Origin of the sequence: Pseudonocardia oroxyli, from assembly GCF_900102195.1 — a bacterium.
Lineage (GTDB): Bacteria > Actinomycetota > Actinomycetes > Mycobacteriales > Pseudonocardiaceae > Pseudonocardia > Pseudonocardia oroxyli.
On record NZ_FNBE01000001.1, the window covers coordinates 392,867 to 505,892 of the forward strand.

At 74.2% G+C, this 113,026-nt stretch carries 107 protein-coding genes and 1 pseudogene (2 of these 108 cut by a window edge); 35 read left to right on the forward strand and 73 right to left on the reverse strand.

Annotation, left to right across the window (positions count from 1 at the left end):
- Together BLS43_RS01925 and BLS43_RS01930 are read right to left on the reverse strand one after the other, a co-directional pair.
- Positions 1–358, reverse strand: partial view of a potassium/proton antiporter gene (locus tag BLS43_RS01925; protein WP_093075603.1) — the 5' portion only. Its footprint begins 1,142 nt before the window's first position; 358 of the gene's 1,500 nt are visible here — the first part of the coding sequence; it begins with the start codon at positions 356–358; its stop codon lies beyond the left edge, outside the window.
- Between the two features lie 37 nt (positions 359–395).
- A complete protein-coding gene (locus tag BLS43_RS01930) occupies positions 396–1,511 on the reverse strand; it encodes an acyltransferase family protein (protein ID WP_245707243.1) in 1,116 nt (371 codons plus the stop codon).
- 27 nt (positions 1,512–1,538) lie between these two features.
- Here BLS43_RS01930 and BLS43_RS01935 point away from each other — a divergent pair, with 27 nt between their 5' ends.
- Positions 1,539–2,243 carry a CPBP family intramembrane glutamic endopeptidase gene (locus BLS43_RS01935; RefSeq protein WP_245707244.1) on the forward strand — a complete coding sequence of 235 codons (705 nt, stop codon included), beginning with the start codon at positions 1,539–1,541 and terminating at the stop codon, positions 2,241–2,243.
- A gap of 64 nt (positions 2,244–2,307) precedes the next feature.
- Here BLS43_RS01935 and BLS43_RS01940 read toward each other — a convergent pair whose 3' ends face one another.
- From BLS43_RS01940 to mraZ, 21 genes are all read right to left on the reverse strand, one after another.
- The gene (locus tag BLS43_RS01940) at positions 2,308–3,066 is read right to left on the reverse strand and encodes a class I SAM-dependent methyltransferase (protein WP_093075606.1); all 759 of its coding nucleotides are present in this window, start codon (positions 3,064–3,066) and stop codon (positions 2,308–2,310) included.
- An 80-nt stretch (positions 3,067–3,146) separates the two neighbouring features.
- Complete coding sequence (gene ileS, locus BLS43_RS01945; RefSeq protein WP_093075609.1) at positions 3,147–6,266, reverse strand: isoleucine--tRNA ligase; 3,120 nt, start codon at positions 6,264–6,266, stop codon at positions 3,147–3,149.
- Positions 6,267–6,508: 242 nt separating this feature from the next.
- Entirely contained in the window at positions 6,509–7,726 is a 1,218-nt protein-coding gene (locus tag BLS43_RS29225; RefSeq protein WP_143029914.1) for a hypothetical protein, read from the reverse strand.
- Between the two features lie 76 nt (positions 7,727–7,802).
- Entirely contained in the window at positions 7,803–8,678 is an 876-nt protein-coding gene (wag31, locus tag BLS43_RS01950; protein WP_093075612.1) for a DivIVA-like cell division protein Wag31, read from the reverse strand.
- A 53-nt stretch (positions 8,679–8,731) separates the two neighbouring features.
- Positions 8,732–9,025 (reverse strand): YggT family protein, encoded by a 294-nt coding sequence (locus BLS43_RS01955; protein WP_093075615.1) that lies wholly within the window; start codon positions 9,023–9,025, stop codon positions 8,732–8,734.
- A gap of 25 nt (positions 9,026–9,050) precedes the next feature.
- A complete protein-coding gene (locus BLS43_RS01960; RefSeq protein ID WP_093075618.1) occupies positions 9,051–9,785 on the reverse strand; it encodes a cell division protein SepF in 735 nt (244 codons plus the stop codon).
- Between the two features lie 32 nt (positions 9,786–9,817).
- Complete coding sequence (locus BLS43_RS01965; protein WP_093075621.1) at positions 9,818–10,543, reverse strand: YggS family pyridoxal phosphate-dependent enzyme; 726 nt, start codon at positions 10,541–10,543, stop codon at positions 9,818–9,820.
- A 132-nt stretch (positions 10,544–10,675) separates the two neighbouring features.
- A complete protein-coding gene (pgeF, locus tag BLS43_RS01970; RefSeq protein WP_176921138.1) occupies positions 10,676–11,386 on the reverse strand; it encodes a peptidoglycan editing factor PgeF in 711 nt (236 codons plus the stop codon).
- Between the two features lie 186 nt (positions 11,387–11,572).
- The gene (gene ftsZ / locus BLS43_RS01975) at positions 11,573–12,847 is read right to left on the reverse strand and encodes a cell division protein FtsZ (RefSeq protein ID WP_093075623.1); all 1,275 of its coding nucleotides are present in this window, start codon (positions 12,845–12,847) and stop codon (positions 11,573–11,575) included.
- A 233-nt stretch (positions 12,848–13,080) separates the two neighbouring features.
- Complete coding sequence (locus BLS43_RS01980) at positions 13,081–14,091, reverse strand: cell division protein FtsQ/DivIB (RefSeq protein WP_093075626.1); 1,011 nt, start codon at positions 14,089–14,091, stop codon at positions 13,081–13,083.
- Positions 14,092–14,131: 40 nt separating this feature from the next.
- Complete coding sequence (gene murC / locus BLS43_RS01985) at positions 14,132–15,460, reverse strand: UDP-N-acetylmuramate--L-alanine ligase (RefSeq protein ID WP_245707256.1); 1,329 nt, start codon at positions 15,458–15,460, stop codon at positions 14,132–14,134.
- Between the two features lie 53 nt (positions 15,461–15,513).
- Positions 15,514–16,653: an undecaprenyldiphospho-muramoylpentapeptide beta-N-acetylglucosaminyltransferase gene (murG, locus tag BLS43_RS01990; protein WP_093075632.1), complete on the reverse strand. Its 1,140-nt coding sequence runs from the start codon at positions 16,651–16,653 to the stop codon at positions 15,514–15,516.
- Positions 16,654–16,680: 27 nt separating this feature from the next.
- Positions 16,681–18,018, reverse strand: a complete 1,338-nt coding sequence (gene ftsW, locus BLS43_RS01995; RefSeq protein ID WP_093075634.1) for a putative lipid II flippase FtsW — start codon at positions 18,016–18,018, stop codon at positions 16,681–16,683.
- Entirely contained in the window at positions 18,018–19,397 is a 1,380-nt protein-coding gene (gene murD, locus BLS43_RS02000) for a UDP-N-acetylmuramoyl-L-alanine--D-glutamate ligase (protein WP_245707245.1), read from the reverse strand. Before murD ends, ftsW begins: the two co-directional genes overlap by 1 nt.
- On the reverse strand, positions 19,370–20,440 hold the full coding sequence (gene mraY, locus BLS43_RS02005) for a phospho-N-acetylmuramoyl-pentapeptide-transferase (RefSeq protein ID WP_093075637.1): 1,071 nt from the start codon (positions 20,438–20,440) through the stop codon (positions 19,370–19,372). Before mraY ends, murD begins: the two co-directional genes overlap by 28 nt.
- Positions 20,437–21,921, reverse strand: coding sequence for a UDP-N-acetylmuramoyl-tripeptide--D-alanyl-D-alanine ligase (locus BLS43_RS02010; protein ID WP_093075640.1), 1,485 nt, complete (start codon positions 21,919–21,921; stop codon positions 20,437–20,439). The genes mraY and BLS43_RS02010 overlap by 4 nt, the downstream gene beginning before the upstream one ends.
- Positions 21,918–23,453, reverse strand: a complete 1,536-nt coding sequence (locus BLS43_RS02015) for a UDP-N-acetylmuramoyl-L-alanyl-D-glutamate--2,6-diaminopimelate ligase (protein ID WP_093075643.1) — start codon at positions 23,451–23,453, stop codon at positions 21,918–21,920. Before BLS43_RS02015 ends, BLS43_RS02010 begins: the two co-directional genes overlap by 4 nt.
- A gap of 44 nt (positions 23,454–23,497) precedes the next feature.
- Positions 23,498–25,249 carry a peptidoglycan D,D-transpeptidase FtsI family protein gene (locus BLS43_RS02020; protein ID WP_245707246.1) on the reverse strand — a complete coding sequence of 584 codons (1,752 nt, stop codon included), beginning with the start codon at positions 25,247–25,249 and terminating at the stop codon, positions 23,498–23,500.
- A 116-nt stretch (positions 25,250–25,365) separates the two neighbouring features.
- A complete protein-coding gene (gene ftsL / locus BLS43_RS02025) occupies positions 25,366–26,157 on the reverse strand; it encodes a cell division protein FtsL (protein ID WP_143029915.1) in 792 nt (263 codons plus the stop codon).
- Complete coding sequence (rsmH, locus tag BLS43_RS02030) at positions 26,154–27,122, reverse strand: 16S rRNA (cytosine(1402)-N(4))-methyltransferase RsmH (protein WP_245707247.1); 969 nt, start codon at positions 27,120–27,122, stop codon at positions 26,154–26,156. The genes ftsL and rsmH overlap by 4 nt, the downstream gene beginning before the upstream one ends.
- A gap of 274 nt (positions 27,123–27,396) precedes the next feature.
- The gene (mraZ, locus tag BLS43_RS02035; protein WP_176921139.1) at positions 27,397–27,828 is read right to left on the reverse strand and encodes a division/cell wall cluster transcriptional repressor MraZ; all 432 of its coding nucleotides are present in this window, start codon (positions 27,826–27,828) and stop codon (positions 27,397–27,399) included.
- Positions 27,829–28,345: 517 nt separating this feature from the next.
- Here mraZ and BLS43_RS02040 point away from each other — a divergent pair.
- From BLS43_RS02040 to BLS43_RS02050, 3 genes are all read left to right on the forward strand, one after another.
- On the forward strand, positions 28,346–29,305 hold the full coding sequence (locus BLS43_RS02040; RefSeq protein ID WP_245707258.1) for an AAA family ATPase: 960 nt from the start codon (positions 28,346–28,348) through the stop codon (positions 29,303–29,305).
- Complete coding sequence (locus BLS43_RS02045; protein WP_093075661.1) at positions 29,302–30,522, forward strand: DUF58 domain-containing protein; 1,221 nt, start codon at positions 29,302–29,304, stop codon at positions 30,520–30,522. Before BLS43_RS02040 ends, BLS43_RS02045 begins: the two co-directional genes overlap by 4 nt.
- Before the next feature lie 262 nt (positions 30,523–30,784).
- Positions 30,785–33,007, forward strand: coding sequence for a transglutaminase TgpA family protein (locus BLS43_RS02050; protein WP_093075664.1), 2,223 nt, complete (start codon positions 30,785–30,787; stop codon positions 33,005–33,007).
- Positions 33,008–33,070: 63 nt separating this feature from the next.
- Here BLS43_RS02050 and BLS43_RS02055 read toward each other — a convergent pair whose 3' ends face one another.
- Positions 33,071–33,463 (reverse strand): DUF3040 domain-containing protein, encoded by a 393-nt coding sequence (locus tag BLS43_RS02055; RefSeq protein WP_093076135.1) that lies wholly within the window; start codon positions 33,461–33,463, stop codon positions 33,071–33,073.
- Between the two features lie 199 nt (positions 33,464–33,662).
- Entirely contained in the window at positions 33,663–34,430 is a 768-nt protein-coding gene (locus BLS43_RS02060) for a class I SAM-dependent methyltransferase (protein WP_245707248.1), read from the reverse strand.
- A 52-nt stretch (positions 34,431–34,482) separates the two neighbouring features.
- On the opposite strand from BLS43_RS02060, the gene BLS43_RS02065 reads away from it, so the two are divergent.
- Positions 34,483–35,304, forward strand: a complete 822-nt coding sequence (locus BLS43_RS02065) for a ParA family protein (RefSeq protein ID WP_093076141.1) — start codon at positions 34,483–34,485, stop codon at positions 35,302–35,304.
- A 160-nt stretch (positions 35,305–35,464) separates the two neighbouring features.
- Here the strand turns inward: BLS43_RS02065 and BLS43_RS02070 are convergent, their stop codons facing one another.
- Complete coding sequence (locus tag BLS43_RS02070) at positions 35,465–36,655, reverse strand: nitric oxide synthase oxygenase (protein WP_093075667.1); 1,191 nt, start codon at positions 36,653–36,655, stop codon at positions 35,465–35,467.
- A gap of 115 nt (positions 36,656–36,770) precedes the next feature.
- Positions 36,771–37,379, reverse strand: a complete 609-nt coding sequence (locus tag BLS43_RS02075) for a globin domain-containing protein (protein WP_093075670.1) — start codon at positions 37,377–37,379, stop codon at positions 36,771–36,773.
- Between the two features lie 350 nt (positions 37,380–37,729).
- Here BLS43_RS02075 and BLS43_RS31935 point away from each other — a divergent pair, with 350 nt between their 5' ends.
- Entirely contained in the window at positions 37,730–38,104 is a 375-nt protein-coding gene (locus tag BLS43_RS31935; protein ID WP_425438522.1) for a sodium-independent anion transporter, read from the forward strand.
- Here the strand turns inward: BLS43_RS31935 and BLS43_RS02080 are convergent.
- The 3 genes and pseudogenes from BLS43_RS02080 to BLS43_RS02090 all read right to left on the reverse strand — a co-directional run.
- A pseudogene (locus BLS43_RS02080) lies at positions 38,056–39,261 on the reverse strand (SulP family inorganic anion transporter); the annotation flags it as partial. The gene BLS43_RS31935 and the pseudogene BLS43_RS02080 sit on opposite strands and share 49 nt — an antisense overlap.
- Positions 39,170–39,937, reverse strand: a complete 768-nt coding sequence (locus BLS43_RS02085) for a hypothetical protein (RefSeq protein WP_143029916.1) — start codon at positions 39,935–39,937, stop codon at positions 39,170–39,172. The gene BLS43_RS02085 and the pseudogene BLS43_RS02080, both read right to left, overlap by 92 nt.
- 103 nt (positions 39,938–40,040) lie before the next feature.
- Positions 40,041–40,391, reverse strand: coding sequence for an ArsR/SmtB family transcription factor (locus BLS43_RS02090; RefSeq protein WP_245707259.1), 351 nt, complete (start codon positions 40,389–40,391; stop codon positions 40,041–40,043).
- 198 nt (positions 40,392–40,589) lie between these two features.
- On the opposite strand from BLS43_RS02090, the gene BLS43_RS02095 reads away from it, so the two are divergent.
- Positions 40,590–41,120, forward strand: coding sequence for a beta-class carbonic anhydrase (locus tag BLS43_RS02095; protein ID WP_093075679.1), 531 nt, complete (start codon positions 40,590–40,592; stop codon positions 41,118–41,120).
- 31 nt (positions 41,121–41,151) lie between these two features.
- Here the strand turns inward: BLS43_RS02095 and BLS43_RS02100 are convergent, their stop codons facing one another.
- Positions 41,152–41,556 carry an SAV_6107 family HEPN domain-containing protein gene (locus BLS43_RS02100; protein WP_093075682.1) on the reverse strand — a complete coding sequence of 135 codons (405 nt, stop codon included), beginning with the start codon at positions 41,554–41,556 and terminating at the stop codon, positions 41,152–41,154.
- Positions 41,557–41,593: 37 nt separating this feature from the next.
- Complete coding sequence (locus BLS43_RS02105) at positions 41,594–41,917, reverse strand: hypothetical protein (protein WP_093075684.1); 324 nt, start codon at positions 41,915–41,917, stop codon at positions 41,594–41,596.
- A gap of 350 nt (positions 41,918–42,267) precedes the next feature.
- Here BLS43_RS02105 and BLS43_RS02110 point away from each other — a divergent pair, with 350 nt between their 5' ends.
- On the forward strand, positions 42,268–42,867 hold the full coding sequence (locus BLS43_RS02110; protein ID WP_093075687.1) for a GNAT family N-acetyltransferase: 600 nt from the start codon (positions 42,268–42,270) through the stop codon (positions 42,865–42,867).
- A 148-nt stretch (positions 42,868–43,015) separates the two neighbouring features.
- Complete coding sequence (locus BLS43_RS02115) at positions 43,016–43,657, forward strand: LppM family (lipo)protein (RefSeq protein WP_093075689.1); 642 nt, start codon at positions 43,016–43,018, stop codon at positions 43,655–43,657.
- Here the strand turns inward: BLS43_RS02115 and BLS43_RS02120 are convergent.
- Entirely contained in the window at positions 43,647–44,570 is a 924-nt protein-coding gene (locus tag BLS43_RS02120; protein ID WP_093075692.1) for a methylenetetrahydrofolate reductase, read from the reverse strand. The genes BLS43_RS02115 and BLS43_RS02120 overlap by 11 nt on opposite strands.
- 52 nt (positions 44,571–44,622) lie before the next feature.
- On the opposite strand from BLS43_RS02120, the gene BLS43_RS02125 reads away from it, so the two are divergent.
- Genes BLS43_RS02125 through BLS43_RS02140 form a run of 4 tightly spaced genes read left to right on the forward strand, consistent with a single transcriptional unit; the run spans position 44,623 to position 49,798 of the window.
- Positions 44,623–45,729: a polyprenyl synthetase family protein gene (locus BLS43_RS02125; RefSeq protein WP_245707250.1), complete on the forward strand. Its 1,107-nt coding sequence runs from the start codon at positions 44,623–44,625 to the stop codon at positions 45,727–45,729.
- Complete coding sequence (crtI, locus tag BLS43_RS02130; protein WP_093075695.1) at positions 45,726–47,240, forward strand: phytoene desaturase family protein; 1,515 nt, start codon at positions 45,726–45,728, stop codon at positions 47,238–47,240. The genes BLS43_RS02125 and crtI overlap by 4 nt, the downstream gene beginning before the upstream one ends.
- 43 nt (positions 47,241–47,283) lie before the next feature.
- Positions 47,284–48,891 (forward strand): polyprenol phosphomannose-dependent alpha 1,6 mannosyltransferase MptB, encoded by a 1,608-nt coding sequence (gene mptB, locus BLS43_RS02135; RefSeq protein WP_093075698.1) that lies wholly within the window; start codon positions 47,284–47,286, stop codon positions 48,889–48,891.
- Complete coding sequence (locus BLS43_RS02140) at positions 48,881–49,798, forward strand: phytoene/squalene synthase family protein (RefSeq protein WP_093075701.1); 918 nt, start codon at positions 48,881–48,883, stop codon at positions 49,796–49,798. The genes mptB and BLS43_RS02140 overlap by 11 nt, the downstream gene beginning before the upstream one ends.
- 54 nt (positions 49,799–49,852) lie before the next feature.
- On the opposite strand, the gene BLS43_RS02145 is transcribed toward BLS43_RS02140, so the two are convergent.
- Positions 49,853–50,206 carry an Rv2175c family DNA-binding protein gene (locus BLS43_RS02145; protein WP_425438520.1) on the reverse strand — a complete coding sequence of 118 codons (354 nt, stop codon included), beginning with the start codon at positions 50,204–50,206 and terminating at the stop codon, positions 49,853–49,855.
- Positions 50,207–50,270: 64 nt separating this feature from the next.
- Here BLS43_RS02145 and pknB point away from each other — a divergent pair, with 64 nt between their 5' ends.
- On the forward strand, positions 50,271–52,049 hold the full coding sequence (gene pknB / locus BLS43_RS02150) for a Stk1 family PASTA domain-containing Ser/Thr kinase (protein ID WP_245707252.1): 1,779 nt from the start codon (positions 50,271–50,273) through the stop codon (positions 52,047–52,049).
- Between the two features lie 72 nt (positions 52,050–52,121).
- Here the strand turns inward: pknB and BLS43_RS02155 are convergent, their stop codons facing one another.
- Positions 52,122–53,507: a class II 3-deoxy-7-phosphoheptulonate synthase gene (locus BLS43_RS02155; protein ID WP_093076156.1), complete on the reverse strand. Its 1,386-nt coding sequence runs from the start codon at positions 53,505–53,507 to the stop codon at positions 52,122–52,124.
- A gap of 88 nt (positions 53,508–53,595) precedes the next feature.
- On the reverse strand, positions 53,596–54,084 hold the full coding sequence (locus BLS43_RS02160) for a polyadenylate-specific 3'-exoribonuclease AS (RefSeq protein WP_093075704.1): 489 nt from the start codon (positions 54,082–54,084) through the stop codon (positions 53,596–53,598).
- Positions 54,085–54,204: 120 nt separating this feature from the next.
- Between BLS43_RS02160 and BLS43_RS02165 the strand changes: the two genes are divergently transcribed.
- On the forward strand, positions 54,205–55,506 hold the full coding sequence (locus BLS43_RS02165; protein WP_093075706.1) for an ABC transporter substrate-binding protein: 1,302 nt from the start codon (positions 54,205–54,207) through the stop codon (positions 55,504–55,506).
- A gap of 396 nt (positions 55,507–55,902) precedes the next feature.
- Here the strand turns inward: BLS43_RS02165 and BLS43_RS02170 are convergent, their stop codons facing one another.
- A complete protein-coding gene (locus BLS43_RS02170) occupies positions 55,903–56,598 on the reverse strand; it encodes a lysophospholipid acyltransferase family protein (protein ID WP_093075709.1) in 696 nt (231 codons plus the stop codon).
- A 122-nt stretch (positions 56,599–56,720) separates the two neighbouring features.
- Here BLS43_RS02170 and BLS43_RS02175 point away from each other — a divergent pair, with 122 nt between their 5' ends.
- The gene (locus BLS43_RS02175; protein WP_093075712.1) at positions 56,721–57,173 is read left to right on the forward strand and encodes a hypothetical protein; all 453 of its coding nucleotides are present in this window, start codon (positions 56,721–56,723) and stop codon (positions 57,171–57,173) included.
- Between the two features lie 3 nt (positions 57,174–57,176).
- Here the strand turns inward: BLS43_RS02175 and BLS43_RS02180 are convergent, their stop codons facing one another.
- From BLS43_RS02180 to BLS43_RS02205, 6 genes are read right to left on the reverse strand one after another with little or no spacing between them, the layout of a single operon-like run.
- Positions 57,177–58,130, reverse strand: coding sequence for an ROK family protein (locus BLS43_RS02180; RefSeq protein WP_218129679.1), 954 nt, complete (start codon positions 58,128–58,130; stop codon positions 57,177–57,179).
- Position 58,131: 1 nt separating this feature from the next.
- The gene (locus BLS43_RS02185) at positions 58,132–58,488 is read right to left on the reverse strand and encodes a hypothetical protein (protein WP_093075718.1); all 357 of its coding nucleotides are present in this window, start codon (positions 58,486–58,488) and stop codon (positions 58,132–58,134) included.
- Complete coding sequence (locus BLS43_RS02190; protein WP_093075721.1) at positions 58,485–59,690, reverse strand: ArsA family ATPase; 1,206 nt, start codon at positions 59,688–59,690, stop codon at positions 58,485–58,487. The genes BLS43_RS02185 and BLS43_RS02190 overlap by 4 nt, the downstream gene beginning before the upstream one ends.
- A gap of 47 nt (positions 59,691–59,737) precedes the next feature.
- The gene (locus tag BLS43_RS02195; RefSeq protein WP_093075723.1) at positions 59,738–60,172 is read right to left on the reverse strand and encodes an SRPBCC family protein; all 435 of its coding nucleotides are present in this window, start codon (positions 60,170–60,172) and stop codon (positions 59,738–59,740) included.
- A 17-nt stretch (positions 60,173–60,189) separates the two neighbouring features.
- Entirely contained in the window at positions 60,190–60,975 is a 786-nt protein-coding gene (locus BLS43_RS02200) for a metallophosphoesterase family protein (RefSeq protein WP_093075726.1), read from the reverse strand.
- A gap of 9 nt (positions 60,976–60,984) precedes the next feature.
- Entirely contained in the window at positions 60,985–61,371 is a 387-nt protein-coding gene (locus BLS43_RS02205) for a polyketide cyclase / dehydrase and lipid transport (protein ID WP_093075729.1), read from the reverse strand.
- Positions 61,372–61,490: 119 nt separating this feature from the next.
- Between BLS43_RS02205 and BLS43_RS02210 the strand changes: the two genes are divergently transcribed.
- Entirely contained in the window at positions 61,491–63,287 is a 1,797-nt protein-coding gene (locus tag BLS43_RS02210; protein WP_093075732.1) for an AMP-dependent synthetase/ligase, read from the forward strand.
- A 68-nt stretch (positions 63,288–63,355) separates the two neighbouring features.
- Here BLS43_RS02210 and BLS43_RS02215 read toward each other — a convergent pair whose 3' ends face one another.
- The 4 genes from BLS43_RS02215 to BLS43_RS02230 form a co-directional block, all read right to left on the reverse strand.
- On the reverse strand, positions 63,356–64,468 hold the full coding sequence (locus BLS43_RS02215) for a glycosyltransferase family 4 protein (protein ID WP_093075734.1): 1,113 nt from the start codon (positions 64,466–64,468) through the stop codon (positions 63,356–63,358).
- Positions 64,469–64,491: 23 nt separating this feature from the next.
- Positions 64,492–65,637 (reverse strand): NlpC/P60 family protein, encoded by a 1,146-nt coding sequence (locus tag BLS43_RS31585; RefSeq protein WP_143029917.1) that lies wholly within the window; start codon positions 65,635–65,637, stop codon positions 64,492–64,494.
- 349 nt (positions 65,638–65,986) lie between these two features.
- A complete protein-coding gene (locus BLS43_RS02225; RefSeq protein ID WP_093075740.1) occupies positions 65,987–66,280 on the reverse strand; it encodes a hypothetical protein in 294 nt (97 codons plus the stop codon).
- A 105-nt stretch (positions 66,281–66,385) separates the two neighbouring features.
- Complete coding sequence (locus BLS43_RS02230) at positions 66,386–67,705, reverse strand: NYN domain-containing protein (protein WP_093075743.1); 1,320 nt, start codon at positions 67,703–67,705, stop codon at positions 66,386–66,388.
- A 109-nt stretch (positions 67,706–67,814) separates the two neighbouring features.
- Here BLS43_RS02230 and BLS43_RS02235 point away from each other — a divergent pair, with 109 nt between their 5' ends.
- Positions 67,815–69,545: a DEDD exonuclease domain-containing protein gene (locus BLS43_RS02235; protein WP_093075746.1), complete on the forward strand. Its 1,731-nt coding sequence runs from the start codon at positions 67,815–67,817 to the stop codon at positions 69,543–69,545.
- Between the two features lie 71 nt (positions 69,546–69,616).
- Positions 69,617–69,892, forward strand: a complete 276-nt coding sequence (locus BLS43_RS02240; RefSeq protein ID WP_093075749.1) for an Lrp/AsnC family transcriptional regulator — start codon at positions 69,617–69,619, stop codon at positions 69,890–69,892.
- An 80-nt stretch (positions 69,893–69,972) separates the two neighbouring features.
- Here BLS43_RS02240 and BLS43_RS31590 read toward each other — a convergent pair whose 3' ends face one another.
- From BLS43_RS31590 to BLS43_RS02255, 3 genes are all read right to left on the reverse strand, one after another.
- A complete protein-coding gene (locus BLS43_RS31590) occupies positions 69,973–71,550 on the reverse strand; it encodes a glycoside hydrolase family 16 protein (RefSeq protein ID WP_093075752.1) in 1,578 nt (525 codons plus the stop codon).
- 514 nt (positions 71,551–72,064) lie between these two features.
- Complete coding sequence (trpD, locus tag BLS43_RS02250) at positions 72,065–73,105, reverse strand: anthranilate phosphoribosyltransferase (RefSeq protein WP_093075756.1); 1,041 nt, start codon at positions 73,103–73,105, stop codon at positions 72,065–72,067.
- Complete coding sequence (locus tag BLS43_RS02255; RefSeq protein ID WP_093075758.1) at positions 73,105–73,509, reverse strand: hypothetical protein; 405 nt, start codon at positions 73,507–73,509, stop codon at positions 73,105–73,107. The genes trpD and BLS43_RS02255 overlap by 1 nt, the downstream gene beginning before the upstream one ends.
- Before the next feature lie 103 nt (positions 73,510–73,612).
- Between BLS43_RS02255 and ctaE the strand changes: the two genes are divergently transcribed.
- The 5 genes from ctaE (at position 73,613) to BLS43_RS02280 (ending at position 78,504) form a co-directional block, all read left to right on the forward strand.
- Positions 73,613–74,215: an aa3-type cytochrome oxidase subunit III gene (ctaE, locus tag BLS43_RS02260; protein WP_093075760.1), complete on the forward strand. Its 603-nt coding sequence runs from the start codon at positions 73,613–73,615 to the stop codon at positions 74,213–74,215.
- Positions 74,216–74,285: 70 nt separating this feature from the next.
- A complete protein-coding gene (qcrC, locus tag BLS43_RS02265; RefSeq protein WP_093075763.1) occupies positions 74,286–75,137 on the forward strand; it encodes a cytochrome bc1 complex diheme cytochrome c subunit in 852 nt (283 codons plus the stop codon).
- A complete protein-coding gene (gene qcrA / locus BLS43_RS02270; RefSeq protein WP_255733899.1) occupies positions 75,134–76,261 on the forward strand; it encodes a cytochrome bc1 complex Rieske iron-sulfur subunit in 1,128 nt (375 codons plus the stop codon). Before qcrC ends, qcrA begins: the two co-directional genes overlap by 4 nt.
- On the forward strand, positions 76,258–77,946 hold the full coding sequence (gene qcrB / locus BLS43_RS02275) for a cytochrome bc1 complex cytochrome b subunit (protein ID WP_093075769.1): 1,689 nt from the start codon (positions 76,258–76,260) through the stop codon (positions 77,944–77,946). The genes qcrA and qcrB overlap by 4 nt, the downstream gene beginning before the upstream one ends.
- A 285-nt stretch (positions 77,947–78,231) precedes the next feature.
- Positions 78,232–78,504 (forward strand): hypothetical protein, encoded by a 273-nt coding sequence (locus BLS43_RS02280; RefSeq protein ID WP_093075772.1) that lies wholly within the window; start codon positions 78,232–78,234, stop codon positions 78,502–78,504.
- Positions 78,505–78,559: 55 nt separating this feature from the next.
- Here BLS43_RS02280 and BLS43_RS02285 read toward each other — a convergent pair whose 3' ends face one another.
- From BLS43_RS02285 to BLS43_RS02295, 3 genes are all read right to left on the reverse strand, one after another.
- Positions 78,560–79,891: an FAD-dependent oxidoreductase gene (locus BLS43_RS02285; RefSeq protein WP_093075775.1), complete on the reverse strand. Its 1,332-nt coding sequence runs from the start codon at positions 79,889–79,891 to the stop codon at positions 78,560–78,562.
- A 34-nt stretch (positions 79,892–79,925) separates the two neighbouring features.
- Positions 79,926–80,774 (reverse strand): PaaI family thioesterase, encoded by an 849-nt coding sequence (locus tag BLS43_RS02290; RefSeq protein WP_093075778.1) that lies wholly within the window; start codon positions 80,772–80,774, stop codon positions 79,926–79,928.
- 72 nt (positions 80,775–80,846) lie between these two features.
- Positions 80,847–81,794, reverse strand: a complete 948-nt coding sequence (locus tag BLS43_RS02295) for a helix-turn-helix domain-containing protein (protein ID WP_093075781.1) — start codon at positions 81,792–81,794, stop codon at positions 80,847–80,849.
- 74 nt (positions 81,795–81,868) lie between these two features.
- Between BLS43_RS02295 and BLS43_RS02300 the strand changes: the two genes are divergently transcribed.
- Positions 81,869–82,084, forward strand: coding sequence for a hypothetical protein (locus tag BLS43_RS02300; RefSeq protein ID WP_143029918.1), 216 nt, complete (start codon positions 81,869–81,871; stop codon positions 82,082–82,084).
- Here the strand turns inward: BLS43_RS02300 and BLS43_RS02305 are convergent.
- Together BLS43_RS02305 and BLS43_RS02310 are read right to left on the reverse strand one after the other, a co-directional pair.
- The gene (locus BLS43_RS02305; RefSeq protein WP_093075787.1) at positions 82,081–82,890 is read right to left on the reverse strand and encodes an IclR family transcriptional regulator domain-containing protein; all 810 of its coding nucleotides are present in this window, start codon (positions 82,888–82,890) and stop codon (positions 82,081–82,083) included. The two genes, BLS43_RS02300 and BLS43_RS02305, sit on opposite strands and share 4 nt — an antisense overlap.
- The gene (locus BLS43_RS02310) at positions 82,887–83,987 is read right to left on the reverse strand and encodes a lyase family protein (RefSeq protein WP_093075790.1); all 1,101 of its coding nucleotides are present in this window, start codon (positions 83,985–83,987) and stop codon (positions 82,887–82,889) included. Before BLS43_RS02310 ends, BLS43_RS02305 begins: the two co-directional genes overlap by 4 nt.
- 48 nt (positions 83,988–84,035) lie before the next feature.
- Between BLS43_RS02310 and BLS43_RS02315 the strand changes: the two genes are divergently transcribed.
- From BLS43_RS02315 to BLS43_RS02325, 3 genes are read left to right on the forward strand one after another with little or no spacing between them, the layout of a single operon-like run.
- Entirely contained in the window at positions 84,036–84,785 is a 750-nt protein-coding gene (locus BLS43_RS02315) for an HAD family hydrolase (RefSeq protein ID WP_093075792.1), read from the forward strand.
- Positions 84,736–85,482 (forward strand): CoA transferase subunit A, encoded by a 747-nt coding sequence (locus tag BLS43_RS02320; protein ID WP_093075795.1) that lies wholly within the window; start codon positions 84,736–84,738, stop codon positions 85,480–85,482. Before BLS43_RS02315 ends, BLS43_RS02320 begins: the two co-directional genes overlap by 50 nt.
- A complete protein-coding gene (locus BLS43_RS02325) occupies positions 85,479–86,102 on the forward strand; it encodes a CoA transferase subunit B (protein ID WP_093075798.1) in 624 nt (207 codons plus the stop codon). The genes BLS43_RS02320 and BLS43_RS02325 overlap by 4 nt, the downstream gene beginning before the upstream one ends.
- Positions 86,103–86,146: 44 nt before the next feature.
- On the opposite strand, the gene BLS43_RS02330 is transcribed toward BLS43_RS02325, so the two are convergent.
- A complete protein-coding gene (locus BLS43_RS02330; RefSeq protein ID WP_143029919.1) occupies positions 86,147–87,490 on the reverse strand; it encodes a DHA2 family efflux MFS transporter permease subunit in 1,344 nt (447 codons plus the stop codon).
- Positions 87,487–88,071, reverse strand: a complete 585-nt coding sequence (locus tag BLS43_RS02335) for an NADPH-dependent FMN reductase (RefSeq protein ID WP_093075805.1) — start codon at positions 88,069–88,071, stop codon at positions 87,487–87,489. The genes BLS43_RS02330 and BLS43_RS02335 overlap by 4 nt, the downstream gene beginning before the upstream one ends.
- Positions 88,072–88,135: 64 nt before the next feature.
- Here BLS43_RS02335 and BLS43_RS02340 point away from each other — a divergent pair, with 64 nt between their 5' ends.
- On the forward strand, positions 88,136–88,753 hold the full coding sequence (locus tag BLS43_RS02340; RefSeq protein ID WP_093075808.1) for a TetR/AcrR family transcriptional regulator: 618 nt from the start codon (positions 88,136–88,138) through the stop codon (positions 88,751–88,753).
- A 54-nt stretch (positions 88,754–88,807) separates the two neighbouring features.
- On the opposite strand, the gene BLS43_RS02345 is transcribed toward BLS43_RS02340, so the two are convergent.
- The 7 genes from BLS43_RS02345 to BLS43_RS02375 all read right to left on the reverse strand — a co-directional run bounded on the left by BLS43_RS02345 (position 88,808) and on the right by BLS43_RS02375 (position 95,572).
- Positions 88,808–90,049: an alpha/beta fold hydrolase gene (locus BLS43_RS02345; RefSeq protein ID WP_093075811.1), complete on the reverse strand. Its 1,242-nt coding sequence runs from the start codon at positions 90,047–90,049 to the stop codon at positions 88,808–88,810.
- The gene (locus tag BLS43_RS02350; RefSeq protein ID WP_093075814.1) at positions 90,046–90,294 is read right to left on the reverse strand and encodes a hypothetical protein; all 249 of its coding nucleotides are present in this window, start codon (positions 90,292–90,294) and stop codon (positions 90,046–90,048) included. The genes BLS43_RS02345 and BLS43_RS02350 overlap by 4 nt, the downstream gene beginning before the upstream one ends.
- A gap of 70 nt (positions 90,295–90,364) precedes the next feature.
- The gene (locus BLS43_RS02355; RefSeq protein WP_093075817.1) at positions 90,365–91,033 is read right to left on the reverse strand and encodes a VOC family protein; all 669 of its coding nucleotides are present in this window, start codon (positions 91,031–91,033) and stop codon (positions 90,365–90,367) included.
- Between the two features lie 54 nt (positions 91,034–91,087).
- On the reverse strand, positions 91,088–91,780 hold the full coding sequence (locus BLS43_RS02360) for a TetR/AcrR family transcriptional regulator (RefSeq protein WP_093075820.1): 693 nt from the start codon (positions 91,778–91,780) through the stop codon (positions 91,088–91,090).
- Positions 91,777–92,535, reverse strand: a complete 759-nt coding sequence (locus BLS43_RS02365) for a maleate cis-trans isomerase family protein (protein ID WP_093075822.1) — start codon at positions 92,533–92,535, stop codon at positions 91,777–91,779. The genes BLS43_RS02360 and BLS43_RS02365 overlap by 4 nt, the downstream gene beginning before the upstream one ends.
- Positions 92,532–94,079, reverse strand: coding sequence for a (2,3-dihydroxybenzoyl)adenylate synthase (locus BLS43_RS02370; RefSeq protein ID WP_093075825.1), 1,548 nt, complete (start codon positions 94,077–94,079; stop codon positions 92,532–92,534). The genes BLS43_RS02365 and BLS43_RS02370 overlap by 4 nt, the downstream gene beginning before the upstream one ends.
- On the reverse strand, positions 94,076–95,572 hold the full coding sequence (locus tag BLS43_RS02375) for an FAD-dependent monooxygenase (protein ID WP_093075828.1): 1,497 nt from the start codon (positions 95,570–95,572) through the stop codon (positions 94,076–94,078). Before BLS43_RS02375 ends, BLS43_RS02370 begins: the two co-directional genes overlap by 4 nt.
- 133 nt (positions 95,573–95,705) lie before the next feature.
- Between BLS43_RS02375 and BLS43_RS02380 the strand changes: the two genes are divergently transcribed.
- Both BLS43_RS02380 and BLS43_RS02385 read left to right on the forward strand, forming a co-directional pair.
- The gene (locus BLS43_RS02380; RefSeq protein ID WP_093075831.1) at positions 95,706–97,814 is read left to right on the forward strand and encodes a hydantoinase/oxoprolinase family protein; all 2,109 of its coding nucleotides are present in this window, start codon (positions 95,706–95,708) and stop codon (positions 97,812–97,814) included.
- Complete coding sequence (locus BLS43_RS02385; protein WP_093075834.1) at positions 97,811–100,111, forward strand: hydantoinase B/oxoprolinase family protein; 2,301 nt, start codon at positions 97,811–97,813, stop codon at positions 100,109–100,111. Before BLS43_RS02380 ends, BLS43_RS02385 begins: the two co-directional genes overlap by 4 nt.
- 40 nt (positions 100,112–100,151) lie before the next feature.
- On the opposite strand, the gene BLS43_RS02390 is transcribed toward BLS43_RS02385, so the two are convergent.
- The 8 genes from BLS43_RS02390 to BLS43_RS02425 form a co-directional block, all read right to left on the reverse strand.
- Positions 100,152–101,114 (reverse strand): hypothetical protein, encoded by a 963-nt coding sequence (locus BLS43_RS02390; protein WP_093075837.1) that lies wholly within the window; start codon positions 101,112–101,114, stop codon positions 100,152–100,154.
- A 128-nt stretch (positions 101,115–101,242) separates the two neighbouring features.
- Positions 101,243–102,334 carry an LLM class flavin-dependent oxidoreductase gene (locus tag BLS43_RS02395; protein WP_093075840.1) on the reverse strand — a complete coding sequence of 364 codons (1,092 nt, stop codon included), beginning with the start codon at positions 102,332–102,334 and terminating at the stop codon, positions 101,243–101,245.
- Positions 102,331–103,923 (reverse strand): dipeptide ABC transporter ATP-binding protein, encoded by a 1,593-nt coding sequence (locus BLS43_RS02400; RefSeq protein ID WP_093075843.1) that lies wholly within the window; start codon positions 103,921–103,923, stop codon positions 102,331–102,333. The genes BLS43_RS02395 and BLS43_RS02400 overlap by 4 nt, the downstream gene beginning before the upstream one ends.
- Entirely contained in the window at positions 103,920–104,813 is an 894-nt protein-coding gene (locus tag BLS43_RS02405; protein WP_093075846.1) for an ABC transporter permease, read from the reverse strand. The genes BLS43_RS02400 and BLS43_RS02405 overlap by 4 nt, the downstream gene beginning before the upstream one ends.
- Positions 104,814–104,847: 34 nt before the next feature.
- Positions 104,848–105,792 carry an ABC transporter permease gene (locus BLS43_RS02410; RefSeq protein WP_093075849.1) on the reverse strand — a complete coding sequence of 315 codons (945 nt, stop codon included), beginning with the start codon at positions 105,790–105,792 and terminating at the stop codon, positions 104,848–104,850.
- Positions 105,789–107,396, reverse strand: coding sequence for an ABC transporter substrate-binding protein (locus BLS43_RS02415; RefSeq protein ID WP_093075852.1), 1,608 nt, complete (start codon positions 107,394–107,396; stop codon positions 105,789–105,791). The genes BLS43_RS02410 and BLS43_RS02415 overlap by 4 nt, the downstream gene beginning before the upstream one ends.
- Positions 107,296–108,933 carry an LLM class flavin-dependent oxidoreductase gene (locus BLS43_RS31940; protein ID WP_093075855.1) on the reverse strand — a complete coding sequence of 546 codons (1,638 nt, stop codon included), beginning with the start codon at positions 108,931–108,933 and terminating at the stop codon, positions 107,296–107,298. The genes BLS43_RS02415 and BLS43_RS31940 overlap by 101 nt, the downstream gene beginning before the upstream one ends.
- 389 nt (positions 108,934–109,322) lie before the next feature.
- Positions 109,323–109,865, reverse strand: a complete 543-nt coding sequence (locus tag BLS43_RS02425) for a type 1 glutamine amidotransferase domain-containing protein (protein ID WP_093075858.1) — start codon at positions 109,863–109,865, stop codon at positions 109,323–109,325.
- A 97-nt stretch (positions 109,866–109,962) separates the two neighbouring features.
- On the opposite strand from BLS43_RS02425, the gene BLS43_RS02430 reads away from it, so the two are divergent.
- The gene (locus tag BLS43_RS02430) at positions 109,963–110,169 is read left to right on the forward strand and encodes a DUF3072 domain-containing protein (RefSeq protein ID WP_093075861.1); all 207 of its coding nucleotides are present in this window, start codon (positions 109,963–109,965) and stop codon (positions 110,167–110,169) included.
- An 84-nt stretch (positions 110,170–110,253) separates the two neighbouring features.
- Positions 110,254–111,273, forward strand: coding sequence for a Dyp-type peroxidase (locus tag BLS43_RS02435; RefSeq protein ID WP_093075864.1), 1,020 nt, complete (start codon positions 110,254–110,256; stop codon positions 111,271–111,273).
- A gap of 10 nt (positions 111,274–111,283) precedes the next feature.
- Here BLS43_RS02435 and BLS43_RS02440 read toward each other — a convergent pair whose 3' ends face one another.
- On the reverse strand, positions 111,284–112,219 hold the full coding sequence (locus tag BLS43_RS02440; RefSeq protein WP_093075867.1) for an NADP-dependent oxidoreductase: 936 nt from the start codon (positions 112,217–112,219) through the stop codon (positions 111,284–111,286).
- A gap of 72 nt (positions 112,220–112,291) precedes the next feature.
- Here BLS43_RS02440 and BLS43_RS02445 point away from each other — a divergent pair, with 72 nt between their 5' ends.
- Both BLS43_RS02445 and nthB read left to right on the forward strand, forming a co-directional pair.
- Positions 112,292–112,879, forward strand: coding sequence for a TetR/AcrR family transcriptional regulator (locus BLS43_RS02445; RefSeq protein WP_093075870.1), 588 nt, complete (start codon positions 112,292–112,294; stop codon positions 112,877–112,879).
- Positions 112,880–112,937: 58 nt separating this feature from the next.
- On the forward strand, positions 112,938–113,026 hold the beginning of the coding sequence (gene nthB / locus BLS43_RS02450; protein ID WP_093075873.1) for a nitrile hydratase subunit beta. Its footprint extends 574 nt past the window's final position; 89 of the gene's 663 nt are visible here — the first part of the coding sequence; its start codon is at positions 112,938–112,940; the stop codon falls past the right edge of the window.

A 113,026-nucleotide genomic window follows, 5' to 3' on the forward strand; every position in this document is an offset into this window, starting at 1 on the left:
GGAACGCGATCCGCCAGTCCAGGCCGAGCAGGAAGTGCAGCGCCGTGCCCGCCACCAGGATGCTGACGACCACCGCGATCGTCGACAGCCCGATGCCGATGCCGAGCGAGGGCCGGACCGCCTGCCAGCGGGTGGTGATCCCGCCCTCGATCAGGATGAGGACGAGCGCGGCGAGACCGAGGTTCTCGGTCAGGGCCGCGTCGGAGAAGTGGACGCCGAGCACGGCCTCGCCGAGCAGGATCCCGATGCCGAGGTAGAGCAGCAGCGAGGGCAGGCCGAGCCGCACGGACACGCGCACGGCGAGCACGCCGACCAGCAGCACAGCGGCGACGATGCCGAGCAGGACCTCCAGACTCATCGCCTCACCACCCTGTGGGCAGGGTATCGGCGAACGATCAGGCGGCCGACGGCACGGTCTGTCTGCGGTGTCCGAAGCGCCCGAACAGCCAGATGACCGGGAGCGTGCACAGCAGCGACAGGCCGATGAACAGGGGCCGTTCGAGCCACCAGACCAGGTCGGGGACCTCGCGCTCGGCCAGCTCGCCGTTCACCCCGTAGAGCAGGGCGCGGCCGATGGCCATCCCGGTGGTGTGGAAGAGGAACACCGGCATGGCGAAGCGGTTGACGATCTCGACCACCCGGCGCAACCGCGGCCGCTCCAGACGCTCCCGCAGCCACGGCCGGGCCAGCTCCGCGACGCCGACCTGGAAGGCCAGCAGCGCCACGATGCACAGCGTGGGCGGCGCCATGTTGGATGTCGGCTCCCCCGGCACGCCGACCATCGACCCCGGGTAGAGGCCCGAGAACACCAGCCCGACCAGGCCGAACAGCCCCGCCCAGGTCAGCGCGGCGGCGGCCTGGCGAGGCGCGTCGACCAAGGCCTGGTGGAAGAAGCCGCTCATGAACGCCAGGCCCCAGACCAGCACCAGGTTCACGTAGCCGATCTCGTCGAAGCCGTAGCGGAACCGCAGGATGTCCACGACCACGACGAGCCCGATGACCACCACCAGCGCCACCGCGCCGAACCGGGTGATCAGCCGCAGCCACACCGGGATCAGCGCGATGAGCAGCAGGTACACCCCGATGAACCACAGCGGCGAGACCACCAGCAGCACGGTGCGCCAGAGCCATCGCACGTCGAACACCAGGGAGACCACGAGCCCGAGCGCGAGCCACGCCGTCAGCAGGACCAGGGCGGGGACCGAGAGCTTGCGCAGGTTGCGCCACACGAAGTGGCCCAGGTGCTCGCCGCGGGCGCGGGCCCGCTGCCACGCCAGCAGGTGGACGTACCCGCCGACGTAGAAGAACAGCGGCAGCACCTGGAACAGCCAGGTCAGCACCCACAGCCCGGAGGTGAACCCGATCGGGTTGGTCGCCGTCGGGCCGTCGGGACCCCACACCAGGATGGTGAAGGCCCAGTGCCACAGCACGACCACGACGATCGAGAACGCGCGCAGGAAGTCCACGAACGCGTCCCGGGGCGCGCTGGTGGTGGGTCTCTCGTCGTCCACGTCTCCCCCTTCGCGCAGGATGGTGACATGACGACCGCGACGCCGACGATCATGCGGCGGCGTGTCCCCACCTTGGCCCTGACCGTGGTGCTGCTGGTCGCGGTCAACGTGCTCACCGGCGTGGTCTGGCCGGAGTGGGCGGTGCCGGCCAAGGTGCTCACGGCCGCGCTGCTCCTGCTGCTGGCCCGCTGGTGCGGGCTGGGCTGGGCGGACCTCGGGCTCGGCGGGCGGGGGGTGGGCCGCGGGCTGCGGGTGGGGGCGGTCGCCGTGGCGATCGTGGTGGTGGTCTACGGGCTCGGGCTGCTGATCCCGGCCACCCGGACGGCGTTCGAGGACAGCCGGGCGGCGGGCGGGGTGGCGGCGCTGCTCTACGCGGCGCTGATCCGGATCCCGCTGGGCACCGTGCTGATCGAGGAGATCGCCTTCCGCGGGGTGCTGCCCGCGCTGGTCGGCGGCAGCTGGTGGCGGGGGACGCTGTGGTCCTCGGCGCTGTTCGGGCTCTGGCACATCGTGCCGTCACTGGGCCTGAGCAGCGCCAACGCGGCCGTCGGCGCCACTCTCGGCGGATGGGGGGACGTCGGCCGGGCCGCGTTGGCGGTGCTGGCCACCTTCGGCGCGGGGATCCTGCTCTGCTGGTGGCGGCGCTGGGGCGGGCACCTGGTGTCCCCCGTGCTGGCGCACCTGGCCACCAACTCGCTGGGTGTGGTGGCGGCGTGGTGGGTGGTCGGCTGACCGAGAGGAACGTCAGGGCGATTCGGGCGGGGTCGGAATCGCCCTGAGGTTCGTCTCCGGGGGGTCAGGGGCGCCAGGTGAGGGTGGCGGCCGTCCTGGTGCGCGGCGGGAGGGTGGCCAGCAGGTCGGCGACCTCGGCCTCCCGCTCGGGGGGCAGGCACAGGCGCCGGGTGACCCAGGCCGGGTCGTGCGGGGGTCGGCGCTCCCGCTCCCACCGCACGACGTCCGGGACCACGCCCGCCTCGCGCAGCACGGCCACGGCGTCGTCGACCGTGGCGGGCTCCGGGCGGCGCAGATCGTGCAGGCGCAGCCAGAGCGGGTCCAGCCAGGCCATCGGGTGCTCCGCGAGCATCTCGACGACCACGCCGCGTTCCGCCGCGTCCGTCAGCGCGGTGACGAACGGGACGAGGTCCACCACGTTGTGCAGGACGTGGTGGGACACCACGACGTCCGCGGTGCCGGCCTCGCCCGCGACGTCCGGCCAGCGGCCCACGACCGTGCGGGACGGGAGGCCCCGCACGTCCGCGGCCGCCTCGAACACGTCGAGCATGTCCTGCTGGCTGTCCACGCCGGTGGCCGCGGTCATGGGCCCGACCAGGGCGAACGCCGCGTCCCCGCCGCCGCACCCGACGTCGAGGACCGTGCCCGCGGGCTCGAGGAGGGCCAGGCCCGCGGTGCGGGACGGTGTGTCGGCGGGCACGTCCGGCGGGGCGAAGTCCGCGGGATCGTGCCCCCAGGGACTCCGTGGCGTGGACGCCAGGATCTCGGCCGGGATCCCCCGACCGGACTGCAGCTCACTCCACCGCGCAGCAGCACTCCCCACGGTGGATCAGCCTAGCGACCCGGGATCGTGCCCCCTCGTGCGCGGCGATCGTCGCCCTGGCGACCATCGCCGCGCACGGGTCACCTGGCGACGGTCACCGTGATATCGGTGCTCGTGCCGTCGGGGGAGGTCACCGAGCCTGCGGTGCCCGCGTTCTCGGCGTACACCACCGACGTCGCGAGGACCTCGGAGGCCACGAACCGCTCGTGGGTGCGGAGCGCGGCCAGCACCGGCTCCGTCGACCAGAGGGTCAGCGTGATCCGGTCCGAGACCTCCAGGCCCGCGTCCCGACGGGCCTGCTGCACCGCGCGCACGACGTCACGGGCGGTGCCCTCCGCCGCGAGCTCCGGGGTGACCTCGGTGTCCAGCACGACCAGGCCCGAGTTGCCGGGCAGGGCGGTGGTGGACTGCGGGTCCGCCGCCTGCAGGCGCTCGGAGAACTCGCCCGCGACCAGGGTGACCCCGCCCGCCGTCACGGTGCCGTCCGGGTTGACCCGCCAGTCCCCCGCCTTGACGGCCTTGATCGCGGTCTGGGTCTGCTTGCCCAGCCGCGGGCCGCAGGCGCGCGCGTTGACGGTCAGCTCGAACTCGCCGTAGGTCGAGACGTCCGTGGTCAGCACGACCTCCTTGACGTTCACCTCGTCCCGCAGCACGTCGACGAACGGGGCGAGGGTCTCGGCGTCCGCGGCGGCGACGGTCATCGACGCCAGCGGCAGCCGGACGCGCAGCCTGCGCGCCTTCCGCAGGGACAGGCCCGCGCTGGCCACCTGGCGCACCCGGTCCATCGCCGCGACGAGCGCGTCGTCGTGCGGGAGCTCGCCGCTCGCGGGCCAGTCGGTCAGGTGCACCGAGCGCCCGCCCGTCAGCCCGCCCCACAGCTGCTCCATGGTCAGGGGCAGCAGCGGCGCGGCGACCCGCGCGGTCACCTCGAGCACCGTGTGCAGGGTGTCGATCGCCTCCTGGTCGCCCGCCCAGAACCGGTCCCGGGACCGCCGGACGTACCAGTTGGTGAGCACCTCGGCGTGGTCGCGGAGCAGCTCGCAGGCGCCCGCGATGTCGTAGGCGTCCATCGCCGCGGTCGCCGCGTCCACCAGCGCCGCCGTCTTGGCCAGCACGTACCGGTCCAGGACGTTCGTGCTGCTCGTGGACACCGTCCCGGTCGTCCCCGCCGCGCCTGCGTAGAGCGAGAGGAAGTACCAGGTGTTCCACAGCGGCAGGATCGCCTGCCGGACGCCCTCCCGGATGCCCTGCTCGGTGACCACCAGGTTGCCGCCGCGCAGGATGGGGCTCTGCATGAGGAACCAGCGCATCGCGTCGGAGCCGTCCCGGTCGAAGACCTCGTTGACGTCCGGGTAGTTGCGCAGGGACTTCGACATCTTCTGCCCGTCGTCCCCGAGCACGATGCCGTGCGCCACGCAGTTCTCGAACGCGGGCCGGTCGAACAGCGCCGTGGCCAGCACGTGCAGCGTGTAGAACCAGCCGCGGGTCTGCCCGTTGTACTCGACGATGAAGTCGCCCGGGTAGTGGTGCTCGAACCAGTCCCGGTTCTCGAACGGGTAGTGGACCTGCGCGAACGGCATGGAACCGGACTCGAACCAGCAGTCCAGCACCTCCGGCACCCGGCGCATGGTCGAGCGCCCGGTCGGGTCGTCCGGGTTGGGGCGGGTCAGCTCGTCGATGAACGGGCGGTGCAGGTTGTCCGGGCGCACGCCGAAGTCCCGCTCCAGCTCGTCCAGCGAGCCGTAGACGTCCGTGCGCGGGTAGCTCGGGTCGTCGCTCTGCCACACGGGGATCGGGCTGCCCCAGAAGCGGTTGCGGGAGATGTTCCAGTCCCGGGCGCCCTCGAGCCACTTCCCGAACTGGCCGTCCCGGATGTAGGCCGGGCTCCAGTTGATCTCCTGGTTGAGCTCGACCATCCGGTCCCGGAACGCCGTGACCTGCACGAACCACGAGTCGACGGCACGCTGGATCAGCGGGTTGCCGCAGCGCCAGCAGTGCGGGTACGGGTGGTCGTAGGTCTCGTGGCGCAGCAGCTTCCCGGCGGCCTTGAGGTCGCGGATGATCTGCGGGTTGGCGTCGAACACGTGCAGGCCGGTGTACGGCGGCACCTCGGTGGTGAACTCGCCGCGGGCGTCCACGGGCACGACGACCTCGATGCCCGCCGCGTCCGTGACGACCTTGTCCTCCTCACCGAAGGCGGGCGCGATGTGCACGACGCCGGTGCCGTCCTCGGTGGTGACGTAGTCCGCGGCGAGGACCTGGTGGGCGTTCTCCCGGCCGACGAAGAAGTCGAACGGCGGCTCGTACCGGGTGCCGACCAGCTCGGCGCCGGTGTAGGTGCGCAGGACCTCCGGCTCCTCCCCCAGCTCGCGGGCGTACGCGCCCACGCGGGCGCTCGCCAGCAGGTACTTCTCGCCGTCGACGCGCAGCACCGAGTACTCGACCTCGGGATTGACGGCCGCGGCGAGGTTCGACGGCAGGGTCCACGGGGTGGTCGTCCAGATCAGGGCGAGGGTGTCGTCCAGCTCCGGGTCCGCCGAGCGCAGCCGCAGCCCGACGGTGACGGCGGGGTCCTGCCGATCCCGGTAGACGTCGTCCATCTTGGTCTCGGAGGCGGCGAGCGGGGTCTCGCAGCGCCAGCAGTACCAGAGCACGCGGAAGCCCTGGTACACCCAGCCCTTGTCCCACAACGACTTGAAGGCCCACATGACGCTCTCCATGTAGGACAGGTCGAGGGTCTTGTAGTCGTTGTCGAAGTCCACCCAGCGGGCCTGGCGGGTGACGTAGTCCCGCCACTCGCCGGTGTAGCGGAGCACGGACTGGCGGCACGCGTCGTTGAACGCGGCCACGCCCATGGCCTCGATCTCGGACTTGTGCGTGATGCCCAGCTGGCGCTCCGCCTCGTACTCGGCGGGCAGGCCGTGGGTGTCCCAGCCGAACCGGCGTTCGACGTGCTTGCCGCGCATGGTCTGGTAGCGCGGGACGACGTCCTTGACGTACCCGGTCAGCAGGTGCCCGTAGTGGGGCAGGCCGTTGGCGAAGGGCGGGCCGTCGTAGAAGACGAACTCGCCCGCGCCGTTCTCCCCGGCCGGACGGTTCTCGACCGAGGCACGGAAGGTGTCGTCCGCCTCCCAGAACTTGAGCGTCTCGCGCTCGAGCTGGGGGAACGACGGGTGTGCGGGGACCTGCGGGTAGCTCATGTCGTCTCCTCGTGCCGGCGTGTGCTCGTGCCTGCACGGGGACGACTCGGTGGAGCTGAGCCGCGGTACCACCCCGCTTGCCCTCTCGGGCCTCTCATTCTGCGGCGCTGACGGGCCGCACCCGTCCGGTTCTACTCCCCGATCGCTCGGGTTTCTTCCGGAGGCTCCCCGGTGATGGCCGGATCGGTGCCTGTACCGAGAAGGGTAGCGCGGGGGGACGAGTGCTTATTCCGCAGGCCCGCTCAGCGGGCGGCGGTCTGGTGGCGGCCCGCCATCGTGCGGTCGGGTGTGCACCAGCCGCACGGGGTGAATCCCAGCTCCACGGCCTCCTTGGCGGGCAGCGGGATCACCGGCCGCCCGGGCAGCGAGCGGCAGCCCGCCAGGTGGTAGCGGGGCTGCTCGTCGACGACGACGACCTCGTCCGCCAGCTCCGCGACGATCGAGGCGGTCGCGGCGTCTCGCGGCTCCTCCGGCGGCTCGCCCTGCGGCCCGACACCCGACGCGAAGAGGCCCTCGCCCGCGGGGGCGTGGTGGGCGGCCGCGCCGCCCTGGTCCGGCGGCGGCGGCCCGTCCGGAGCCTCGTGTGCACCGTGCGGTGCCGCTCCCGTTGTCGCCGCGGCCGCGGTGGCCCCGGCGGCCGCGGTGGCACCCGCGGCGGCGGTCGAGACGGTGGGGGCGTCGACCGGTGCCGCGGCGGCGGCACCGGAGGACGGGGGCTCCGCGGACCCGGTGGGGGCCGCGGAGGCGGTCTCGCCGGTGTCGCCACCGGCGGGACCCCCGGCCGGGCCGGCTGCCGCCGAGCCGCCTGCCCGGCCGGGTCCCTGCTCCTCCCGAGGGCCGGCGGCGCCGTCCTCGGAGTCCTGCGCGGAGTTCCGCGTGGGGTTCTGCACTGGGTTCTGCATTGGGTTCTGCATTGGGTTCTGCGCGGAGTCCCGGGAGCCCTCGGCGGGCTCGCCGGAATCCGACGCGTCCGTCACGCTGAGTGACGAATCTCCGCTCGATCGAGTGGTTCCCTCCGCAGCGCCGGGCGGTCGCTCGGCTGAGCCGGGCGGTCCCACCAGGGGCATCACGGAGGTCGCCTCAGCATCCGACGACGCCCCGGACACCGCCGCGACATCCCGTGCTCCGTCCTCGCCGGATCCCGTCACGCCACCGGGTGTGCCCTGGGACACGCTCGACGACGGGATCGCGGGCAGGACCTCGGTGACGGGCTCGATGTCTGCCATGCCCCGGTAGCCCGCGGGCGGGCCCACGGGGGCCTGCGGCGGTGCGGGCACGTGCTCGGGCTGCGCACCCGCCTTGACCGCCGACCGGCGTTGCATCCAGTCGACGAGCAGGGCGACCGCGGCCGCCACCGAGACCGCCACGGAGATCCAGGCCCACAGGACGCTGCCCGAGAGCAACGCGACGACCAGGAGCCCGAAGGCGATCAGGACGAGTACGAGAACCAGCAGCAGCACGATTCACCCCGCGTTCGGCGTGCGGTCGCCCCACGCCCCGAGCAGTGTCGGGGCGGGGACGACGAGACGGTCGACCTCAGCTTCCGGCGTCGGCCCGCTGGCCGTAGCCGGTGGCCGCGTAGCCGCCGCCGTTGCTGTTGGCGGCCCGAGCGGCGTCCGACGGCGCGGCCGAGGCCCGACCCTCCAGGTCGCGCAGCTGCGACTCCAGGTAGGTCTTGAGCCGGGTCCGGTACTCGCGCTCGAAGGTGCGGAGCTCGTCGATCTTCTTCTCCAACACCGACTTGTCGCGGGTGATGGTGCCGATGATCTCGGTCTGCTTCCGCTCCGCCTCGCTGACCAGCGAGGACGCCTTGTCGCGGCTCTGCCGCTCCAGGGTCTCCGCGCGGGTGCGGGCGTCGTTGAGCATCGTCTCGGCGCGGGCCCTGGCGTCGTTCACCAGGCCGTCCGACTTGGTGCGGGCCTCGCTGAGCAGCTGCTCGGACTTGCTCCGGGCGTCCGCCAGCATGGAGTCGGCCTCGTTCTTGGCCTCGGCCGTGAGCCGGTCGGCCATCTCCTGGGCCAGGCCCAGGACCTTGGCCGCCTGGACGTGGTGGTCACCACCACCCATGTCGGCCTCCGGGCCGCCCATGGCGCCCATGGGGCGCTGCGGGGGCTCGGGCCTGCTCTGCGGCGGGGGCTCGACGGGACGGATCTGCTGCGTGGGCGGCGGACCCTGCTGGGCGGGCGGCTGGGGACGGTTGCGCGCGTCCTCCAGCTCGGCCTGGCTCGAGTCCAGGCGCTGCTCCAGCTGGCCCACCTGCTCGCGCAGGTCCTCGTTCTCCTCGATCAGCCGGGCCAACTCGGCCTCGACCAGGTCGAGGAACGCGTCGACCTCGTCCTCGTTGTACCCCCGCTTACCGATCGGGGGCTTGCTGAACGCGACGTTGTGGACGTCGGCGGGTGTCAGCGGCATCGGATCACCTCATGCACTCCTCGGCGGCAAACCGGCGGGCGAGTGACTGGGGCTCACCCCACCGCCGGTCTGGCAATGCTCATCAGTATGAACACCACCAGCAGTAGAACCATAATCGAGAGGTCCAGTCCTACGCCGCCGATACGGACGACGGGGATCACTCTCCGCAACAACTTCACGGGCGGATCGGTCACGCTGAACACCACTTCGAGTGCCGCCGCGGGGCGCCCGGCGGGCACCCACTCCCGTGCGAACGAGTGCACGAGCTCCACGACGATGCGCGAGACGAGCAGGAGCCAGAAGAAGAACAGGATGTAGTAGAGGACGAACTGCAGGGCGATCGGCACGCGCTCATCCTGCCACTAGGCGGGCTCAGTCCCGCTGGAACAGACCCCGCTCGGCGAGCCGGCGCGCGTCGTCCGCCGAGACCTCGACGTTCGCGGGCGTCAGGAGGAAGACCCGGGAGGTCACCTTGTCGATCGAACCGCGCAGCGCGAACGCCAGACCTGCGGCGAAGTCGACCAGGCGGCGCGCGGCGGCCTCGTCGAGATCGGTCAGGTTGATGATCACGGGGACCCCGTCCCGGTAGCGCTCGCCGATGGTCCGCGCCTCGGTGAAGCTGCTCGGCTGCAGGGTCGTGATCGTGGCGAGCGCGGCCGCGCCGCGGTCGCGCTGCTCGGGCAGGCTCGCCGGCGCCGCCGCCGGGGCCGGGGCCGCCGCGGGCGGGTCCGGAACGGGCCGCACGACGGGCTCGTCGCGGTCCACCGCGAGCGCCCCGTGGGTGGTAGGTGCCGAGCCCCCGAGACCGCCCTGCAGGCCCGCGGAGACCCGCACGGGCTCCCGCAGCGGGCGCGACGGGCGGACGGATTCGCGCGCCGACCGGCCCGACCAGGTGTGGTCCTCCGCCGCCGGGACCCGGCTCGGACGGGGCTCGTCGTACTGCGCGTAGTCGTCCCGAGCGTCGAAGCGGTCGTCCGGATCCGACCAACGGTCGGCCCCGCGCGCCGTACGCCGGGGGTCGGCGTAGGTGTCCGGCTCGTCGACGTAGTCCATCTCCTCGGCGGGCACCATGCCGAAGTAGGCCTTGAGCCGGTACATCGCGCTCATCTGAAGTCCCCGTTCCCGCGTGGTGCCTGCGATCACCGGGAGGTTAACCGTCGGTCCCCCACAAGGGCCGTTCCGACACGCGCGACCGTCGAACCGTGACGGATCGCCACCTCCAGGTCGCCGCTCATCCCGGCCGACAGGACCGTCGCTCCGGGGTGCGCGGCGCGCAGCCGACTACCCGCGGCGGCGATCGCGGCAAACGACTCCTCGTCGTCCGCACCCAGAGGTGCCACGCTGAGCAACCCTTCGAGAACGAGCCCGCGCGCCTGCGTGACCTGCGCCGCGAGGTCCAGTAGCCCCGCGTCGTCGACGCCCCCGCGGGCCGGGTCGCCGTCCACGCTGTACTGGATCAGCACGGGCAGCGGGGTGCCGCGCTCGGCGGCCGCCCTGTCCAGCGCGGCGGCGAGCCGGGCCGAGTCGACCGTCTCGACACGTGTCACCCACGGGGTCACCACCCGCACCTTGTTCCGCTGCAGCCCGCCGATGAAGTGCCACCGCAGATCCAGGTCGGGGCGCCGCTCCCGGATCTCCGCCACCTTCTGCGCGGCCTCCTGCGCCCGGTTCTCGCCGAAGTCCCGCAGGCCGAGCTCGGCGAGCGCGACCACGTCCGCCGCCGGGATGGTCTTGGTGACGGCGAGCAGCTCGACCTCCCCCGGCGCCCGCCCCGCGGCGGTGCAGGCGGCGGCGATCCGCTCCCGCACCGCGTGGAGGCGCTCCTCCAGCTCGGCCCGACGTTCTGCGGAGACTTCAGCACTCACGGGTACGAGCGTAGGCGGGTGGGCTGCGGTCCCTGCACGTTTCGTGCACTCACTGATGCATGATCACGTTTCGGGGCGCCCGGTGCGGCGCTGCCGGCAGGGAGCGCACGGAACCGGTGGTCTCGGGGCCGCTCAGCCCGCGTCGAGCCAGGTGACGCCGGCGTGCCTGCCGGTGCGCTGGTCGCGGCGGTGGCTGAACAGCGCGCGGTCCTCGAGGGTGCAGCGCGGGTCCATGCCGACCTTGCTCACGCCCAGGTCGTGGAGCTGGCGGACGAGCCCGGCGCGCACGTCGAGCGACGGGGTGCCCTGCCGCGTCCGCGCCGCGCTGCCCGGCAGCCGCGCCTCCACCTCGGCGCGCATCGCCGCGGGGACCTCGTAGCAGAGCCCGCAGACGGCCGGGCCGAGCAGCACCTCGACGTCCGGGATCCGCGCGCCGAGCGCGACCATCGCCTCGACGGTCGCGGGCACCACCCCGGCCGCCGCCCCCACCCGTCCGGCGTGCGCGGCGCCCACCACCCCCGCGACGGGGTCGCCGAGCAGCACCGGGGCGCAGTCCGCGGCCAGCACGACGAGCCCGATCCCCGGCTCGGCGGTGACCGCGGCGTCGGTGTCCGGGACGTCCGGGGCGGAACGCGGGGGCGGCGCGGTGACGGTCTCCACGCGGGTGCCGTGCACCTGGTCGAGGAAGACGGCGCCGCGCAGGCCGAGCTCCCTGATGAGCCGGTAGCGGTTGGCGTCGACGTTCGCCGGGGAGTCCCCCACCCGGCGGGAGAGGTTGAACGAGTCGAACGGGGCCGACGAGCGCCCGCCCGCCCGCGTCGTCATGACCCGTCGGACCCGCACCGCCGTCTGCACGGGTTCGAGCCTATCCGGGCACGTGCCGTGCGCTCACGGCTGTGCGCGCCGCGCCGGCCGCACACGACTCGTGATCATGCAGCGCTGAGCGCACGACACGTGCCCACCGCGCCGGCTGCACACGCCACGAGCCGCGACCCCGGGCGGGATCGCGGCTCGTGCGGGACGGACGGCTCAGCGGCGCATGAAGGGCGGGACGTCCACGTCGTCCTCGCTGGGGGCCGCGGGTGCCTGCGCCGCGGCGGGCTCCGGTGCGGCGGCGGGGGTGCTGATCTCGGTCATCGCCGGGTTCTCCCGCTCCGGCGCGCGCGGCGCGGGCGGGCTGTACGGCGCGACCGGGGGCAGCGTGCCGTTCTGGTTCGCGCCGCTGCCGAACCCGCTCGCGGGCTGGGCCGACGGCGGGGTCGGGGCCACCGGGGGCGGCGCGGCGGCCGCGGCCGGAGCCTGCTCCTGCGCCGACGGCGACCGGAACGCCGCGGGCTCCAGCTTCTTGTGCGTGGGCTGACCGCCCTCGAACCCGGCCGCGATCACCGTGATCCGCACCTCGTCGCCGAGCGAGTCGTCGATCACCGTGCCGAAGATGATGTTGGCCTCGGGGTGCGCGGCCTCCTGCACCAGCGACGCGGCCTCGTTGATCTCGAACAGGCCGAGGTCCGAGCCGCCCGCGATCGACAGCAGCACGCCCTGCGCGCCGTCCATCGACGCCTCGAGCAGCGGCGAGTTGATCGCCGAGCCCGCGGCCTGCACGGCCCGGCCCTCCCCCCGCGCCGAGCCGATCCCCATCAGGGCCGAGCCCGCGCCGGACATCACCGACTTGACGTCCGCGAAGTCCAGGTTGATCAGGCCGGGGGTGGTGATCAGGTTCGTGATGCCCTGCACACCGGAGAGGAGCACCTCGTCCGCCGAGCGGAAGGCGTCCATCAGGCTCACGCCCACGTCGCCCAGCTGCAGCAGCCGGTCGTTCGGGATGACGATCAGGGTGTCGCACTCGTTGCGCAGCTGCGTGATGCCGTCCTCCGCCTGGCCGGCGCGACGCCTGCCCTCGAAGGTGAACGGGCGGGTCACGACGCCGATCGTCAGCGCGCCGAGCTTGCGCGCGATCGAGGCGACCACGGGGGCGCCGCCGGTGCCCGTGCCGCCGCCCTCCCCGGCCGTCACGAAGACCATGTCGGCCCCCTTGAGGACCTCCTCGATCTCCTCGCGGTGGTCCTCGGCGGCCTTGCGGCCCACCTCCGGGTTGGCGCCCGCGCCGAGGCCTCGGGTCAGCTCGCGGCCGATGTCCAGCTTCACGTCCGCGTCGGACATGAGCAGGGCCTGCGCGTCGGTGTTCACCGCGATGAACTCGACGCCCTTCAGGCCCACCTCGATCATCCGGTTGACGGCGTTCACGCCGCCGCCTCCGATGCCGACCACCTTGATCACGGCGAGGTAGTTGTGCGGGGGCGTCATGCGCGGCACCTCTCGATTTGGATCGGGTCTCCGGTCAGCTCCGTCCAGCAGGGTCTGTCCGGGCCGTTCGCCCAGGGACGCTAGGTGCGCGGAGGGGAGCGGTCCAGCAGGCGCGCCGCGCGTCGGCAACACCTCGATGGGGTGGACCGCGGTTCTCGTGACCCGTCCGTGACCTGCTGCTCATGCGTCCTGACGGCCAGTGACGAGTTGAGCCGGACGGAGCACTCGATCTCTCAGCGGGTGACGGTCGGCAGGTCCGGGCTGGAGACGTCGAACACGGTGCCGTCCTGGGTCAGCAGCGCCACCAGCACCGCGACCTTGTCCGCGGCCCGGTCGGGGGTGCCGAACCGGACCTGCCGCTCCCCCAGGCCCAGCCGCACGGTCGGCTCGACGGCCGGGCTGTCGACGTCCACCGTCCGCACCTGCGCGCGCAGGTCCGCCGGGAGGGCGGCCAGCACGGCCAGGGCGGCGCGGGTGGCCGGGTCGTCCGGCCCGACGGCGCCGAAACCCAGCATGGGCAGCGCGGGCGGGACCTCGGGCGCCTGTTGGTAGGCGACACCCGCCGCGTCGACCAGCGTGATGCCGGCCGGGGTGCGGGCGAGCGCCACCGCGCTGCGCTCGGTGACCTCGATCGCCACGGTGTGCGGCCAGCCGCGGCTGACCTGGACCGACCCGATCCCCGGCAGCTGCGCGACGCGCTGGGCGATCGCCCGCGTGTCGACCGTCGCCAGCGGCACCCCGGTCTCGACGGCCGCGGCGTCGACGATCTGCTCCCGGGGCACGACGAGGGCGCCGGTCACCTCGACCTGCTCCACCTCCGCGATCCCGGTGTAGACCAGCGCCGCCCAGAACCCGCCGCCCAGCGCGGCGAGCACGGCCAGGACCAGCACGGCCAGCGCGATCCGCCGGCGGATCTTGAAACGGAGGTCGTTGCGGCGGGCGGGCGGGCGCGCCGCGGCGGCGGGCGCCGCCCGCCGGGCACGGGCACCCGGGCGGGCCTCATCGGCGCCGCCGGAGTCCCCGCGGCCGCGCTGCGCGGGGAGCAGCTTGTCGCGCTGCTCCGCCCGCTCCGCCCGGATCCGCTTCGCCCGCTCCGCCGCGGCCGGTCGCGTCCCGACCCGGTCGGCGACCCGCTCGCCCTTCCCGCCCGCGTCGGTCCCCTCGCCGCGCGCGGCCGTCTGCGGGTCGCGCAGGCGCCTGCCCCGACCGTCCGTGGTCGGGGTGCGAGGGGTGCGCCGGGCCATCAGTGCGGGCCCGGGGCCGGCGCGGCGGGACGGGCAGCGCTCATGCGGGTGCCCGGTCCAGCTCGAGGAGGATCTCAGGGCCCAGCACCGTCACGTCACCCGCGCCCATGGTGAGCACGAGGTCGCCGGGGCGGGCCAGTCCGGCGAGCACACCGGGGACGTCCGCCCAGGTCGGGACGAAGTGCACCTGGTCGGCGGGCAGCGGGACCGCGTCGGCGACCAGGCGCCCCGACACACCGGGCTCGGGGTCCTCGCGGGCGCCGTAGACGTCGAGCACCACGACCTCGTCGGCCAGCCCCAGGGCCGTGCCGAACTCGGCCGCGAACGTCCGGGTACGGGAGTACAGGTGCGGCTGGAACGCGACGATCACCCGCCCGGGCTGCACCTCGCGGGCGGCGCGCAGGGTGGCCGCGACCTCCGTGGGGTGGTGGGCGTAGTCGTCGTAGACGGCCACGCCGTTCGCCCGGCCCTTGAACTCGAACCGGCGCCGGACGCCGTCGAAGGCGGCCAGGCCCGTGAGCAGGTCCTCCACCGGGGCGCCCAGCTCGACCCCGGCGAGCAGCGCGCCGAGGGCGTTGAGCGCCATGTGCTCGCCCGGGACGGAGAGCCGCAGCGCGATCTCGACGCCCCCGTGACGGGCGAGCAGCCGGGAGCCGGTGCCGTCGGGGCGGAACTCCAGCAGCCGGGCGTCCGCCCCGATGCGGCCGTAGCGGCGCACCGGGATGCCACGGGTCTCCGCGACCGCCGCGAGCGCCTCCGCTCCCGGATCGTCCGCGCAGGTCACGAGGGTGCCGCCGGGGGCGATCCGACCCAGGAACTCCTCGAACACGGCGCGGTAGGAGGCCTCGTCGCCGTGGTGGTCCAGGTGGTCCGGCTCGACGTTCGTCACGACCGCGACGTTCGGGGCGAAGGCGGTGAACGAGCCGTCGGACTCGTCCGCCTCGACCACGAAGACGTCCCCGCCGCCGTGGTGCGCGCCCGCGCCGGTGACCGTGAGGTCCCCGCCGATCGCGAACGACGGGTCGACGCCGCAGTGCTGCAGGGCGACGGTGAGCATGGAGGTGGTGGAGGTCTTGCCGTGCGTCCCGGCGATCGCGGCGACCCGGTAGCCCTGGGTCAGCGCGGCGAGCGCCTGGGCGCGGTGCACCACGGCGAGGCCCCGCGCGCGGGCGGCGGCGAGCTCCGGGTTGGTCTCCCGGATCGCCGTGGACACCACGACGGTCGGCTCGCCGACGACGTGTTCCGTCGCGTGCCCCACGGCGATCTCCGCGCCGAGCGCGCGCAGCGCGAGCACCGTGCGGGAGTCCTTGGCGTCCGACCCGGAGACGCGCACGCCGCGGGCCAGCAGGATCCGCGCGATCCCGCTCATCCCCGCCCCGCCGATGCCGATGAGGTGGACGTGCGACCCGAGCACCGGGGCACTCACTTCCGGATCACCCCGAACACGACCTCGGCCAGCCGCTCGTCGGCGTCCGCGTGGCCCGAGGCGCGGGCGGCCCGGCCCATGGCGGCGAGCTGCTCGGGGTCCTTCAGCAGCGGGACCAGCTCGGCCAGCACGACGTCCCCGGTCAGCGCGGTGTCGGCGACGAGCAGGCCGCCGCCCGCGTCGACGACCGGGCGGGCGTTGAGCGCCTGCTCGCCGTTGCCGATCGGCAGCGGCACGTACAGCGCGGGCAGCCCGACGGCGGAGACCTCGGCGACCGTCATCGCCCCGGCCCGGCAGAGGACGGCGTCCGCGGCGGCGTAGGCCAGGTGCATGTCGTCGATGTAGGGCAGGCCCACATAGCCCGACGCGCCGGGCGCCTCGGCGGAGCCCGACACGTCGGAGCCCGCCGGGGTGTTCCCCGGGCCGTGGGCGTGCAGGACCCCGATGCCCTCGTGGACCAGGCCGGGGAGGGCCGCGGCGAGGGCGGTGTTGAGCGAGCGGGCGCCCTGCGAGCCGCCGAACACCAGCAGCACCGGGCCGTCCGCGGGCAGGCCGAAGCGGGCCCGCGCCTCCACCCGCAGCGCGCCGCGGTCGAGCGTGGTCACGCTGTGCCGCAACGGGATCCCGAGGATCTGTGCGTGCGCGAGCCCCGATCCCGGCACGGCGGCCACGACCCGGGCCGCGAACCGGGCGCCCACCTTGTTGGCCAGCCCCGCGCGGGCGTTCGCCTCGTGCACCACGATCGGCACCCGCCTGCGGGCGCCGAGGTAGGCGGGCAGGGCGACGTAGCCGCCGAACCCGACGACGACGTCCGCGTCGACCTTCGTCAGCACCTCGCGCACCCGCGCGACGGCGCCGCGCACCTTGCCGGGCAGCCGCAGCAGGTCGGCGGAGGGCTTGCGCGGCAGCGGAACCGGCGGGATCAGCTCGAGCGGGTAGCCGCGAGCCGGGATGAGCCGCTGGTCGAGGCCCTTCTCCGTGCCCAGGGCGGTGACGCGGGCGTCGGGCCGGAGCCGCATGACGGCGTCGGCGAAGGCCAGGGCGGGCTCGATGTGCCCGGCCGTACCGCCGCCTGCGATCACCACGGACGGGCCTGCGCCCATCCGCGGGAGGTACTGGGTGCCGTACTGACTCATGGTCCTTGTCTCTGTCGAGCGCTGTCTCTATCGGCGCACGGTGCGCTGGGTGGGGGTGTGGGCGGGCGCCCGGTACGGCTCGGGGAGCGGCAGTCGCAGGATCGTCGCGATCCGCCCCTGGCCGTTCGCCCGCAGTGCGGCGACCGCCTCCGGCTCGTGCCGGGCGGCGTTGGTCAGGATGCCGAACAGGAACATGGTCACCACCATCGAGGTGCCGCCGGAGGAGATCAGCGGCAGCTGCAGTCCGGTGACCGGCAGCAGTCCCACGACGTACCCGATGTTGATGGCCGCCTGGATGACGAGCGTGGCGGTGGTCGTGGCGGCGACCAGCCGCAGCCACGGGTCGGAGCTGCGGCGGGCGATGCGCAGGCCGGTGTAGGCCAGGGTGGCGAACAGCGCCAGGACGGCGAAGGCGCCGATCATGCCGAGCTCCTCGCCGATGATGGCGAAGATGAAGTCGTTGTGCGCGTTGGGCAGGTAGTCCCACTTCGCGCGGCCCTGGCCGAGCCCGACGCCGAACAGGCCGCCGTCGGCGAGCGAGTACAGCGCCTGCGTGGCCTGGTAGGCGGGGCCGAGCGGGTCCGCGGAGCCCGCTTCGAGGAACGACGTGATGCGGCTGACCCGGTAGCCCGCGGTGAGGCCCAGCACGACCGCGCCCGCCGCGGCCCCGACCCCGATCGTGGCCAGCAGCTTCATCGGCGCGCCGCCGAAGTACAGCAGCACGATCATGACGATGCCGACCGACACCGCCATGCCCATGTCCGGCTCGAGCACGAGCAGGGCGAGGACCAGCAGGGTGACCGGGACCAGCGGGTTCAGCGCGTGCTTCCAGCGGTGCATCACCTTGCGCCGGGCGACGAGCACGTGCGCGCCCCACAGCGTGAGCGCCACCTTCACCGCCTCGGAGGGCTGCACCGAGAACGAGCCGATCGCGAACCAGGCCCGCGACCCGTTGCGTGTGACACCCAGCCCCGGGACGAGGACCGCGACCAGCGCGAGCACGCCGAGCAGCAGCAGCCACGGCGCGACCGCCCGCATCCGCGCGGGCCGCACCCGCAGCCCGATCCAGAACAGCACCAGCCCGCCCGCGCAGAAGGCGAGCTGCCGGACGAAGACCGAGTAGCTCGACCCACCCGCGGAGAAGGACTCCACCGAGCTGGCCGAGAGCACCATGACCAGGCCGAACAGGGTCAGCAGACCCCAGACGCCGAGGATCAGGTGCAGGCTGGTGAGCGGGCGGCGCAGCCACGCCTCGAGCGCCTTGGCCCCGCGGCCGACGGCGACGCGGGCCGGTCCGAACCGGCCGTCCGGCTCCGGGGGCGCGCTGCGCCGGGCGGAGCTGCGGCCCGGGCTGCGCGTCGCCATCAGCCCAGCTCCCGCACCGCGGCGGCGAAGGCCGCGCCGCGCGCCGCGTAGTCGGTGAACTGGTCCATCGACGCCGCAGCGGGAGCGAGGAGTACGACGTCACCCGGTCGGGCGAGTGCGCGGGCACGGCGGACGGCGGAGACCATGACCTCATCGTCGCGCTCGGTCACCTCGACGGCGGGGATCTCCGGGGCGTGTCGCGCCAGTGCGTCGACGATCTCCGCCCGGTCGGTGCCGATCACCACGGCGGCGCGCAGCCGACCAGCGTGCGCGGCGACGAGCTCCTCGACCCGGGCGCCCTTGAACAGCCCGCCGACGATCCACACGATCGTCCCGGCGGGCTGCGCGGCCAGCGCCGCGTCCGCGGCGTGCGGGTTCGTGGCCTTGGAGTCGTCGACGTAGCGGACCCCGGCGTGCGTGCCCACCGGCGCCGAGCGGTGCGGCCCCGGCCGGTAGGCGCGCAGCCCGGCGGCGACGGCCTCCGGCGACACCCCGTGGGCCCGCGCCAGCGCCGCGGCGCCCAGCGCGTCGGTCAGCCCGGGCGGTCCCCCGGGCCGCACGTCCGCCACGGCGGCAAGCGGGGTGCCGTGTCCGACTCGCGTGTCGGACGTCGGGAAGGCGCGGTCGACGAGGTGGGAGTCCCGGATCCCGAGCTGGTGCTCGCCGGGTGCGGCCAGGGTGATGCCGACCTTGTGGGAGGCCGTCGACTCCGCCAACAGCCGCGCCGCGATCGCGTCGTCGACGCCCGCCACCGCGACCTCGCCGACGAGGGCCCGCGCCTTGGCCTGGGCGTAGGGCTCCAGGCCGCCGTGCCAGTCCAGGTGGTCCTCGGCGACGTTCAGCACCAGGCCCGCGGCCGGGACGACCGAGGGCGACCAGTGCAGCTGGAAACTGGACAGCTCCACCGCGAGCACCGCGTGCCCGGCCGCGACCGCGCTCACCACCGGGTAGCCGATGTTGCCGCAGGCCACGGCGTCGAGACCGGCGGCACGCAGGATCGACTCCAGCATGCCGGTGGTGGTGGTCTTGCCGTTCGTGCCGGTGACCACCAGCCACGCGGGCGGGGCCGCGCGGAGCGCGCCGAGCCGCCAGGCGAGCTCGGGCTCGCCGATCATCTCGATCCCCCGCGCCGCCGCCTCGGCGACGAGCGGGTGGCCGGGCGCGCGGCCGGGCCCGGTGACGACGAGGTCGACCCCCTCCGGCAGGCCCGCCGCGGGCTCGGCGCCCGCGGGCAGGGCGGGCAGGACCCGGTCGTCGGAGACCAGGACCCGGGCCCCGTGCGCGAGGAGCACCTCGGCGGCGGCGAGCCCGGAGATCCCGGCGCCCGCCACCAGGACGGTGCGGCCCCGCATCATCCACCCGCCGAGGCGGCGAGCCATTCGGAGTAGAAGATGCCCAGCCCCAGCGCCGCGCACATCGCTGCGAGCAGCCAGAACCGGATGATGACGGTGGTCTCCGCCCAGCCCGCGAGCTCGAAGTGGTGGTGGAACGGGGCCATCCGGAACAGCCGCCGTCGGGTGGTGCGGAAGACCAGGATCTGCAGCGCGACCGACAGCGTCTCCACCACGAACACGCCGCCGATGACCAGCAGCAGCAGCTCGGTCTTGGTGACGATCGACAGCCCGGCGAGCAGGCCGCCGAGGGCCAGCGAGCCGGTGTCGCCCATGAAGATCCGGGCGGGTGCCGCGTTCCACCAGAGGAAGCCGATGCAGGCGCCCATGGCCGCGGAGGCGACGATCGCGACGTCGAGCGGGTCCCGGACCTCGTAGCAGCCGGCGGCCGCGCTGATGGAGCACGCGTTGCGGAACTGCCAGAACCCGATGATCACGTAGCTGGCCAGGACCATCGCCGAGGTGCCCGCGGCCAGGCCGTCGAGCCCGTCGGTGAGGTTCACGCCGTTCGACCAGGCCGCGATGATCAGGTTGCAGAGCAGCACGAACCCGATCGCGCCGAACCCGAGCACCGTGATGTCCCGGATGAACGACAGGTACTCCGAGGCCGGGGTGAGGTTGCGTTCGTTGGCGAACCGCAGCGCGAGGATGCCGAAGACGGTGGCGGTGAGCACCTGTCCGACGATCTTCGAGGTCTTGTTCAGCCCCAGGTTGCGCTTGCGGCGCAGCTTGAGGAAGTCGTCGATGAACCCGACGAGGCCGAGCGCGGTCGTCAGGAACAGCACGAGCAGCGCCGACGCGGACATCGGCTCGCCGGTGAGCAGATGGGCGACCAGGTAGCCGACCCAGATGGAGATCAGGATGGCGACGCCACCCATGGTCGGGGTGCCGCGCTTGGTCTGGTGGGACTTGGGGCCGTCCGCGCGGATCTCCTGGCCGAAGCCCTGGCGCGCGAAGAACCGGATCAGGTACGGGGTGAGCAGGATGGACAGCGCGAGCGCCACCCCGCCCGCGACGAAGATGCCTCTCACGGGCTGACCAGCTCCTGCAGCAACGCGTCGGCCACGCGGTCCAGGCCCGCCGAGCGGGAGGCCTTCACCAGCACGACGTCTCCGGGCGCGAGCTCGGCGCGCAGGAGCGCGAGGGCCGCGTCCCGGTCGGCGACCACGCGCGGGCCGGTGTCCGACTCGCGGGTCCGGGGGGTGGGACTCGCGTGTCCGGAGTGGGGGACTCGCGTGTCCGAGGTGGGGGACTCGCGGGTGTAGTGGTCGGTACCCACGGCCACGAAGCGATCGACGCCCAGGCCGCGCACGGTGTCGGCGATCCGCCGGTGTGCGGCCTCGGTGGTGTCGCCGAGCTCGGCCATGGGCCCGAGGACCGCCCAGGTGCGGCGGCCCCGGCCGATCGACGCGAGGGCCTGCAGCGCGGCGGTCATGGACTCGGGGTTGGCGTTGTAGGCGTCGTTGACGACGGTGACGCCGTCCGCCCGCTCGGTGACCTCCATGCGCCAGCGCGAGGCCGGGGTCGCCGCCGACAGCGCCTCGGCGATCTGGGCCGGGGTGCCGCCCAGCTCGAGGGCCACGGCCGCGGCGGCGAGCGCGTTGCCGACGTGGTGCGCGCCCACCAGCTGCAGCGACACCGGGGCCGAGCCGGCCGGGGTGACCAGCGTGAACGAGGCGCGGCCCGCGCCCAGCGAGACGTCCTCGGCACGCACGTCCGCGTCCGCCCCGACACCCACCCCGACCGCCCGGGCCTTCGTGCGGGAGGCCATCGCCGCCACCCGGGGGTCGTCGGTGTTCAGGACCGCCACCCCGTCCGCGGGCAGGGCCTCGACCAGCTCGCCCTTCGCCTGGGCGATCGCCTCCGGCGAGCCGAACTCGCCGACGTGCGCGGACCCGACGTTCAGCACCACCCCGATGCGGGGCGGCGCGATCCGGCAGAGGCGGGCGATGTGCCCGCGGCCGCGGGCCGACAGCTCCACCACCAGGTGCCTCGTCGACTCCCCCGCCTGCAGCGCGGTCCAGGGGTGGCCGAGCTCGTTGTTGAAGGAGCCGGGCGGCGCCACGGTCTCCCCCAGCGGCCGCAGGACGGCCGCGACGAGGTCCTTCGTGGACGTCTTGCCCGAGCTGCCGGTGATCCCGACGACGTGCAGGTCCGGCAGGGTCGTCACCGAGTGCCGGGCGAGCCTGCCGAGCGCGGTGAGCACCGCCGCACCCGCGCCGTCCGGGTCCGCGGCGCCCAGGTCGGTGCCCGCGTAGGACTCCCCCGGCGGCGCGATCACCGACGGCGCGTCCACCGGACGGCCCGCCAGCACCCCGGACGCCCCGGCGGCGACCGCCGCCGCCGCGAACCCGTGCCCGTCCGCCCGCTCCCCCGGCAGCGCCAGGAACAGCGCGCCGGGCCCGACCTTCCGGGAGTCGAACTCCACGGAGGAGACGAGCTCGTCGCCCGTCGCCCGGTGGAGCTCGCCCCCGGTCACGGCGGCGACCTCGGCCAGCCGCATCTCGATCACGTGTCCTGCCCTTCGGTGTCTCCTGAGGCGATGGCCCGGACGAGCTCCTCGACGTCGTCGAAGTGGTGCTTGACGCCGTGGACCTCCTGCCCGGTCTCGTGTCCCTTACCGGCAACGACCAGCACGTCGCCGGGATTCGCCAGGGCGACGGCCGCCACGATCGCGGCCCGCCGGTCCCCGATCTCACGCACGTCCGCCCCGGTGCCGCTCGTGCCGGCCAGCATCGCGGCCCGGATCTCCGCGGGGTCCTCGGTGCGCGGGTTGTCGTCCGTCACCAGCAGGACGTCCGAGCGGGCGGCCGCGGCGGCGCCCATCAGCGGCCGCTTGCCGGTGTCCCGGTCGCCCCCGCAGCCCAGGACGGTGATCAGCCGCCCGCCGGGGTTCTGCGCGCGCAGCGCGTCGAGCAGCGCGGCGACCGCGGCGGGCTTGTGCGCGTAGTCGACCACGGCGAGGTAGGGCTGGCCCACCTCGACACGCTGCATCCGCCCGGGGACGTGCAGCCGCGCGAACGCGGGCGCGGCGACCTCCGGGGCCACCCCGACGGCGTGGAGCACCGCCAGCGCCACGAGCGCGTTGGCCACGTTGAACGCGCCGGGCAGCGCCAGGTGCACCGGGAGCCCGCGGACGGTGAAGCGCTGCGACCCGTCCGCCTCGGTCCGCACGTCCGACGCCGTCCAGTCCGCGGGACCGGTCGTCGACACCGTGGTGAAGTCCCCCAGGCCGGCGAGGCGGGCGCCCCACTCGTCGTCGACGCAGACGACGCCGCGGGCCGCGCACAGCTCCGGGTCGAGGAACAGGCGGGCCTTGGCCTCGAAGTAGTCCTCCATCGTCGGATGGAAGTCCAGGTGGTCCTGCGAGAGGTTGGTGAAGGCGCCCACCGCGAAGCGGGTGCCCGCGACGCGGCCCAGGGCCAGCGCGTGCGACGACACCTCCATCGCGACGTCGGTGACCCCGCGCTCGCGCATCACGGCGAACAGCGCCTGCAGGTCCGGCGCCTCGGGCGTGGTGAAGGCGCTCGGCAGGCTCTCGTGCCCGATCCGGGTCTGCACCGTGCCCAGCAGCCCGGTCGCCCGGTCCGCCGCCCGCAGCCCGGCCTCGACGAGGTGGGCCACCGTCGTCTTGCCGCTGGTGCCGGTCACCCCGAGCACGCGCAGGTCGACGGTCGGATCGCCGTAGACCCGCGCGGACAGGGCGCCGAGCACGGTGCGCGGGTGCGGGTGGACCAGCACCCCGACACCGGCGGCGCGGATCTGCGGGCGGGTGAGGCCCGCCGGGTCGGTGAGGACCGCGACCGCGCCTGCCGCCAGGGCCGCGGCGGCGAAGTCCGCGCCGTGCACCCTGGCGCCCGGCAGCGCCACGAAGAGGTCCCCGGGCCGCACGTCCGACGTGCGGTGGGTGATGCCGGTGATCTCGACGTCCGGCGAGCCCGGCAGCGGCTCCGCGTCCACGGGCGCGCCGAGGGCGCTCAGCCGCACCGCGGGGAGTCCCGTGGGGCGCGTCGAGCCGGTGGCGGGGGGAGCGACAGGCGGCACGCACGGGAGGCTACCGAGACCGCCCCGCGCCGCTGCTCGCAGGTTCAGGGCACGACCAGGGTCTGCACGGGGGCGGGCTCGCCGACCGGGACCCGCTCCTGCTGGGCCAGGTAGGAGGCGATGTCGTGGAACAGCGGGGCCGCGCTCGTGCCGCCGCCGGGGGCGTCGAGCATGATCGCGACGACGAAGTTCGGGTTCTGCGCGGGCAGCATCCCGGCGAAGGTGATCCAGTACGTCGAGGAGGCATAGCACCCGCAGCTCGGGTCCACCTGCTGCGCCGTGCCGGTCTTGCCGGCGACCTGGTAGCCGGGCACCTGCGCCGCGTAGCCGGTGCCGGAGTTGCCCCCGGGCGCCTTCTGCGTGACGGCGGTCAGCATCGTCCGCAGCTGCTGCGCGGTCTGCGGGGACACCACCTGCACGGGATCGGGCCGCGGCTCCTCCGTGCGGGAGCCGTCCGGGCCGATCGTCGCCGCGACGATGCGCGGCGGGATGCGGACGCCGTCGTTCGCCACGGCCTGGTACATCCCGGCCATCTGCAGCACGGTCATCGACAGGCCCTGCCCGATGGGCAGGTTGCCGAAGGTCGAGCCGGACCAGGACTCCCGGGCGGGGACCGAGCCCGCGCTCTCCCCCGGCAGTCCGACGTTCGTGCGCTGGCCGATCCCGAACCGCGCCAGCATGTCCGAGAAGCGGTCCGCCCCGAGCTGCTCGGCGGTCATGATCGTGCCGACGTTGGAGGACTTCGCCAGCACGCCGGTCAGCGTGTAGTGGTCGAGGCCGTGGTTCCAGGCGTCGTGCACCGTGCGGTCCGCGACCTTGATGCTGCCGGGGACGTCCAGGACGTCGTCCGGCTTGGCGATGCCGTACTCCAGGGCACCCGCCATCGTGACGATCTTGTTGACGGAGCCGGGCTCGAACGGGCTGGACACCGCGGCGTTGCCGAGGGTGGCCGGGTCGGCGGTCCCCAGGCTCCGCGGGTCGAACGTGGTGCCGTTCGCCATCGCGCGGACCTCGCCGGTCTTCGCGTCCAGCACCACCGCGGACCCGCCGCGGGCGCCGGTCTTCGCCACGTAGTCCTGCAGCTTCTGCTGCACCACGTACTGCAGGTCCGAGTCGAGCGTCAGCTCCACGTCGGAGCCCGGGACGGCGGCCTCCTGGGCCCGGGTGCTGCCCGGGATCACCGTGTCGCTGCCCTCCGCGGTGTCCACGATCTGGAAGCCGTCGGTGCCGGCGAGGACGCCGTCGTCGGACGACTCCAGCCCGACCCGGCCGACCAGCTTCTGGTTGTCGGCGCTCCAGCTCGCCGCGCCGATCACGTTGGCGGCCAGGTTCCCGGCGGGGTACTGGCGGGCCTCGCGCTTCTCCTCGGCGATCTCGGGGAACCGCTCGCGCAGCGCCCGGGCGACGTCCGGGTCCGCGGACGTGGTCAGCACGACGTACCCGCGGTCCGCGTCGAGGAGGCCCCGCAGGGCGTTCGGGTCCCCGCCGGTCGCCTCCGCGACGGCCTGGGCCATGTCCGCCTTGTACGCGGGCGCCTGGTCCTTCTTGATCGACGAGATCAGCCGCGGGTTCGTGACGAGCGCGCGGGCCTCGGTCGAGAAGGCCAGCCGGTTGCCGTTCCGGTCGGTGATCGCGCCGCGCTCGGCGGCGATGGTGATCCGGGTGGTGCGTTGCTTCTCCGCGCTCGCGGTGAGGTCGCCCGCGCGCACGGTCTGGATCAGCACGAGCTGCATCGCGCTGGCGAGCAGCAGCAGGATCAGCACGAGCCTGCCGATCCGGAACCGGCGCAGGGGCATGCCCGCGCTCGAGGCGGGCCTGCGCGGCGGGGTGCGGCGCGGCGGGCCTGCCGGTTTCCGTCCGTTCCGTGGCCTGCCCTGCATCCGGGGACGCGCGCGCGGTGGCAGCAGGGCCATCAGGCGCCGCCCGGCTGCTGCGGGTTCTGCACCGCCTGCTCCTGGGCCTGCTGGGAGGCGGCCTCGGCGTTCTGGGCGTTCTGGGCGGTCTGAGCGTCCTGGGCCGCCTGGGCAGCCGGGTCGGGCTGGGCCTGCGCCGGGTCCGGCTGGGCGGCCGGGGGCGGGCCGGCCTGCGCCGCGCCCGCGTCCACCGCCGTCTGCGAGGGGCCCGCGTCCGGCGCGGGCATCGGGTTCGCCGCGGGCACCGGCGCGTGCCCGACGGCGGCGCGGGGCTCGCCGACGACCGTCACGCCGCCGTCGGGGGCCACGACCAGCCGGGCCGGGTCCTGCACCGGGACCATCCCGAGGTCCGCCGCGCGCTGGGCCAGCGCGGGGGTGGACTCCATCGCCGCGACCTCGCGGTGCAGCCGCTCGGACTGCTCGGTGAGGGTGCGGGCGTCGGTGCGGGCCTGCTGCAGGGCGTAGGAGTCGGCGGCGGCCGCCGTCGAGAGCCAGAGGGTGAGGACCAGGCCCGTCGCGAACAGCCCCATGATGAGCAGCACGAACTGGGCGCGGCCGGTGCCGACCTGGGTGGCCTTCTTCGGCACCGCCCGCTTCGGCGCGGCGCGGCGGACCCGCTCGTCCCGCCGTGCGTAGGCCTTCTGGGCACCCTTCTGCGATCCCTTGCGCGGCGCCGGGATCGTGACGGCCCCGCGCTGGGCGGGGATGCGCCGGGCGGGTGCCTCGGTGCCCTTCCAGTCGACCGAGACCCGGGGGCGCGGCCGGGTGGGCGTCTTCACGGGTGCACTCACGGTGCGGCCTCCCGGATGCGTTCGGCGGCCCGGCACCGCACGGAGGCGGCACGCGGGTTGTCCTCGATCTCGTCTGGTGTCGCGGGCTCGGAGCCGCGGGTGAGCAACCGCAGCTCCGGGCCGTGGCCGGGCAGCTCCACCGGGAGCCCGACCGGGGTGCGGGAGGCCGCGCCCGCGGCGAGCTCCCGCTTGACCATGCGGTCCTCGAGCGAGTGGTAGGACAGGACGACGATCCGCCCGCCCACCGACAGCGACCCGAGCGCGGCGGGCAGCGCCCGACGCAGGGCCCCCAACTCGCCGTTGACCTCGATCCGCAGCGCCTGGAACGTCCGCTTCGCGGGGTGTCCCCCGGTCCGCCGGGACGCCGCGGGCACGGCGGCGTAGAGCAGCTCCACCAGCTCGGCGCTGCGGGTGAACGGCCGGGTCTCCCGCCGCTTCACGATCTGCGACACGATCCGCGTGGCGAACCGCTCCTCGCCGTACTCGCGCAGGATCCGGACCAGCTCGCCGGGCGCGGAGGTGTTGAGGACGTCCGCCGCGGTCGGGCCCCGGGTGGGGTCCATCCGCATGTCGAGGTCCGCGTCCCGGGAGTAGGAGAAGCCGCGCTCGTCCGCGTCCAGCTGCAGCGAGGAGACGCCGAGGTCGAACAGCACCCCGTCGGCCCGCGGCAGCCCGAGGCCGTCCAGCACGTCCGCGATCTCGTCGTAGACCGCGTGCACGAGGTGCGTGCGGTCGGCGAAGGCGGTCAGCCGCCTGCCCGCCATCTCCAGGGCCTGCGGGTCCCGGTCGAGCCCGACCAGGGTCAGCTGCGGGTGCGCGGCCAGCAGCGCCGCGGAGTGGCCACCGAGCCCCAGGGTGGCGTCCACGACGACCGCGGGCCGGTTCTCCAGCGCCGGGGCCAGCAGCTCCAGCGTCCGGTTCAGCAGGACCGGGACGTGCCGGTGGGCTGCGTTCGCGTCGTCCACCAGCTCACCTCCCGCCCCACGAGTCGTGCTCCCCTGCGTGCCCGCACACGCAGCGGTCATGCCTGCGGCCCGGGACGCACGCGTCCCAGGCCGCGGTGGCACCCTCCCGGCTCCCCAGCCCGGCGGGTGTGTGTCGCCGCCCCCACCCGGCCGCCGCGGCCCCCACTCCGCCCGACGGACCTGGCACCGGGGAAGGTGCGCCAGGGCCGTCGGGCCGGGGTGGGAGACGCGACGACCGGGTCGAGGCGGCGACGGATCGTGCCTCTCTCCGGTGTCAGATGAGACCGGGCAGAACCTCCTCCTGCGCCTTCGCGTAGTCGTCCTCGTGCTGCTCCTGGTAGGCCTGCCAGGCCTGTGCGTCCCAGATCTCGACGCGCGTGAACGCGCCGATCACCACACAGTCCTTGGCGAGCCCCGCATACCGGCGCAGCTCGGGGGTGATCGCGATCCGACCCTGGCCGTCGGGGTTCTGCTCGTCGGTTCCCGAGAAGAGGTTCCGCTGGAAGGCGCGAGCCGACTCGCTGGTCAGCGGTGCCGCGGCGACCTTGGTGGCCATCTCGGTGAAGGCCTCGCGGGTGAACACGTAGAGGCAGTGGTCCTGCCCTTTCGTGACCATGCACCCGCCCCGCAGTTCGTCTCGGAACTTCGCCGGCAGCGTGAGCCGACCCTTGTCGTCCAGCCGAGGCGTGTAGGTGCCGAGGAACACCCACATCACCTCATCTCGGAGCCCCGTCTCGCTCCAACACGGGCCACAGTACCCCACTTCCCCCCACGCGCAAGGCGAAGCGCGCCCACTTTGGAGGTACACGGAGACGTTTCAGCAGGTCGGATGACGTGGGGGGTGGTGGGGGGGATTTCCGGCTCCCGATCCGGGCTCGCGGCGGGGGCTCTGGAGAAAGCCCAGGTCGGCGGATCGGATCCGACGGCGTGGGGCGAGGTGGGGAGCCTCGGGGGGCGAAGTGGGGAACGGGGGTGGGGAGGTGCGGGGGTGGCCGTGGGGGGCGGTGGCGGGGGCGGTGGCGGGGCGGTGGTGGGGGCCGGTGGTGCGGGGCGCCCGCGGGGCCGCTCGGCGGCCGTACACCCGGTCGGGGGACGCGCCTCGCGAGGTTTTGACACACTGGGGGGCACCGTCGTCTCGCAGCACCCGGTACCGCAGACCGCTCGAAGACTCTGGAGCAGGCTTGACCACGACCAGCCGTCCCGGCGCCCCCGCGGGTTCCGACCTGCCCGAGCCGCCGCCGCTCGGGGCCGTCGCGGACCTCACCGGTCGGATCGCCCAGAACGTCCAGCGGATCATCGTCGGCAAGCCGGACGTCGTCCGGCTGGCGCTAGTGACCCTGCTCGCCGAGGGCCACCTGCTGGTGGAGGACGTGCCCGGCGTCGGGAAGACGTCCCTGGCCAAGGCCCTGGCCCGCTCGCTCGACGCGTCGGTCAGCCGGGTCCAGTTCACCCCCGACCTGCTGCCCGGCGACATCACCGGGATGAGCGTCTACAACCGGCAGACGAACGAGTTCGAGTTCCGGCCCGGGCCCGTCTTCGCGAACGTCGTCATCGCGGACGAGATCAACCGCGCCTCGCCCAAGACCCAGTCCGCGCTGCTGGAGTGCATGGCCGAGCACCAGGTCACCGTGGACGGCGGGACCTACCAGCTCGCGAGCCCGTTCATGGTCGTCGCCACCCAGAACCCGGTGGAGATGGACGGCACCTATCCCCTGCCCGAGGCGCAGCGGGACCGCTTCACCGCGCGGATCTCCGTCGGCTACCCGGACCCGGCCGCCGAGCTCGCCATGATCGACGAGCACGCCGGCGCCGATCCCCTGGAGCAGCTGCGCCCCGTCGCGGACGCCCGGATGGTGCGCGGTGTGATCGAGGCCGTCCGCCGGGTGCGGGTCGGCCCCGAGGTGCGGCAGTACTGCGTCGACCTGATCGGCGCCACGCGCAGGCAGCCGGAGATCCGGCTCGGCGCCTCGCCGCGCGCCACCCTGCACCTGGTGCGGGCCGCGCGGGCGCAGGCCGCCCTGGCCGGTCGGGGGTACGTCGTCCCGGACGACGTGCAGGCCATCGCCGTCCCGGTCGTCGCGCACCGCCTGTCGCTGGCGCCCGGCGAGGGACGGACCACGGCGGCGGACGTCGTGCGGGGGCTGTTGTCCCGCATCCCGGTCCGCGCGCCCGCCCGCGCGTGAAGCGCATCGGGCTGACCGTCCGCGGGCGCAGCCTCCTCGCCGGCGGGATCGCGACGGCCGTGTGCGCCCTCGTGCTCGACGAGCGGGACCTGCTGCGGATCGGGCTGTTCGTCTGCCTGCTGCCCGTGGTCTCGCTGCTGCTGGCGATCCGCACCCGCCGCGCGGTGCAGGTCACCCGCACCCTGGCGCCGGAGCGGGTGTCCGCGGGCGGGTCCGCCCAGGTCGCCCTGGACCTGAGCGGCGGGCCGGTGTTCGGCGCGCTGCGGCTGGCCGACACCGTGCCGGACGCCGCCGGTCCCGTTCCCGCCACTCCCCCGCGCTTCACCGTGCACCGGATCGGCTCCCGCGGCGCGCGGGTCACCTACCCGCTGGTCCCGCCGTTGCGCGGCGCCCACCGCATCGGGCCGCTGGCCGGGCGCGCGGTCGGCGCGCTCGGGCTCGCCGAGTTCACCCGCGAGATGATCCCGGCGGACCGGCTGCTGGTCGTGCCGCAGGTCGTGCCGCTGCGCGGGGCGCCGCGCGCGCTGGGCAGCGGCGAGGGCATCCCGGGCGCGGCGGCACAGCAGGGCCAGGGCAGCCCGGACGTCATGGTCCGCACCTACCGGCAGGGCGACGAGCTGCGCCGGGTGCACTGGCGCAGCACCGCGCGGCACGACGAGCTGATGGTCCGGCTCGAGGAGCGGCCGTGGCACGCCGGCGTCTCGCTGCTGCTCGACCGCCGCGACCACGCCCACCGCGGGCACGGCACCGGCGCCAGCCTGGAGTACGCCGTCACGCTCGTCGCCAGCATCGCCGCGCACCTGATCCGGCGCGGCGAACCCCTGAAGATCGTGACCGAGGACGGCGTGCCGCTCGCCGACCCGGCCTCGTCCGCGGGCGGAGCCGGCCTCGACCCGCTGCTCGACGCCCTCGCCGTCCTGCGCCCGGTCGCCCGCCCCGACCTCTCCGGTCCGCCCACGGCCCCGGGCCGAGACGTCGTCGCGGTCCTCGGCGCCCTGACCCCGGAGGACGCGGGCGCCCTCGCCGCCCGCCACCCCGGCGGCGGCTACGCGATCCTGCTCGACACCCCGACCTGGGCGGGTGCGCCGGCCTCCGAGCCCGCCGCCGCCGAGGTCCTGCGCCGCGCGGGCTGGCACGTCACGGTCGCGACGGCGCGGACCACCCCCGCCGAGGCCTGGTCCGCCCTCGTCGCGGGCGCTCCGGTGGGGGCGCGATGAGCCGGCCGCTCGGACACGAGCCCTCACCCCCTGCTGACCACGGCCGGTGGAGATCATCAGGCGCTCACGGCTCGCGCCGGCGCACCATCGAACCCTCAGCACCTGTTGACCTTGACGAGTGGAGATCATCAGGCGCTCAGGGTCGGAGTGCCCGGCGGATTCCGCCCTCAGCCCCTGGTGATCTTGCGAGCTGGAGATCAACAGGCGCTCAGGGCATCCCGCGCCGCCAACCCTCACCCCCTGTTGATCACGGGGCGCGGCGATGAGCACGTCCACGCTGCAGCGGCCCGCGCCCCCGCAGCCGGCTCGCGCGCCGCGGATCCGGTGGGTCTCAGCGCTGGCGGGCGGGGTCGCCGTGCTGCTCGCGGGGTCCTGCATGGTCGCGGTCGTGCAGGGAGGGCAGTGGATCGCGGACGCGGCCATCGCGGTGGCGGTCGTCGTCTCGCTCGGGATCGCGCTGCAGCGCCTGCCGGGCGCGGTGGTCGCGTTCGCGCAGCTCGCGGGGTTGCTGGTCGCAGTGTCGGCGCTGTTCGGCGAGGGGCTGCTGCCCGGGCCGGGCACGTTCGCGGCCTTCGGGGACCATCTCCGCGAGGCGGGCGGGCAGATCGACTCCGGCATCGCGCCCGTCGTGCCGACGCCCGGGATGCTGTTCCTGATCACCGCCGCCTTCGGCGTGCTGGCGGTGGCGGTGCACGCGATCTCGGTGTCCGCGGACGCGCCCGCGGCCGGCGGGGTCCCGCTGCTCTGCGTCGTCGCCGTGCCCGCCGCGTTGTCCGCCGAGCTGCTGCCCTGGTGGACCGTCGCGCTGGCCGCGGCGGGGTACGGGCTGCTGCTCGTCGCCAGGGACGGGGCGTTCCGGCGCGGGTCCGCGCTGGTCACCGGGGGTGTCGTCGTGGTCGCGGTGGCGGCGGTGCTGGGCCTGGCGCTCGGCGGCGCGGCCACCCTCGTCGGCACCGAGGGCCGCTTCGCCACGGGCGGGAGCGGCGGGAGCGGCGGCGGGGCGATCGGGCTCAACCCCTTCACCTCGCTGCGGGGGCAGCTCACCCAGAACGACCCCGTCGAGCTGTTCCGGACGACCGGGCTGCCGCGCCCGACCTACCTGCGCGCCCTGACCCTGTCCACCTACGACCCGGCGCGGGGCTGGTCGGCGGCGACCCCGCGGCCGGGCGTCCCGCTCGCGGGCCCGCTGACCCCGGACGCGCCCGCGGGCGACCCGCTGCAGGTCACGGTCGAGAACGTCGGGTTTCGCGACTACTGGCTGCCGGTGTACGGGCAGCCGGACTCGGTGAGCGGCGTCGAGGCCGAGCGGTGGGCCTACGACCAGTCCAGCGGCATCGCCTACAGCCAGCGCCCCCGCGAGGAGTCGACCTGGCAGCAGACCGGGGTGCTGCCGACGCCGACGGCGGACCAGCTGCGCCGGGCGTCCGGCGCGGTGCGGGTCGATCCCGTCTACCGCGACACGACCGGTGTCGACCCGCGGGTCGCGCAGATCGCGGCGGACGCGACGCGCGGCGCCGGGACGGACTTCGACAAGGCCGTCGCGCTGGTCGAGTACTTCACGGGTCCGCAGTCGACCTTCCGCTACAGCCTGGAGACCGCGCCCGGCAGCGGCGACGACGCGCTCGTCGAGTTCCTGACCGTCGGGCGGGCGGGCTACTGCGAGCAGTACGCCTCCGCCATGGCGATCATGCTGCGGACCCAGGGCGTGCCGGCCCGGGTGGCGGTCGGGTTCACCGCGGGCACCGAGGGAGCCGGCTACCGGTCGGTCTCCACCCGGGACGCCCACGCGTGGGTCGAGGCCTGGTTCCCCGGCTACGGCTGGACGACCTTCGACCCGACCCCGCTCACCGACGGCCGCACCGTGGTGCCGCCGTACGTGCAGGAGGCGGTCGGCGGCGAGGGTCCCGGCCAGGCGGCGCCGCCCGTCCCGGCCGACGAGGTCCCCTCCCAGGAGGTGCCCCCGGCGCCCGAGGCGCCGCAGGTCGAGGCCCCCCAGGACGTCCCGCAGCCCACCCCGGTCGCCGAGGACGGCGGGTTCCCCGTGGCGGTCCCCCTGCTCGTGGTGCTGGTCGCGGGCCTGCTCGCGGCGCCGTTCGTGGTGCGCCGGACCCTGCGGGGCAGGCGGGTCGGCGCGGCGGCCGCGGGCGGCCCCGGCGCGGGTCGGGCCGCCTGGGACGAGCTGCTCGCGACCTCGCAGGACCACGGCGGCGCCCCCGAACCCGGGGACACCGTGCGCAGCGGGGCCCGCGACCTCGTGCGCCGCCACGATCTCGACGAGCGCACGCAGGACTCGTTGCGCGAGGTCGTCCTCCTGGTCGAGGCCGAGTGGTACGGCGAGGAACCACCGGCCCGCGGGGCGTTGGCCCGCCCGCTCGACGACGTGCTGGGCGCCGTCGCGCGCTCGGGCCGCCGCTCCTGGACGGCGCGGCTGCTGCCCCGCTCGCTGGTCGCGGCTCTGCGCCGGAGCCGTACCCCGGTGGCGTGAGAGCCCGGAGAAAGGAGCGAGCCGCGGCACTGGGCCGCGGCTCGTCACGTTCTCCCGGTCAGGTCACTCCTGCTCGAAGCGGCGACGGAAGCGTTCCTCCATGCGCCCGGTGAACCGGTTGCGGTCCGGCTCGGCCTGCTTCTCACCCGACGGGTCGCCGCCCTTGCCCGCACCGCGGGCACTGATGGCCAGCATGGTCCCGGCGAGCATGGCGACGAAACCCACCACGCTCACGACGGGTATGGCGCCCACGAGATCGCGCAGCGGCGCCACGGCCACTCCGACGACCAGCAGCACCAGACCCACCGCGAACAGCGCGATGCCCTGGAGCCGCCGACGGCGGCTCGGTCTGCGCAGCTTGGAGCCACGCACGGTAGAGGCGAACTTGGGGTCCTCGGCGTAGAGAGCACGCTCGATCTGTTCGAGCAGGCGCTGCTCGTGCTCGGAGAGGGGCATGACGTCCTCCGGCACAACGGGTCACGGGTGCCCCGCCACCCGGGTGCTGGGGCGGTGGGACGAGCGCCCAGGAAGGGCCTCTGAGGGAGAGGATACGAGGTGGAGGCCCGCCTCACTACCCGGAGGTCACATCCCGGACGAACGGATCTCCGAACGGCCGCCGTGAAACGGTCGAAAGGTGATCGATGTCACTCCGCCCTCAGTCTGCAACGACCCTGGCGAGCACGTGCAGGCGCGCCGCGACCTCCCGCAGCGCCGGGACGCCCGCGGTCAGCTCCTCCAGCTCGGCGACGCTGCGGACGGCCGCGGGGCCGCCCTCGCGGACCGTGTGGGGCAGCCAGGCCTCCAGCACGCCGTCCCCCTGCACGAGCTCGACGCGGAGCCTGCCGGTGCCCTCGAGCAACGCGCGCAGGGCGGTGCCGTCGAGCCGGCGGCGCAGCACGTCCCCCGGGCCGTGGCGACCGTCGGGGTCGGTGAGCACCGCGCGGGCCTCGTCGAGCCTGCCCGCGAGGACGTGCCACAGCACGGCGGCGTGCCTGCTGGTGGTGAGCACCGAGACCGCGGCGCCGGGCGCGGCGACGGCGGCCAGGGCGGCGGTCGCGCGCGCCGGGTCGTCGACCAGCTCGAGCAGCCCGTGCCCGAGCACGAGGTCCGCACCCGCCTCGCCGACCACCTCGAGCAGCTGGTCCGCATCGCCCTGGACGGGCGTGACGAGCGCGTCGACCCCCGCCTCGCGGGCGCGGCGCTCGAGCGCGGCGAGGGCGTTGGGGCTCACGTCGACGACCGTGACCGCGCACCCGGCCACCGCCAGCGGCACGGCCCACGACCCGCTGCCCCCGCCCGCGTCCACCACCCGGGGTGGGACGCCGGGGCGCGCGGCCCTGGCGCGGGCGACCTCCGCGTCGAGGACGCGGCGGACCGCGGCCCCACTGACCGTCCCGAGGGTCTCCCCCGCCGCCGCACTCACACCGCGAGCGTAGGGGACCGGGCCGGCGGGGCGAGACGGTAGGTTGATCGCCGTGCAGGTCGTCGCCGTGTTGAGTCTGAAGGGCGGGGTCGGGAAGACCACCGTCGCGCTCGGTCTCGCCGGCGCCGCGCTGGCGCACGGCATCCCGACGCTGCTGGTCGATCTGGACCCGCAGGCCAACGCCACGATCGCGCTCGACGTGGAACCCACCACCGGCACCATCGCGGACGTGCTGGACGAGCCCAGCCGCTCGGCGCTGCGCCGGGCGATCGCCCCGAGCGCGTGGGGCGAGGGCCTCGACGTGCTGGTCGGCGCCGAGCAGAACGAGCGGCACAACCATCCCGACCCGACCACGAAGCAGCTCGAGCGGCTGCGCCGGGCACTGTCCAGGCTGGACGACCCGGAGCTGGGGTCGAGCCTGGGCCGCACCGAGAAGACCCCCGGCGACCCCTACCAGCTGGTGATCATCGACTGCCCGCCCTCGCTGGGTCAGCTGACCCGTGGCGCGCTGGCGGCCGCGGACCGCGCCCTGCTGGTCACCGACCCCACGATGTTCGCCGTCTCCGGGGTACAGCGCGCCTTCGACGCCGTGCAGGCCGAGCGGGAGCGGGGCAACGAGGCGCTGCAGCCGCTCGGCGTGCTGGTGAACCGGGTCCGCCCGCGCAACGCCGAGCACGACTACCGCATCGCCGAGCTCCGTGAGCTGTTCGGCCCGCTGGTGTTCTCCGGTGTGCTGCCCGACCGCTCGGCGGTACAGCAGGCCCAGGGCGCCTGCCTGCCGATCCAGCGCTGGGACACCCCCGGCGCCCGCGAGGTGTCGGCGGTGTTCACCGCACTGCTCGGTCGGCTGCTCCGGTCCCGCTCGCGCACCTAGGGCGTGTCTCCCAATCCGCCACCGCCGGGCCCGGTGATCCACGTCGCCGCCGGCAAGGCAGCCGGGCCGCCCTCATACCGGGCGTATTCGGGCGGTCCGGCAACGCCGCCGGCGGCGGCGTGGGCGCCGGGAGCGACGGCGGCGGATTGGGAGACACGTCCTAGTGCCCCGTCCAGGACGCGCGGGGCAGGAAGGCGGGCTGCGAGGTCGGGTCGGGCTCGGCGTAGTAGCGGTGGAACACCCGGGTGGTGCTCCCCGACATCGGGGGCACGATCCAGCTCCAGTCCGCGGGACACGTGCGGCCCGCCCGTTCCTCCCGGGCCACGTGGAGGAGGAAGCGCTCCGACTCGCCGTGGTGGTCCGCCAGGCTCACCCCCGCCTCGTCGAAGGAGTGGTGGACGGCGCGGACGAGCTCCACGAGGGCCCGGTCCTTCCACAGCGTGCGGTCCGAGGACGTGTCCAGCCCCAGGCCGCGGGCGACGACGGGCAGCTGGTCGTAGCGGTCGACGTCGGCGAGGTTGCGGGCGCCGATCTCGGTCCCCATGTAGTAGCCGTTGAAGGGCGCCGCCGGGTAGCGGACGCCCCCGATCACCAAGGTCATGTCGCTGATCGCGGGCACGGCGTGCCAGCGCAGGCCGAGATCACCGAACCAGGCGTGCTCCGGGTGGTGCAGCGGCACCTCGAGCACGGCGTCGGACGGCAGCGGGTGCACGACCCGTTCGCCCTGGCCGTCGGTGACGACCAGGGGCAGCACGTCGAAGCGCCCCCGCTCGGCCGGTGGCACCCAGCCGAGGCCGACGGCCTCGTCGGTCATCGCGACACCGCGCGGATCCCCCCACACGCTCCCGTCGGGCCGGCGGTGACCCGCGTAGCGGATCAGCTGCTCGTTGTGGATGCGGGGGCCGCGGCGGTCGGGACCGTCGGGCGCGAAGACGGTGATGGTCGAGCGGATCCGGCCACCGCGCGTGCAGTCGCGCAGGTGGGCGACGCACTCCTCGGCGATCTCGCGCGCCCCGGTCACCGTCCTGCGGTCCCGGACGTGCAGCCCGTTCCAGTAGAGCCGCCCGATGCAGCGGGCCGAGTTCCGCCACGCCACCCGGGCGCCGAAGCCGAGCTCGTCGCCGGTGTGGCGGTAGGTGCCGGTGGCGTCGATCTCGGCGAGCACCTGGTCGACCCGGGCGTGCAGACCGTGTCCCGCTCGGGTCTCCGCATGGAACTGTTCGAGGAACTCGCGGGCCGCGGCGGGGTCGACGCCCGCCGTGGGCTCGGGGCGGCGCGGGGGCGGGACGGTGCGCGGCGCGGCGGGGCGCGCGCATCGTCCGGCCGGGGTGAGATGAGCGGCCGTGGTCACAGCTGTCCTTCCGGCTGTCGTGCAGGGGAGGGCGGGAGCCGCCCCCGGGGGGCGGCTCCGACGTCATGTCGCCCTCGAGCGGGCGCACCCGGCGCGGTCGAGGCGATCGCGCGGGTCAGGCTCCGGAGAGGCGCCGCGCGCGTCGCGGGACCCGCTGGTCGTGGCGGGGCGACGGGCGGGGGCTCGGGATCGCCGCGAGCGGCTGCGGGTGCGGCCGTTCGGCGGCGATGGCCGCTCGAGCGCCCCGGATCATGTGGCCGGTGACCCACTGGCACAGGGAGATCCAGCTGGAGCTGAGGCGGCTGCTGTAGTCCCAGCCCGCCACCTCGCGCACGGCCCGGGTCAGCGCGTGCGCGATGTACAGGTAGTGGTCGGGCTCCACGGCGTAGCGCTCGTAGTGGTCCTGGCCCAACCGGTACAGCGCGATCTCGAGCTCGGCCGTGTCCATGCGCACGAGCCGCGCGATCGCGTCGAGCAGGGTGTCGGTCATCTTCTGCATCTGCTCCGACATGTCGTCGGCGAACATCGCCCGCGTCGCGGGGGCCATCTCGAACAGGTACCGGTAGAAGACCTCCGCCAACCGCACCGGACGATCGGCCACGGCGTGCAGCGATCCTTCGACCGCCGCCATCACCTCGCGGCTCGGCGTCGATTCGAGCCAGGGGCCGAACCGGTCCGCCCGCGAAGTCGCGGCGTGCTGCCGCTGTTCTGAGTTCTCGATCACTGAGGGGTTCCTTCTCTCGACGCGCGGCTGTGCGCGCTCGGCTTCCGGCAGGCGGTGCCCACCGGTGGGCTCCTGCCCGACCCGGTCACGAGTCGCGGTCCGCGCGGACGCGGGAGCGGGCCAGGTCGACGGCGACGCCCAGGTCGTCGACCACGTGGGCCCCGTCGACGGTCTCCAGCGTGCCGGTCCGGCCGAGCAGCCCGCGGTGCTCCGCGCGCAACCCCTTGAACAGCACGGTCGTCCCCATCGCGTCCAGCGCCAGGACCAGCTCGCGCCGCCTCGCGCGCGACAGCGGCGCCCACCGCGAGGCCGTCCCGGGCCCGGTGCGGCCCGAGGACGGTGAGATCGCGGTGTTCCGCCTGCAGGGCGCCCTCTTCTTCGGCGCTGCGGAACGGATCTGCGACGGCGTGCTGCGCCGGTGTGTCGCGGACCGGCCGCAGGTGGTGGTGCTGCGGATGTCCGGGCTGTCCATGGTGGACGCCTCGGGCGGTCGGGCGCTGCGCAGCGCCAGGAGGGCCGCCACCACGAGCCCGATCTCGATCGCCTGCACGAGATCGAGCACGACCGTGAGCAGCGCGGTCACCCCGAAGGACAGCGCCGCCGACGGACCCGAGCGCAGCACCGCCCGCACGGTCGGCAGCGACACCATCCGCACGCTCGTCACCAGCAGTACGCCCGCCAACGCGGCCGAGGGGATGCGCGACACGGGACCGGTCGCCAGGTAGACGACGCCCAGGATCACCGCGGCGTGCACCACGGCCGCCAGCCGGGTACGGGCACCGGACCGGACGTTCACCGCCGTCCTGGCGATCGCCCCGGTTGCCGGCATGCCGCCGAACAGGCCGCCCGCCACCGAGGCCAGCCCCTGGCCGACCAGCTCCCGGTCCGGGTCGTAGGCCCCGCGGGCGCCGGCCATCGAGGCCGCGACCCGGGCGGACAGCAGGGACTCGACCGCGGCGAGCGCGGCCACCGCCAGCGCCGCGCCCAGCAGCGGGGACGAGGCGGCCGGGTCGAGCGTGGGCAGCGTCGGGGACGGCAGTCCCTGGGGCAGCACGCCGATGCGGCGCAGCGGAGCGTGGGCCACCTCGGCGGCCACGGTGACGACCACGACCGCGACCAGGGAGCCGGGCAGGCCGGGACGCAGGCGCGGGGCGCCGACCATGATCACGGCGACGACCGCCACGGTGCCCACCGACCAGAGCAGCGGCGCGAGGTCCGGCCCGGAGAACGCCCGACCGAGCGCGGTCCACGCCGTCGGGAGGACGCCGTGACCGGGCTCGGCGGCCAGGCCCAACGCCGCCGGGACCTGCTGGAGGCCGATCACGCAGGCGATCCCGACGGTGAACCCCTCCACCACCGGCCACGGCAGGTTCGACACCAACCCGCCGAGCCGCAGCACCCCGGCGAGGATCACGAACAGCCCGGCCAGGGCGGAGACCACGGCCACCGCGCCCACGCCGTGCGCCGCGACGATCGGGGCCAGCACCACCGCCATCGCCCCGGTCGGACCGGAGACCTGCAGGCCGGACCCGCCGAAGACGGCGGCGACGACGCCCGCCACGACCGCCGTGACCATGCCGGCCGCGGGTCCCACCCCGGCGCTCTCCCCGAAGGCGAGGGCCAGCGGGAGCGCCACCACACCGACGGTCACACCGGCGACGAGATCGGCGCGCACGGTGCGCGGCCGCAGGTCGTAGTCGCCGCGCCGCGGCAGCAGCGCGCGCAGTCTCCGGCCCGCGACCGCCCAGGGTCGACCGGGCCACCGACCGCGCAGGGTGCCGGTCGGGGCGTCAGGCACCGCCGAGACCCTGCCGGACCGCTCGACGCACGATCTCCGCGGTGCGCTGATCGTGCAGGGCCGCCGACCAGTCCCGCCCCACACCCGCGGTCAGGACGGCGTCCACGACGTCACGCAGCAGCCGCGCGGGCGGCTCGCCGCGCAGCGAGGTGCGCGCGTCGGCGAGCCCGGCGAGGAGGGCCGGGGCGAGGGCGACATCCGGATCGAACCGGTCCGCCTCGATGACCGAGCCGACGGCGCAGTCCTGGTCGACCCCGGCCGCCCGCACGCGACCGATCAGGTCGATGACGACGTCGACGTCACGGACCGCGGTTCGGAGCGGGAGCCACCGGTCGTCCTCGACGTTCCACAGGGACAGGTCCGCGACGCCGCAGGCCAGCAGCAGTGGCACCAGCGCGCCGGCGCCCCGGGCGCCGACGACCAGGGTGCGGGAGAAGCGCGGGTCGCGCTGCACGCTCCGGAGGTGCACCAGCGCACCCAGGCACAGCCCGACCGCGCGGGCCGCCCCGCGGGTGACCACCGGCCCGGGCAGCAGGGTCGCCAGCGAGCGGGCGGCCACGTCCGCCTCGGCGCCCTCGGCCGCCACGTAGGCGAGGACCCCCTCGCGCTCCACCAGTGAGGCGGACAGGCCCGCTCCGTTGCCCAGCTCGGCCGCGGGGAGCGACAGGGTCGAGCCTGTCGTCCCGATGCCCAGGTCCGGCGGCGAACCCCCCTCGTGATCGGTCAGGACCACGAGGCTCAGGTCCTCGCATCGACTCACCGGCACCCCCCTCAACCGGTTTAGTATATGCAAATAACTGCAAACTGAGGCAAGCCGACCGGGTCACGGAGCGCCCGACGACACTGAGCGGCGGACTCGCGCGTCAGCCCTCGGTCGCCCGCACTCCGTCGGCCACCGGCGGGCGACCACGTAGGTCGTCGAGCAGCTCGACCTGCCCCGCCAGCACGCCGGTCAGGATCGACCGGGCCACGTCGAGCAGCTGCTCGACCTGCGGATGGGCGAGCGAGTAGACGACGGTGGAGCCCTCACGGTTGGCCCGCACCAGACCCGAACGCCGCAGGACCGCCAGCTGCTGCGACAGACTGGCCGGCTCGGTGTCGATCACCTTGAGCATCTCGGCCACCGCGTGGTCGCGCAGGCTCAGCAGCTCCAGGACCCGGATGCGCACCGGGTGCCCCAGGGTCTTGAAGAACTCGGCCTTGACCCGGTACAACGGCGCGACCGTGACCCGGGGGACGTCCGTCCCCGCGTGGGGTGCACCGACTTCCGTCTCCGACACCGGGTCGTTCTCCGCCATCGTCTCCGTACGTCCTGGTCGCTGGTCGGCCGGAGGCTATCAGGACCGTCCGCCGTGGCCGGCGTCTCAGGCGGCGGTGATGCCTTCGGGGCCGATCAGTGGTTCATTGCCCGGATGAGCACTGAGCTGGGCCCCGAGGGGGGCAACGAGGAGCTGCTGCGCCGCTACGAGGCGGGCGGCGGCCATCTCGCCGCGGCCAACGCCGAGGGACTCGCGGTCCCCCCGTCGCTGAAGATCGCCATCGTGACCTGCATGGACTCGCGCATCGACGTGTTCGCGCTGTTCGGCATGGCGCTGGGCGAGGCGCACGTGCTGCGCAACGCGGGCGGCGTGGTCACCGACGACGTCATCCGCTCGCTGACGATCAGCCAGCGCAAGCTGCACACCAGGGACGTCCTGCTCGTGCAGCACAGCGGCTGCGGGCTCGCCACCTTCACCGACGAGGAGTTCTCCGAGGAGCTGGCGGAGGAGACCGGGATCCGCCCGCCCTGGCGGACGCACGCCTTCCACGACCCGGTGGTCAGCGTCCGCCGCGGGATCCGACAGCTGCGCCACGACCCCTTCCTGCACCCCGACACCCGGGTGCGGGGTTTCGTCCTGGACATCGAGACCTTCAACCTCGACGAGGTCGAGAGCCCCGACTGACGGGCGCGAGACGGGCGAGGCGGGGCGGGCACTACCGGTCGATCAGCAGCTCCCGCACGATGCCGACGAACTGCTCGGCCTGGCGCAGCAGATCGTCCGCCTCGCGCCGGCCGACCAGCCGCGAGATGCCGGCCTCGGCCGCCGCCCGGGTGTCCGAGCAGGCCGCGAAGAACGCCGCCCACTCCCCCAGCTCGGGTGCCACCTCGGCCAGCACCTGCCACACGCTGCGCGGCCTGCCGCGCCGCTGCTGCGGTACGGCGCGCACCGCCAGCACCGCCGCACCGGCGCGCAGGGCCGCCAGGTACGCGGCGGGGTAGCGGAGGAGCGGCTCCGGGGACCGCTGTCCGTCCGCCAGGCACTCCGCGGCCTGCCGCAACAGGGCCAGGGCCGCCTTCGACACCGGGGCGCCGGGCGCCCGTTCCATCGTGACCGTCATCGCTGCTCCTCCATCCCACTCGTCTCGCTCGTCTCGTTCACTCCGGGTCCGGCACCCGGACCAGGTCCCACACCCCGGGGCCCGCGCGCATCCGCAGCACGAACTCCCGCGCGGGCTCCTGGGGCGACTCCGCCGACCGCGCCTCGACCCGCCAGCACCGCATCCGGTCGCCGCCCACCGGCATCGGCGACGGGAACGGCCACGGGGACTCCTCGATCCACCGCTCCCGGACGTCCGTGACCAGGAACCGCGAGCCGCGACGCGCCGGCCTGCGCTCGAACTCCACCGGCTCGCCCGCCAGCCAGCGGACCGAGACCGCCGCCGGCTCCCGCGGCCCGAACAGCCGAGCGAACGTACTCATGGGACGACCCCCTCGAGCCGGCCACGCCGGCTGGGATCCGGTGGGGCCGACAGGATCTGGGCACCGGACCCCGCCCGTGCGGGCGGGCGGGGACCGGTACGGACACCGCAGACCGACCCGGGGCTGGAGTGCTTCCCCCACTCCGTCCCCGGGGCCGACCTGGATCGAACATCTGTTCGACCCGTCCAGTACAGCGCGTTCGAACGCCGCCGTCAAGCCGAGGTGTCATGCACGGGGGTCTACCAGCGGGCACCGACAGAACGAGTGGCCCGCGCGCCCCGTCCCGACCGCGCACCGACGAAACGGCGGTCCCGACCGCGCCCGGCCCGCTTCCGTGGTGAGATGGCGCGATGACCGCCGCACCCGCCCGTCCGCGCCTGGTGCCGCTGTCGTCGGTCGACCTGGCGGACCACCTCGCCGAGGCCCTGGACGTCTACGTGTCCGCCATGGGCTACCCCCCGGGCACCGCACGCCAGCGCCGCACCCTGTGGATGGAGCACTCGCGCAGGCCGGGCTGGCGCTGCACCGGCTGGCTCGATCCCGGCGGGCACGTGATCGGCATCGCCTACGGCTACTCGGGCGGGCCGGGCCAGTGGTGGTTCGAGGAGGTCCGGCGCGGGCTCGCCGCGCGCGGCATGTCCCGCGACCCCGGCCAGCCGGACTGGCTGCGGGACTACTTCGAGCTCACCGAGCTCCACGTGCGGCCGGACGCGCAGGGCTCCCGCCTCGGCGAGGGCATGCTGCGGGCGCTGCTCGACGGCGTCCGCCACGAGCGCGTCCTGCTCTCCACACCCGAGCACGCCCCCCGCCCACCCGGCCGCGCCTGGCGGCTCTACCGGCGGCTCGGCTTCGAGGACGTGCTCCGCGACCACCGCTTCACCGGCGACGGCCGCCCCTTCGCGGTCCTCGGCCGCACCCTGCCACTGGACCCGCCGCCGACCCGGAGCTGACCCGGGGCCGACCCGGGGCCGACCCGGGGCCGACCCGGGCCTGACCGGACCCGGACGGGGCGAAGGACGCCGACAAGGACGCCGACAAGGACGCCGACACAGCCCCCACGTCCCCGACCCGCCCGCCCCCGCCTGGCACGATGAGCCCGTGCCTCGCTCGCCCTACCGCCGCGCCGTCGCGATCCTGCTGCTGATGGTCACGGCCGTCGTGGTGCTCGGCGGGTGCGCCCGGGTGCAGGCCGCGCTCGCCGTGCAGCCCGACGACACCGTGGCCGGGGAGATCGTGGTCGCCCTGCCCGGCGACAAGGGCCCCGAGCTGACGATCCCGCCGTCCCTCGACGTGGACGTCTCGCAGTACGCGCAGGACGGCTACACCGGCTCGGTCCTGCGCTTCAGCGGCTTGAGCTTCGCCCAGGTCTCCGAGCTCACCGGGGTCGTCGCCGGGGCAGGCGACCGGACGCACATCACCCTGCGCCGGGCGGGCGACCGGATCGTGCTCGAGGGCGCCGCCGACCTGACCACCGTGCCGGTCGACCGGGCGGACTTCCAGCTGAAGGTCAGCTTCCCCGGCGAGGTCCTGGACACCAACGGGGACTCCGAGGCGGGCACCGTGAGCTGGACGTTCACCCCCGGCGAGGTCGGGGACGTCAACGCCGTGGTGGCCTACGCCGACCCGCAGGCCCCGTCGGTCGCCGCCTGGACCGTGGGGCTGGCCGTGGTGGTCGCGCTGGCGGTCGTCGGCGTGGTCGTGCTGGCCCGCCGGACCCGGAACCCGCCGGTCAGGCGCTGACCGCGGTCCGCCCGAGACCCAGGCGCCCCACCAGGTCGGCCGTGGCCGGGGACCGGTTCATCGTGTAGAAGTGCAGCCCCCGCACGCCCTCGGCGAGCAGGGTCTGGCACAGCTCGGTGGTCAGGTCGAGCCCGGCGGCGCGGAACCCGGCGGGGTCGTCCGCGTAGGGCGCCATCCGCTCGGCCAGCCCCGCGGGCAGCGGGGCGCCGGAGAGCTCGGGTCCCTTCGCCATGGTCTTGGCCGACAGCAGCGGCATGATCCCGGGGATCAGCGGCGCGTCGCAGCCCGCGGCCGCGAGCCGGTCCCGCAGCCGCAGGAAGCCCGTCGGCTCCCAGAACAGCTGGCTGATCGCGAAGTCGGCGCCTGCCCGGATCTTGACCAGCAGCCGGGCGAGGTCCGCGTCGAGGTCCGCCGAGCGCGGGTGCCCGTACGGGAACGCCGCCACGCCCACGCAGAACGATCCCGACTCGCGCACGAGCCGGACGAGCTCGTCGGCGTAGGTCAGGCCCTCGGGGTGCGCGGTCCACTCCCCGAGCGGGTCGCCGGGCGGGTCGCCCCGGACCGCCAGGACGTTGCTGATCCCCGCGGCGGCGTACGAGCCGATCACGTGCCGCAGCTCGGCGCGCGAATGGGAGACGGCCGTGAGGTGCGCCATCGGCACCAGCGTGGTGTCCGACGCGATGCGGGCCGTGGTGCGGATCGTCCGGTCCCGGCTGGAGCCGCCCGCCCCGTAGGTGACCGACACGAACGCCGGGTCGAGGGGCTCGAGCCTGCGGATCGCCCGCCACAGCTCGGCCTCGCCCCGGGCGTCCTTGGGCGGGAAGAACTCGACCGAGAAGACGGGGCCCGTGGACTCGCGGGCGCCGATCCGATCGATCACGGAGGTGCGCGGCTGCGCGGTTCGCGTGGTCACACGGAAAGAGTAGCGCCGAGCCGCATCCGGATCCCGCCGATAGGCTCGCGGTGTGGTTCATCCCCCGACGCACGTCCTGCCGGAGACCGAGCCGGAGGGTTCCGTCGAGCTGCGCGAGAGTGTCGAGCGCGAGCTCGCCCGCTACCTCGCCCACCGCCGGGAGGACGCCGCGGCGATCGGCCCGGTGTTCGCCGACGCCGTCGACGCGCTGACCCGTTTCGTGCTCGGCGGGGGCAAGCGGCTGCGGCCCACCTTCGCCTGGTGGGGCTGGCGCGGCGCGGGTGGTGACCCCGAGGGCCCCGACGCGGACGGGGTGTTGCGCGCCCTCTCCGCCCTGGAGCTGATCCAGGCCTCGGCCCTCGTGCACGACGACCTGATCGACGCCTCCGCCACCCGGCGCGGCAAGCCGACCGTGCACGTCGAGTTCGCGGGCAGGCACGCGGACGGCGGCTGGTGCGGCCCGCCCGCCCGGTTCGGCGCCGCCGCCGCCATCCTGCTCGGCGACCTGGCCCTGACCTGGGCGGACGACCTGTACCGAGAGTCCGGCCTGCCCGCCGAGGTGCTCGACCGCGGCCACGAGGCCTGGCGCGGCATGCGCACCGACGTGCTCGGCGGCCAGTTCCTCGACGTGCACACCCAGGCGGTCGGGGACTCCTCCCCCGCCGCCGCGTTGCGCATCGACCGGTTCAAGACGGCGGCGTACACCGTGGAGCGGCCGCTGCAGCTCGGTGCCCTGCTGGCGGGCGCGGACGAGTCGATCGTCGCGGCCTACCGCCGCTTCGGGGCGGACATCGGCGTGGCGTTCCAGCTTCGGGACGACCTGCTCGGCGTCTACGGCGACCCCGCCGTCACCGGCAAACCCGCGGGGGACGACCTGCGCGAGGGTAAGCGGACCCTGCTCGTCGCGCTGGCGTTGGAGAAGGCGGGACCGGCCGCGACCGAGATCACCGACGCGCTCGGGGACCCCGATCTGTCCCCCGAGCGGGTCGAGCGGCTGCGGGAGCTGTTCCTGCAGCTCGGCGCCGTGCAGGCCGTCGAGCAGCGGATCGCCGCGCTGACCGGGGCCGCGCTCGACGCGCTGACCACCGCCGAGATCGCCGAGCCCGCCGCGACGACCCTGCAGGAGCTCGCCGTCCGCGCCACCCGCCGCCACCGGTGAGGACGGTCGAGGGACCGACCGACCACGTCGTCGTGGTGGGCGCGGGCCTGGCCGGGCTGACCGCGGCGCTGCACCTGCTCGGCGCGGGCCGTCGGGTGACGATCGTCGAACGCGAGGCCGACCCGGGCGGCCGGATGGGGCGCCTCGACCTGCCGGGCGGCTACCGGGTCGACACCGGCCCCACCGTGCTGACCATGCCGGAGCTGCTCGACGAGGCGTTCCGGGCGGTCGGTGACTCCCTCGCGGCGCGCCTGGACCTGGTCCGGCTCGACCCGGCGTACCGGGCGGCCTTCGCGGACGGCTCCACGATCGACGTCCACGCCGACGCCGACTCGATGGAGGCCGAGGTCCGGAAGGTCTGCGGCCCCGAGGCCGCGGGCGGCTACCGCGACCTGCGCCGGTGGCTGACCGAGCTCTACCGCACCGAGATCGACACGTTCATCGGGGCGAACCTGGACTCGCCGCTCTCGCTGCTCGGGCCCGACCTGCTGCGGCTGGCCCGGCTCGGCGGGTTCGGCAGGCTCGGCCCGCGGATCGACCGGTTCCTGCCCGACGAGCGGCTCCGGCGGATCTTCTCGTTCCAGGCGCTGTACGCGGGCGTCTCGCCCGCGAAGGCGCTCGGCGCGTACGGCGTGATCGCCTACATGGACACCATCGCGGGGGTGTACTTCCCGCGCGGCGGCATGCGCGCGGTGCCGGACGCGCTCGCCGCGGCGGCCGTCGACGCGGGCGCCGAGTTCCTGCGCGGCCGCCGCGTCACCGGCCTGACCTGGTCGAACGGTCGTGTCGACGGGGTCCGGCACACGGCGGCCGACCAGGGCGGCTCCGACGACCGCCGCACGACCGAGGTCCAACCCTGCGACGCGGTCGTCCTCACCACCGACCTCCCCGAGGCCTACCGGCTGCTCGGCGGCGCACCCCGGCGGCCGGTGCCGCTGCGGTGGGCGCCGAGCGCGGTCGTCGCGCACCTCGCCGTGCGGGGTCCGGTGCGGTTCGAGGGGGCGGACCTCGCGCACCACACGATCTCGTTCGGGGCGGCGTGGGAGCGGACCTTCGCCGAGATCATCGACGGGGGCAGGCTGATGAGCGACCCGTCGCTGCTGCTCACCCGGCCGACGGCGACCGACCCGTCCCTCGCCCCGCCCGGCCGCGACCTGCTGTTCCTGCTGGCCCCCTGCCCCAACCTCGACACCGGGCCGCTCGACTGGCCGCGGCTGGGCCCGGCCTATCTCGACGAGCTGCTCGGCACGCTCGCCGCCCGCGGGATCGACGTCGAGCCGGAAGCGGTGGAGCTGGTCACGCCCGCGGACTGGGCGGCGCAGGGGCTGGCCGCGGGCACCCCCTTCTCGGCGGCGCACACGTTCGCCCAGACGGGGCCGTTCCGGCCGCGCAACCTGCCCCGCAGACGGGCGAACGTGGTGCTCGCGGGCTGCGGGACCACACCGGGGGTCGGGATCCCGCCCGTCGTGCTGTCCGGACGGCTGGCGGCACAGCGCGTCACCGGATCGTGACCGGTCGGGGCTGCGGGCGAGGCCGTCGGCCCCCCGTGGCACCATGACCGGCGAGATGACCGCGCAGCCCACCCGCCCGGCAGCAGGGTCGGAGACGACCCTCCCGGAGCCCGCAGACGCCCCCGTCCTCTCCGCTCCGGCGGATCCGACAACGGCAGGGCGACCCGGCCTGCGCGCCCGGCTCGGCAACCCGCCTCCCGGCCCGCTGTGGCTGGGCTTCGGGGCGAGCGTCCTGCTGCTGGTCGGCGGCACGGGCGGCGGCGGCACGCTCATCCACGACCCGATCCTCACGAACTCCGCGCTGGGGTTCTGGCGGTACGGGCACGGCCGGGAGCTGGCCACCGCGCTGATGTACCTGGGCGTGGTGCTCATGGCGTGGGCCTGGGTGAAGCTGGGCCGCGAGGTGCTGGCCCGGCGGGTCGGCGGGCGGGCGGTGCTCAGCACGGCCGTGCTGTGGATGCTGCCGATGCTCGTCTCGCCGCCGCTTTTCACCCGGGACCCGTACAGCTACCTCGCCCAGGGCGCACTGCCGCTGTTCGGGTTCGACCCGTACGCGGTCGGCCCCGAGGCCATGCCGGGTGTGTTCACCGACAACGTGCACTACTTCTGGCAGGACACCCCGGCGCCGTACGGCCCGCTGTTCATCCTGGTCGCCAAGGCGTGGGCGTGGGTCACCATCCAGCTGGGCTCGAACATGATCGTCGGGATCATCGGGACCCGCCTGATCATGTGCATCGGGCTGGCCCTGCTGATCTGGACCATGCCGGAGCTCACCCGCAGGCTGGGCGGGCGGCCGTCCGTCGCGCTGTGGGTGGTGATCGCCAACCCGGTCATGGTCATCCACCTGGTCGGCGGCGCGCACAACGACCTGCTGCTCGTCGGGCTGCTGTCGGTCGGCTGCCTGGCCGCTCTGAACCGCAGGCACGTCCTGGCGGTCGCGCTGGTCACGCTCGCGATGGCGACCAAGGCCTCCGCCGGTGTCGCGCTGCCGTTCATCGTGCTGATCTGGGTCGGGCACCTCGAGGGGCCGTGGTTCAGACGGCTGGTGCGCGCCGGCTCGGCGGGCGTCGCCGTGTTCCTCGCGGTCTTCACCGCCTGCTCGCTGGCCGCCCAGGTCGGGCTGGGCTGGCTGCCGGCGCTGAGCGCGCCGTCGATGATCGTCAACTGGCTGTCGATCCCCACCGGGATCGCGCAGCTCCTGCACACCGCGCTGGCCGGCGTGGTCACGTCCTCTCCCCAGCCCTACATCAACGTGCTGCGGGTGATCGGCGGGATCGTGATGGTCGCGATCATCGCGTGGAACTGGTGGAAGGCCCGCGAGGGCGGTCCGGACGCGGTGCGCCGGGCCGGGATCGCGCTGCTCGCCGTCGCGCTGCTGTCCCCCGCCACGCTGCCCTGGTACCTGAGCTGGGGCCTGGCGATCCTGGCGATGGTCCCGTGGAGCGCCCGCGGCCTGCAGTGGCTGGTCTTCGGCTCGCTGTTCCTGATGGTCGCCTACTACCCGAGCGGCGAGACGGCCCTCTACAACTGGCCGTTCCTGATCGTCTGCGCCCTGCTCGCGGCGCTGGCCGCGCGCTCGCTGCTGCGGCCGGACCCGCTCGGCCTCAGCCGCACCGCCCGGCGGAAACCGGTTCCGGCACGTGCCGCCTGAGCTCGTCGCGGCCGGGATCACCGATCCCGCGCTGCAGCGGGCCTACCGGGCCTGTCGCGACCTCAACGCCGCCCACGGGCGCACGTACTTCCTCGCCACCCGGCTGCTCACCCCCGACCGCAGACCCGCGATCCACGCGTTGTACGGCTTCGCGCGGTACGCGGACGACATCGTGGACACCCTCGGCGCCGTCGATCCGGCCGCGGGGCTCGACGAGCTGGGGCTGGCGCTGGTGGCGGCGTTCGAGGGCGGCCCGTCGGAGGTCCCGGTGATCACCGCGGTCGCCGACACGGTGTCCCGCTACGGGATCGACCGGCGGCTGTTCGCGCCGTTCCTCACCTCGATGCGGCAGGACACCCACGTCACCTCCTACGCCACGATGGCCGAGCTCGACGAGTACATGTTCGGCTCGGCCGCGGTGATCGGGCTGCAGGTGCTGCCGGTGCTGGGCACGGTCTCGCCGGAGGCCGCCGAGCCCGCCGCCGCGCTCGGCCGGGCGTTCCAGCTCACCAACTTCCTCCGGGATGTCGGCGAGGACCTCGACCGCGGCCGGGTCTATCTGCCGCAGGACGAGCTGGGCGCCTTCGGCGTGGACCGGGACCTGCTGGTGTGGTGCCGCACCCGCCGCAGGGTCGATCCCCGCGTCCGCCGGGCGCTGGCCCACCTCGTGGCGCGCACCCGGGCGATCTACCGTCGGGCGGCGCCCGGGATCCCGATGCTGGCCCCCGAGTCCCGGGACTGCGTGCGCACCGCCTTCACCCTCTACGGCGGCATCCTGGACGAGATCGTCGCCGCGGACTACGACGTCCTGTACCGCCGGGTGCGCGTCGGCACCGGGCGCCGCGCGGCGGTCGCCCTCCCCGGCCTGGCCCGCGCCGTCGCCGTTCGGCGCCTTCGGCGCTCGTGAGTGGTAAGTGGTGCTGGAGCACCACTTACCACGCACGGGCGCCGGAGGCGCAGATCAGAAGGCCATGGCCTGCGCGCGGCGCTTGATCTCGCGGTGGCGGCCCGCGCGGATGGCCGCGATCGGGGTTCCGGGCAGGCTCTCGTCGTCCGTGAACAGCCAGCGCAGGATGTCCTCGTCCGGGTAGCCGCCGTCTCGCAGCAGCGAGATCGTGCCGGGCAGGCCCTTCACCACGGCGTTCCCGTCCAGGAAGTCGGCGGGGATGCAGGTGGTGTCGTTGCGCCGCAGGCCCAGCAGCTGACCGTCCTTGATCAGCTGGTGGACCCGGGTTCGGGGGATCGACAGGATGACGGCGACCTCGGTCGCGGGCAGGACGGCCACGTCGTCGGACAGGGCGGGCACCTCACTCACGTGCGTCACGATGCCACAGACGGGCACGAGCGGGGAGCCGCCGGGCGGGCGGTACCGTCGAAGGGTGAACGCCCCCGCCGACTTCGCCGCGCTGCTGGACGCGCGCTACCGGGTGGGACCGGTCCTCGCACGTGGGGGGATGTCCACCGTGCACCGCGGGATGGACACCCGGCTCGACCGCCCCGTCGCGATCAAGATCATGGACCCGCGGATGGCGGCGGACCCCACGTTCCGGGCCCGCTTCGAGCGCGAGGCGCGCTCCGCGGCGCGGATCGACCACCCGAACGTCGTCGACGTGCACGACCAGGGCCGGGTCCGGGACACCCTGTTCCTGGTCATGGAGCTGGTCGAGGGCGGCACGCTGCGGGAGGTGCTGCGCCATCGCGGCGCGCTCGGGGTGCCGGTGGCCTTCGCGGTGATGGAGCCGGTGCTGGCCGGGCTCGCGCAGGCGCACGCGCTGGGCATGGTCCACCGGGACGTCAAGCCGGAGAACGTGCTGCTCGGCGCCGACGGTGCCGTCAAGGTCGCCGACTTCGGGCTGGTCACGGCCGCGGCGGAGGCCGGGGTCTCGCACGCCGGGATGATCCTCGGGACCATGGCGTACCTCTCCCCGGAGCAGGTCGCCACCGGCCAGGCGGACGCCCGCAGTGACGTCTACGCGGCGGGCATCCTGTTCTCCGAGCTGCTCACCGGCGCCCCGCCCTACACCGGGGACAACGCGCTGTCCGTGGCCTACCGCCACGTGAACGACGACGTGCCCGCCCCGTCCCGGATCGCGGGCGACGTGCCGCCCAAGCTCGACGACCTGATCCTGCGCGCCACCTCCCGCGACCCCGCCCGGCGCCCCGCGGACGCCGCCGCCTTCCGCGCCGAGCTCGTCCGGCTGCGCGCGGAGCTCGGCGTGCCGCGCGTCGCCGTCCCGCTGCCGCCCGCGCGGCCGGTCGAGGAGCAGGAGACCGAACCCGCCCCGCTGCCCGCTGCCGGTCCGCGGGGCACCCGCGCGTTGACCCGCGGTGAGCTGCCGGAGGAGGAGACCGCGCGGCTCAGCCCCGTCGTCGACGACCGCCCGGACCGCACCCGTGGGCGGCACGGCACCGCCGCGGCCGCCCGCCCGGAGGCGCTGCCCGACCACCGGATCGCCCGCCGTCGCAGCCGCCGGACCTTCGCGATCTGGATCGCCGTGGTGCTGGTGCTGGGTCTGCTGGTGGGCGGGGCGGCGTGGTGGCTCGGCTCGGGCCGCTGGACGGCGGTGCCGTCGGTGGTGGGCCTGGACCGGGCCGCCGCCGAGCGCCTGCTCGCGGACGCCGACCTGGCCGCCACGGTCACCGAGGAGCTGCACGACGACGTCGCGGCGGACGTCGTGGCGGGCACCGACCCGGTGGCGCAGGCCCGGCTGCTGCGCGGCGCCGCCGTGACCCTGCGGGTCTCGACGGGCAGGCCGGTCGTGCCCGCGATCGGGCCGGGCACGTCCGTCGCGGACGCGGAACAGGCCGTCCGGGCCGCCCACCTCACCCCGGCGACGGGCGGCGGGGAGTTCAGCGACACCGTGCCGTCGGGCGCCGTGGTGCGCACCGACCCGGCCGCGGGGACCGCGCTGCCGGTGAACGGCACCGTCACGCTGGTGGTGAGCAAGGGTCAGGCCCCGCCGCCGCAGGTGCGCATCCCGTTCCTGATCGGCGAGAGCCGCGACCAGGCGGTGCGGGAGCTGCGCGGCCTCGGCCTGGACGTCGAGGTGACGGAGGGTCTCCCCTTCACCCGGCCCAACGCCCGGGTGGTCGGCGTGTCCCCCGGCGCCGGCGAGACGGTGGAACGCGGCACCACGGTGACGATCACCGTCCTCTAGCCCCGCGTCGTGGAGCCACGACTGTCGTGTCAGGGCCTCGACACGACAGTTGTGGCTCCACGACGCCCGGGGTCAGTGGCGGAGCATCTCCGCGACCAGGAAGGCCAGTTCCAAGCTCTGCTGGGTGTTGAGCCGGGGGTCGCAGGCGGTCTCGTAGCGGCCCGCGAGGTCGGTGTCGCTGATCTCCTGCGCGCCGCCCAGGCACTCGGTGACGTCCTCGCCGGTCACCTCGACGTGGATGCCGCCCGGGTGGGTGCCCAGCGCGCCGTGGACCTCGAAGAAGCCCTGCACCTCGTCGACGATCCGGTCGAAGTGGCGGGTCTTGTAGCCCGTCGTCGACTCGTGGGTGTTGCCGTGCATGGGGTCGCACTGCCAGATCACCTTGTGCCCGGAGGCGGTGACCTTCTCGACGATCGGCGGCAGCGCGTCCCGGATCCTGCCGTTGCCCATGCGGGAGATGAGCGTGAGTCGGCCCGGCTCGTTGCGCGGGTCCAGACGCTCGACGTACTCGACGGCCTGCTCGGGCGTCGTCGTCGGGCCGATCTTGAGGCCGATCGGGTTGGCGAGCAGCTCGGCGAAGGCGATGTGCGCGCCGTCGAGCTGGCGGGTGCGCTCCCCGATCCACAGGAAGTGCGCGGAGAGGTCGTACAGCGCGCCGGAGCGGTCCAGGTCCAGCCGCAGCATGGCCCGCTCGTAGTCCATGAGCAGGGCCTCGTGCGAGGCGTAGAACTCGACCTCGCGCAGGTTGTGGTCGGTGACCCCGCAGGCGTCCATGAACCGGACGGCCCGGTCGATCTCCGCCGCGACGGTCTCGTACCGCTCCCCCGCCGCGGACGTCCGCACGAAGTCCTTGTTCCAGTCGTGGACCATCGTGAGGTCGGCCATGCCGGTGGCGGTCAGCGCGCGGACCAGGTTCATCGCGGCGGAGGCGTTCGCGTAGGCCCGGATCATCCGCGACGGGTCCGGGATGCGGGACGCCTCGTTGGGCGCCAACCCGTTCACGATGTCCCCGCGGTAGGACGGCAGGCCGAGCGCGTCGACGTTCGAGCTGCGCGGCTTGGCGTACTGGCCGGCGATCCGGCCGACCTTCACCACCGGCAGCGACGCGCCGTAGGTCAGGACGACGGCCATCTGCAGCAGCGTGCGGATGGTGGCGCGGATGTGCGGCTCGGTGTTGTCGACGAACGTCTCCGCGCAGTCCCCGCCCTGCAGCAGGAACGCCTCACCGTTCGCGACCTCGGCCAGCCGGGACTTCAGCCGGTCCACCTCGGGGGGCAGCACGACCGGAGGCACGGACTCGAGGACGGTGCGGGTGTGGGCGACCGCGGCCGGGTCGGGCCACTCCGGCTGCTGGGCGGCGGGGCGGGACAGGGCGTCGTCCAAGCGGGCCCGCAGGTCCGCGGACAGCGGGGGCAGCTCGGGCAGGACGTCCACCGGGGCGTCGACGGACCAGTTCACGAGGACCAAGGGTATTCGACCCGGCCGCGGCGCCCGACTGGCGGTCGGTCGCGTCCGACTCGCGTGTCCCGAGCGGGGGACTCGCGGGTCACGAGGTGGGGACGGCCGTCTCGATGACCTGCCAGCGGCGGAGGTTGAGGCGGGCGTCGGCGAGGGCGTCGTGCGCGTCGGACGAGGGGGGCGGGAGCGGGGGCTTGCCCGCGTCCTCCCAGCGCTGCCGCAGCTCGCGGGTGAAGCGCGGCAGGGCGCGGGGCAGCGCGGGCATGGCGCCCCACAGCTGGCACAGCGCCACGTGGTCGTACGCCGCGATCCACGCCCAGAGCTCGACCTCGCCGGGCGCGCCGGTCAGGAACTCCAGCAGGTCCCGCTTGATCGCCTCGCGCGAGCGCCAGGCCGGGTCCGCGGGCGAGGGCAGCTTGGGCAGCACGTTCGCCCGCACCCAGCGCCCCGCGCGCGCGGGGTCGAACTCGGTGGACACCGCGTAGAACTCGCGCCCGTCCTCGCCGACCACACCGATGGAGACCAGCTCGATCGTCGTGCCGTCCTCGATGAACTCGGTGTCGTAGAAGAAGCGCATGCCCACCCTTTCTCAGCACGCGACTCTACGTCGAGGGGCCGGGCGACCGCGCGTCGGGCGAAACGTTCGGGGGCCGGCGAGCGAACCAGTGGGCGACGCCCACTCCCGCGAGGATCTCCCATGCCCCGCCGCGCCCTGCTGCTCTCCCTCCTCCTCACGGTCCTGCTGGCCGCGTGCTCCGCGCCCGGGGAGACCCCGGTCACCACCGTCACGCTGCGGTTGTGGGACGACCAGGTCGCCAAGGCCTACGGGACGTCCTTCGCCGAGTTCGAGCGGCAGAACCCGGACATCCGGGTGGACCTGGACGTCGTCCCCTACGCCGACTACTTCGTCAGCCTCCCGGCGCAGCTCGAGCGCGGCCAGGGCGACGACATCTTCTGGCTCAACTCCGCCTACCTGGGCACCCTCGCGGACTCGGGCGCGCTGCTCGACATCGAGCGGGTGCTGCCGGGCCGGGCGGAGCGCTGGGTGCCCGCGGCGGTCGACCAGTACACCCGGGACGGCGGCCTGTGGGGCGTCCCGGCGCTGACCGACGGCCGGATCGTCACCTACTACAACACGGCCCTGCTGGCCCAGGCCGGCGTCGACCCCACGGCCCTGACCTGGAACCCCGACCCGGCCAAGGACACCCTGCTCCCGGCGCTGCGCCGGCTGACGGTCGACACGGCCGGGCGGCGCGCGGACGAGCCCGGGTTCGACCCGACGAGCGTGGCGACCTACGGGTTCAACGCGGGCCGAGACCTGCAGGCGGTCTACTACGAGTTCATCGGCTCCAACGGCGGCCGGTTCCAGGCCGCGGACGGCACGTTCGCGTTCGCGGAGCCCCGGTCCGTCGAGGCCTTCCAGTACCTGGTGGACCTGATCAACGTCCAGCACGTCGCGCCGCCCGCGGACGACACCAACGACAACGCCGACTACGCGCGGGACGCCTTCCTCGCCGGCCGGCTCGCGATCTTCCAGTCCGGCACCTACAACCTGCGCAACGTCGCGGACGGCGCCACCTTCGACTGGGCCATCGCGCCGATGGTCGCCGGGCCCGCGGGCCGGGTGTCGGTGGTGAACAGCGTGGTCGCGGCGGGCAACGCGAAGACCCCGCACCCCGAGGCCGTCGCCCGGGTGCTGGACTGGATCGGCTCCGAGCCCGGCGCGGACCCGGTCGGCGGCCGCGGCGCGGCGCTGCCCGCGGTCACCGGGTCGCAGCAGAAGTTCTTCGACTACTGGCGCGAACGGGGCGTGGAGACCGGGTACTTCGGCGCCCTCGGCGGCACCGCCACGATCGACCCGCCCACGGGCCCGCGCTTCGGCACCGGCTCCCGGGTGTTCTCCCCCATCCTGGGCGAGATCTTCGCGGGGCGGCTGCCGGTGGCCGAGGGGCTGCAACAGGCGCAGGACTCCGCGAACGCCGCGATCCGCGCCGGTTGAGGGGGCGCGGGCTGACGCAGGGCACCTGCTGACGCTTGGGCGGCTGCTGACGCTTGGGACGCCCAAGCACCACTCACCGACGCTTGGGCGTCCCAAGCGTCACCGGACCCCGTCACCCAACGATGCTTGGGCGTCCCAAGCACCACCCAACGACGCTTGGGCGTCCCAAGCGTCACCGGACCCCGTCAACCAGCGACGCTTGGGCGTCCCAAGCACCACCCAGCGACACTTGGGCGTCCCAAGCGTCAACCGGCGCCATCACCCAGCGACGCTTGGGCGGCCCAAGCACCACCCCGCGACGCTTGGGCGTCCCAAGCGTCACCGGGCCAAGCGTCACCGTCCCAAGCGGCACCGTCCCAAGCGGCACCGGGCCGAGCGGCACCGGGCGGGCGTCTCCTACGCGGCCTTGCGCGCCTGCTCCGCCCGCTCCTTGACGCTCGCGGCGTACAGGTCCACGTAGGTCTGCCCCGACAGCTCCATCAGCGAGTACATGATCTCGTCGGTCATCGAGCGCTCGATGAACCGGTCCCCCGCCATGCCCTCGTAGCGCGAGAAGTCCAGCGGCTCACCGATCTTCACGTGCACGTGCCCGGGGCGCCACAGCGTGGAGCCGATGGGGTTGACCTTGTCCGTGCCGATCATGGCGACCGGGATGACCGGGACGTTCGCCTCCAGGGCCATTCGGGCCACCCCCGTCTTGCCCTTGTAGAGCCGCCCGTCGGGGCTGCGGGTGCCCTCCGGGTAGATCCCGAGGAGCTTGCCCTCCTTCAGCAGCCGGACGGCCGTGTCCATCGCCGCCTGTGCCGCGTTGCCCCCGGACCGGTCGATGGGCACCTGCCCGACGCCGGAGAAGAACTGCTTCTTGAGGAACCCCTTGAACCCGGGCTCGGTGAAGTACTCGCTCTTCGCCAGGAAGGTCACGCGCCGCTTGAGCTGCAGGGGCAGCAGGAACGAGTCCGCGACGGCCAGATGGTTGCTGGCGAGAATGGCACCCCCGTGCTCGGGAACGTGCTCGATGCCCTCGATGGAGGGGCGGCAGTACATCCGGAGCAACGGGCCGATCAGGACGAACTTCGACCACCAGTACAGCACCCGTCGGGCCTCCTCACCGCGTGGGACGCCAGCCTACGGAGCCGCTCCGGGGCACGACAACAAGGGCCGACCGTGTCAGGATGGCGGTCTACGCGAGCCCCGGCGAGGAAAGGTGCGCGTGCATGGGCGACGAGCAGGATCGAGACGACCGCGCCGTCGGCTCGTTCGACGACATCGTCGCCTCCTGGAAGGCGGACGGCACCGTCCCCGAATGGCCGGACGAGCCGCCCGTGGCGCCCGCGGCGACCGAGACGATCGAGCCGCCCGCCCCACCGGTCCGGCCCGCCCCGCCGGTCCGGCCGGGCCCGGCGGTGGACCCGCTGTCGGACCGGGACGACCACTACATCCCGCCGGAGCCCCCGCCGCTGCCCAAGCTGGGCGTCGCCGCGGCCGTCGGGCTGGTGCTGGTGGCGCTGGGGATCATCCTGATCGCCGCGCCGCAGTGGATCGGCATGTCGGGCGTGTACGGCCTGCCGCTGGGCCTGGTCGCGATCGCGGGCGGCCTCACCTGGCTGCTGATGCGCCTGTGGCAGCCGACCGCCGAGGACCCGCGGGACGACGAGGGGACCGTCTGAGCGCTACGCCCGGGTGGTGACGTGTTCGCGGGCCAGCTCGGCGGCCCCGACCACCGCGGCGCCGGGGCCGAGCTGGGCCGGGCGGATGCGGGCCAGCGGACGGTCGCCCGCACCGGTGAGGATCGTCGAGTAGTGCTCGCGGGCCTCGTCCAGGAACAGGGGCGCCGAGCCTGCCACCCCGCCGCCGATGACGACCAGCGGGGGATCGAAGACGTCGGCGATCAGCGAGAGCCCCTCGCCGAGCCACCGACCCAGCTCCGCCACCGCGCGGCGGGCCAGCGGGTCGCCCTCCCGCGCGGCGCCCGCGACCCGCTGCCCGGTGATCCGTCCGGGGTCCCGCGCGGCCTCGCGGTGCAGCACCGACGGCCCCTGGTCGGGGTCCCCGAGCAGCTCCAGCGCCGTCGTGGCCAGCGCGGTGCCGCTGCAGTACCGCTCCCAGCAGCCGCGCTTGCCGCAGGCGCAGGGCCGCCCGTCCGGCACCACGCGCAGGTGCCCGAACTCGGGGGCCACGCCGTACGCGCCGCGGTACAGCGCGCCGTCGAGCAGCAGCGCGCCGCCGATCCCGGTGCCGATCGCCACGAACACCACGGTCGACGCGCCCGCGGCGGCCCCGTAGCGGCGCTCGGCGAGGGCGGCCGCGTTGGCGTCGTGCTCGACGACCGTCGGCAGGGCCGTGCGCTCGGCCATCCGGGCCGCGACGGGCGCGTCCCGCCAGGGCAGGTGCGGCGCGAACCGGACGAGCCCGCGGTCGGCGTCGATGAACCCGGCCACCGCGAGCCCGACCGCGGAGACCTCGTGTCGTGCGGCCAGCTCGGCGACGCAGCCGCCGATGGCCGCCTCGAGCGCGTCGGCGCTCTGCGGGGTGGCCGCGGCCGCGCTGTCGATGATCTCGCCGTGGGCGTCGACGACGCCGGCGCGGATGTTCGTCCCGCCGACGTCCACCCCGACCGTGAGCACGTCAGACCCGGGTGACGGGGATCCGCTGGACCCGCCTTCGGCCTGCTCCGTGCGTGCCGCCATCGCCGTTCGTCCCCTCCCGCGCCGGACCCTCCGGGTACCCGTCCAGCACCGTCCGCAATGCCCCGAGCACTCCCGCCGCGTGGTGCGCGAGGGTCACCGCCAGCTCGGGGCGCTCGCCGCGCAGGAGCGCCAGCACCGCGCACACGGGGCAGTTCGCGCAGCTCGCCGGGGTCGCATCCGCATCGAGCAAGGGGTCGAGCAGCGGGGTGATCCGCTCCAACAGCGTGTCCGCCAACGCGCGGAACTCCCCGGCGAGGGTGTCCGAGTGCGGACAGCGCCCCGCACGCTCGCTCACCGGCTCATCCAGACGGCCGGGTCGGGGACGAAGGTCACCACGAGATCCTCCCCCTGCAGGCGCGCGGCCGTGACCTCGCACCGCCGCAGGACGGCGGGCAGGCTGAGCCGCCGCCGCGTGCCCCCCACCGTGACGACGAGCTCGTCCCCGACCCGGGTCAGGTCCAGCGGCCCGCTCGCGGCGCCGGGCAGCCGCAGCGCGAGCTCGAACTCCGAGTCCGGGTCCGTGCCGTCGCCCCGGGTCCGCTGCATCCGCAGCGCGGGCGGCGCGTCCGGCCCGACGGCCACGGGATCGGCCGCCCCGTACAGCGACTCGGCGAGCGCCGCGAGGGCCTCCACGCCCACGGGCTCGGCCGCGGTGTAGGGCACGGTCTGCGCGGGTCCCGACGAGCCCGTGAGCTCGGCGAGCACGGTCTGCTGCTCGGTCCAGCGCTCGCGCAGCCAGCGCGCGGTCGGCCCGCGCAGGGACGGCGGCGGGGCCGGGACCAGCCGGTTCACCACCAGGCCGTCGACCCGCAGGTCGTGCAGGGCGAGCGCGGTGACCGTCCGCGCGGTCTCGGCGGCGACCACCCGCTCCGGGGTCAGCACGAGCCGGATCGAGGTGTGCTCCCGGTCGCCGAGCATCGCGCGCAGGCCCTCGAGCTGCGCGGCGAGCCCGTCGAGCGCGTCCACCGTGCGCTCCCAGCCCTCGCGGTCCGCGCCCGCGAGCCCCGCGAGCACGCGGCGGTGCTTGGGGAAGAGGCGGTCCAGGTATCCCGAGAGCGCCTCGGGGAGCCCGAGCAGCCGCAGGGTCTCCGCCGTGGGGCCGCAGTCGACCACGACGACGTCCCACAGCCCGGATGCCGCGAGCCGGTGCACCTCGGCCAGCGCCAGCAGGTCCTCGACGCCGGGCAGCACGGTCAGCTCGTCCGCGACCAGGTCGTCCACGCCGATGCCGGCGAGCAGGGTCCGCAGGTGGTCCTGCAGGTCGGCCCACGCGCCGTCGAGCAGGACGCGGGTGTCGACGTGGCCCGCGAACAGCCCGTGCTCCAGTTCGCGCGGGTCGGCGTCGAGCGCGGTGTCCAGCGCGTCGCCGAGGGAGTGGGCGGGGTCGGTGGAGACCACGAGCGTCTTGCGCCCGGACCGGGCCAGGCGCACGGCGGTGGCCGCCGCCAGCGTCGTCTTCCCGACGCCCCCCTTGCCGGTGAACAGCACGACCCGCACGAGGCCGAGGGTATCGGCCGCGGGGAACGCGCCTCGAACCGGAGCGATCAGCGGCCCTCGACTCGGCGCTTGAGGCCCTTCAGCGCCGTATCGATGATCACTTTCTCGGCCTTGCGCCGCAGCATGCCGATCATCGGGATGTTCAGGTCGACGGCCAGGCTGTAGGTCACGGTGGTCCCCGCGCCCGTGGACTCGAGGGTGTACGAGCCGGTCTGCGCCTTCTGCATCTGGCCCTTGACCAGCACCCACGACACCGACCGGCCGTCTCCCGCCCAGTCGTAGTCCAGGGTGTAGGTGTCCTTGATCGGGCCCGCGTCCATGGAGAAGCGGACCTGGTCGGCGCGGTCGCCGTCCTTCGCGAGGATCTCCACGGTCTTGACCTGGTCGGCCCACTCGGGATAAGCCTCGAAGTCCGCGATGACTGCCATCACCGTGTCCGGGTCGGCGTCGATGGTGATCGAGGAGGTCGTCGCGTCGGCCATGACGCGCACGTTACCGCTCACCAGCGCAGGACGTACGCCTGACCGGTCCGCCGGAAGTGTCCGACGTTCACGCACTCCGTGGCCCCCACCCGCGCCCGCTGCGCGAGCGGCTGGTGGACGTGTCCGAACAGCGCCGTCCGCGGCCGCTCGCGGGCGATCAGGGCACGCAGGCCCAGCCCGGGCAGCTCGCGGCGCCCGGTCACGCGGTCGTAGTGCAGCAGCGGCACCTCCGGCGGCGCGTGCGTGCAGAGCACGTCGATGTCGGTGATCGCGTCCACGGCGGCGCAGTACTCCTGCGCGGGGAGCAGGTGCGGGCGCCACGGGCCGCCCGGCGGGCGCGGCGGGAACCCGTCGGGCAGCGGGACGCCGCCGACGAACCCGACGCGCAGGCCGCCGATCTCGATCACCTTCCCGTCCGGCACGGTGACCCGCGGGACGCTCGGCCACCGGTCGGGCACGTCGACGTTGCCGGGGATGGCGTAGGTGTTCTCGGGCAGGACGGCGAAGAGCCGGGCGTACTGCTCGTCCACCGCCTCGGCGATCACCGCGGCCGGGTCCGGGATCGCCGCCCACGCCCGCTCGGCGAAGGCGCGCAGCTCCCCCGGCCCACCGGAGCGCCGGACCCGTCCGAACTCCCGGCTGACATCCGCGCCGAGCACCCGACCGAGGATCCCGGCGGTCGGATCGGCGTAGTCCACGAAGTCGATCAGGTCGCCGAGGACGAACACCGCGTCCGCGCCCTCGACCGCGCGGGCCAGCCCCTCGACGTTGCCGTGGACGTCGGACACGACATGGACCCGCATGGACTCACATTAAGGGGCCTCGCCGGGCGCGCGACCGCGCTCCAGATGTGACTTGAGGGCGAAGGCGATGCGCTTGGCGTGCCGCTGGCGGCGCCGGACCTCCGCGACCGCCCGGCGTCCGCGCAGCGGCGCCGGCCCGTCGGGCCCCAGCGGGTCGGCGCGGAGGAAGTAGTGGACGCAGGTGCCGTCGAGCATCGGCTCCAGCCACACCTCCATGCTCCCCGTCAGGGCGCCGCCCACGGTCCAGCGCATCCCCTCGAGACCGCGGTCGGCGAGGACCTCGCAGGTCAGGTCCGGCCAGAAGCGCGCCCAGGCGGCCGGGTCGGCGAAGATCGGCGCGACGCGCGCGGGCGGCACGGCCAGGAACGTCTCGTCCACCACGTCGACGCTCGGCATCGCGGCCTCCCACGGGACGTATCAGTCGTTTCCGGACGAACAGGACCTCGCTCGCACCGATCCGACGCGGTATCTTTCCTCACCGGTAACCTGCCAACGCCGGCCAGGAGGTCAGCATCGTGCGTGAGTACAGCGTCCCCGCCACCGTCGTGATCGGAGCGGAGGAGAATCTCCTCGACGCGGTGTTCGCGCACGAGGCGGAGAACCCGGGCGACACGCTGCTGAAGGTGCAGCGCACGCCGGGTGAGTGGACCCCCGTCACCGTCGCCGAGTTCACCGCGCAGGTGGTCTCGGTGGCGAAGGGGCTGATCGCGGCCGGGGTCGGGCCGGGCGACCGCGTCGCGCTGCTCTCGCGCACGCGCTACGAGTGGACGCTCCTCGACTACGCGATCCTCGCCGTGGGCGGGGTGACCGTGCCGATCTACGAGACCTCGTCGGCGTCGCAGATCGCGTGGATCCTGGAGGACTCCGGGGCCGCCGGGATCGTCGTGGAGACCACGGCGCACGCCGCCCTCGTCGAGGGCGCGGGCTTCGTGAAGATCATCGAGGACGGCGCGGTGGCCGGCCTCGTCGAGGAGGGCGCGGGCGTCGACGAGGCGGAGGTGCACGCGCGCCGTCGGGCCGTGCGGGCGGACGACCTCGCCACGCTCATCTACACCTCCGGCACCACCGGGCGTCCCAAGGGCTGCGAGCTGACCCACCGCAACCTGCTGACCGAGATCGCGGCCACCCGCGAGGTGCTGCACCAGCTGCTCTCGGCGGACGGCTCGGTGCTGTTGTTCCTGCCCCTCGCGCACGTGTTCGGCAAGGTCATCCAGTGCGGTGCGATCGCCTCCCGCACGGTCATCGGGCACACCCCGGACACGAAGAACCTGGTCGCGGACCTGGGCACCTTCCGGCCGACGTTCCTGCTCGCCGCGCCGCGGGTGTTCGAGAAGGTCTACAACTCGGCCCGCCAGAAGGCGCACGACGGCGGCAAGGGCGGCATCTTCGACGCCGCCGCGGACACCGCCATCGCCTGGTCGCGGGCGCAGGACACCGGCGGGGCCGGGCTGGCGCTCAAGCTCAAGCACGCGCTGTTCGACAAGCTCGTCTACGGCAAGCTGCGCGCGGTCACCGGCGACAACGTCGTCGCGGCCGTCTCCGGCTCGGCGCCGCTGGGTGACCGGCTGGGCCACTTCTTCCGCGGCGTCGGCATCCCGATCCTGGAGGGCTACGGGCTCACCGAGACCACCGCGGGCATCACGGTGAACGCGATGGGCGCGCAGCGGATCGGGTCCGTCGGACGTCCGGTGCCCGGGCACTCCGTCCGGATCGCGGACGACGGCGAGATCATGCTCGCCGGGGACATCGTGTTCCGCGGGTACTGGCGCAACCCCGAGGCCACGGCGGCGGCGCTCGAGGACGGCTGGTTCCACAGCGGGGACATCGGCGAGCTGGACGACGCGGGCTTCCTGTCCATCACCGGGCGCAAGAAGGAGATCCTGGTGACGGCGGGCGGCAAGAACGTCGCACCCGCGGTGCTCGAGGACCGGCTGCGGGCGAACGCGCTGGTGGGGCAGTGCATGGTCGTCGGCGACGGCCAGCCGTTCATCGCGGCGCTGATCACCATCGACCCGGAGGCCCTGCCGGGCTGGCGGGAGCGCAACGGCAAGACCACCGACGGCGACCCGTCGTCCGCCGCCGACCTGGTCGACGACCCGGAGCTGCGCGGGGAGATCGCCGCGGCGGTCGAGGAGGCCAACCAGGCCGTCTCGCGGGCGGAGCAGATCCGCAAGTTCCGGATCCTCCCGGTGGACTTCACCGAGGCGGGCGGGGAGATCACCCCGACGTTGAAGGTCAAGCGGAACGTGGTGAGCGAGAAGTACGCCGACGAGGTCGCGGCCCTCTACGCGGACACCAAGCAGCCCGCCTAACCCGCGCATTATGGAACCATAACTGCTGAATTCGCCCGCGAATCGGCCGTCATGGTTCCATAATGCGCTCAGGTGAGGAGGGCACGGAGGCGGTTCACCTGGGTCGGCCAGGTCCAGGACTCCTGCATCCAGGTGCGGCCCGCGTCGCCCATCTTCCGTGCGCGGTCGGGGTCGGTGAGCAGGTCCGCCAGGGCGTCGACGAGCGCGCCGACGTCCCGGCCGTTCACGACGTGCCCGGTCTCCCCCGGCCGCACGGTCTCCGGCGCGCCGCCGCTGTCCCCCGCGACCACGGGCACGCCGCAGGCCTGGGCCTCCAGCAGCACGATGCCGAGCCCCTCGACGTCGAGCCCCCCGCCGCGCGTGCGGCAGGGCAGGGCGAACGCGTCCCCCACCGCCTGGTGGGCCGCCAGCTCCGCGGCCGGCACCGCACCGGTGAACACCACCCCGTCGACCCCCCGGGCCAGCCTCCGCAGCCGGGCGCGGTCCGGCCCGTCCCCGACGATCAGCAGCCGGGCCCCGGGGACCCGCGCGCGGAGCGGGCCGAGGGCCCTGATCAGCACGTCCTGCCCCTTCCGCGCGACCAGCCGGGACAGACACGTGACGACGGGCGCCTCCCCCAGCCCGTACCGCGCGCGCAGCTCCGCGCGGGCCTGTGGGTCGGGTCGGAACACCGTCGGGTCGATCGCGGGCGGCACGTGCTCCAGGGCGGCGAGCGGGCCGAAGGCGGAGGCGAAGCGGCCCCGCGTGTAGCGGGAGACCACGGTGACAGCGTCGGCGTCGTCGCCGATCCGGCGCAGCGCCCGGCGTCCGACCGGCACCATCGACCAGCCCACCTCGTGCCCGTGGGTGCTCGCCACCACCCGCTCGACGCCCGCCTTCCGCAGGGACGGCCCGAGCAGCGCCAGCGGCGCAGCCGCACCGAACCAGACGGTGGTGGCGCCGTGCTCGCGGACCAGCGCCGCCGCCGTGCGGGCCACCGTCGGGACCGGCAGCATCAGGGACGTCGGGTGGCGGTGGACGGGGTAGCGCAGCGTCGCGTCGAACGCCGCGGCGCCCTCCCAGGCGGGGGCGTAGACGGCGAGCTCGCCGGGCGGGAGCCGGTCGGCGAGGGCCTGCAGGTAGTTCTGGATCCCCCCGCGCCGCGGCGGGAAGTCGTTCGTGACGAGGAGGGTGCGGGCCACCGCGCGACCGTACCGGCGGCCGGTCAGCCCACGCGGCGGGCGCCGCTGAACACGCTCCGGTTGACCTTCTGGTACTTGACGACGTCCCCGCTCTGCGGCGCATTGATCATCTTCCCGTCGCCGGCGTAGATGCCGACATGGCTGACGGGCGAGTAGTAGAAGACCAGGTCACCGGGCTGCAGCTCGTCCCACGAGACCGACCGGCCCACGCCCGCCTGTGCGCTCGACGACCGCGGCAGGGTGATCCCGGCCTGCCGATAAGCCCAGGAGGTGAGCCCCGAGCAGTCGAAGCGGTTCGGCCCGCTCGCGCCCCACGAGTAGGGCTTGCCCAGCTTGGTGGCCGCCGCGCGCAGGGCCTCGGCGCCCACCCCGGTGCCCCAGTCCGCGTCCGGGGCGTCCTCCTCGGGGCCGTTCAGCTCGCGGAGCTCGCGCGGGCTCAGCCGGCGCAGCAGGTCCTCGGCCTCGTCGATCCGGGTGTCGGCCTCGGCCTTGCGGGCGGCGATGTCGTCCGCGGCGCGGTGGGCCGCGTCCGCCGCGGTCTGGGCCTGCGTGGTCGCCTCGTCCGCCTGCACCTGGGTCTGGGCGGCGTGCTCCACCTTGTCGTGCAGCTCCCGCAGCACGACGAGCCGGTCCGCGGACAGGGTCTCCAACGCGGACATCTGGTCGAGGTAGGCCTGGGGGTCCGTGCTGGTCAGCAGCGCGGAGAACTGGTCGAGGCGGCCGTCGTCGGCGAAGGCGAGGGTGATGTCCTCCAGCGAGCGCCGGTAGGTCTCCTCGTCCGCCCGGGCGCGGTCGGCCTCGGCGCGCAGCGGGTCGACGGCCGCGCGCAGCCGGTCCGCCTCCTCCTGCTTGGCGGTGAAGTCGTCCGTGGCGGCGTGCCACTGCTCGGTGAGCGCCTCGGCGTCGTGCTGGACGGCGCGCAGCCGGTCCCGCGCCTCGTCCGCGGTGCGCGGCGGCGGGGGCTCGGCGGGCGGGTCCGCCGGGACCCCGGCGACCTCCGGCGCCACCGTTCCGGGTGGCACGGGCGCGTCCGGCGCCACGGGAGCGGGGTTCGCCGTGGGGAACGGGGGCAGCGGGACGCCGGGCAGGACGGGGCCGGGCTGGGCGGGATCGCCGGGCTGGGCGAGCGCCACTCCTCCGCTGAGCACGAGGCCCGCAGCGAGCAGCACCGGCAGGATCGCGGTGCGGACGGCACGCCTGCGCGCGGCGGGCCGAGGGGTGCACGCAGGCCGGTGCGCACCGGCCGGTGCCTGCCTCGTCGACGGGTCTCGGGGTACCACGCCGGCTCGACTCCCTCCTCGGCCCGCCGCGACCGGACGGGGAGATCCGGGCCGGTGCCGGGGACGGGCACCGACGGCGAGAACCTGCGCGACCGCCCTGGGGAGACGGCCTGTGACGCGAGGTCGAGGGAGAGATTACGAACGTGTCATTCACCCGTCCAGCACTCGCCCGGACGGGGCCGGGACGAACGGTCTCCCCCACACGACGTCGCCGAGGGTGACGCGATCGCCCGTTTCGCTACCCAGCGTTGCGCCTTTCGGTCTCGGCGCCCCCGTTGTCGGTGACCGGGGCCGCCTGGGTGGGCACGACCCGCAACCGCGGGATCAGTCCCTGGTCCGCCAACACGTCCAACGCGCGCCGTTCGGCGGCGGCGAGCTGTACCTGCGGCGCGCCCGACGGCACGTCGACCGCACCGGAGACGGCCCCGGCACCACCCGCCCCCGGCACCTCCGGGACGCCCAACAGGACGCCGATCACGCACTCCCCGCAGGCCGCCCCGCGGACCTCGCAGCTGTCGCAGTCGACGATCATGGTCGCACTCCTCGCGATCGGAAAACTCGGCCGAGCTGATCTGCGGCGCACGCTACGACGACCCACCGACAATTCCGGGCCACCCGCGACCGGGGGCGGCGGGGCTCAGGCGCGGAGGCGGCCGAGCAGCACCGAGGAGGGCACGGAGTGCGCCCCGCGGCGACGGACGGACTCGGCGACCGCCTTGTCCGACGAGGCGACGAGCAGCGGCCTGCCCTGCGGCTCCGCGGCGACGAGATCGCGGATCACGTCGTCCGCGATCACCCCCGCGTCGCTGAACAGCACCCGCACCCCGCGGGCGCCGCGGGGTCGGGCGGCGATGACGGCGGCCCCGTCGAACACCACGGTGACCTCGACCCCGGTGCGCGCCGCGAGCGCCCCGAGCTGCGTGACCAGCCGGGTCCGCTGGTCGGCCAGCGGGAGCTCGGGGTAGCCGGTCTTGCTGACGTTGTACCCGTCGACGATCAGGTGGGCCGCGGGCAGCGCGAGCACCGCGTCCAGCGCGGACGGGTTCACCACGGCCTCGCCGCGCACGCCGCCGGACCCGGCCACGACGTCCGCCGGTCGCGGACCCCCGCCGCCGAGCGACAGCTCGCGGCGCAGCCCGGACACGGCGCCGCCCAGGGTCTCCAGCAGCAGCGCGAGCCGGACCTCGTCGCCCTGCCGGGCCTCCTTGGCCGCCTGCCGGGCGGACGCGACCTCCGCGGCGGCCCGCCGGGCGGCGGCCCGCTCGGCCTCGGCCCGCTCGCGTTCGCGGTCCCGCTCGGCCAACGCGGCCTCCAGCCGCGCGTCCGCCCCGGCGCGCAGCCGGGCCACCTCGGCCTCGAGCGCGGCCATCCCGTCCCGGGCGAAGCGCAGCTCGGTGCCCTGCTCGGAGACCTTGCGCCGCAGCCGTCCGAACTCGTGCTCGCGCTCGGCCGCGGCGCCGCGCGCCTGGTCGCGGGCCTCGGCGAGCTCGGCCCGCAGCCGCTCGACCTCGATCTGCAGCTTGTCCGCCCTGGCCAGGGCCTCGTCCCGCTCGGCGCGGGCCTCGCTCGCGTCTCCCCGCCGGGCCACCGACGCGACGGCGGCGCGGGCCTCGGGCGCGCCGGTCAGCACCGCGGCGGCGGCCGCGGTGATCGGCTCGTCCGGCCCCGCGGCCAGCTCACCGGGCCGGTGCTCCTCCCACCACGCGACGACGGCGGTCCGGAACGCACCGTCCTCGCGCAGCTCGCGGACCAGGACGGTCCCCCCGAGCCGGGCGCGCTTGGCGGGGGCGAACCGGGCGAACGGTCGCAGCGACGTCGGCACCTCCGGTGTCGGCATCTCCCCGACGGCGGTGGCCGCGACCTCGGCGAGCCGGTGGCGCACGGGGTCCGGCAGCAGGTTCCAGTCGACCCCGGGGGACGACGACGCATCCGGCGTCGGGGCGTCCTGCGGGTACATCGGACAAGGTTATCCCCGATCGGGCCCGGCAGCCACGCATTCGCCCGCTCGCGACACGCTCGAACGGACGTGCGAGGAATCGTCGGTGGCTCGAACTAGTGTTCGGCCCGTGATCGCTCCCCAGCTCTCGTTCGACGAGCTCGGCACTCCCCTGCCCGAGGTCACGTTCGTGGTGGTGGACCTGGAGACCACCGGCGGCTCCCACGAGCGGGACGGCATCACCGAGGTCGGAGCGGTGAAGGTGCGCGGCGGCGAGCGGCTGGGCGAGCTGGGCACGCTCGTGGACCCGGGGCGGGGCGTCCCGCCGAACGTGGTCGCGCTCACCGGCATCACCACCGCGATGGTCTCCCGGGCACCCCGCCTGGAGTCGGTGCTGCCGTCGGTCCTGGAGTTCCTGTCCGGCGCGGTGTTCGTGGCGCACAACGCCCCGTTCGACGCCGGCTTCCTCCGCTCGGCCTGCGAGCGCCACGGCATGGTCTGGCCGCGCCCGCCCGTGCTCTGCACCGCGCGCCTGGCCAGGGCGGCGCTGACCAGGGACGAGCTGCGCAGCGTGTCCCTGGGGTCGCTGTCGCGGTACTTCGGCACCCGCACCCAGCCGAACCACCGGGCGCTGTCGGACGCGCGGGCCACCGTCGAGGTCCTCCACCACCTGCTCGAACGCATCGGCAACCTGGGCGTGCAGAGTCTCGAGGAGCTGCTGGCCCTCACCCGGGAGGCGTCCGCGCACCGGCCGACCCAGCGGCAGCGCCGGCAGCGCCACCTCGCCGAGTCGGTCCCGTCCGCGCCGGGGGTCTACCTCTTCCGTGGCCCCCGGGAAGAGGTGTTGTACGTCGGGACCAGCGGGGACCTGCGCCGGCGGGTGCGCAACTACTTCACCGCGGGCGAGAAGCGGCGGCGCATCCGGGACATGGTCGCGCTCGCCGAGCGGGTGGACACGGTCGTGTGCGCCCACGCGCTGGAGGCGGGGGTGCGCGAGCTGCGGCTGCTCGCGGCGCACAAGCCCAAGTACAACCGGCGCTCCCGCAATCCCGGCCGGGTCTGGTGGGTCGCGGCGACGGAGGAGGCCTTCCCCCGCCTGTCCGTCGTCGCCGCGCCGAAGGAGGGGGCACTCGGCCCCTTCCCCTCGCAGAAGGCGGCGACGGCGGCGGTGGACACCCTGCTGGACGCCGTGCCGCTGCGCCGGTGCACGCAGCGGATCCCGGCCCGGTCGCCGTCCGGCACCCCGTGCATGGTGTCCGAGCTGGGGCGGTGCGGGGCACCCTGTGCGGGGTTCCAGAGCCGGGAGGAGTACGCGCCGCTCGTCGGGCGGTGGCGGGACCTGGTGGCCGGTCGGCGGGACCACGAGCTGTCGTCGCTGGTGTCGGCGGTCGACGAGCTCGCCGCGCGGGAGCGGTTCGAGGAGGCCGCCGGCGACCGGGACCGGCTCGTCGGGCTGATCGGCGCCCTCGAGCGCCGGCAGACCCTCGCCGAGCTGGCCGCCCAGCCCGAGGTGGTCGGTGCCCGGCCGGACGGGCGCGGGGGCTGGGAGCTCGCCGTGATCCGGTACGGGCGGCTCGCCGCGGCGGACGTCGCGCGGCGCGGGGTGCGGCCGATGCCGGTGGTGGAGGCGATGCGGGCCTCCGCCCAGACCGTCCTGCCCGGCGACGGACCGCTGGCCGGGGCGCCGCCGGAGGAGGTGCGGCTGCTCTACCGCTGGTTGACCACGGGTGGGACCCGGCTCGTGTACTGCGACTCCTGGGCGGAACCGGCCTTCGGCGCCGCCCGCTGGGCAGGCTGGGCGGCCCGGGCGCGGGAGGGCACCGCGGCGGGCCGGGCGGCGCTCGAGGCCTTGGTGCGGTGACTCGCGGTGGCCCGCATGCAATAGCCTCGCCTCACGCGCTGCCGCCCGCCGCCGTGGAAGAAGGAGAGCCCGTGATCACCGCGATCGTCCTGGTGCACACCGACGCCGACCGCATCCCCGAGACCGCGCAGGAGATCGCGGACCTCGACGGGGTCGCGGAGGTCTACTCCTGCGCCGGGGACGTCGATCTGATCGCGATCGTGAAGGTCAAGGAGCACGAGCAGCTCGCCGACGTGATCGCCGGGAAGCTGTCCAAGGTCGAGGGCGTGCAGCACACGGACACCCACATCGCCTTCCGCTCGTACTCCAGCGCGGACACCGAGGCGGCCTTCGCCGTCGGCGACTGAGCCTGCTCCACGCGTCAGGCCCCCGACCGGCGGTCGGGGGCCTGACGTGCACCTCACCACTGCGGCGGCTCGGCGGCCGGTCAGCCGGCCGGTGTCGCCTCCGACCTGCCACCCGTGCTCGACGCGCCCGTCGCCGGCGGTTCCGCGGGCGCGGTGTCCGAGGCGGGGGTCGATCCGCTCGGTGAGTCCCCGGCGGGCTCGGCCGCGGCGGGCTCGGCCGCGGCGGGCTGGGTCGCGGCGGGTGCGTCGTTCGCTGTCGCCGTGTCGGCCGGTGTGGTGTCGGACGGTGCGGTGGCGGACGGTGCGGTGGCGGACGGTGCGGTGGCGGACGGTGCGGTGGCGGACGGTGCGGTGGCGGACGGTGCGGTGGCGGACGGTGCGGTGGCGGACGGTGCGGTGGCGGACGGTGCGGTGGCGGACGGTGCGGTCGCGTCGGGGGCGGTCGTGACGGACGGGGCGGTGGTGTCGTCGCCCGCGCTCGCCCCACCCGGGCCCGCGGTGGCACCCGGGGTGGAGGCCCCGCCGGGTCCGGCCTTCGCATCGCCGGCGATCGCCTGGGGCTCGAGGGTGTACATGCGGACCCAGTCGATCTCGTAGCTGGCCTCGCGCATGCCGCCGCCGTAGAAGTTGTCGAACTGGATGGTCAGCTTCCCGGACGGCATGCCCTGGATGTTCGCCCGGCCACCGGGGCCCGCCCCGTCCTTGAGGGTGTACCACTCCTTGCCGTCGATGTAGCCGCGCACGTGGTCGGGCGTCCACTCGAAGGCGATGTTGTGCCACTCGGACAGCGGTGCCCCACAGTCGTCCTCCTCGAGGAACTCCTGCTGCACCGGCATGTTCGGGTGCGGGTAGTGGATGAAGGCGTTGGCGCAGTCCTCGCCGGGGGCCTGGTTCTCGAGGAAGTCGTACTCGCCGTCGTTGGGCCAGCTGTCCGAGGACGGCCACACGATCAGCAGCGGGTGGTACTCGTTGCCGGAGTCCCCGTCGTTGAAGGAGCGGACGCGCGCCTCCCAGCGGCCGTACTGCTGGTCGAGCTTCGAGGCGAGCCACCCGGTGTCGCCGTTGGGCAGGCCCTTCTGGATCAGCTTCTCGCCGTCGACCGTGCTGTTGGCGCCGCAGCGCTTCCCGTTGCCGTCGTGGCCCGACCAGCAGCCGTCGATGTTCACCCACTTCGACGGGTCGGGCTGTCCGGTGTAGTTGAACTCGTCGGACTGCGGGAGCGGCGCACCCCAGCCGTGGATCTCCGCCGCGGTGTCCGGCTCGGGCGCCGGAGCGGGGGCGGCGGGCGCGGCCGGAGCGGCGGCCGCGGGGCCGGCGGCGTCGGTCGGCTCCTGGGCGGGCTGCTCGGCGGCCGCGGGCTCGGCAGCAGGCTGCTCGGCAGCTGCGGGCTCTGCAGCCGGCTCGGCCGCAGCGGGCTCGGCCGCAGCCGGCTCGGTTGCGGCGGGCTCGGCCGCAGCGGGCTCGGTTGCGGGCTGCTCGGCGGCGGGAGGCTCGGCCGCGTCGGTCGTCTCCTGGGCCAGCAGGCCGGTCGCCGGGGCGGTGACGCCGGTGGTCGGCTGCGACCCGACCCCGGACGCGAGAGCGACGCCGGGCCCGAGCAGGGCCAGCGCGCCCACCGCCGCGACGACGGTCAGGTGCTTACGGGCTCGATGCTTCATCGGTCAGTCGCCTTTCGCATGCACCACCCCGTCGCCCTGGTGGGTGACGAGACCCGGTCGAACCGCGACCCTCCGCGAGCGGGGAGTCACTGCCCAGCCGAACCAGTGGTGTCAGTGAGGTAGGTGGTGCTGACGTGAATGATGGTGCTGATGTCCGCTTTCCGTCACCAGCTACAGCCCGAAGCCGCCCGATCGCGTGACGTGGTCACCGGTCGAGCGTCACCCTGTGCAGTGACCGGGGCGGACGGGTCGCGCACGTGTCACCACCCGTCCGAGCAGGCACTCTCACGAGATGTCACGGCGACCTCACCATCGGTGACCGCCCCGGCCCGCGCGCCGGCATGATCGCGATTTCCGTGCCGACACCGTCGCCCCCACCACCCTGAGCGCACACAACCGGCGATCACGCAGCACTGGGAGCACGAAACGTGCACCCCCCGCCGCAGGACGCCCACACACGACGAAGCCCGCCGCACCGGTCGGTGCGACGGGCTTCGTCGACGGAGAGGGGTGGCTAGCTCTTCAACCCCGTGGACACCGACGCCCACCGCGCCAGCAGCGCCTCCGCGGCGCCGGAGTCGATCGCCTCGGCCGCACGGGTGAGGCCCGCCCCCAGCGCGCCCACCAGGTCCAGGACCGGGCCGTCGAAGGCCGCGATGGCGCCGGCGGCGTTGAGCAGCACGGCGTCCCGCACCGGCCCGGCCTTGCCGGCGAGGAGGTCGCGGGCCACCTGGGCGTTGTGCGCGGCGTCCCCGCCCCGCAGGTCCTCGCGGGTGCCGAGCGGGATCCCGACCGACGCCGGGTCGAACGTCGACGACCTGACCGCGCCCCCGCCCGCGACCCAGACGGTGCTGGTGGTGGTCGTGGTGAGCTCGTCCAGCCCGTCGTCCCCGCGGACGACCAGCGCGGACGCCCCGCGCCCGGCCAGCACCTCGGCGATCACCGGGGCCAGCCGCGGGTCCGCGCAGCCCACGAGCCCCGCCGAGGGCTGGGCGGGGTTGGTGAGCGGGCCGAGGATGTTCATCGCCGTGGGCACCCCGAGCTCGCGGCGCACCGGCCCGGCGTAGCGCATCGACGGGTGGAAGACGGGCGCGAAGCAGAAGGCGATCCCGGCCTCCGCCACGCACGAGACCACGGCGGCGGGCGGCAGGTCGATCGCCACCCCGAGGGCTTCCAGGACGTCCGCCGCGCCCGACGCCGAGGACGCCGCGCGGTTCCCGTGCTTCACCACCGGCACCCCGGCCGCGGCGACCACCACGGCGGCCATGGTGGAGATGTTGACCGTGTTGGCCTGGTCCCCGCCGGTGCCGACGACGTCCACGGAGCGGGCGGCGACGGTGATCCGGTGGGCGTGGTCGAGCATCGCCGCGGCCAGCCCGGTGATCTCCGACGCCGTCTCGCCCTTGGCGCGCAGCGCGACGAGGAAGCCCGCCAGCTGCGCGGGCGTCGCGTCCCCGGAGAGCACCTGGTCCATCACCCAGGCCGACTCGTCCGCGCCCAGGTCGGTCCCGCCGATGAGCCTGCCGAGCACCCCCGGCCAGGTCGTCCCCGCCATCAGCGGGTGGCGAGCGCCGAACGCAGCACGTCCGCCACCGTCTCCGCCGCGGTGATCGGGTCGAGCGGATGGACCAGCACCGCCTCCGCCTTCGACCAGGTGGCGAGCCACTGGTCGTCCGCCCGCCGGACGGCGACCACGATCGGGGGACAGTCGGTGATCTCGTCCTTGAGCTGCCGGGCGAGCCCGAGCCCGCCGGTCGGCTGCGCCTCGCCGTCGAGGATCGCGAGATCGACCTCGCCCGCGTCGCACGCCGCGAGGACCTCCGCGACACCGCCGACCTCCTGGTAGCGGATGCGCCCGACATCCGGGGCCGGACGGCGCCCGACGGCGTTGATCAGGGCCTCCCTCACCTCCGGGCGGTGGCTGAAGACCAGCACGTTCTGGGTCGGTGCGTCGCTCACCCGCCGGATACTAGCCGGGAACCCGGACCGCTCCGCGCACGTTCATCGCAAAAGAACCCGGGTTGACCGACACGCTGTAGAAGATGTGGGTCATAATGCCCGCGTGACGACAGCGGCTCCCAACATCAGCGCGCGGATCCACTCGCTGAACCGACCGAACCTGGTCTCCATCGGCACCATCGTCTGGCTCTCCAGCGAGCTGATGTTCTTCGCCGGCCTGTTCGCGATCTACTTCACCGCGCGCGCCCAGAACGTCGGCGAGTGGCCCCCGCCGCCGACCCACCTCGACGTCCCGTACGCGCTGGTGGTGACGATCGTCCTCGTGGCGTCGTCGTTCACGTGCCAGTTCGGCGTGTTCGCGGCGGAGCGGGGCGACGTGTTCGGCCTGCGGCGCTGGTACCTGCTGACCCTGGCCATGGGCACGTTCTTCGTGATCGGCCAGGTCAACGAGTACCACACCCTGGTCACCGAGCACGCCACCACGATCTCGTCGAGCGCCTACGGCACCGTCTTCTACATGGCGACGGGCTTCCACGGTCTGCACGTGACGGGCGGCCTGGTCGCGTTCGTGTACCTGCTCATCCGCACGAAGCTCTCCAAGTTCACCCCGGCGCAGGCCACCGCCGCGATCGTCGTGTCGTACTACTGGCACTTCGTCGACGTCGTGTGGATCGGCCTGTTCGCCGTCATCTACTTCATCCGGTAGCGGGGCCCCCGCGCCACCTGCACCAGCCCCGAACCGACAGCACGACCACCGTGAGGGTGAGACGCCGACGATGACCACCGAGACCACCACACGTACCCCACGAAAGAGGTGGGGTCACGGCAAGCTGAAGCGGCGGCTCGCCGCCGCGGCCGCGTTGAGCGTCGCGCTCGTGGCCACCGGCGGCCTCGCCCTGTTCGTGAGCGAGCAGACCGACAACAACGTGGCGACCGCCCAGACCGACCAGGCGCTCGTCGCCAAGGGCGAGGAGCTCTACAACGCGGCCTGCATCACCTGCCACGGCTCGAACCTGCAGGGTGTCGAGTCGCGCGGTCCGAGCCTGATCGGCGTCGGCGACGCGGCGGTCTACTTCCAGGTCTCCTCCGGCCGCATGCCCGCGGCCCGGCAGGAGGCGCAGATCATGCGCAAGCCCCCGCTCCCCCAGTTCGACCCGGACACCGAGGTGGGCCGCGAGAACCTCGACGCGCTGGGCGCCTTCGTCCAGGCGAACGGCGGCGGTCCCGAGACCCCCGCGCAGACCGGTGCCGCCCTGCGCGGCGGCGACCCGGCCCGCGGCGGTCAGCTGTTCCGGCTCAACTGCGCCAGCTGCCACAACTTCACCGGCGTCGGCGGCGCGCTGTCCTCCGGCAAGTACGCCCCGGCGCTCGCCGAGCCGACCGAGGAGCAGATCTACACGGCGATGCTCACCGGCCCGCAGAACATGCCGAAGTTCGGTGACCGGCAGCTCACGCCGGAGGAGAAGCGGGACATCATCGCCTACGTCAAGTCGGTGACGAACGGCAACAACCAGGTCGGCGGTCTGGACCTGGGCGGCGTCGGCCCGACGACGGAGGGCGTGGTCGTCTTCATCGTCGGCCTCGCCTCGATCATCGGATTCGCGATGTGGTTGGGAGCGAAGAATTGAGCGCCACCGACACCCCGGGAGCGGCGCAGCCCACGCCTGAGGAGCTCGAGCGGATGTCGCCGGAGGAGCTCGAGCGGCTCGCCGGCACCCTCGACGGCGTCGAGGTCGTGCACAACGCGCCCCGGTTCCCGGTCAAGGGCACCCGCGCCGAGAAGCGCGCCGAGCGCTCCGTCGCCACCTGGTTCATCCTCTCCGCGCTGTCCGCACTGGGCTTCATCGTCGCGTTCATCGCGTGGCCGCACGAGTACGTCGCCCCCGGTCAGGACGGCTACGGCTGGTACCACCTCTACACCCCGGTCGTCGGGTTCCTGTTCGGGTTCGCGGTGCTGGCGCTGGGCATCGGCGTCATCTCCTACGTGCGGAAGTTCTTCCCCGAGGAGGTGTCGGTCCAGCAGCGCCACGACGGCCGCTCCCCCGAGGTCGACCGCAAGACGATCCTGGCGCAGCTCGCGGGCGCGGGCCGCTCCACCGACATCGCGCGGCGCAAGCTGATCACCCGCTCCGCCGGGGCGGCCGCGGGCATCTTCGGCGTCGGGATCGGCATCGCCGCGCTCGGTCCGCTGATCCGCAACCCGTGGAAGGGCGGCGACGAGGCGGCCCTGTGGGTCACCCCGTGGCGCGGCGAGAACGGCGAGACCGTCTACCTGCGCCGGGACACCGGCATCCTCGGCGAGATCTCCCGGGTCCGCCCCGAGGACATGGAGCCGGGCTCCATGGAGACCGTGTTCCCGTACATCGAGTCCCAGCGCGGTGACGACGAGGCCCTGCTGCACGCGCAGCGCGCCTCCGACGCGCCCGTCATGCTCATCCGGCTCCGGCCGGACACCCCCACCGTCAAGCGGCAGGGGCAGGAGAACTTCAACTACGGCGACTTCTACGCCTTCTCGAAGGTGTGCACCCACCTGGGCTGCCCGACGTCGCTGTACCAGGCACAGGACAACCGGATCCTGTGCCCGTGCCACCAGTCGCAGTTCCTGGCGACCGAGTACGCGCGGCCCGTCTTCGGTCCCGCGACGCGCGCACTCCCCCAGTTGCCCATTACCGTGGACAGCGAGGGTTACTTCGTGGCACGGAGCGACTTCATCGAGGCTGTCGGACCGGCATTCTGGGAGCGGAGGCCATGAGCGCCATCACCACACCCACCACGACCTCGGCGAGCAGACTCGCGGGGGCGTTGGACGAGGCCGACCAGCGGTACCACCCGGCGGCCGGGCTGCGGAAGCAGTTCAACAAGGTCTTCCCGACCCACTGGTCCTTCATGTTGGGCGAGGTCGCCCTCTACAGCTTCATCATCCTGCTGCTGTCGGGCATCTACCTCGCGCTGTTCTTCGACCCGTCGATGGTCGAGGTGGTCTACAACGGGCCGTTCGACAACATGCGCGGCATCCACATGTCGCGGGCCTACGAGAGCGCGCTCGAGATCTCCCTGGAGGTCCGGGGCGGGCTGTTCGTCCGGCAGGTCCACCACTGGGCCGCGCTGCTGTTCGTCGCCTCGATGATCGCCCACATGTTCCGGGTGTTCTTCACCGGCGCGTTCCGCAAGCCGCGCGAGGCGAACTGGATCATCGGGCTCGTCCTGATCCTGCTGGGCATGCTCGAGGGCTTCACCGGCTACTCGCTGCCGGACGACCTGCTCTCCGGCGTCGGCCTGCGCATCGCCTCGGGCTTCATCATGTCGATCCCGGTGATCGGCACCTGGGCGCACTGGCTGCTCTTCGGCGGCGAGTTCCCGGGCACGGAGATCATCCCGCGGCTCTACATCGTCCACGTCCTGATCTTCCCGGGCATCCTGCTCGCGCTGATCGGCGTGCACCTGGGCCTGGTCTGGTACCAGAAGCACACCCAGTTCCCCGGCCCGGGCCGCAAGGAGACCAACGTCGTCGGCGTCCGGATCCTCCCGGTCTTCGCGGCGAAGGGCGGCGCGTTCTTCGCCGTCGTCACCGGCGTCATCGGCATCATGGCGGGCATCTTCCAGATCAACCCGATCTGGAACCTCGGCCCGTACGACGCCTCGCACATCTCGGCCGGTTCGCAGCCGGACTGGTACATGCTCTTCTCCGAGGGCATGGCGCGCATCTTCCCGCCGTGGGAGATCTACCTGTTCGGGACGTACACGATCCCGGCGGCCTTCTGGGCCACGGTGGCGTTCCTGCCGGTGCTGTTCGTGGTGGCGGGCATCTACCCCGCCGTCGAGCGGCGGATGACGGGGGACAACGCCCTGCACAACCTGCTGCAGCGCCCCCGGGACGTCCCGGTCCGCACGGCGCTCGGCGCGATGGGCATCTCGTTCTACGTCTGGCTCGTCCTCTGCGGCGTCAACGACTGGATCGCCTACTTCTTCCACGTCTCGCTCAACGCGACGACGTGGGCGGGCCGCATCGGCCTGCTGGTGGTCCCGCCGATCGTCTACTGGGTGACCTACCGGCTCTGTGTGGGCCTGCAGCGCGGCGACCGCGCGGTGCTGGAGCACGGCATCGAGACCGGCATCATCCGGCGCCTGCCGCACGGTGAGTTCATCGAGATCCACCAGCCCCTCGCGGGCGTGGACGGCCACGGGCACGCGATCCCGCTGGACTACCAGGGCGCCCCGGTGCCCAAGCGGATGAACCAGCTGGGCTCGGCGGGCGACCCGGTCGCGGGCTCGCTGCTCTCCCCGGACCCGGTCGACGAGACCGCGGCCCTGGAGCGGGCGCGCGCCGACCTGCACCACCAGGAGCTGGAGGCCAGCGAGGAGCGGGCCCGCACCGCGGAGCAGCTCGAGCTGGCGGGTCGTCCGGACGCCGGGCGGCCGAAGGACCAGACGGACTGAGCTCGTCTCGAGAAGGCCCCCTGACCGCATGGTCAGGGGGCTTTTCCGTGCTCCGGGTCCCGCCCGGTGTCGTGTGGATCACCTCCGTGGTAGTGTCCTCGACGTGCGAATCGCCGCGAGCCTTCTTCTCGCCGCGCGCCTCGGGCTCGTAGTAGCCCGGCGCGTCGGCTGACCCAGGCCGCCGTCGCGCTCTGCGGGCTCTCGCCCCGCTCCCCCAAGTCGAGGACCCTGCCAGACCTGGCTCGCGTTCCCGTACGTCTCCCGAACGCATCCCGGAGCACTCCCATGAGCATCACGATCGACCGCCCCGCCTTCACCGGTTCCCGGATCCTGCGCAAGCACACGATCATCACCACGCACGGCATGGACGGCGTCCTGCTCGTCGCCGCGGAGCTGCGCGCCTGCGGTCCGCTGGTCAAGGAGATGGCCGTGGACGTCCGCGAGGGCGTCGGGTGCAGCGCGCTCACCTGCTCGGTCAGCATGACGGCGGACGAGGCCGAGGCCTTCCAGACCCGCCTGCGCGCCATCCCGACCGTCGAGTCCGTCGACCCCTACTGACCGCCCGTGAGCGGCGATGGTCGCTCCGGCGACCATCGCCGCTCACGACCGCCGCTCACGACACGCGGGACCGGCCCCGGGCCGCGGCCAGCATGTCCTGCAGGTCGGCGACCTTGACCCGCTCCGCGTCCCTGGCTCCCCCGCGGCGGACCTCCTCGGCGTCGAGGCGTTCCCAGTCGGTCCACGTCACGGGTTCGACGCCGTAGGCCTCCAGCACCGCGATCACCGAGTCGGGGTCCGGGTGCGGCGGAGCGGGCAGGGTGTGCAGGTCGTCCAGCAGGCTCGCGACGGTCTCGACGGCGTCCCCCTTGTTGGTCCCGATCACCCCGGTGGGGCCGCGCTTGATCCACCCCGTCACGTAGGTGCCCGGCTCGACCCGGCCCGCCGTGTTCGGGACGATCCCGCCGTCGTACGGCAGGCCCGGGATGGGCTCGCCGAGGTAGCCGATCGCCCGCACGACCAGGCCCGCGTCGAGCGTCTCCTCGGCCCCGCCGCCGGTGGGCTCGACGACCATCCCGGTGACCCGGCCCTCCCCCAGCAGCCGCACCGGCGTGCGGTGGAAGTGCAGGTGGATGCGCCGCGGCCGGGCGGGTCCCGGGTCGGCGGCCCACTCGGCCAGCATCGCCAGGTTCTGCTTCTGTCGCCGCTCGGCGGGCTCCTCCGCGGGCTCGGTGTAGCCGTGCACGAGGACCTGCACGCCCGCGAGCTCCCCGATCTGGCGCAGCTCGGCGGGCGTGAACCTCACGTGCTCGGGCCCGCGCCGGATCACGACGTGCACGTCCTCGACCCCGCTGCCCCGCAGCGCGTCCAGCACCCGGTCCGGCACGTCCGTCGCCGCCATCTCGACGTGCCCGCGGGCCAGCACCCGCGCGACGTCCAGCGCCACGTTGCCCGCCCCCACCACCACGACGCCCGCGTGGTCCAGCACCGGGTCGAGGTCGACGTGGTCCGGGTGCCCGCAGTACCAGCTCACGAACGCGCCGGAGCCGTAGCTGCCGGGGAGCTCCTCACCGGGGATCCCCAGGGCGCGGTCCACGGAGCTGCCGGAGGCGTGGATCACCGCGTGGTAGTGCTCCTTGAGGACGTCCAGCGGGATGCCGCCCTCCCCCACCCGCACGTTGCCCAGGAACCGGACCCGCGAGCCGTCGGAGAAGGGTCGCTGCAGCACCCGGATGACGGACTTCATCTTCACGTGGTCGGGGGCGACGCCGTAGCGGACCAGGCCGTACGGGGCGGGGAGCCGGTCGATCACGTCGACGTCCACGGGGGACTCGGAGGCGAGCAGGGCGGCGGCCGCATAGAGCCCGGACGGGCCCGCGCCGATCACCGCGATTCGGGTCTGGGGGACGGCGCCCCCCGAAGCGGGCGGGGTGGGTGAGGCCGGCATTGTCGCGCTCCTCGGTGTGGTGGTGATCCGAGTATCACCCCGATGCCGTGGCGGAGCGCACGACGGCGGCGATCTTTCCGTCCGGCAGGACCAGCTCCGTGCGGTCGGTACGGAACCGCCGCCCGACCCGTTCCGGGACGATCCGGCAGGTCAGGGTGCCTGTGAGGGGCACGGGACGCAGGTACTCGACGGCCGTGTCCAGGGTTCGGCCCGACACCCCGGTGACGCGCTGCGCGGCGAGTCGCCCGACGGCGAGCACGAGCCCGCCGTGCATGCTCCCCCGCAGGTTGCCCAGCCACGGGCCGAGCGGGAACGCCAGGGTGTCGTCCGCGACAGCTGCGGTGGCGAGGGTGCGGACGAGCCGCGAGACGTCCAGCTGCGGCCCGTCCGCCGCCCCGGAGCGGCGGCCGGGGGTGCGCGGGGTGAACGGCTCGACCACCATCGTGGCGATCCCGTGGGCGACCGTGCGCCCGGTGTCGTCGGTGACCAGCGCCCGCGCGGCGCCTGCGCGGTCGTCCGCGGTCGGGGTGCCCAGCACCTCCGCGACGATCTCGAGGCTGCGGGCGCCCGGCGCGGGGTCCGCGATCGCGTCCAGGCGCAGGTCCAGCGTGGGCCCGGACGTCGGGGTGGGGGTCGCGGAGTGCACGGCGATGCCGATCGCCGTGTCCGTGGCGACCGCGAGGGCGACCAGGTGCGGGGTCCCGACCCGCAGCGGCGCCGTCAGCAGCAGGCGCTCGGGCTGCGGGTCGCGCCGGTCGGCGATCGCCAGGACCCGCACCCCGAGGCCGCCCTCGACCGGTGCGGAGGCGAATCGGCCGCTGACCGTCTTCGGCCCGGGGAAGTGTTTCTCGACGAGCGGGGCGGCGATCGGGCTCGCGTCCATTCGGACATCGTGCCTACTGAGCGAACGTTCAGGTAGTGGGGGTGGGTCACACCCCGCCGTCACACCCCGCCGTCACACCCGATGGAACGACCGCCGGTAGTCCGCGGGAGACACGCCCACGACCTGCTTGAAGTGGTGGCGCAGCAGCGTCGCCGAGCCGAACCCGCACCGGCTCGCGACGGCGTCCACGGACAGGTCCGTGTCCTCCAGGAGCCTGCGCGCGTGCAGCACCCGCTGCCGGGTCAGCCAGCGCAGCGGGCTGGTGCCGGTCTCCGCGGCGAACCGTCGGGCGAAGGTGCGTTCGGACATCGCCGCCCGCTTGGCGAGGTCGGCGACCGAGTGCTCGACGTCGAGGTTCCCCAGCAGCCAGTCCAGCACCGGGCCGAGGGAGTCCGCGGAGCACTCCGGCACCGGGCGGTCGATGAACTGGCGCTGGCCGCCCTCGCGCTGCGGCGGCACCACCATGCGGCGCGCGATCCCGTTGACCACGGCGCTGCCGAGCTCGCGGCGGACGAGGTGCAGACACGCGTCGATGCCGGCGGCGGTGCCCGCGCTGGTGATCAGGTTGCCCTCGTCGACGAACAGGACGTCCTGGTCCACCTCGACGTCCGGGTGGCGGGCCCGCAACTCGTCCGCGCTGTGCCAGTGGGTCGCCACCCGGCGCCCGCTCAGCAACCCGGCTGCGGCCAGCACGAACACCCCCGAGCAGACGCTCAGCAGGGTCGCGCCCGCCGCCTCCGCGTCGCGCAGGGCCTGCAGCGCCTCCTCGGGGTACTCCCGCAGGCCGGTGGCCGGGACGGCGACCAGGTCGGCCCCGGCGAGCCCGTCCAGCCCGTGCGCGGGGATCACCTGCACGCCGCCGGAGGTGCTGACCGGCGTGCCCGCCTCGACGCCGCAGACCCGGTAGTCCAGCACGGGCAGCCCGTCGTCGGAGCGGTCGAGCCCGAAGACCTCACAGAGCACGCCGAACTCGAACACGGCGAGCCGGTCCAGGACGAGGACGGCGACACTGCGGAGCATGACGGCAGTATATTTACGACCTGTGGCGTTCTGGCCACTTCTGGCGGGAACTCACAGAGCGCACACTTCCTGCCATGACTTCCACCGTGCTCACCGTCATCGCCGTCATCGCCCTGCTGGCCTGGATCGTCGCCTGGACGCCGGTCCGGCGCCGCCGCGCGCTGCACCCGGTGATCGGCTCCGCGATCCCCTTCCACGGTTACCGCGACGCGGACCGGGCCCGCCTGGTCGCCGAGCTCAGGGCCCTCCCGGACGCCCCGGCCGACGTGGAGGCGAGGCTGCGGATCTAGGCCCCCCGGGCCCCGCGGAGGTCCTGCTGGATGCCGAGCGCGCAGGCGCGCAGGTGCAGCAGGGCCTCGTCGCGGAGCCAGGCCCGGGTGCCGCGGCTGGTGTGGGTGCTGACGTTCGCGGCCGCGATGACCCGGCCCGTGTTGTCCCGGATCGGCACCGCGATCGACCGCAGGCCCTCCTCCAGCTCCTGGTCCACCAGGCAGTAGCCCGCCGCCCGGACGTCTCCGAGCACGTCCCGCAGGGCGGCCGGGTCCGCGATCGTGCGCTCGGTGAGCCTGCGCGGGTCACCGAGCCGCTGGTCCAGCTCGGCGGGGGACAACGCGGCGAGCAGGACCCGGCCCATCGACGTCGCGTAGGCCGGGAAGCGGGTCCCGATCGTGATGGACACGGTCATGATCCGGCTGGTCGCGACGCGCGCGACGTACACGACGTCCGAGCCGTCGAGCACCGCGACCGAGGCCGACTCGTGGACGAGCTGCACCAGCTCCTCCAGGTGCGGCTCGGCGACCTCGGGCAGCGACAGCGCCGACAGGTACGAGTAGCCCAGCTCCAGCACCCGCGGGGTCAGGGTGAACAGCCGCCCGTCGGTCCGGACGTAGCCGAGCTCGGCGAGGGTGAGCAGGAACCGGCGGGCGGCGGCGCGGGTCAGCCCGGTCGCCCGGGCGACGTCCGACAGCGTCTGGGCGGGCCGGTCGCCGTTGAACGCCTTGATCACCGCCAGGCCGCGGGCCAGCGACTGCACGTGCTCCTGCCGCGGCACGACCTCGGTGAGGCGCTCCGCCGCGTTCGGCCCGTCCGCGCTCATCGCGCCTCCAGGACCCGGTCGACCAGCGTGCCCGCGTGGCCGGTGTCCGGCCCGGTCAGCTTCTCCCGCATGGCGTCGGGATGGACCCCGAGCCCGGTCAGGGAGGTCCGCAGCCGGGCCGCGGCGCCGCCGGTCGTCCCGAGCAGCTCGGTCAGGGTGCCCCATTCGGCGTGCCAGGGGCCCGCGCCGCGCTGGAGCTCGTGGTCCATGGCGGCGAGCAGCGTCGCGACCAGGCCGGGCGCCCGCCGCGCGGACGCCCGCGCGGTCACCGCCGCGATCGGGTTGCGTTTGTGCGGCATCGAGGACGAGTCCCCCGGCGCCCCCTCCGAGACCTCCGCCAGCTCGGTCTGCGCCAGCAGCACGACGTCCGTCGCGACCCTGCCGCAGGCCCCCGCGGCCACGCCCAGGGCCCCGGCGAGCGCACCGATCCGGGTCCGCTCGGTGTGCCACGGGACCTGCTGCCGGGGCAGGTCGAGCAGGTCGGCGAGGGTGTCGGCGACGGCCGGGTCGGAGCCGGCGAGCGTGCCCGCCGCGCCCCCGAACTGCACCGGCAGCGCGTCGACCCGGGCGGCGAGATCGCGGGCGGCGGCGTCGAGTCCGGCCGCCCAGCCCGCCGCGACCAGGCCGAACGTGGTCGGTAGGGCGGCCTGCAGGAGCGTGCGCGCCATCATCGGGGTGTCCCGGTGGGTCGCGGCGAGCGCGGCGGCGGCGTCCGCGGCCCCCCGGAGGTCGGCCAGCAGCGGCTCGGCCGCGCGGCGCACCAGCAGCACGACCGCCGTGTCCATGACGTCCTGACTGGTCGCGCCCGGGTGCACCGCGGACGCCGCGTCCCCCACCGCGGCCCGCATGAGCCGGACCAGCGGGATCACCGGGTTGCCGCCCTCGACCGACGCGGCGGCGAGCTCGGCGGGGTCCACGGCGAAGGCGGTGTCCGCGATACGCTTCGCGTGCTCGACCGGCACGAACCCGTGCTCGGCCGCGGCGCGGGACAGGGCCCGCTCGACGTCGAGCAGGGCGCGGACCCACTCGTCGTCGGTCAGCCGCGCCGCCACGGCACCCGCTCCGTACAGCGGTGTGAGCAGCCCCGCGTTCGTCATGCGGACAACCGTACGTCATGCGTCCACCTCGTCGGGGATGATGGCGGGGTGACTCGCACCGTCCTCCTCGACCTCGACGGCACCCTCGTCGACTCCGCCCCCGGCATCCTCGGCACCCTGCGCACGGCCTTCGACCAGGTCGGCGTGCCGTGGGACGACACCGTCATCGGCAGACACCTGCTCGGACCCCCGCTCTACGAGTCCCTGCCGCCGATCGTCGGGGCCGAGGCCGCGGCCGCCGTGCTGGCCCGCTACCGCCCGCTCTACCAGGAGAGCGGGCTGCTCAAGTCCACGCCGTACCCCGGCATCGAGCCGCTGCTGCGGGCCCTGGTCGCCGCGGACGTGCAGCTCGGGCTCGCGACGAGCAAGAACGAGCCCGCGGCCCGCGAGATCATCGCCAACCAGGGCTGGACCGAGCTGTTCACCGCGATCACCGGGGACACCGTGGACGCCCGTCGGCCGTCCAAGGCGGCCGTCGTCGAGGAGGCGCTGCGCAGGCTGGGCTCCCCCGCGCCCGCGGACTGCGTGATGGTCGGCGACCGCCTGCACGACGTCGTCGGCTCGGCCGCGCACGGCGTCTCCTGCCTGGGTGCGGGCTGGGGCTACGCCGAGCCGGGCGAGCTCGCCGCGGCGGGAGCGGCCGCGATCTACGCGACGGCCGACGAGCTCCGCGCCGCGCTCCTGGGCCTAGTTCTGTTCGCGATACGAACACTTGTGCGACATGCGAACCTGCCGTACCGTGCCGGGCATGGACAAGGTGGTGGCCTCGGCGTCGGAGGCGGTGGCCGACATCGGTGACGGGTCGTCGCTGGCGGTCGGCGGGTTCGGCATGTCCGGCGTGCCGACCGTGCTGATCGCGGCCCTGCTCGAGCAGGGCGCGACGGACCTGGAGACGATCAGCAACAACCTGGGGATCGACGGGTTCGGCCTCGGCACCCTGCTCGCGGCGGGCCGCATCCGCCGCACGATCGGCTCCTACGTCGGCAACAACAAGGAGTTCGCCCGCCAGTACCTCGCGGGCGAGCTGGAGCTGGAGCTGACCCCGCAGGGCACGCTGGCCGAGCGGCTGCGGGCGGGCGGCGCGGGGATCCCGGCGTTCTTCACCCCCGCCGGGGTCGGCACGCTCGTCGCGGACGGCGGGCTGCCCTGGCGCTACGCGCCGGACGGCTCGGTCGCGGTGCGGTCGCCGGAGAAGGAGGTCCGCGAGTTCGACGGCACGCGCTACGTGCTCGAACGCGCCCTCACCCCGGACTTCGCGCTGGTCCACGCCTGGAAGGGCGACCGGCACGGCAACCTCGTCTACCGGCGCAGCTCACGCAACTTCAACCCGGACTGCGCCGCCGCGGGCCGGATCACGATCGCGCAGGTCGAGCACCTCGTCGAGCCCGGCGAGATCGACCCGGACGCGGTGCACACCCACGGCATCCACGTCCAGCGCGTGGTCCACGTGCCGGACGTCGAGAAGCCGGTCGAGTTCAGGACGGTGCGGAAGTGAGTCTCACCAGGGACCAGCTCGCGAAGCGGGTGGCGGACGAGCTGTGGGACGGCGCGTACGTCAACCTCGGCATCGGCATGCCCACCCTGGTCCCGGACCACGTGCCCGCGGACCGGACCGTGGTGCTGCACAGCGAGAACGGCATCCTCGGCGTCGGCCCCTACCCCACCGACGACGAGGTGGACGCCGACCTGATCAACGCGGGCAAGGAGACCGTCACGGTCCTGCCCGGCGCCGGCTTCTTCGGCTCCTCGGACAGCTTCGGCATGATCCGCGGCGGGCACGTGGACGTCGCCGTGCTGGGCGCGATGCAGGTCAGCGCCACGGGTGACCTCGCGAACTGGGCCATCCCCGGCAAGATGATCAAAGGCATGGGCGGCGCGATGGATCTCGTCCACGGCGCCCGGCGGGTCATCGTGATGATGGACCACGTCTCCAAGGACGGCTCCCCCAAGATCCTGCAGGAATGCACCCTCCCCCTGACCGGGGTGGCCTGCGTGAACCGGATCGTCACCGACCTCGCGGTGATCGACGTGACCCCCGAGGGCCTCCAGCTCGTCGAGACCTTCGGCGTGAGCGAGGACGAGGTCCGCGAGAAGACCGCCGCCCCCCTGCACTGACCCGCACTGCCTCTCCCCGTGAGCGGCGATGGTCGCCAGAGCGACTATCGCCGCTCACGGGGGGTCGGCTCGGGCGCGGGCCGCCTCGCCAGGAGGACGGCGGGCACGAGGGCGACGGCGGCCAGACCCGCGAGGAGCCAGAACACCGCGGTGAAGGCGGCGGCGGGTCCCGCGGGCAACAGGGTCGCGAGCACCGTCGCCACGAGCGCGCCGCCGATCGCCCCTCCCACCCGTTGCAGGGCGTTGAGCTGCGTGGTGGCGTCCGGGAGGCTCTCGGGGCGCACCGCCGCGTACGCCGCGACGGTCGGGGGGATGGCGGCGAAGCCGATCGCCACGCCGCGCAGCACCAGCAGGACCTGCAGCAGCACGGGCCCCGGGGTCCACAGCGCGAACGGGATCGCGGTGAGCATCAGCCCCACGCAGCCTGCGACCGCGACCCGGCCGCCACCCATCCGGTCGGTGAGCCGCCCGGCCAGGGGTGTGGAGGCCGCCGTCGCGAGGCCGTAGGAGAGCAGGGACAGCCCGGTGCCGACCGGGCCCGTGCCGCGCGCGAGCTGCAGGAGCAGCGGGAACACCAGCACCGTGCCGAAGAGCGAGGCGCCGGTCAGAGTGCTGCAGAGGGTCGCGAGGGCGTACCGGCGCTCGGCGAACAGCCGCAGGTCGGTGAGCGGAGACGGGCGGCGCCGGGTCCGGACCACGAACAGCACCAGCAGGACCGCGCCTGCCACCATCGGCAGCGGGGCGCGCACCGTCAGGCCGTAGACCAGCACGGACAGGCCGATCCCGGCGAGGAGGAGGCCCGGGACGTCGAGCGGGCCGGGGCGGGCGGGCGTGCCGCGCGGGAGCACGCGCAGGCCCGCCACCATCCCCACGACGCCCAGTGGCAGGTTGATCAGGAACAGCCACGGCCACGACGCGACCTCGAGCAGCACACCCCCGACGACCGGCCCCAGCGCGGGCCCGAGGCTGACCACCGCACCCAGCAGCGCCATCACCCGGCCCAGCCGCTCCGGCCCGACGGCCTGCCCCAGCAGCGCCTGCCCGCTCGGCACCAGGAACCCGGCCGCCACCCCCTGCAGCGCCCGCGCCGCGACCAGCAGCCCGAGGGTCGGCGCGGCCGCACACAGGACCGAGGCGAGCGTGAACCCGGCCAGCGCGACCAGCCACAGCCGCCCCGTCCCGACCCGTCTGCCCAGCCAGCCGCACGCGGGCAGGGCCACGGCGAGGGCCAGCAGGTAGGAGTGGGCGATCCACTGGGCCGCGGCGAGGTCCACACCCAGGTCGCGGGCCATCGTCTCCAGTCCGACGGCGACCACCGTCGCGTCGAGCATGGACAGCAGCGCGCCCAGCACCACGACCGCGGCGATCCGCCGCACCGCCGGGGTCACGTCGGCACCCGCAACCCGCGCAGCGCACCGGCCCACGCCACCACCTCGTCGACCATCCGCCCGAGGGTCTCCTCCTGGTACGGCGCGGGATGCAGGGTCCCGACGTCCGTCGGTCCGGAGAGCGCGAAGTCCGTCATGAGGGTGAGGCACACCTGCGTCCGGACGTGCGCGATCTTCACCTCGGACAGCACCGGCCGCAGCGCCTCGATCCCCCGCACCCCGGCCTGCACCCCGTACCCGACCAGCCCGGCCGCCTTGTCGTTCCACTCGGCGAACAGGTAGTCGATCGCGTTCTTCAGCGCGGCGGGGAACGAGTGGTTGTACTCCGGGACCACGAAGACGAACGCGTCGCACCGGTCGACGGCCGCGGCCCACGCCCGGGTGTGCGGGTTCGCGTACGCGCCGTGGATGGCCGGGTCGGGCTCGTCGAGCATCGGGAGGGCCCACTCCGCCAGGTCCAGCAGCTCCGGGACGAGCCCGCGCGACTCGATCCCCCGTCGCACCCAGTCCGCCACCACGCCGCCCCGACGGTTCGGGCGCGTGCTCCCGACGACGATCCCGATCCGGATCTCACTGCTCATGACAGGTAAAGTACAACGTGCATTGTAAGGTGACAACGGTCGTTGTACCTGGAAGGATCCACGCGTGCCCAGGCTCCCCGACAAGCGGCGCGCGATCCTGCGCGGTGCGTTGACCGTGTTCGCCCGCGAGGGCTACACCCGCGCGAGCATCGACCAGATCGCGCGCGAGGCCGGGGTGTCCACGCGGACGATCTACAACCACGTGGCCGACAAGGCCGCGCTGTTCGGCGCCGTGATCGACGAGAGCGCGACCCGGGTCGCCGAGAGCCAGATCGAGGCCATGGAGAAGCACCTGGGCGGGGAGGTCACGGACCTGCGGGAGGCACTCGTCGGGTTCGCGCAGGAGCACGCCGTGCCGGGTGACCGCGAGCACTTCGCGCTGGTCCGGCAGATCGCCGCCGAGGTGGGGCACATCCCCGCCGAGGCCGTGGAGTCCTGGCAGGACACCGGTCCCCGGCGGGTGCAGCAGGCCTTGGAGGCCCACCTCGCCCGGTTCATGGCCGAGGGCAGGCTGCGCGCGGCGAACCCGTCCCGGGCCGCCCGGCACCTCGTCCTGCTCTCGGCGGGCGAGGTGACCAGCCGCTCCTTCCACGGCGCGATCCCGCTCCCGGCCGCGGAGGTCGAACAGATCGCCCGGGACGGCGTGGACGTGTTCCTGCGCGCCTACGCCCCGCCCCACTGACCCGGCGACCAGCGCGTTCGCGCACGAGGTCTGAACGAACGCGCCGGTCGCCGGTCAGGGCGGCGGGGACAGGGGGTGGCGCTTCTCGAGCCAGGTCGCGATCTCGGCGGCGGCCAGCTCGTTGCCGGTGGGCTCGCCCGGGGCGAGGGCGGCGCCGAAGTGCAGGCCGCGGACCTTCGCCGTGGTCAGGTCGCCGCCGGGGATCGGCGCCGTGCCGAGCGCGGCGATCATGCGGGCCGAGTCCGCGGGGAAGGCGGCCTGGTCCCCGGTGAGCTCCAGGAACAGCGTCGGGACCGTGACGCTCGGGGCGCACCGCACGAAGTCCGCGTTGCTCGACAGGCCGGACCAGGTGGAGAGCCAGGCCTCCGGGGTGGCGAGCCTGCCGAAGCCGACCTGGCCGTAGTCGATCAGGTCCGGGCGCGTGCCGAACAGCGAGCCGTACGGCCGCTCGCTCGGGTCCAGCGAGAGGTCGACGTTCCGCGGGTCGGCGTCCGTGCGGAACACCGTCATGATCGTGGGGGCGAGGGCGCGGCGCCGGTCCACGGCGGCGCCGGTGACCTTGTGCGCCTTCCGCGCCGCCGCGGTCGCGGCGAGGGACTCGCGCGCGAACGCGTCGAGCCGCTCGACCCGGGCGCGTTGCGCCGCGCGGTACTCGGCCAGGAAGTCCGCGCTGTACGAGGAGCTCGCGGGCGGCTCCGCGAACCCGTTGGCGGGGTTCCACGGGTCCAGTCCCGGGATCACCGACATCGGGTCCGCCTCGTCCGCGACCGAGGGGTCGATGCAGGCCAGCAGCAGCATGCCCTGGCCGGGGTGCGGGGCGAGGAAGATCGCGCCGTCCGCGACGGGCAGCTCGGCGCCCGCGAGGTCGACGGGCCGTCCGCCGGGGGTCGTGCCGATCCGGTCGGTCGACGCGGCCTGTTCCAGGTAGTAGGCGAACAGGGTGCCACCGCCGGAGTGCCCGAGCACCACGATGTCCTCGAACCGCTCGCGCAGGAACACCTGCCCTGCCCCGACGTCGAGCAGGGCCTGTTCGTGCACCAGGTTCAGGTCGTTGTTCGGCGAGCGCGAGCCCTGGGTCCACACCGCCACCCCGGCCTGCAGCAACAGCGGCACGAGCGCGTGGTGCGTGACGTCCTGGCGCGGGTGCATCAGGCAGACCACGGTCCGGGCGCCGGGCACGGTGGCCAGCACGCCGCGGACCGTCGCGCCGTCCGCCGTGGTCAGCTCGTGGACGCTGGTGACGGTCGCGCCGGGTCGCTCGCCCGCCGCCAGGTAGCGCCCCTCCCCCAGCCTCACGCGGACTCCACGCGCAGCGCGTCCTTGTCGTGCTGGGTGATCACGTCTCCCGGCGCGACGCCCGCGACGCAGGAGTACCAGACCGCGTGCCGGCACCCGGTCGCCCGCCGGTCGACGACGAGGGGCCCGTCCGCCCGGATCTCGAAGTACGGACCGATCTTGTCCACGACCACGGTGGGATCCTCGGCGGCGATCGTCGCGACGGCGGTGTTCTCCGGGATGTCGAGCACGTAGAGCGTGCTCATCGCTCTCCCCCGCTGCGCGGGCTCGGCGCTTCGCGCAGGCGCTGAGTCCATGATTCGCTCGCACGCTCGCTCATCGAACCACCGTCTCCCAGCCCGCCGTGCCTGCCGGCTCCGCCGGCTGCCATCCCGCGGCCCGGTCGACGATCAGCTCGGCCTTGCGGGCCAACAGCTTGCCGAAGGTCGGCTCCGGCCGGTCCAGCACGTCGAGCAGGGCGTCGATGGTGAGGGTCGCGTCCAGGTCCTCCTGCGGCGTGACCGGCCGCATGGCCCGGGTGATCTCGAAGAAGTAGCCGTTCGGGTCGTGGGTGTAGATCGACTCGATCGTCTCGTGCTGGATCTGCATCTCGACGGGCCAGTCGCTCGCGTCCAGCCGGCGGCGGTACTCCAGCAGGTCCTCCTCGTTCTCCACGTGGATCGCGAGGTGCCGGGAGCGGACGAAGTACTCGGGGACGTCCGCGGCGAACTTCGCGTACGCGTCCCCCTTGTCCCCGCGGGTCGGGTTCTCCGTGCCGAAGTAGTAGAAGAACGCGATCCGGTCGTCGTTGCCGATGTCGAAGAAGAAGTGGATGAAGTCCGGGTGGTGCTCGGGACCCCAGCCCGCCGCGCAGATCGAGTGCACCACCGGGAAGCCGAGGACGTCCCGGTAGAAGCGCACCGTGGCCGCGGGGTCGAAGGTCGGGAAGGCGACGTGGTCCACGCCCCTCACCCGGTGCTCCAGCCCGCCTGTCGACTCTGTCATGACACCGACGTTACGCCGGTGTCGACGAATGAGTCAACAGTTTGACGAGTGAGTTCACAGATCGAGGATGCGCTCGAGATGGTCCAGGTCCTGGCGCAGCAGCTTCAACGCCGCGGCGGGCCCCTCGGCCTCCGGTGCCTGGTGGTCGGGGCGGACCAGCGCGGCGACGGCCATGTCCGCCAGCTGCGCCGTGACCCCCTCGGCCGTGTCGCGGCCGCCGGGGTGGAACCACCAGGCGACCCAGTTGCACATGCCGAGCACGCCGAGGGCGGCGACCCGCGCGTCGACGGGCCGGAACCGCCCGGCCCGGACGCCCTGCTCGATCACGCCGGCGATCGCCTTCAGCACGGCGCGCCTGCTGTCGTCGTACGCCGCGGTCAGCTCCTCGGGGAGCTCGGCCTCGGAGCGGATCAGCAGCCGGAACCGCTCGGGCTGGGTCACCCGCCGCCCGACGATCACCTCGACGATCCCGCGCAGCCGCCGGACGGGGTCCTCGTCCACCTCGAACAGCGCGACGATCTCGTCCAGCGGGCCGTTCGTGACCTCGGTGACCAGCTTGGCGAGCAGCTCGTCCTTGCTCTTGACGTAGTAGTAGAGCGCGGGCCGGGTGATGCCCAGCGCGTCCGCGATGTCCTGCAGGCTGGTGCCCGCGAACCCGCGCTCCGCGAACAGCCGGGTGGCGTGCTCGTACAGCTCGTTCTCGACGAGCTCGCGCCGAGCGGTCCCCCTGCGTCCCGGTTCGCTCATGCGGGGATCGTAGGAGGTGGAGCCTGCGGAACCGACCCGCGGGCGCCGGTTCCGGACAGGAGCCGTCCCGCGCCGGGAAGCACCGGGTCCAGGCCGAGCCCGCGCAGCAGCGAGTAGGCACCGGCCGTGGCCGCGGAGAGTACGGGCAGCCCGAACTCCTCCTCCGCGGGCGCGACCAGGTCCAGCGAGGGCATCTGGACGCAGGCGGAGATGACCAGCGCGTCGACCGCCAGGTCGAGGCCGCGGGCGGCCTCCAGCACGCGCGTGCCGGGGATGCAGCCGACCTCGGCGTTGTCCCCCACCTCCAGCGCGGCCCAGTCGACGACGTCGAACCCCTCCGCCCCGAGGTAGGCCACCACCTGCTCGGCGAGCGGCCGCAGGTACGGGGTGACGAGCGCGATCCGCCGCGCGCCCAGCGCACGCAGCCCCTCCACGAGGGCCCCGGCGCTCGACCGGACCACCCCGGGGTACTGCTCCGCCACCGCCTTCTCGACCCGCTGGTGCTCCCCCGGGCCCTGCGCCATCAGGGCCACGAGGCAGGCGTAGAGCAGGGCGTCCACGCCGGCGTCCGCCAGCTCGTCGACGCAGCGCTCGCGCTGGCCGTTCATCGCCGCCAGCTCCTCCGGTGTCACGGAGTGCATCCGCATCCGGCTGGAGTGGAAGGAGAACGCCTCGGGGTGCCGAGCGAGCAGCGCCGGGATCTCCGTCTCGACGGTCACGTTCGAGCTGGGGACGACGAGTCCGATCCGCTTCACGTCGCTACCTTCCGTGCGATGTCGGCCGCCAGGGCCTTCTTGTCGGTCTTGCCCACGAGCGTCCGCGGGATCTCGGGCAGGTGCTCGATCCGCTCGGGCCACTTGAACTTCGCGACGTCGAGCGCGGCGAAGTGCCGCTGCACCTCGTCCAGGGTCAGCTCGGCGCCGTCGACCACCACGTAGGCGCAGGTCCGCTCGCCCAGCCGCGGGTCCGGCATCGCGACGACGGCCACGGCGGTCACGCGCGGGTGGCGCAGCAGGAGCAGCTCCACCTCCTCGGCGTTGATCTTCTCGCCGCCGCGGTTGATGAGGTCCTTGATGCGGCCCTCGATGGAGACGAACCGCTCGCCGTCGATCTCGCGCCACGCGGCCAGGTCGCCGGTGCGGTAGAAGCCGTCGCCGGTGAAGGCGCGGGCGTTGTGCTCCGGGGCGTCGTAGTAGCCGGGCAGCGTGTACGGACCGCGACAGCACAGCTCGCCGACGCCGTCGGCGGGCTCCTCCGAGCCGGGTTCGAGGATCCGCACCTCGTCCCACCGGGACAACGGGGTCCCCACGGTCTCCAGCCGCGCCGCGCGCGGGGCGCCGGGGCGGGTCGTGAGGAACAGTCCCTCCCCCATCCCGAACAGCTGTCCGGACCAGATCCCGCGGGACTCGAGGGCGTCGAAGAGCCGGGGCGGGACCTTGGCGCCGGAGAGGATCACCTGGGTCAGCGTCTTCGCGGCGGCGTCGAACTCCGGGTGGTCCAGGGCCCGGTAGTGCCCGTGCCCGAGCAGGACGTGGGTGGCGGCCTCGCGCGCCAGCAGCGGCAGCGACTCGTCGAGGTCGGGGGTGCCCAGGACCAGGCACGCGCCGACGCTGTGCGGCGCGTGCACGGCGCACACGACCCCGGCGTTGTGGATGATCGGGATCAGGTGCGCCACCCGGGTGTCGGCGGTCCAGCCCCAGGACCGCGCGTACTCGGCGGCGTTGTACCAGTACTCGGCGTGCCGCCGCGGGATCACCTTCGGGACGCCCGTGGTGCCGCCGGAGAGCTGGTAGACCCCGACGGCCCCCGGGTCGGCCTCGGGCAACGGCCCGGGGTCCGCCTCGGGCAGCTCGCCGAGGACCAGCAGCCTGCCGACCGCCTGCTCGCGGGCGAACGCGACGAGGTCGAACGTCAGCCCGGGCTCCACGAGGTGCGCCACCGCCCCGACCCGACGGCTGATCTCGCCGATCTCGTGCCCGCGGTGCGCGGCGAGCGTCGCGACGGGGACCAGCCCCGCCTTGAGCACCGCGTACCAGGCGACCACCGCCTCCAGCCGGTTCGTGACCTGGAACAACACCGGCCCGCCCGGCTCCAGCCCCAGCGCGAGCAGCCCGGCCGCGACCCGGTCGGAGCGCGCGTCGAGCTCGGCGTAGGTCAGCCGCCCGTCGAGGGCGACGACGGCGTCCCGGTCCGGGTGGCGCGCCGCGACCGCGCGGAACTCGGCCGGGATGGACCGGCTGCCCCACACCGCGCGGTAGCGCGCGACGGCGTCCGCGGGGTACTCGACGAGCGGGTTCACGCGATCACCACCAGGTCACACCGGCCGCTGAGCAGCCCGGCCGCCAGATCCTCCCGCAGCGCGGCGGGTCCCTCCACCGCGGTGAGCACCCCGCGTTCGAGCCGGATGCGCTCGGCCAGGTCGAGCCGGGTCAGCAGGGCGGGCCGGTCGGACGGACCGGTGAGCAGCACGTCCCCGGTCACCGCGGCGACCACCGCGTCCCCCTCGGCCGACCACGGGTCGGCCAGGTCGGACGCGAGCGGGGGCAGCGCCGGCACGTCGGTCCGACTCGCGAACACCCGCCCCCGGTGCTCCCCCGGCTGCGCGAGCACCCGGTCCACGATCCCGGGCTCGGACGCGGCCGGGACGGGCGAGGCCCCCGCGTACTGCGCGAACGCCGCCTCCACGACGTCCGGGGCGGTCTGGGCGAAGCGCTCCAGCGGCACGTTCCCCGCCCTCGACATGTAGGACACCATGAGCCGCGCCGCGGGGAGCCCGAGCCGGCCGGGGAAGGACTCCCACCACAGCTGCGAGCGCCGGGCGAGCTCCTGCAACCGCGCGACGGCGGGGCGGCGGACCGCCTCGTACCTCCCGAACGCCTCCGTCACCGACGACGCCTCCTGCAGCTCCGCGACCAGCGCGATCGCGTCCTCCATCGCCAGCTTGGTGCCGGACCCGACGGAGAAGTGCGCCGTGTGCGCGGCGTCGCCGAGCAGCACGGTGTTCCCGTCCGACCACCGCCCGCAGGAGACGGTGCGAAAGCGCAGCCAGCGCGTGCGGTTGCCGAGCAGCGGCTGCCCCCGCAGCTGCCCGGCGAAGGCCTGCTCCAGGAAGCGGAGCGAGACCTCGTCCGACCCGCCCTCGGCCACCTCGGCGCGGTCGAAGCCCGCACGCCGCCAGGTCTGCTCGTCGGTCTCGATGAGGAAGGTGGACCGGCCGCCGGAGTACGGGTAGGCGTGCGTGACGAACGTGCCGAACTCCGTGGCGACCGGGGCGAACACCGCGTCGGGCAGGGGGAACTCCGTGCCGCACCACAGGTACAGACCCTTGCCGACCTCCACCGACTCGGCGAAGTCCCCGAGGGAGCGGGTCGCGCTGGACACGCCGTCCGCGGCGATCACCACGTCCGCGTCGAGCTCGCCCGCGGACCGGCGGCTCCCGAAGTCGAGCACGACCCCGGCCTTCTCCGCGTGCCGCTGCAAGATGGCGAGCAGCTCGGTGCGGGCCACGCCGATCAGGCGGTCGTTGCGCACGCGCACGACGTCCCCGCCCACGTCGAGCGTCATGTCGTGGCGCAGGCCGGCCGCAACCAGGTCCCGCAGGGTGTCCGGGTCCGCGGCCGCCAGCTTGCGCTGGGTGCCCGCGGCCAACCCGACCCCGAACCCAAACGTGGTGTCCGGGTCCCCCTGCTCGTGGACGCGGACCTCGCAGGCGGGGTACGCGAGCTTCAGCAACCGGGCGGCGTAGAGCCCGCCCGGTCCTCCGCCCAGCACCGCGACGCGTCGTGGCTGCATCGCCAACCTCCCTTTACGGTTACGTCGACTATTCGACGTCACGGCAACCCAGGAAGTCAAGCTAGACATTCAGCTAGACTGTCGAATAGTCTACTCAACCGTCAGCCACCCACCGCGAAGGAGCGTGTGAGACATGGCCTATGTCATCGGAGTGGACGTGGGCGGCACGTTCACCGATGCCGTGCTGGACGACGGAACGGGCGACGCGGCCGGGACGGTGCTCGCCGCGAAGTCCCCGTCGACGCCCCCGGACTACTCCCGGGGTGTGCTCGACGTGCTGGGCCTGCTGGCCGAGCAGCTCGGTCGTCCTCTGCCGGAGATGCTCGCGGACACCCACCACATCGCGCACGGCACCACCTCCTCGCTGAACGCGCTGGTCATGGGGAACGTGCCCCCGGTCGGGTTCCTCACCACCAAGGGACACCGGGACTCGATCTTCATCATGAACGTCGAGGGCAGGTACCTCGGCCGGTCCCCGCACGAGCTGCAGCACGTCCTCGGGCAGACCAAGGACCACGCGCTGCTGCCGAAGCGGCACGCGCTCGAGGTCACCGAGCGGATCGACCGGGACGGCACCGTCGTCGTCGGGCTGGACGAGGAGGAGGCCCGCGCGGCGATCCGCTCCCTGGTCGCGGACGGGGTCAGCGCCATCGCCGTGTCGCTGCTGTGGTCCTTCCGCAACCCGGTGCACGAGCGCCGGCTCCGCGAGCTGATCGCCGAGGAGGCCCCGGACCTGTTCGTGGCGCTGTCGTCCGAGGTCAGCCCCCGGATCCGGGAGTTCGCCCGCAACGCCACCACGATCATGTCGACCCAGATCGGGCCGGGTCTGCGGGACTACCTGGGCACCCTGGAGAGCGCGCTGCGCGAGAAGGGACTGACCGGGCCGCTGCTCGTCATGCAGTCCAACGGCGGCGCCGTCGCGGCGAAGGAGGCCCCTGCGGCCGCGATCAGCACGGTCGGGTCGGTCCTGACCGGCGGCGTCGTCGGGTCCGTGGCGCTGGGCCGCCAGCTCGGCCACCGCAACATCATCTCCACCGACGTCGGCGGCACGACGTTCCTGGCGGGCCTGGTCGTCGACGGCGAGCCGGTCCGGGACACCACCACGGTGATCAACCACCACCCGATCAACGTCCCGACCCTGCGGGTGGACGCGATCGGCTCCGGCGGCGGCGCCATCGCCTGGCTCGACGCGGGCGGCAACCTCCGCATCGGCCCGCGCAGCGCCCAGGCCGTGCCCGGCCCCGCCTGCTACGGGGCGGGCGGCACCGAGCCGACCAACACCGACGCGAACCTGGTGCTGGGCATCCTGCCGGAGAAGGGTCTGCTCGGCGGGCGCAAGCCGCTGTCGCTGGAGCTCGCGCGCCAGGCCATCGACACCCAGATCGCGAAGCCGCTGGGGCTGTCGGTCGAGGAGGCCGCGGCCGCCATCCACACGGTGCAGAACGCCCAGACCGGTGACCTGCTGCGCAAGACCGTCGTGGAGTCCGGCCACGATCCGCGCAACTTCGTGCTCTACGCCTTCGGCGGCGCAGGCCCCGCGCACTGCGCCGGCTACGCCGCGGAGGTCGGGTGCGAGACCGTCGTGGTCCCGCTCGGGCCCGTGGCCAGCGCGTTCTCCGCGTTCGGGCTCGCGTCCAGCGACATCGTGCTGGCCGCCGAGCTCTCCGACCCGACCGTCGTCCCCTTCGACCCGCAGCGGGCCGAGCGCAACTTCGCGGAGCTGGAGCAGCAGGTCCGCGCGGGGCTGGAGCGCCAGGGCCTCGCCTTCGAGAAGGTCGAGCTGCACCGCGAGATCGACATGCGGTACTCGATGCAGCTCGCCGAGGTCACCGCGCCCGTCGCGGGCGGCCCGCTGGGCATGCCGGAGATCGAGGAGGCGGCCGCCGCCTTCGAGAAGCGCTACGCCGAGCTGTACGGCAAGGACGCCGGGTTCCGCGAGGCCGGCATCCAGGCCATCACCTTCCGGGTCCGGGCCGTCGGCGTGCTGCCGTTCCGCCCCGAGCTCCCCGAGATGCCCGCCGCCACCGGGGAGGCGACCCCGTTCACCACCCGCCCGGTCTGCCTGGACGCCGCCACCGGCTACGTCGACACCCCGGTCTACGACTACCGCGAGCTGCGGGCGGGCCACGTGCTGGCGGGGCCCGCGATCGTCGAGGTGCCGACCACCACCGTCGTCGTCCCCGGCGGGACCACGGGCACCGTCGACCACCTGGGCAACCTCACGATCAGGAGGACCGCATGACCATGCCGATCCCCGGCTCGGAGGCCTTCTCCAGCCGTCCCGTCGACCCCGACGAGCTGGCCCGCAGCCTGCCGTCGAGCCTCAAGGTCCACACGGTCACCCAGGAGCAGGTCGACGCGCTGGACCCGCTCACCTACGAGGTGATCCGGCACCGGCTCTGGTCGGTCACCGACGAGATGGGCGAGGCGCTCAAGCGCATGTCCGGCTCGCCGATCGTCACGGACGCGAACGACTTCGACTTCGCCATCTCCGACGAGCTCGGCCAGGAGGTGCAGGTCGGCCTCTACAACACCATGCTCGTCGGCGCCGTGGACCTGGCGATCTACTGGACGCTCCGCCACCGGGCGGAGAACCCCGGCATCGAGGCCGGCGACATGTTCCTCACCAACGACCCGTGGGTCGGCGGCGGACTGCACCAGAACGACGTCATGGTCTACCAGCCCGTCTTCCACGAGGGGAGGCTGTTCGCCTGGACCAGTGCCATCGCGCACCAGCCGGACCTCGGCGGGGTGGGGCTGGGCTCCTTCTCCCCCGCCGCGCAGGACGTCTTCTCCGAGTCCCTGCCCACCCCGCCGGTCAAGGTCGTCCGCGGCGGACAGCTGCAGCGCGACGTCGCGGACCTCTGGGTGCGCCGGTCCCGCGTCCCGATGCTGATCGGGCTGGACCTGCGCGCCAAGATCGGCGCCAACAACGTCGGCGGCGAGCGGCTGCACGCGCTCATCGCGCAGTACGGCGCGGACACGGTGAAGGCCGTGATGAAGCGGATGATGTCGGACGCCGAACACCGCCTGCGCGGCAAGCTCGTGGGCATCCCCGACGGCAGCTGGACCGCCACCGGCTACCAGGACCAGTCCCACGAGGGCGACCGCGGCCTGCACAAGATCACCGTCACCACCACGAAGACCGGGGACCACCTGACCTTCGACTTCACCGGCACCGACCCGCAGGCCGGCGTCATCAACTGCACCTACGCGGGCATGCGCGGCGGGGTCATGCTGGCGCTGCTGCCGATCCTGGCCAACGACATCCCCTGGTCCGCGGGCGGGCTCATGCGCTGCTTCGACCTGGTGACCGAGGAGGGGACGCTCAACAACGCGACCTTCCCCGCCGCCGTCGGGCGTGGGCCGATCGGCCCAGCCTGGCTGACCGGCAGCCTCATCGCGGAGTGTCTGTCCCAGATGCTCGACCGCGACCTGGAGCTGGGCCGCAACGTCCAGGCCACCTGCTGCGGCACGTGGGACACCGCCGTCATCGCGGGGCTGGACGAACGCGGCGAGCAGCCCGCCCCCTTCCTGTCGATCATGATGGAGCCGATGGCGGGCGGCTACGGCGCCCGCCCGCACGCGGACGGCATGGACACCGGCGGGCTGTTCTGCATCCCGATGGGCCGGGTGCCGGACGTCGAGATGACCGAGTTCCTCTACCCGCTGCTCACCCTGTGGCGGCGCGAGGAGCCGGACTCCGGCGGCCCCGGGCGACAGCGCGGCGGGCTCGGCGCGTCCATCGCGTTCACCCCGCACGGCACGTCGATCCCGATGGGCCTGGTCCTGGCGAGCGCGGGCAAGGCGGTGGCGCAGAACGCGGGCCTGTCCGGCGGGCACCCGGGCAACTCGGGCCTCGACGTCGTCGCGCGGCAGAGCCGGGTCGCCGAGATCCTCGCGTCGGGGAGGCTGCCGTCCTCACTCGCCGAGGTCTCGGACACCCTCGAACCCGGTCAGAACTACGCGTCCAGCCACCTGGCGCCCGGCGAGGTCTTCTCGATGACCTGGCAGGGCGGCGGCGGGTACGGCGACCCGCTCGCCCGCGACCCCGAGGCGGTTGCCGGGGACGTCCGTGAGGAGAAGATCACCCGCGCCGCCGCGAAGGACGTCTACGGCGTGGTGCTCGGCGAGGCCGGGATCGACCCCGGGGCCACGGCGGCGGCTCGCGCGCAGGCCAAGGCGGCCAGGCGGGACCGCTCGCGGGTGACCGGCGAGACCCGCGGCAAGGCGGACGGCGGCACCCGCCGCATCGACGACAACCTCGTCGAGGTGAACGGCGCCATCGCCTGCGCCCACTGCCGGGAGGTGCTCGGCGACTCCGCCGAGCCCGGGGCACTGGCCCTCGGCGTGTACGATGGCCCACCCACGGACGCGGGCCCGCAGATCACCGCGACCGCGGCGGACTACGTGGACGCGGACGTGGTGTTCCGCCAGTACAGCTGCCCGAGCTGCTGGACCGCCCTCTCGTCCGCGGTCGTCCCGGCCGACCACCCGGACCTCGGCACCACCCTCGGCCGCCTCACCGTCACCCCCTGATCCCGTGAGCGGCGATAGTCGCCATGGCGACTATCGCCGCTCACGAGCACCGCGGGCAGGGGACGAGGTGGCCCGCCCATCCCTCGCGACGCAGGACCGAGGCGACCTCGCGCGCGGCGGCGCACGGATCGGCGTCGAGGTCCCGCCAGCCGTAGACCAGCCGGGCGCGGCCCGCCAGCTCGCCGGCGTTGTCCCGACGCCGGTCGCGGAAGGCGGTCCCGTCCACGAGATGGGTGCGGCCGTCGAGGCGGACCGTCAACGGCACGCCGATCCCGTCGTACACGACGTCCTCGTACAGCTCGGTGCCGTCCACGACGAACGGGCTCTGTCGCCGACCCGGCGGGATCTCGTGGGCGCGCTCGACGTCGACGGCGTAGCGCTCCTCCAGCGCGGACTGGACCCCGTCCCGGACGAGGGCGATCCCGGCCCGGATCGCCTTCCGGTGGCGCATCGGCGGCCGCTCGGTCATCCGCTTCTCGACGGTGCCCGGCGCGACCCGGCCGGAGGTCAACGCCGCCACCAGCATGCGCCTCGCCGCATCGCCGTCCGGCTCGGCGACGGCGAGGTCCAGGGCGGTGTCCGCGCGGCTCGTGCGCGGCGGGTCGGTCGCCACCCGGATGTGGCGGTGCGCCCGGGACCGGTGCACCACCACGAGCTCCTGCGACACCGCCGAGGCGCCGTAGGGCACGGTGATGTGCACGGGCCCGGCCTCCGGGCGCAGCATCCCCCAGATCTCGGCGGCCGTCCGATGGCTGAGGATCGCCGAGGGGCCGCCGTAGAGCAGCGCCGCGACGATCCGGGCCGCTGCCGGGAGCGGGCCGGTGAACACGGCGTAGACGCGCGGCAGGACCCGCTGCCAGCGCGCCGCCGCCACCTGGGCGACGACGGCACTCCAGCTGTATCCGAGCGTGCGGGCCTGGGCGAGGCTCACGATCCCGTGCTGTCGGGCGAGCAGGCGGGCGGGGTCCGACGACACGTCGCCGGTTCCGATCACGGCTGTCATGCGCGCAGCGTGACCCGGGCCGACCATGATCGGCCCGGGTCCGCGCGATCTGTGGATCCGCGATGCCCGGTGTGGACAACCCGGCCACCGTCGTGAGCGGCGATAGTCGCTCTAGCGACTATCGCCGCTCACGGGAGGTGGAGGCCCTTCGCCCTCCCGGGGTCGTCGGGGCCCCAGAGCGTGGTGGTGGTCTCCCGCTGGACCAGCGGGATCACCTCCTCGGCGAAGCGCTGCAGCACCTCCTGCTGGCGCTCGTAGGGAAGGTTGGGGTTGATCGAGACCGACTGGACGTCGTGCCGGTAGGACTTGTGGTAGTCGACGATCTTCTCCGCCACCCGCTCCGGGGTGCCGACGAGGGCGGGGCCGTGGGCGACGGCCTCCTCGATCGTCGTGAAGGACATCGTCTTGCCCTTGCGGGTGTCCCCGGCGTGCGCGGCGGCGAGCTTGGCGGCCATGAACTCGTAGAGGGGCCGGTACTCCGCGACCGCCTCCTCGTCGGTGTCCGCCAGGAACAGCCCGCCCGAGCCGGAGCCGACGTAGCCCGGTTCGTGCCCGTGCACCGCGCACTGCTCCCGGTACCGGTCGATCAGCACCAGGTAGTTCTCGCGGGGCTGCAGGGCGTTCGCGGTGAAGAGGGGGTCGCCCCACTTCGCGGCGAGGTCCACCGCGGTCGTCGAGGTGGCCGAGCCGTGCCAGATGCGGAAGGGGCCGTCGAAGGGCCGCGGGTGGGTGACCACGCCGTCGAGGTCCGGGCGGTGCGTGCCGGTCCAGGACACGGGCCCGTCCCGCAGCAGCAGGCGGAGGAGCTCGTAGTTCTCGGTGAGGTACTCGTACTGCCTGGCCGGCTCCAGGCCGAACATCGGGAAGTGCTTGTCCTCGTTGCCCTTCCCGATCACGATCTCGAGCCTGCCGCCGGACAGCTGGTCGATGGTCGCGTAGTCTTCCGCGACGCGGACCGGGTCCAGCAGCGACAACACGGTGACGCCCGTGCTGAGCAGGATCCGGGAGGTGGCCTGGGCGAGCGCGCCGAGCAGCACCGTCGGGGCGGACGACACGAACTCGCCCGCGTGCCGCTCCCCCACCGCGTACGAGTCGAACCCGAGCGCCTCCGCCCGCACCGCGGTCTCGACGACCCGGGTGAGCCGCTCGTGCACCGAGATCAGCTCGCCGGTGACCGGGTGCGGGCCGTGCGGCAGGATGTCGAGCACCTGGAACCTCATGACGCTCCCGTCCGGGCGCCGGCGATCGCCGCCAGCAGCTCCCTGGTGTAGTCGTGGTGCGGGTCGGTGAACAGCTCCTCGGTGGGGCGCAGCTCCAGCAGCCTGCCCTGCCGCATCACCCCGACCCGGTGCGCGATGCGCCGGACCACGGCGAGGTCGTGCGAGATGAACAGGTACGCGAGCCCCTGCTCGGTCTGCAACTCCTCCAGCAGCTCCAGGACCTGGGCCTGCACCGAGACGTCCAGCGCCGAGACCGGCTCGTCGCACACGACGAGATCCGGGGAGAGGGCCAGTGCGCGGGCGATCGCGATCCGCTGCCGCTGCCCGCCGGACAGCTCGACGGGCCGCCGCGCCAGCATCGCCTCGGGCAGCGCCACCCGCCCGACGAGCTCCGCGGCGCGCTGCCGCTGCGTGGCGCGCGTGCCGATCCCGAAGGCGCGCAACGGCTCGGTGACCACCTCCTCGACGGTGAACCGCGGGTCGAGGGAGGCGTAGGGGTTCTGGTAGATCAGCTGGGCCCGCCTGCGCAGCTCCCGCCAGGCGGCGCCGCGGACCCGGGTGATGTCGGTGCCGTCGAAGCGGACCTCGCCCGCGGTCGGGTCGTCCAGCCGCAGCACCAGCCGCGCCGTCGTCGACTTGCCGGAGCCGGACTCGCCGACCAGGCCGAGCGTCTCGCCGCGCGCGATGGTGAAGGAGACGTCGTCGACCGCGCGCAGGGTCGCCTTGCGGCCGAGGCGGAACTCCCGGGTCAGGCCCCGCACCTCGACCAGCGGCTTCTCCGCGGGCACGGGCGGGCGGGCCCGGGCGACGGTCAGTCCGGGCGCTGCGGCGAGCAGCGTGCGCGTGTAGGGCTGCTGCGGGTCCGCGAGCACCTGCGCGGTCGGCCCGGACTCCACGATCCGCCCGCCGGACATGACGACGAGCCGGTCCGCCCGGTCCGCCGCCACCCCCAGGTCGTGGGTCACCAACAGCAGCGCGGTGCCGGCGTCTCGCAGCGTGTCCAGGTGGTCGAGGATGCGCCGCTGGACCGTGGCGTCCAACGCGCTCGTCGGCTCGTCGGCGATGATCAGCGACGGGTTCGCCGCCGTGGCGATCGCGATGAGCACCCGCTGTCGCATCCCGCCGGACAGCTCGTGCGGGTACTGCCGGGCCCGCAGCTCCGGCTCGGGCAGCCCGGCCCTGGCCAGCAGGGCCACGGCCTCGATCCGGGCGGTGCGCCGGTCCGCCAGCCCGTGCACCCGCAGCGTCTCCGCGACCTGGGGCCCGATGCGTTGCACGGGGTTCAGCGACACCGTCGGGTCCTGCGGGACGAGCCCGATCCGGCGCCCGCGCACCGCGCGGAAGGCCTTCGCCGACAGCCCGGTCAGCTCCTCGCCGCCCAGCGCGATCCGCCCGCCCTCGACGGCGCCGTTGTCCGGGAGCAGCCCGATCACGGCCTGGGCCAGCGTGGACTTGCCCGACCCGGACTCCCCCACGATCGCGACCGTCTCGCCCGCGTCGACGGTCAGCGACACCCCGCGCACGGCGGGGATGTGCCCGCCCGCGATGCGGTAGCCGACGTCCAGGTCCTCGATCTCCAGCAGGGTCATCGCTTCCACTCCCCGTCCAGCGCCCGGGAGATCCGGTTCACCGACAGCACGGTCGCGGCGATCGTGAGGCCGGGCAGGGCGCACAGCCACCACGACGTCGCCAGGTAGTTGCGACCCTCGCTGATCAGCGAGCCCCACTCCGGGGCGGGCGGCGGGGCGCCGTAGCCGAGGAAGGACAGCGAGGAGATCGCGAGGATGGCCAGCCCGAACTCCAGGACGGCGAGGACCAGCACCGGGCCCGCGGCGTTCGGCAGCACGTGGCGCCACAGCGACACGTACCACCGGGTCCCGACGGACCGGGCGGCCTCGACGTAGGTGGACCGGCGGATGCGCATCGTCTCGGCCCGCATGACCCGGGCGAAGCTCGCCACGCTCGCGATGCCGACGGCGATGGCGACCTTCACCGTGCCGTAGCCCAGCGCCGTGATCAGCGCCAGCGACAGCAGGATCGCCGGGATCGACAGCAGCACGTCGACGACGCGCATCAGGGCCTCGTCGACCCAGCGGCCGACGAAGCCGGCGAGCAGGCCGATCAACCCGCCCGCCACCAGCGCCACCGCCACGGCGATCACGGTGGCCTGCAACGACAGCGAGGCGCCGTGCACGACCCGGGTGTAGACGTCCCGGCCCAGGTAGTCGGTGCCGAACAGGTGCGCCGCGCTGGGCGCCTGCAGCTTGTCCGCCACCACGCCGAGGTTCGGGTCGCCGGGCGCGAGCACGCTCGGCGCGAACGCCGCGATCAGCACGAGCAGCACCATCAGCACCGACGCGACCAGCCCCGGCCTGCGCAGCAGGAACCGGCCCAGCCGCGCCCGCCGCTCCCGCGGCGTGCTCGCGCGGGCGAGAACGACGGAGGAGGACCCCTCCTCCCTCAGCAACAGCTCGGTCATGATGTCGCCTCCGCGGGAGGGAGCACGTCGGCGGTCACGCCGGCACCCCCGTCGCGATCCTCGGGTCGAGGACCGGGTAGATCAGGTCGACGAGCAGGTTCACGCCGACGAACACGAGCGACGCGAAGATCACGATCCCCTGCACGAGCGGGATGTCCTGCACCCCGACCGCCTGCACCGTGAGCCTGCCCAGGCCGGGCCGGGTGAACACCGTCTCGACGACGACGGTGCCCGCGAGCAGGTTGCCCGCCACGTACCCGAGCACCGTCAGCGCCGGGATGGCCGCGTTGCGCAGGGCGTGCCGCAGGTGGACGTCCCGCTCCCCGACGCCCTTGGCGCGGGCCGTGCCGACGTAGGGCTCGGCCAGCGCGGTGTCCATGCTCTTCGCCAGCACCTGCGCGATGAGCGCGCCCATCGGCAGCCCGAGGGTGATCGCGGGGAGCACGAGCGCCGCCGGGCCGTTCGCTCCGGTGGAGGGCAGCCAGTGCAGCCCGAAGGAGAACACCTGGACCAGCATGAGCCCGACCCAGAACACCGGCAGCGACACCGCCAGCGACGGCAGCGCCATGAGCACCTGCCGCAGCCAGCGCAGCCGGGTCGAGGTGGCGGCGAGCGCAAGCCCGCCGCCGACCAGCACCGCGAACAGCAGACCGGCCAGCGCGACCTGCAGCGTCGACGGCAGCGCGTCGAGGATGGCCCCGCGCACGTCCTGGCCGGTCTGGATGGACGTCCCCAGGTCGCCCCGCACCGCCTCGGCGAGCCGGTGCCCGTACTGGACGATCAGCGGCTGGTCGAGGCCGTAGCGGACCTTGAGCGCCTCGATCGCCTCCGGGGTGAGGGGCTCGCCGTCCAGGCCCCCGCTCGCCATGGTGGTGATCGGGTCGCCGGGCAGCAGGTACAGGACGATGAAGGTCAGCGTGTACGCGGCCCAGAGGACCGCGACGGCGGTGGCGACACGCCGGACCAGGTATCCGATCATGCGCTGCTGGACCTCCAGGCGTCGTGCAGCTGGATGCGCGAGGAGGCGTCGAACGTGATGCCGTGGACCTGCGCGCCCACCCCGAGCACGGTCGTCAGCTCGACGACCGGCACGAAGACGCCCTCGGCCAGGATCTCCTGCTGCGCCTGCGCGACGAGCGCGGTGCGCTTGGCGGGGTCCGGCTCGGCGGCCTGGGCGGTCAGCAGGCCCTGCAGCGGGCTGTCCGGTAGCCGGAACAGGTTGGCGCCCGCGGTGGAGAACTGGCCGCGCAGGATGTCCGGGTCGGCCCGGGTGATGTTGTACCAGAGCGCCGAGAAGTCGCCCGCCGTCTGGATCTGGGCGGCGTTCGCGATCGGCACCTCCTGGATCTGCAGGTCGATGCCCACGTTCTTGGCCTGCTGCTGGAGCAGCTCGAGGGCGGGCTTGTTGGTGGCGGCCACCGGTGAGTAGGTCACCGGGATGGTCAGCTTCTGGCCGTCCTTGACCCGGATGCCGTCGGGACCCGCGACCCAGCCCGCGGCGTCGAGGACGGCGGCGGACTTCGCCGCGTCGAAGGTCAGCCCCTGGTCGGCGTAGGACGGCGTGGTGGAGGCCAGCACGCTGGTCGCGGCCTTGGTCTGCGACGGGAAGACGCCGCCGACGATCTCGTCCCGGTTCACGGCGGTGAGCAGCGCCTGCCGCACGGCCGGGTCGCTCACGATCGGCTTCTGCTGGTTGAACGCGATCCCGAACACGACGCCGGGGTTGGACCGCGCCTGCAGCTGCGCGCCCGCACCGGTCAGCGGCGCCTCGTCCTGCTGGCCGATGCTGCCGATGGCGTCGACCTCACCCGACTGCAGGGCCCCGGTGCGCACACCGGACTCCGGCACGATCCGGAACTCCACGGTGTCCAGCAGCGCCTCACCCGGCTGCGTGAACAGCGACGACCCCCACCCGTAGCCCGGGCGCTTGGCCAGCACGATCGAGGCGTTCTTGGTGTAGCTCTGCAGCGTGAACGGGCCGGACCCGATCACCCCCGCGCAGCGGTCGTCATCGGACTTCGCCACCGTGGCCGGGGACAGGATGCCCAGACTGTGGGTCGACGTGGCCTGCAGGAACTGCACGTTCGGCTGCTGTAACGACACCGTGAACCGCGTCGGCGACTCCACCGTCGTGCCCGCGTAGCCCGCGAGGTACCCCTTCGGCAGGGTGCCGCGCGCGCCGATCTGCGGAATCCGGTCGAGGTTCGCCTTGACCGCGTTCGCGTCCAGCGGGGTGCCGTCGGAGAAGGTGACACCCTCACGCAGGGTGAAGGTGTAGCTCTTCGCGTCCGGGGAGGTCTCCCACGAGGTGGCCAGCCAGGGCTTGAGCTCCCCCGTCTGCGGGTCCTGGTCGGTCAGCGAGTCGACGAGCTGGCGGACCGAGTAGATCGTGTCGTTGCTGCCGACCTGCTGGGGGTCGACGCAGCCCGCGTCGCTGCCGACGGCGAAGCGCAGCGTGCCGCCCGGCTGCGGGGGCCCGGCGTCACCGCCTGCCGCGGCGCCGCCCCCACCGCCGCACGCGGACAGGGCCAGGACGGCGGCGAGGAGGCCGGGCAACAGCAACCGGCGGGGTCTGGCGGTCATGTCGGGATTCCTTCGGGAGTACGGGGTGGGCCGGGACGAGGTCAGGAGGCGGCGCTCGGCGCGGCGGGTTCGCCGAGACCGGTCGGGAGGGGCAGGCCGAGGTGCTCGCGCAGCGTCGACCCGGTGTAGGCGGACCGCAGGACACCGCGCTCGCGCCGCAGCGGGACGACCCGGTCGACGACCTCGTCCAGCCCCGCGGGGGCTCGAGGTCGGGCACCGGCCCGTCGGGGTCCACCCCCGACAGGTCCCGGCTCCACACCGTCTCCACCAGCACGACCGCGGTGAACGGGTCCACCTGCCTGCTGCGGACGTCCCGGTGCCGGTCCCGGGCCTCGGCCTCGGTGTCCCCGAGGATCACCGATGCCGAGGGCAGGATCTCGACCTGCTCCGGGTCCCGCCCGAGCCGCGCCACCCGTGCCTTGACGTCGGTGTAGAAGGCTCGGGCCTCCGCGAACGTCGAGTAGCGGGAGAAGATCGCGTCCGAGCGGGCGGCCGCGAAGTCCCGGCCCGCGGGCGACTCCCCCGCCTGCAGCACCACGGGATGACCCTGCGGGCTGCGGGGCGTGGTGAACCGGCCCGCGACGGCGAACTGGGTGCCGCGGACCGCGAAGTCCCCCACGTGCGCGTCCCGCAGGAAGCGCCCGCCCGCCTTGTCCGCCACGACGGCGTCGGACCCCCACGAGTCCCACAGCGTCCGGACGGCGTCGAGGATCTCCCCCGCCCGCTCGTAGCGCTGGGCGTGGGACAGGAAGCCGCCGCGCCGGAAGTTCTCGCCGGTGTCGGCGTCCGCGGCGCGGGCCGCGAGCTCGTGGGCCGCTCGGGCGTGGGCGAGCGCCACGACCAGCGGCTGGCCCTGCGGCGGTCGCGGCACGATGCCCGGGCCCCGGACCGCGAAGAACCGGCCGGTGAAGTCGATCGGGTGGACCTTCGAACGGTCGAGGAACCGCCCGGTCGCGGCGTCCCGGATCTCCGCACCGTCCTCCCAGCTGTCCCAGAGCCGCCGGACGACCTCGACGGCGTCCGCCGCCTCCTCGAACAGGTCGGCGACCGCGGCGGCGGTCTCCGGGGTGTTCAGCGACTCGCGGCGGATCTCCGGCAGCACCCGGCGGCCGAAGTGGGCCGCCTCGTCGGCACGGGTGGAGGTCTGCACCCGCCAGCCGGCGCGCCCGTGGCTGTCGTGGTCGAGCGTGGAGATCGCCGAGGCGATGTGGAACGGCTCGGTGTGCGTCGTGGTGACGGTCGGGACCAGGCCCACGTGGCGGGTCAGCGGCGCGACGAACGCGGCGACGAGTTGGGCGTCCAACCGGCCGCGCACCTGGTCGGTGCGGCGGTCGGCGACGGCGAGGTGGTCCTCGGACTGCAGGCCGAACGCGTCCTCGATCGTGAGCAGGTCGAGCAGGCCGCGTTCGGCGGCGCGGGCGAGCGCGGCCCAGTAGCGCGCGGTGAACAGCCGGTCGGGGCGGGCGCTCGGCTCACGCCAGGCGGCGGGGTGCCAGCCTGCGCCGTCGAGGGCGACGGCGAGGTGGAGGGGGGCCATGGGCGGACTTCTCCTGTGCGGATCGGGCAGGGGGCAGGGGTCGGCCCCGACAGCCCGCGCCGGCCGTGCGCAGGAGATCGACGTGGCGGCGGCGCACACCGACGAACATGGTTCCTCCATCGCACCCGGCGGTAGCACCCGCACCCGTCGGACGGGGGGTTGCTGCGGCGTCGTCGATCCGGGTCTCTCGGCCGCTCTGGATGGTCCTGATGCACTCTACGTACGGTGCGGCCGTTCGCGCCAACCATCCGGGTGACTGTGACCCACGACGCCCGATCACAGCCCCGACCTGTACGGACAGGTCCGACCTCCGATCCCGGCAGCTGGTCGCCGGAACGCCGAGTGGGGCCGCACCGGACACGGTGCGGCCCCACTCGACACGGGACTGCTCAGGCCCCGGCGAACTCCTTCACGATCGCCTCGCAGAACGCGTCCAGGTCACCCGGGTCGCGGCTGCTGACCAGACCGCGGTCGACCACGACCTGCTCGTCGACGACGGTGCCGCCCGCGTTGCGGATGTCCGTGCGCAGGCTCGGGAAGGACGTCAGCGTCCGCCCCTTCACCAGGTCCGCCTCGACCAGCGTCCAGGGGCCGTGACAGATCACCCCGACGGGCTTGTTCGCGGCGAACGCGCCCTTGACCAGGTTCAGCACGTCCGCGTCCGTCCGCAGGCGGTCGGCGTTCACCGTGCCGCCCGGCAGGATGACCGCGTCGAAGTCGTCCGCGGAGACCTCCGCGGCCACCCGGTCCACAGGGTACGTCGCGCTCGGCGCGATGTCGGAGTTCATCGACTGGATCGCGCCCCCCGCGGGCGACACGATCTCGGCGGTGGCGCCCGCGTCGACCACCGCCTGGCGCGGCGCGGTCAGCTCGACCTCCTCGACGCCGTCGGTCGCCACGATCGCGATGCGCTTGCCGTCCAGTACACCCATGTGCAGCTCCTTTCCGTACCTGCACCGGCTACCCGGGGCCACGGGGGCCGACACCACCCGACTCGCGCGCCGCGTCGGTCGAATGTACGTTCGAGCCATGACCGACCGAGTGGACACCACCGCCGAGAAGGACCCCGCCGACTGGACGACCGGCGACGAGCCGATCACCGGCCCCCAGCGCTCCTACCTGGAGACCCTGTCGCAGCAGGCGGGCCGGGAGGCCCCGGAGGACCTCGACTCCCTCACCAAGGCCGAGGCCTCGACGCGCATCGACGACCTGCAGGAGGCCGCGGGCCGCGGGTGAGCAGCACCGGCGCACGCGCGTGGTGACCCGCGTGCGTGCGCCGCCTGCACCGCCTCGGCCGGTCCGGCCGGCAGACTCCCCCGCGTGCACCCGCTTCCCGAGCCGCAGGCCGTCACCGCCCCGTTGAGCAGCGCCGCGTTGATCCTGGTCGGCACCGTGCCGCAGGACGAGGCGGCCCACGCGACCGTCCGCGAGTTCTGCGCCGATCTCGCGGGCCTGGTCCGCGCGGTCGGGTTCCGCGAGCCGTCCGCGGCGCTGACCTGCGTGCTCGGGTTCGGCGCCGAGGTCTGGCCGCGGTTGTTCGCCGCCCCGGCGCCTGCGGGACTGCACCCCTTCGTCCCGCTGCACGGCGTGCACGACGCGCCCGCCACCCCCGGGGACGTGCTGTTCCACATCCGCGCCGAGCGCTCGGACCTGTGTTTCGCGCTGGCCACGCAGATCCTGGCGGCGCTGGGTCCGGCACTGCGCCCGGAGTGGGAGGTCCAGGGCTTCCGCTTCTTCGACAACCGCGACCTGCTCGGTTTCGTCGACGGCACCGAGAACCCGACCGGGCCCGCGGTGCCCGCGGCCGCGCTGGTCGCCGAGGGTGGGCACGCGGGCGGGAGCTACGCGATCGTGCAGAAGTACCTGCACGACCTGGACGCGTGGAACGGGTTGGACACCGCCGCCCAGGAGCGGATCATCGGGCGGCGCAAGCTCGACAACACCGAGATCGCCGAGGCGGAGCTGCCCTCGTCGGCGCACCGGCTGCTCACCACCGTCACCGACGACGACGGCGAGGAGCTGCAGATCGTCCGGGACAACATGCCGTTCGGCAGCCCGGCGGCGGGCGAGTTCGGCACCCTGTTCCTGGGCTACGCGGCCGACCCGGCGGTCACCGAGACCATGCTGCGCAACATGTTCCTCGGCGACCCGCCGGGCGACTACGACCGCATCCTCGACTTCTCCCGCGCCGTCACCGGCGGCCTGTTCTTCGCCCCCGCCGCCTCGGCCCTCGAGGACCTCGCCGAGTCCGCCCCGGCACCCGCCCCCGCCGCGGCCCCGGAGGCGCAGGCGCCGAGCGGCCTCGCGATCGGCTCGCTGCGGTCGCCCCGGGCGGGCTGACCGGTCGCGGTCAGTGCACGAGCACGATCCTCCCGCGGGCGTGGCCGGTCTCGCTCAGCGCGTGGGCGGAGGCCACCTCGGTGAACGGGAAGGCGTGCGCCACGGGGATCCGCAGGAGCCCCCGCTCCGCCAGCTCGGCGGCCGCCGCGAGGCCGTGCAGCGCCTCCGGGTCGGGTGGGCTCCCGGCGAGCCCGGACGTCGTGTGGGACAGGTGCACGCCGAGGTCGGCGGCGCCGAGGTCGGCGATCGTGACGACCCGGGCCGGGTCGCCCGCGATCTCGACGAGCGCGGGGAGCGCGCCGCCCGCGCAGTCCAGCACCGCGTCGACCCCGGAGGGCGCCAGCGCCCGGACCCGCTCGACCAGTCCCGGCCCGTAGGTCGTCGGCTCCACCCCGAGTGACCGCAGGAACGCGTGGTTGCCGGGGCTCGCGGTCCCGATCACCCGGGCGCCGCGCGCCGCGGCCAGCTGCACGGCGACCGATCCGGTGCCGCCCGCCGCCCCGTTCACCAGCACGGTCCGACCCGGGCGGACGTCGAGCCGGTCCCACACCCGGTACCCCGTCTCGACCGGGCCCGCCGCGCCACCGGCCTCCTCCCAGGTCCACGCCGCCGGCTTCCGGGCCCACCCGGCGAGCACCGCGACATCGGCGTTGGCGCCGCGCGTGTCGGTCGCCGCCGCGCCGAACACCTCGTCCCCGACCGCGACGCCGGAGACGCCGGCGCCCACCTCGTCGACCACGCCCGCGGCGTCGAACCCGGTCCGGAACGGGAACGGCGCCGACAGCGCGGCCCGCAACGCGCCCGACCGGATGCGCACCTCCCCGGCCGACACGCTCGACGTCCGCGTCACGATGCGGATCTCCGCCGGACCGGCGTGCGGCTCGGGCACCTCGTCGATCCGCAGGACGGAGGCCGGCCCGTACTCGTGGAACTGCACTGCTCTCATGCCGGCACGGTAGGGACGCCGGGGCCCGCGCCCTGGCAAAGTGAGTGAGGTGGGCCCCGAAGTGAGGCAGCGGTGACGAGCAGGCGCGCGGACGCGGACGCCAACCGCGAGCGCATCCTGGTCGCCGCCCGGCTGGCCTTCACCGAGGGCGGACCCTCCGCTCCCGTGCGCACCGTGGCCCGCCGCGCCGGGGTCGGGGCGGCGACGGTCTACCGCCACTTCCCGACCAAGCAGGCCCTGCTCGACGCGGCCTTCGCCCGCGAACGTGCCCTGTGCTCGACGATCGTCGACGACGCCCTCGCCGCGGACGATCCCTGGCAGGGCCTCGCCCGCGCGATCGAGCGGCTGCTCGTCGCGACCACCGAGAACCCCCGCGTGGTCGCGGAGCTCACCCGGGCCGGGGCGTTCACCGACGACCGGGCCCGCTCGGTCCGCGGGATGGCCGAGCTGCTCCGGCGGGCCAAGGCGGGCGGGATGTTGCGGGAGGAGATCGTGCTCGAGGACGTACTGCTCGCCCTGCAGGCGGGCCGGGGCATCCAGGCCGCCACACCGGCCGGGCGGGAGGCCGCGACCCGCAGGCTCGCGGCCCTCGTCGTCCAGTCCTTCCGCGCGGCACCGGACGCGACCCCGCTCCCGCCCGCCGCGCGCCTGCGGGCCTGACCGCCCGCTCGTCTACTATCGTGGAGACCCGTCATCCATCGTTAAAGGACGTGGTGCGATGCCCGCGATCGCCGACCTCGGGGGGACGGACGGGTGGGGCCCGGTCCACCCGCCCGCCCCGGACGAGCCGGTCTTCCCCGAGACCTG

What these genes read in the sequence shown, in the direction of transcription:
- BLS43_RS02405 (WP_093075846.1), bottom strand. Translation starts at nt 104,813, where the DNA reads ATGACCGAGCTGTTGCTGAGGGAGGAGGGGTCCTCCTCCGTCGTTCTC.
- BLS43_RS02200 (WP_093075726.1), bottom strand. Translation starts at nt 60,975, where the DNA reads ATGCGGGTCCATGTCGTGTCCGACGTCCACGGCAACGTCGAGGGGCTG.
- BLS43_RS02225 (WP_093075740.1), bottom strand. Translation starts at nt 66,280, where the DNA reads ATGATCGTCGACTGCGACAGCTGCGAGGTCCGCGGGGCGGCCTGCGGG.
- BLS43_RS02095 (WP_093075679.1), top strand. Translation starts at nt 40,590, where the DNA reads ATGAGCACTGAGCTGGGCCCCGAGGGGGGCAACGAGGAGCTGCTGCGC.
- BLS43_RS02230 (WP_093075743.1), bottom strand. Translation starts at nt 67,705, where the DNA reads ATGTACCCGCAGGACGCCCCGACGCCGGATGCGTCGTCGTCCCCCGGG.
- BLS43_RS02400 (WP_093075843.1), bottom strand. Translation starts at nt 103,923, where the DNA reads ATGACCCTGCTGGAGATCGAGGACCTGGACGTCGGCTACCGCATCGCG.
- murD (WP_245707245.1), bottom strand. Translation starts at nt 19,397, where the DNA reads ATGGCTCGCCGCCTCGGCGGGTGGATGATGCGGGGCCGCACCGTCCTG.
- BLS43_RS02390 (WP_093075837.1), bottom strand. Translation starts at nt 101,114, where the DNA reads ATGACAGCCGTGATCGGAACCGGCGACGTGTCGTCGGACCCCGCCCGC.
- BLS43_RS02305 (WP_093075787.1), bottom strand. Translation starts at nt 82,890, where the DNA reads ATGAGCGCGGACGGGCCGAACGCGGCGGAGCGCCTCACCGAGGTCGTG.
- murC (WP_245707256.1), bottom strand. Translation starts at nt 15,460, where the DNA reads ATGAGCGGGATCGCGCGGATCCTGCTGGCCCGCGGCGTGCGCGTCTCC.
- BLS43_RS02415 (WP_093075852.1), bottom strand. Translation starts at nt 107,396, where the DNA reads ATGACCGCCAGACCCCGCCGGTTGCTGTTGCCCGGCCTCCTCGCCGCC.
- BLS43_RS02375 (WP_093075828.1), bottom strand. Translation starts at nt 95,572, where the DNA reads ATGCAGCCACGACGCGTCGCGGTGCTGGGCGGAGGACCGGGCGGGCTC.
- qcrC (WP_093075763.1), top strand. Translation starts at nt 74,286, where the DNA reads ATGACCACCGAGACCACCACACGTACCCCACGAAAGAGGTGGGGTCAC.
- BLS43_RS01960 (WP_093075618.1), bottom strand. Translation starts at nt 9,785, where the DNA reads ATGAGCGCGATGTACCGGCTCAAGGCCTACTTCGGCATGGTGCCCGCC.
- BLS43_RS02355 (WP_093075817.1), bottom strand. Translation starts at nt 91,033, where the DNA reads ATGACAGAGTCGACAGGCGGGCTGGAGCACCGGGTGAGGGGCGTGGAC.
- mptB (WP_093075698.1), top strand. Translation starts at nt 47,284, where the DNA reads ATGACCGGCGAGATGACCGCGCAGCCCACCCGCCCGGCAGCAGGGTCG.
- ftsW (WP_093075634.1), bottom strand. Translation starts at nt 18,018, where the DNA reads ATGGCGACGCGCAGCCCGGGCCGCAGCTCCGCCCGGCGCAGCGCGCCC.
- BLS43_RS02175 (WP_093075712.1), top strand. Translation starts at nt 56,721, where the DNA reads ATGGGCGACGAGCAGGATCGAGACGACCGCGCCGTCGGCTCGTTCGAC.
- BLS43_RS02020 (WP_245707246.1), bottom strand. Translation starts at nt 25,249, where the DNA reads ATGCCCCTGCGCCGGTTCCGGATCGGCAGGCTCGTGCTGATCCTGCTG.
- BLS43_RS01935 (WP_245707244.1), top strand. Translation starts at nt 1,539, where the DNA reads ATGACGACCGCGACGCCGACGATCATGCGGCGGCGTGTCCCCACCTTG.
- BLS43_RS02430 (WP_093075861.1), top strand. Translation starts at nt 109,963, where the DNA reads ATGACCGACCGAGTGGACACCACCGCCGAGAAGGACCCCGCCGACTGG.
- BLS43_RS02350 (WP_093075814.1), bottom strand. Translation starts at nt 90,294, where the DNA reads ATGAGCACGCTCTACGTGCTCGACATCCCGGAGAACACCGCCGTCGCG.
- BLS43_RS02105 (WP_093075684.1), bottom strand. Translation starts at nt 41,917, where the DNA reads ATGAGTACGTTCGCTCGGCTGTTCGGGCCGCGGGAGCCGGCGGCGGTC.
- BLS43_RS02380 (WP_093075831.1), top strand. Translation starts at nt 95,706, where the DNA reads ATGGCCTATGTCATCGGAGTGGACGTGGGCGGCACGTTCACCGATGCC.
- BLS43_RS02395 (WP_093075840.1), bottom strand. Translation starts at nt 102,334, where the DNA reads ATGAGGTTCCAGGTGCTCGACATCCTGCCGCACGGCCCGCACCCGGTC.
- BLS43_RS02440 (WP_093075867.1), bottom strand. Translation starts at nt 112,219, where the DNA reads ATGAGAGCAGTGCAGTTCCACGAGTACGGGCCGGCCTCCGTCCTGCGG.
- BLS43_RS02285 (WP_093075775.1), bottom strand. Translation starts at nt 79,891, where the DNA reads ATGCCGGCCTCACCCACCCCGCCCGCTTCGGGGGGCGCCGTCCCCCAG.
- ileS (WP_093075609.1), bottom strand. Translation starts at nt 6,266, where the DNA reads ATGAGCTACCCGCAGGTCCCCGCACACCCGTCGTTCCCCCAGCTCGAG.
- BLS43_RS02195 (WP_093075723.1), bottom strand. Translation starts at nt 60,172, where the DNA reads ATGGCCGACGCGACGACCTCCTCGATCACCATCGACGCCGACCCGGAC.
- murG (WP_093075632.1), bottom strand. Translation starts at nt 16,653, where the DNA reads ATGAGTCAGTACGGCACCCAGTACCTCCCGCGGATGGGCGCAGGCCCG.
- BLS43_RS02295 (WP_093075781.1), bottom strand. Translation starts at nt 81,794, where the DNA reads ATGCTCCGCAGTGTCGCCGTCCTCGTCCTGGACCGGCTCGCCGTGTTC.
- BLS43_RS02110 (WP_093075687.1), top strand. Translation starts at nt 42,268, where the DNA reads ATGACCGCCGCACCCGCCCGTCCGCGCCTGGTGCCGCTGTCGTCGGTC.
- BLS43_RS02055 (WP_093076135.1), bottom strand. Translation starts at nt 33,463, where the DNA reads ATGCCCCTCTCCGAGCACGAGCAGCGCCTGCTCGAACAGATCGAGCGT.
- BLS43_RS02100 (WP_093075682.1), bottom strand. Translation starts at nt 41,556, where the DNA reads ATGACGGTCACGATGGAACGGGCGCCCGGCGCCCCGGTGTCGAAGGCG.
- BLS43_RS31940 (WP_093075855.1), bottom strand. Translation starts at nt 108,933, where the DNA reads ATGGCCCCCCTCCACCTCGCCGTCGCCCTCGACGGCGCAGGCTGGCAC.
- BLS43_RS02385 (WP_093075834.1), top strand. Translation starts at nt 97,811, where the DNA reads ATGACCATGCCGATCCCCGGCTCGGAGGCCTTCTCCAGCCGTCCCGTC.
- qcrB (WP_093075769.1), top strand. Translation starts at nt 76,258, where the DNA reads ATGAGCGCCATCACCACACCCACCACGACCTCGGCGAGCAGACTCGCG.
- BLS43_RS02050 (WP_093075664.1), top strand. Translation starts at nt 30,785, where the DNA reads ATGAGCACGTCCACGCTGCAGCGGCCCGCGCCCCCGCAGCCGGCTCGC.
- BLS43_RS02310 (WP_093075790.1), bottom strand. Translation starts at nt 83,987, where the DNA reads ATGACGAACGCGGGGCTGCTCACACCGCTGTACGGAGCGGGTGCCGTG.
- ftsZ (WP_093075623.1), bottom strand. Translation starts at nt 12,847, where the DNA reads ATGACGCCCCCGCACAACTACCTCGCCGTGATCAAGGTGGTCGGCATC.
- trpD (WP_093075756.1), bottom strand. Translation starts at nt 73,105, where the DNA reads ATGGCGGGGACGACCTGGCCGGGGGTGCTCGGCAGGCTCATCGGCGGG.
- BLS43_RS02425 (WP_093075858.1), bottom strand. Translation starts at nt 109,865, where the DNA reads ATGGGTGTACTGGACGGCAAGCGCATCGCGATCGTGGCGACCGACGGC.
- BLS43_RS02320 (WP_093075795.1), top strand. Translation starts at nt 84,736, where the DNA reads ATGGACAAGGTGGTGGCCTCGGCGTCGGAGGCGGTGGCCGACATCGGT.
- BLS43_RS02205 (WP_093075729.1), bottom strand. Translation starts at nt 61,371, where the DNA reads ATGCCGAGCGTCGACGTGGTGGACGAGACGTTCCTGGCCGTGCCGCCC.
- BLS43_RS02165 (WP_093075706.1), top strand. Translation starts at nt 54,205, where the DNA reads ATGCCCCGCCGCGCCCTGCTGCTCTCCCTCCTCCTCACGGTCCTGCTG.
- BLS43_RS02300 (WP_143029918.1), top strand. Translation starts at nt 81,869, where the DNA reads ATGACTTCCACCGTGCTCACCGTCATCGCCGTCATCGCCCTGCTGGCC.
- BLS43_RS02160 (WP_093075704.1), bottom strand. Translation starts at nt 54,084, where the DNA reads ATGCGCTTCTTCTACGACACCGAGTTCATCGAGGACGGCACGACGATC.
- BLS43_RS31590 (WP_093075752.1), bottom strand. Translation starts at nt 71,550, where the DNA reads ATGAAGCATCGAGCCCGTAAGCACCTGACCGTCGTCGCGGCGGTGGGC.
- BLS43_RS02335 (WP_093075805.1), bottom strand. Translation starts at nt 88,071, where the DNA reads ATGAGCAGTGAGATCCGGATCGGGATCGTCGTCGGGAGCACGCGCCCG.
- BLS43_RS01980 (WP_093075626.1), bottom strand. Translation starts at nt 14,091, where the DNA reads ATGGCCCGGCGCACCCCTCGCACCCCGACCACGGACGGTCGGGGCAGG.
- BLS43_RS02410 (WP_093075849.1), bottom strand. Translation starts at nt 105,792, where the DNA reads ATGATCGGATACCTGGTCCGGCGTGTCGCCACCGCCGTCGCGGTCCTC.
- BLS43_RS02280 (WP_093075772.1), top strand. Translation starts at nt 78,232, where the DNA reads ATGAGCATCACGATCGACCGCCCCGCCTTCACCGGTTCCCGGATCCTG.
- wag31 (WP_093075612.1), bottom strand. Translation starts at nt 8,678, where the DNA reads ATGCCGCTGACACCCGCCGACGTCCACAACGTCGCGTTCAGCAAGCCC.
- BLS43_RS02290 (WP_093075778.1), bottom strand. Translation starts at nt 80,774, where the DNA reads ATGGACGCGAGCCCGATCGCCGCCCCGCTCGTCGAGAAACACTTCCCC.
- BLS43_RS02360 (WP_093075820.1), bottom strand. Translation starts at nt 91,780, where the DNA reads ATGAGCGAACCGGGACGCAGGGGGACCGCTCGGCGCGAGCTCGTCGAG.